Genomic DNA, 112936 nt, shown 5'->3' with positions numbered 1-112936 from the left:
GTCGAACGCCGCCGCGTGGTCGAGGAGGTAGTTCTCCAGGCCCTGCCACAGCTGCTTGCCCTGGTTGAACACATCCGCCTGCGGCGCCGCGTTGGTGAAGTGGAAGGTGTCCGTGTTCGCCCGCCCCGCCTCCGCCGCCGCGCCCCACACCGGGTCGAGCCGGCGCACCAGATGGCCCCGGTCCAGGCTGTTGTTCCGGTAGACCTCCTCGCCCGCCTGCTGCTCGCGCGGCAGGCGCGGGTCGTACAGCCAGACGTCGTCGCGTTCCACGTCGTCGAGCAGCGCGCCGCCCTCGATGCAGACGGCGGTGGACGCGGCGAGCCGCCGGTCGGGCCGGAACACCACGGTGAAGTGGGTGTACGGCAGGATCACCGTCTCCACCGACGCGCGGGCCGGCAGCGCGAGCGGTACCACCGGGCCGAGGAAGCCCTCGTCGTAGCCGGTGCGGTCGTCGAGATCGTGCCGGGAGTCGCTGGGGTTCATACGATGTAAGTACCGCGCGGACGAGGGTCGCCCACAGCACCGGACCCGCAGGCCACTCGAACAGACGCCCCCGGTGCCCCCTCCCCACGCCGTGAGGAGGTCTCCCATGCCCACCGGACTCTCCCTGCACGTCGGCCTCAACCAGGTCGACCCCGAGCGCTACGACGGCTGGGACGGAACCCTCCTGGCCTGCGAGAACGACGCCCGCGACATGGCGCGCCTGGCCCACGCCGCAGGCTTCTCCGAGACCGTCCTGCTCACCCCCGAGGGCACCGTCGAGGGCGTCACCACCGTCCTGCGCGCGGCGGCCGAACGGCTCTCCGCCGGCGACATCCTGCTCTTCACCTACTCGGGCCACGGCGGCCAGGTGCCCGATGTCACCGGACCCGACGACGAGCCCGACCGGCGCGACGAGACCCTGGTGTTCTTCGACCGCCAGTTCCTCGACGACGAGGTCCACCAGGAGTTCCGGCGCTTCGACGACGGCGTACGGATCGTCACCCTCTTCGACTGCTGCCACAGCGGCAGCAGCGTCGAACTCCCCGGCAGCGAGGCGATCACCGGCCGCTATCTGCCCGAACCGAAGCAGATCGCGCTGTACGAGCGCGACCGGGTCTTCTACGACGACCTGCAGCGCTCCGTCGCCAAGGCCGCCGCGGCCACCGGAGACGGCCAGGGCCCGCCGGTCATCCTGATCTCCGCCTGCCAGGACAACCAGACCGCCGCCGACGGCCCGGTCAACGGCGCCTTCACCGAGGCACTCCTGGAGGTCTGGGAGGACGGCGTCTTCCGCGGCGACTACCGCACCTTCCACCGGGCGATCCAGCGCCGGCTGCCCCCCACCCAGAGCCCCAACCTCTACACCACGGGAGCCCCCGCGCCGGCCTTCCTCGGCCAGCGCCCGTTCACGGTCTGAAGAGGGTCACACGGTCACGGCCGGAGCGCGGTGGCCAGCTGGGCGCGCGAGCGCACGTCCAGCTTCTGGTAGATCCGGGTCAGCCGCGCCTCGACCGTCTTCACGCTCAGATACAGCTTCGCCGCCGCCTCCTGGTTGCTGGCCCCCGAGCCGACCAGGCGGGCGAGCCGCAGCTCCGCCTCGGTCAGCGAGGCGAGCCCCGGCAGCGCGTCCTCGCCCACCGGGCCCTCACCCGCCGGACCGGCCGGCGCCTCGCTGGTCAGCGCCAGCCACGGCGCCGCGCCGACCCGCTCGAACACCGCCGCCGCCGACTGGAGCGCCGCCTGCGCCGCCGAGCGGCGCCGCCGCCGGCGCTCCACCCGGGCCAGCGCGATCAGCGCCCGGCCCTGCTCGAGCGGCAGGTCCGCCTCGCCGAACCGGGCCGCCGTGCCCGCAAGCAGCTCCGCCGCCGAGTCCGTCCGGCCCTCCGCCGCCAGGCACAGCGCGTACGCCCGGTCGCAGCCGAGCAGCACCGTCGTCCGGCCGAGCCGCTCGCCCACCGGACGCACCTCGGCGAGCAGCGCCGTCGCCTCCTCCACCGCGTCGTGCGCGAGCAGCGCCTCCGCCAGCTCCTCGTGCCAGCGCAGCATCGACGGATCCACCGTCGACTGCGCCCGCTCGTTCGCCTCCACCCGGCGCAGCGTCTCCAGGGCCGCGCTCACATCCCCGTTGATCAGCTGCACCCGGCCGAGCGCGTACAGGCTCCGGGACAGGAAGACCCGGTCGCCCTCCTCCTCCGAGGCCTGCACACTGCGCCGCGCGTAGCTGGCCGCCCGGGCGAAGCTGCCGCCCGCGGTCTCGGCGAGCGCCAGGGCGTACCAGGCCGGGCCCGGTGACAGGCCCGCCTCCAGGGTCAGCGCGAGCGACTGCCCGGCGTGCCCGAGCGCCGAGGGGCAGGGACCGATCCGCGACTCGATCTCGGCGAGCGTGCTCAGGAGTTCGATCGCGTCCTCCACCGAACCCCGCCGCTGCACCAGCGGGAGCAGCGCGCCCAGCTGGGCCCGTGCGTCGAGCAGGCGCCCGTCGAAGAGGGCGTGACGGATCGTCAGGATCTGGGCGGCGTTACGGATGCCGGCCGGGCGCTCGGCCGTCTCCAGGGCCCGCGCCTGGGCGAGCACGGCCTCCGCGTCCGGAGCCCCGAGGGCCCGCTCCATCCGCGCCTGTACGGTCAGGGCCTGAGCCGCCGTCCGGGGGTCGCTCATCGACACGGCGAGCGCCGCCGACTCCATGGCCGCCGCCCGCGAACGCAGCGGATCGCCGTCCGCGAGCACGTACTTGACGGAGAGCCGGAGCTGGACGGCGGCCCGCAGCGCGGTGTCGCCCTCCGAGTCCTCCATGGCGTGTACGTACATCTCGTCCAGGCCCGTGAGGCCCTGGCCCGCGGTGTCGAGGACGGCGAGCCGGGCCCGGACCCGGTCGGCGGGCGCCGCGTCCCGGGCCAGCAGATCGGTCGCGGCGCGCATGGCGAGATCGGCGCGGGCCGCCCGGGCGGCCTCCTCGGCGGCGTCCACCAGGCGGGCGATGCGCTGCTGCCCGTGCCGGCCGGGCGTGGACTCGGCGGCGAGCAGGGCGAGTTCGGCGGCGAGCGCGCTGTTGCCGCGCCGCCGGGCCAGGTCCGCCGCCTCGGCGACCTCGGCGGCGAGCTCCTCGTCGGGCGCGTCGGTGGCGAGCGCCCGGTGCCGGACCGCCTCCACCGGGTCGTCCACGACGCCGGCCAGGGCGGCATGGCCCGCGCTGCGTTCGGCCCAGTTCGCGTCGTGGACCAGGGTGGAGGGCAGCAGTCCGGCGGTGAAGGCGATCGTGCCGTCCTCGGAGAGCGAGACCAGACCGGCCCGCTCGGCCGCCGCGAGGTCGGCCTCCGCGTTCGGCCGCCCGGCCCGGCGCACCAGGGCGGCGTGCGGGCGCAGCGCGAGCGCGGCGAGCAGCAGCGTCGCGCGCACCTCCGCCGGGGCCGCGCCGAGCAGCTGCCGGGCCAGGTCGCGGGCCCGGCCGGAGAGCGTCAGGGCCTCGGCGTGGTGCACCGGGGTGCGGGCGTCGGCCAGCGAGCGGCCCACGGCGAGCGCGAGCCGCGGATTGCCGCCGCTCGCCTTGTGGATGCGGCCGGCCATCCGGGACGGCAGCCGGTGGTGGATGAGCAGCTCGGCGATCTCGTCGGCCTGCAGCGGCGGGACGAGCAGCACGTCCGCCTCCGACGGCACCCACAGCCGGGTGCCGTGCGGTTCGGTACCGGCGCCGCCGGGCGCGGCGTCGGGGCCCGGCCCGGGGCCGTACGCCGCGTACGCCTCGGGTGTCTCCACGCCGATCACCCGCAGCGTCGGCGGCGCCAGGTGCAGCGCGAAGCGGAGCAGGTCGGCGCTGTCCGCGTCGATGTGCTGCACCCCGTCGACCACGAGCAGCGCGGGGCCGCGCGCGGTGAGCGCGCGCAGGATCCCGGCGATGCCGAGGCGCAGCGCGATCGGGTCCCAGCCGCCGTCCTCCGGCGGCGCCTCGCGGCACAGCATGGCCACGGCGGCCCGCTGCGGCCCGGGCAGCCCGTCGAAGACCCCGGAGGCGAGGACGCCGATCCCGCCGATCGGCGCGTGTCCGCAGCCGCGGCGGCCGCCCGTGCCCTGGCCGCCGGAGAGGTCCCCGGTGTGGCCCGCCGGGTGGCCCCCCGCGTGGTCCGCGGGGCCGCGCGGGGCCGGGAGCTCCGCCAGGAGCGGCTCGCCGTCGGCGGTGGGCGCGGCGCCCGGCTCCGTACCGCCGTGTGCGCCCTGTCCGGCGTCGTACGGGAGCGCGTGCGGACCTCCGGTGCCGGCCCGGCCCGGCCCGGTGACGGTGGCGGCGACGGAGGCCACGAGGGCGGCTGCGGCCGCGCCGGGTATGTCACGGTCGCCGGGGAGGGTGGCCAGCCACAGCACGGTCTCGCCGCGCGCCTCGGCGCGGGCGGCCGCGGCCGCGGCGACCTCGGTCTTGCCGACCCCGGCGGGTCCGGTGAGCAGCGCGCGGCCCCGGGCCTGAAGGATGCGTTCCAGCCGGCCGAGGAGTTCCTCCCGGCCCACCGGCGCAGGCCGGAGCGGCGCTGTCGTCACGTGTCCACCACCCTCCGGAGCTCGGGCCCCTTGCCCCGTGAGGTCCCGTTGCGCAGAGAGAATACGGAGCCGGGCGGCTGAGTCCAGGCCCCTTGTCCGGCATACGGACAACCGGCCCCGGTGAGCCGTGCGCGTCCAACTGCCGGAAGCGCCCGTGGTTTAGACCACGGGCGCTTCGCTGACCAGCGAAGATGCTGGTGTGTGGGGGGTGGTTCAGCAGTGATCCGATGTGCGGATCGGGCGGATCAGAAGGTCAGGCCCCAGGAGTCGATGTAGCCGGTGTCACCCGAGTACACATCGCGGACCTGCAGCTTCCAGGTGCCGTTCGCGACCTCGCTCGACGCGTCCACGGTGTAGGTGGTGAGGACGTTGTCGGTGCCGTCGGACGAGGAGGACTGCTTCAGGTTGCGCACGGTGCCGTCCGGGGCGATCAGGTCGATGACCAGGTCGCCGCGGTAGGTGTGCTTGATGTCCACGTCGACCTTGAGGGCGGCGGGTGCGTTGCCGGTCAGGCCGGTGACGGCGATCGAGGACGACACGGTGCTGTTGTCCGAGATCGTCACGTTGTTCGTGTTCGTGAAGACGGTGCCGGCCGGCGGGGTCGTGCCGGTGACCGCGTCCACCGTCTTGGCGGCGTCGGCGATACCGGTTCCGCAGCCGCCGGTGCAGGTGCCGGGGAGCGGGCGGGCGTTGCTCTTGATCGCCGACTCGATGTCGGCCGGGGTCAGGGTCGACTTGGCCGACTTCAGGAGCGCGGCGAGACCGGCGATGTGGGGGGCCGCCATCGAGGTGCCCTGGTAGGGCTTGTACGTCTCGGTCGACTGGGTCGTCAGACCCGAGTTCAGCGTCGAGTAGATCGCGTTCTCGGGGGTGGTGACGGTGCCGGGCGTGTCGGTGGCGTTGCGGGTCTCGCCGCCGGGCGCGGCCACGTCCACGATGCTGCCGTAGTTGGAGTAGTACGACCGGGCGCCCGCGCGGTTGGTCGACGCCACGGTGATGACGCCGGAGCAGTTCGCGGGGGTGAAGCCGGAGGCGTTGGCGTTGCTGTTGCCCGCGGCGACGACGACGGTGGTACCGCGCGAGACGGCGCCGTTGATCGCGGTCTGGTAGACGCTCGGGCAGGTGGAGCTCGCGCCGCCCAGGCTCATGTTGATGACCTTGGCCGGGTTCGGGTTGGCCGGGACGCCCGGCACGCTGCCGCCGGAGGCCCAGGTGATCGCGTCGGCGATGTCGGAGGACGAGCCGCCGCACTTGCCGAGCACGCGCACGGGCTGGATCTTCGCGTTGTACGCGATGCCCGCGATGCCCTTGGTGTTGTTCGTGACCGCGGCGATGGTGCCGGCCACGTGGGTGCCGTGCCAGGAGGAGTTGGAGGCCTTGGAGCCGGTGCCGCACTCGCCGTCGGTGGCGTTCCAGTCGCCCTCGTCCTTCGAGTCCGCGTCGCGGCCGTTGCCGTCGCGGGCGTCGGAGGCGGTGGAGATGAAGTCGTAACCGGCGATGACGTTGGACGCCAGGTCCGAGTGGGCGGCGTAGCCGGTGTCGATCACGGCGACGGTCACGCCGGAACCGGTCGTCTTGTCCCAGGCGGTGGGGACGTTCATGCCGCCGGTGGGCTCGAAGAGGTCCCACTGCTTGGCGTAGTCGGTGTCGTTCGGCGTGACCGCCATCGGGTACGCGCGGATGTCCGGCTCCACGGAGGCGACCTGCGGGTCGGCCTTGAACGCGGCCATGACGTCGGCGACGTCCTGCTTGTCCGCGGCCCCGCCGAGGTCGACGAGCGCGGCGCCGCCGGCCAGACGGCGCTCGAAGGAGAGCTTCTCGCCGGTGGTGGCGCCCTTCTCGGCGGCGTCGCTCTTGGCGGCGGAGTTGGAACCGGCCTCGGCGGCCGAGGACTTGTAGGTGACGATGACCTTCTCGACGGGCGCGCTGGGCAGCCCGGTCATCGCCTGGGAAGCCGGCGCCGGCTTCGGGGAAGGAGCGGCCGGGACGGCGGCGAACGCCCCGGAGGTGGTGGCAGCGGCGCCGAGGATCGCGGCACTCGCGACGACCACGGATATGACTCTCCGCCTGGAACCGTTCAAGGTGTGGCCCTTTCGGAATTACGACGTGAGGGAGCAGTGGCGGCGGCGCGGGAACGTCGGCGCGAAGTGGGGTCGCGGTCCTTCGGTCCCTGGGCGTGGGGGCCCGTGCGCCGCCACCGGCGCGACGGCCCGGGTCAAGGCCGTCCCCGGCGACACCATCCACCCGTCCTCATGCACCTGACAGGTGGAGGTGGGGAAAGGAACTACCGGTGCGGCAGACAGTAGGGAACGACGAGGTGAACTCGATACGGGGAAAACCCTTGTCGGGTCCAAGGGGAGGGAGGGGGAGGGGCGAGAGGCGCGAGGGGAAGGAAACCTAACGGTCGGCCCGACGACGGACGTCCGGCAACAGGCCCCGGACCAGCGAGAACTGCCCCACGTGGGCGAACGGGGGCGCGACCGGCCCGCTCAGCCCAGTTCGAGGGTGGTCACACCGAACACCCGGTCCTGGGCGATGGGGCGGATCGGGCCCGTGTACATGCGGGCCGTCTCGAAGGTGGGGGTCAGGCCGCGGGAGAGGGCGAGGCGGGCGGCGGACGGGTTGGCCTCTGGCATGTCGACGGCGACGCCCGGGGAGCCGAAGGCGCGGGCCTCCGCGGCGAGGGCGTCGAGGAGCGCGGACGCGTCGGCCGGGGTGTCCGCGAACAGCGGGCCGATCCGGGCCTCCGACTCCGCGGGCCGGACCACGCCGTACCCGCTGATCCGGCCCTCCGAGAGACGGACAAGGGCCCGGTGCCCCGGCGTGCTCAGCCAGGGCGCCAGGAACCGCGGCCGGTCGGCCGGATGACACGCGCTGTCGTACGCGGCGAGCTCGCCCGGATCCACCCGCTCCGCCGCCACCACATCCGCCACCGGCCGCTCGGGCGGCGGGACTTCTCCCACGTAGCGGGCCGTGCGGTATGCGGGGGCGAAGCCCGAGCGGCGGTAGTTGTCCTGCTGCGCGGGCACCCCGTCGAGCCCCACCGTGCGGTCGCCCGCGTGCGCGAGCGCGGTCCGCCAGGTCGCCAGACCGTGGCCGAGACCGCGCAGATCCGGCCGTACGAGATAGAACCCCAGGAAGGAATACGTGTCGCTGTAGTTGACGACCGAGATAGCGGACACCGGCTCCCCGCCGATCCGCCCGACGAAGAAGCCCTCCGGGTCCTGCGCGAAGAACGCCCCGGCGTCCGCCGCGCCCGGGTTCCAGCCCTCCTCGGCGCACCAGTCGCGCACCAGGGCCCAGTCCTGGAGGGAGGCACGGGAGACGTGGAGGGTCATGGGGGTCCCTTCGACGGCGGGCGACGGCACGCGGAGGAGGCGGGGCGGCCGAGCATAGTGCCGTCCGCGGGCCCGCCCGTCCCGCCGCCGTCGCTTTCCGGCCGTCGCGGCCGCGGGCGTATCGGGGAGGTCCGTCCGGCTCAGCCGACCAGCCGCAGCGCCGTCTCCGCGACCCCCACCCGCACCGACTGGCCCCACGTCAGTTCCAGCGCGTCCGACTCCATCCCGTCCCCGAAGGCGACGAGCCGGTCCGACTCCACGACCAGGCCCAGCCGTTCGCCCGCGCCGAGCAGCCCCTCCACCCGCGCGGTGCCGGTGACCGGCGACGGCCAGGCCTCCCGCACCGTCCAGGCGAGCCGTGCGTCCGTGGCGGCGGGCAGCGGCAGGGCGCTGGACCGCTGCTGCCAGAGCGAGCGCAGCCAGCCGGTGGCGCCGGTGCCCGTGCCGATGAGGACGCCCGACGAGGCCTGCGCCTCGGGCGCGGACGACGGGGCGCGCAGCGTGTAGCGAGCCGTCTGGTGGCCCGGCGGGCCGATGTAGATCTCGTTGAGCGCGAGCAGCCGCTGCGCGTCGTCCGTGACCGCCTCCGCCATGGTGAGCAGCTCCGCCGCCGCCCGCGCCGCCGTGGCGGACGGCAGGAGCCGGCGCGCGTCGCGCGGCCGGTGGCGCACCAGAACGCCCGGATTGCGCCCCGGATCGGCGTCGATCCCGACCACCGGCTGCCCGTTCAGGTACTTGGCGACATTCGCCACCAGGCCGTCCTGCCCGACCACCACGACCACGTCCTCCGGACCGAAGAGGAAGCGGTCGAGGTCGGCCCGCTCGACCCGGGCCTGCCGCCAGCGCAGCGGCACCGCCGCCGCGACCTCGGCGAGCGCCCGCCCGTTCCGCTCGTGCCGCTCCCGGACCTCGTCCACCGAGCGGCCCCGCGCGGCCAGTTGGAACGCCGCCTGGCCGTGCGTGCCGTGCCGGGCGAGCAACTCCTCGTACTCCGTGGTGCGGTGGACGAGCACGGCCCGTGGCGCCAGACTCATGACCGCGCGCCCCCGGCCGCCCGGCCCTCGTCGCCGGTGCCGCCGCCCGCGCCGCCGAGCCTGGCGAGCAGCCCGGTCAGGACGTCCGGCGACAGCGTGAGGTTCTGGATCCGGGGCAGCTGCTCGGCCGCCCGGGTCGCGGCCAGCGCGTGCAGGGTCGCCGGGGCGACCTCGGCGTGCGCCCGCAGCCACGCGGACTGCGCCTCGGCGCGTGCCGCGCCCACCTCCCGCGCCGCCTCCGCCTCCGCCCGGGCGAGCCGCACCGTGCGCGCGGCCTCGGCCTCGGCCCGTACCGCGTCGGCGGCCGCGGCCTCCTCCGCCTCGCGGCGCGCGTTGGTACCGCGCTGGTCGACGAGCCGCTCCTCCTGCCGGGCCAGCTCGATCTTGCTGGCCAGTTCGTTCTCGGCGATGGCGCGCTCGCGCTCGACGGCGACGGCCCGCCGCTCGTACGTCGCCCGGTCCGCCTCCTGCTGGATCTGCTCGCGCGCCGGGGTGCGCAGCGCGCGCTCGACCTCGGGCTCGGGGCGCAGCGCCACGACCCGTACCGCCACCACCTCGATGCCGGTCTCGGGCAGCCGCGGCTCCGCCGCGAGCCCCGCCGCCATCCGCTCGCGCACCGCGCCGACGCCGTCGACCAGCGCCTCGGAGAGCGGGATCCGGGCGAGCACGTCGAGTGCGTGCTGCTGGGCGGTCTCGGTGAGCAGCGTGCCGATCTGCTCCAGCGGGGTGCCGCGCCAGGCGCCGGTGTCGGGGTCGAGCGAGAAGTCGAGGCGGGTGGCGGCGGCCGCCGGGTCCCCGATCCGGTACGTGACGGTCGACTGCACGCTCACGTCCTGGAAGTCGGCGGTACGGGCGTGGAACGCCATCGCCAGCTCGCGGTCGTCGACCGGCACCTCGGACAGCGCGGCGGACAACGAGCGGAACCAGAAACTCAGCCCGGTCCCCTCGTGGACCAGCTTGCCGCCCCGGTGGTGGCGGACGTGCGCGGTGGGCGCGGACCGCAGATGGCGCCAGCCGGCCCGGCGGGTGATGTCGGCCATGGTGAACCTCCCCTTGTCGTCGATATGACGGTAGGGTCGGAGGGGCTTTTCGTCAAGATGACGAAATGGCATCCTGGGAGGATGATTCCCCGGTATCAAGGGAGCGTGCCGCCGGTCCGGCCGCCGGGCCCGCGCCGTGCAGCCGGGCCGAGACGTCCTCGTGGGCGAGCCGGCGCAGGGCGAGCAGCACCGGTTCGTAGAGGGTGGTGTACGCGACGGTCGCCTCGATCGCCTCGTCGAGGACCGGGTACTCCTCGATCGCCGCGTACTCCTCCTCGGCGATCGGGTGCAGCGCCAGCGCGTAGCGCCGGATCACGTCCGTCCCGCCGCGGTAGCCGAGCGACCGGACGGCCGCCACCGCCCGGGTCAGCGAGGCGAGCGCGGGCGCCTCCTCGTACACCCGCCAGCCGAGCTCGGCGAGCAGCGCCCGCACCTCGCCGTGCACCTCGTCCCAGAGCGCGCGGCCGGGATCCGTCTCCTCCGGCGCCTCGACGTGCGGCGGCAGCATGTACGTGGCGATGCCGAGCCGTTCGTGCCGCCCGAAGGCCGGGTCGTCCGCGACCGCGAGCACGTCACGGGCCTGCTGGACCGTCATCCCGCCGACCGTGAGCAGCGCCCGCACCAGGCGCAGCCGGCGCAGGTGCTCCTCGCCGTAGTCGGACTGGCGGGCGGTGACCGGGGTTCCGGGCGCGAGCAGGCCCTCACGCAGGTAGTACTTCACCGTCGCGACCGACACGCCGCCACGGGCGCTCAGCTCGGAGAGGCGCACCGGGGATCCACCGTTCCTGATCTGTCTGTGCTGATCCCGTGGAGGATATTCCGGCCGCCCATGGCGCGGCGGGGGAACGGGCTCGTCCCGGGGCGTGCCTCAGCGAACCGGCTCGGGGGCGGGGAGCGTGTCCGGTACGACGAGGAGCCCGGGCCCGTCCGGGGGCACGGGTCCGTCGAGCCCGGCCCCCTCGCGGGACGCCGGCACCGCGCCCTCGACCGCCGTCTCCGCGGCGTTCGAGTCCGCGGCCCCCGCCCCGACGCCCGAGGTCAGCAGGACCACGCCGCGCGCCGCCACCAGGGAGGCCGCCGCGGCGACCGCCCAGCCCCAGACGCCCGCGCGGAAGGTCTCGCCGAGCAGGGCCACGCCGATGACCGCGGCGGCGGCCGGGTTGGAGAGGTTGACGACGGCGAGCGGGGCGGCGAGGCCGCCGCGGTAGGCGGCCTGGGAGAGCAGCAGGCCGCCGACGGCGAAGGCGGCGATCAGGACCGCGAGCAGCGCGGTCTGCCACCAGGTGGCCAGGCCGCCGGGCAGGTCGCGGGCGAGGGCGACGGTCAGCGTCTGGGTCAGCGCCGAACCGACCGCCGAGGCCACTCCGGACGCCGTCGCGTGCCCGAGCCCCCGGCCGCGCGCCGAATCGCTGTCGCCCGGTCCGCGCCCGGCCCGGCCGCGCGCGGCGAGCAGTCCGACGATCAGCAGGGTCGCGGCGGTGACGATCAGGGTCTCGCGCAGGTCGAGCACCTCGTCGGGCGCGACCGGGCCGGTCACGGCCACCAGGCCGACCAGGCCCGCGAGGGTCCACAGCGCACCGCGCCACTCGACCCGGGTGACCCGCCGGTGCGCCCCGTACGCCCCGATCGGCAGCGCCGCCACCAGGGTCAGCGCGCCGAGCGGCTGGACGAGGGTGAGCGGCCCGTAGCGGAGCGCGGCGACGTGCGCCAGCGCGCCGGCGGCGTTCAGGCCGACCGCCCACCACCACTGCGGGCGGCCGAGCAGTCGGCGCAGCGCGCCGCGCCCGCCGGTGGAGGCCGAGGCGAGGCGGGACTGGGCGACGGCGGCGAGGGCGTAGCCGGCGGCCGAGACGAGGGAGAGCAGGACCGCCACGACCGTTCCGGCGGCCCCGCCCGTGACGGGGCTCATCGGAGCGCCCCGGCGGTGGCGGCTGCCGTGACGGGGGTGCGCGGCACCGGCGGTGTCGCCCGGCGGCCGTCGTACGGCGGGCGGTGACGGTGTACCGGCGCCGGTACGACGAGCAGGGCGAGCGCGAGCAGCACGGCGGCGACCAGCGCGTCGAACCAGTAGTGGTTGGCGGTGCCGACGATGACGAGCAGGGTGAGCGCCGGATGCAGCAGCCACAGCAGCCGCCGACGTGAGCGCGTCGCCGCGATGAGGCCGATCGCGACCATCAGGGCCCAGCCGAAGTGGAGCGAGGGCATCGCGGCGAACTGGTTCGCCATCGAGTCCGTCTCGGGCGTCGCCCCGTAGACGGAGGGTCCGTACACCCGCGCGGTGTCGATCAGTCCGCTCGCCGAGAGCATCCGGGGCGGCGCGAGCGGCAGCAGCAGATGCAGCGCGAGCGCGGCGGCGGTGAGCAGGGCCAGGACCCGGCGGGACCAGAGGTAGTGGGCGGGCCGGCGCCAGTAGAGCCAGGCGAGGAAGGCGAGGGTGGCCGGGAAGTGCACGGCCGCGTAGTAGGTGTTCGCGGCCCGTATCAGGCCGTCGCCGTGCAGCAGCAGCTGCTGGACCGTGCCCTCGCCGGGCAGGTGCACGGCGCGCTCCAGGTCCCACACGCGGTCGGCGTTGTGGAAGGCCCGGGCCTCGTGTCCGTTCGCGAAGAGCCGGCCGAACTTGTAGACGAGGAAGAGCGCCGTGACGAGCACCAGCTCCCGCACCAGCGGCGGCCGCCGGGGGGTAGCCGTCGGCCCCGGTCCTGCAGGACGTGTCTTTCGTATCCCGCGTATCCCGGTAGCCATGGCGCGGCCCCTTTTTCCGTCAATTCGGACAGCAAACGGAGGAACTGTAGATCCGATTTCATCGAGACGCAAGCGTCTCGATACGTTTGCGTCTCGATTGCGCACCCCCTACTCTCGGATGTGCGGAAAACCGTCCGCTGGGGTACCGGGTCTCCGGGAGGAACCGATGTCCACGCACGCCGCGACCGCCGCCGCCCGTCGCAGCAAGCTCACCCCCGAGCGGGAGGCCGAGCTGTACGAGGCGGTCATCTGCCTCCTGCGCGAGGGCGGCTACGACTCCGTGACCATGGAGGGCGTCGCCGCCCGCACCAAGTGCGGCAAGGCCACGCTCTACCGTCAGTGGGGCACCAAACCCGCACTCGTCACCGCAGCCCTGGACAAGGCCCGCTGCGCCGTCTTCACCGGCATCGACACCGGCTCCCTCGTCGGCGACCTGCGCGAGGCCGCCCGCATCGCCGCCACCCGTCGCGAGCGCGACGCCGAGCTGATGGAAGCGGTCAGCCAGGCCTATATCCAGCACCCCGACCTGCGCGCCGCGCTCCGCGAGACCGTGATCGCCCCCGAGGTCGCCGCCCTCGACGCGATGCTCGGCCGCGCCGTCGAGCGCGGCGAACTCGCCGCCGACCATCCCGCGACGGGCTTCGTCGCCCCCTGCTTCCTGGGCATGCTCCGCATCGAGCGCATCTTCGAGGACCGCTTCGCCGACACCGCGACGATGCGGGTGTTCGTGGACGCGGTGCTGCTGCCAGCCCTCGGCGTGACGCCGGAGCCGGACGAGGCCGCCGAGCCGGACGGGCGGCCGGAGGCGCGCGACCGGGAGCGGCGGCCGGAGGCGCGCGACCGGGAGCAGCGGCCGGAGACGCGTGACCGGGAGCAGCGGCCGGACGCAGCGCCCGAGGTGTGAGAGCCCCCGCCGTCCGGCACCCTGAAGCCATGCCCCACGCCATGCCCCGCTCCTCCCGGCCGCCGGTCCGGGTCCGCGTCCGCCGCGTCTACGAGCCGCCCGAGCCCGACGACGGACTGCGGGTGCTCGTCGACCGGCTCTGGCCGCGCGGTCTGGCGAAGGCCGACGCGCGGCTCGACGAGTGGCCCAAGTCCCTCACCCCCTCGAACGAACTGCGGCGCTGGTACCACGGCCCCGAGGGCGAGTTCGAGGAGTTCCGGCACCGGTACGAGCAGGAGCTCGCCGCCCCGGACGCCGCCGAGGCCCTGTCGCAGCTGCGCGCCCGCGCTGCCGAGGGGCCGGTCACCCTGCTCACCTCCGCCAAGGACCCGTCGGTCAGCCACACGGCGGTCCTCATGGAGGCGCTGGGCGCGGAGGCTCCGGGCGAGCGGTGAGTGGTGAGTGGTGAGCGGTCAGCGTTGCGGCGAAGGGGCGACGCTTTCCCGCCACCAGAGGGCGGGAACCCGTTCACGGGCCCCGCCCGCCGCACCATCACCCGGCCCGTCACCCTCGCCGGCACCGAACTCCCCGCCGGCACGAGCGTCTTGTCGCGGCTGTCCGGGCTCCCAGCTCGCCCGGGTCCAACTCCGCGCGACGCCCGGCGCGTTCACCCGCCGCCTGTCAGCTGCTGAGCCGGCGCAGCCGGGGCGCCTCCGCCACCGGATCCACCGGCCCGGCGCCGCTCGCCGCCACACGGGCGGCCAGCTCCCGCGCCCACGCGACGAGCCCGGCGACGTCCACCCCGTACGTCTCGGCGCCCCCGTCCCGTACGTACCCCTCGATCCGCACGGCCCCGCGCAGCAGCAACCGCGCCCCGCCCGTCGCGTTCCCCCGCGCCGCGTGCGTCAGCCCCACGGCGAGCTGCGCGAGGCCCTGCCACAGCTCCCGCTCACCCTCGGGTCCCGACTTCCACGCGTCCTCGAACACCTCGTGCGCATGGAACGGCATCCCGGCGTCGAGCAACCGCTGCGCCTCCCGCACCGTCCCCTCGGGCGTCCGCACCACCCCCTCCGGCTGCCGCGCGACCCCCTCCGCCCCGTACGCCAACGGCCGCCCGAGTCCGTCCCGCGGCCGCCCACTCCGCGCCCGCCCCGCCGCGTCCCGGTCCCTGCCCCGGTCCCTGCCCCGATCCGTGCCCCGATCCGTGCCCCGATCCGCGCCCCGATCCGTGTCCATCCCCCCATTGTCCGCCGCCGCGCCCCGGTGACCCCCCGTGTGCTGATCCACCCCGTGAAGTGAGGTAATGTTCTCTTGCACGCCGACACCGGGTCCGACCCGGGGGCGGACGAGCACCGGGACGTGGCGCAGCTTGGTAGCGCACTTGACTGGGGGTCAAGGGGTCGCAGGTTCAAATCCTGTCGTCCCGACTCGAGAGAGTCGCAGATCAGGGGCCGTTTCAGAGGAATCTGAAACGGCCCCTTGATCATTCTTGGGGACCAGTTGGGGACCAACCCGTCTTGACCGGACGGACAGCTCCTCCCGCCAGGGCTATGGGGAAGGGTCCTGGCACAAGGGTCGGCCCCGTGAGGGCGCGGTCCTGCTCACGGCGTGGGCTCGTGGGGCGCAGGACATCCTCGGCGCGCCGAGGACCGGTCCAGCGCCCGGCACCTTGCCGCTCCACCACCACGTCGTCGAAGACGGAGCTGTCATCTGCCGTCCCCACGCCGTCTCCCGCCCGCATGTCACCCCGCCGGCCAGCCGATCAGACTGGCCGCGACACCAAGGGCTCCAGCACTGAGGAGAGCGCTGACGACGCCGCGTCGTGCCGCAAGCAGCCAGACGGCTGCCGCGCCCAGGACCACGTACTGCCATCCGAACTGCAGCGCCAGCGCGAGCGGGATCGCAGAACCGGCGATGGCACCGATCACCGCGGGTCCGGCGCCGTCGAAGAACGCCTGGACACGCGGGTTCGACCGCAGGGCATCGAACTTCGGCGCGCCTGCGATCACCAGGGCGAAGGAGGGGGCGAAGGCGGCGAAGGCGGCAAGCAGCCCGCCCCAGATGCCGGCCGCCGCGTAGCCGACGACGGCGACGGTCTGCACGACCGGTCCGGGGGTGATCTGCCCCAGAGCGACGGCGTTGAGGAACTCGCCGTCGGTCATCCAGTGGTACGTGTCGACGGCGTCGGCCCGCATCAGCGGGATGATCACGAATCCGCCGCCGTACGACAGCGCGCCCACCTTGAACGCCACCCACGCCAGCGCGCCCAGTCCGCCGGCCGCAGGAGCGGCGACGGCCGGCGGTACGGGCCAGGCCGAGGCCCGCCCCGTACGCGGCCCCGCCGAACGGGCCTTGGCCGCCACCTCCAGCAGACCCGCGGCGACGAGCACCAGGACCAACCACGGCCCCGTCACCACCGCCGCCACCGCGCCCGCGAGCACGTATCCGATCCACCGGCCGCGCGCCGAGCGCTGCTCACCGGCCCGCTTCCAGCTCGCCGGTACGAGGCCGACGGCGGCCTGCACGGCTACGGCGGCCACCGCCGCTCCCGCCCCGGCCGCCGCGCCACGTACCCACACCGGCGGGTTCCCGGCCAGGAACAGCGCGGCCAGCGCAAGGATCAGCACGAGACCCGGCACGATGAAGCACACCCCGCCCACGACCGCTCCGCGCCACCCGCGCAGCCGCCACGCCGTGAGGATCGCCAACTGGGTCGAGGCCGGCCCCGGCAGCAGATTGGTCGCCGCGATCCCGTGTTCGAACTCGTCGGCCGTGATCCACCCGCGCCGTTCGACGCACAGCCGCCGCAGCAGCGCGATGTGGGTGGGCGGCCCGCCGAACCCGACGCAGCCGATACGCCCCCATTCCCGGGCGATCGTCCCCAGCCCCACCCGCGGCGGCGTTGCCGACTCCTGCCCGCCGCCTATCGCCTCGTCCAACACCCTGACTCCTCGCGCGCGCTACCCCCGGGCTCTGGGGGTAGTGGATATCGGCAGACGATATCCGTCCCGTATGAACGCTCGGGATGAGGGCCGACGGCGCCCCGGACCGGCAGGCCAGCTACCAGGTCACCGACAGCAGCCCCACCAGAACCCGTCCCAGAGCCGCAACGAGCGCCCGGCCGCTCTCCCGGCCCTGCGGGGAGCGCACGCCCCTGACGCCCGCATCGCCATCCCCGAGCAGGGACTTCCCAGCCGTGCCCACCCGTGCCCATCCGTGCCTTCGGAGCGGCGAACGACCAGGGACTCCTTGCGTATGATCCGCCGCATGCCGAATGGGCGAGCGATATCCGCAGCGCCGGAGAGCCGCCGGGCCGCCGCCACGTACCTGGGCTCGGCCGTGGAGCTGCCCACGCCCAACGCCCATGCCGCAAAGGCGTTCCTCGGGCAGCTGACGGCCGCCCTCGCCGCGTTCGAGCCCGCGGCGGACGGGCACGCCCTGGTCCAGGTGGGGGCGGTGCCCCGGCAGTCACCTCGGCCCGGTACGCGCGGTCGACAAGCGGTGGCGATCGCCTTGCTGCTCGTGCTGTACGCGGTGCCCCTTGTCGCACTGGGCCGAGTCAGCCCGCTCAAGGCCGGCGCAGCCGCGTTCTCCTTGAGTGCGGGAGGTGTGCTGGGTCTGGTCGGCGGATTCATGCTGTGGCGGATGGGACGGCGCGTCCGTTCACTGTGGCTGCTGCGCCGACGCGGGATCGGCGTGGTCGGCAAGGTCACCGGAGAGGTGCAGCACTTCGACAAGGGCGGACCACTCTGGATCATCTCCAAGCTGGCGTTCACCACGGTCGACGGACAGCGGATGCGGGACGTCCGATCGGTCGTCTCCGTCTGGTTCCTCGCCGCCGAGACAGTCGGCAGCCAGGTCGAGCTCCGTTACGACCCCGAGCACCCTGACCGTGCCGGCCGGCCGCTCACCGTCGGCTTCGCCTTCCGCACTCTGCTGGTCGCGGCCGTGGCCCTGGTCCCGGGCGCGGCCTTCGCCCTCTGCGTCCTGGTCAACCTGCCGGTCTGACGACAACCGGCCCAGACGGGATCGCCCTGGGTCGGAATGGTCGCGTATCGACCCTCGCGGGTCGGCCGGGAGCCGTTACCACGGAAGACCTCCTCGAAGACCTCGTCGGCGCGGCGCCTGACCCCGGCGCCCGCCACCGTCCTCGACCCGGCCCGCGCGGTCGCCGAGGCACCGACCGCGCACGCCCTCGCGACTCCTCCTGATCGATTCCGGTTACCTGGACACCTCCGACGCCCCCAGCGCCGCACCGGCCGGCAGCCCTGCCCTTCACCACCCTGCACGCCGACCGCAGCTTCTGCGTCCGGGCCTACGGCGGGCAGGACATCGCCGTCGTCCGCACCCTCAACACCCCTTCGGGCGACGGCCCGGTCAAGGTCTCGATCACCTACTACCGCCGCGCCGCCTGAGCCCGAACTCGGCTCCGTCATGCCCGCGCAGGGGGTCGGGCATTCGCGTCGAAGTTCTCGTGTCGCGTACATGACAGCCATGGCGGCGGTGCCCTACGCTTCCTCCCGGTTCGGTACCCGAACCGGCTGGAGCCCCACCGGCATGCCGTCACGCGGCGTCTGCCGTCCAGCTCGAACGGTCAGTCATCTACGCACCAGCGCAAGGTAGTTCACGATCTGGCCGCATCTCCACCACGAGGGCGCTCCCAGGTCGTGCGCGGTCCACACCCCCGACACTGAGGAGACCCCTCGTGCGCTACAGGACGCTTGTCGCCGCCACCGCCGCGGCCGCGCTCGCCACACTGACGTTCAGCACCTCCGCCCAGGCGAACCACTCGTGGGGCAGCTACCACTGGGCCCGCACCGCCAACCCGTTCACCGTGAAGCTCGGCGACAACCTCAGCTCCGGCTGGAAGAACTACCTCGCCACGGCGTCGAACGACTGGAGCAAGTCGACGGTGCTCGACACCACCGTCGTGGCCGGCCAGTCCTCCGCCAGACGGTGCGCGGCGACCAGCGGGCGGGTCGAGGTCTGCAACAACACCTACGGCAACAACGGCTGGCTCGGCATCGCCTCCATCTCCGTCAGCGGCAGCCACATCACCGCCGGCACCGTCAAGCTCAACGACAGCTACTTCAACACCGCGACGTACAACACCCCGGCCTGGCGCCTGATGGTCACCTGCCAGGAGGTCGGACACACCTTCGGCCTCGACCACCAGGACGAGGACTTCGGCAACCCGAACCTCGGCACCTGCATGGACTACACCAGCAACCCCGACAGCAACACCCACCCCAACCAGCACGACTACGACCAGCTGGCGACCATCTACGCCCACCTCGACTCCACCAGCACCGTCGACCAGTCCGCGGCGGTAGCGCAGGTCGGCACCGAGCAGGCGAGCTGGGGCACGCGCGTGGAGCACACCGCGGGCACCGACCTGTACGTGAAGGACCTGGGCCACGGCAACAAGGTCATCACCCACGTGATCTGGGCACGCTGACCCGCGACAACGGAAGTGGCGCCGGCCGGTCGAGACGGCCCCTGAGCCCGTCGGCGTAGGCGGGGTCCCGCAGCTTGTCGGGGGTCCTGGACTCGGTAGGGCGGACGCGTTCGTGTGTCGCGCCGAAGCGCTGTCCGATCTCCTTCAGGGCACAAGACGCTCGTCGCGCGGTCGACGGCGGCCGACCTGCTGGTCCTCGGAGCACGGCGCCGCGAGGGCCACCTCGGCATGGAGCTGGGCCGGGTCGCCCACCGGGCCCTGCACCACGCTGTCTGCCCGGTCGCCGTCGTCCCGCAGCGCCACCGCGCTCCGACCAGGGGTGAAAGGTGACGGCCGGCGCCACTCCGCACGCTCGCGGCGACATCGGACGCCGTGTCGCGGGACGTGGTCATGGTCCTGGCACCGCGTCGTGTCACCGGCCGGCGCATTGTCGTGGAGGGCGCGCCCGGAGCCGGGGGCCGTTCGGACGGCCCGGCGCGGCGGGGTCCGCGAGGAGAGGGCCGGGAGGGTTGGAAGGGGACTGAAGGTACCGTTCCAGCCCTCCCCGAGTGGTGACTCCGTCCACGGCTGCTCGATGGGAGGCCAGTACGCGCTCGCGTGTGCGGCGGTCCTGAGAGCGAGGACGGAGCGGTTGGCGTGCGCCTCCGGGGCGGTACCTGCGGACGCCCCGAGTTCCCTCGCCGAGCTGAACGGCGGCGATCGTGTGCTGATGTGGCCGGCGCGGAGGGCTTCGCCGATGGCGGGCGGCGTGTTCGCCGTCTCCAGGCGGCTTTCCCGCTGGGCGGCCGGCCTCACCATGGAACCCGGTCGCCTGCGACCGCCGGCAGGAGGTGCTGTCCCGCCTCGCTTCGCGCGCGACTCCACGGCAGCCCCGCAAGCCGCCCGGGTAAGCCTCCTCACCCGTCAACGCCCTCTGGGGGCGCGGAGCCATGGCCGAGGTCATCGACCTCGCCGCCCAGCGGTTCCCCGGTGGACGCGCCGCGTGCCGCGGCCCGCCGGGTGGGAGTCACGGCGTCGACGGCACGGGATGACGACTTCACGTACTTCACGTACCCCGGCGCCATGCCCGCCCGGTCTGCCAGGCCCCTGCGAGTGAGACCGGGCAGTCGCCTGCGCCGGGCCACTCGTCGGCCGATGTCTCGGAGCCGGGACCGGCGGTGATCGGCAGTCCCCGCCGCCCGGGTGCTTCATGAACACCATTCCCTCCGTGAGGGCTGGCCACCGCCGCGATGAGCGGACAGGCGGCCGCCGAGGGCCGGAGCCGTGGCGGTCATCCTTGCGGTGGCGGTTCGTTGGCGGCGGCGTCGGCGATGCCGAAGCGCAGCAGCTGGTGGCCGAGGTCGACCAGGGCGCGTCCGGCCGCGTATTCGTCGCCGATCTCCGGCGCGGGAGGGTCGTGCGGGTTGCGGTGGGCTTCGGTGTGGCTCTCCAGCCGGTTGTCACCGGTGTCGAGGACGGCGTGCACCTTCGTGACGTCGCCCTCCTCGAAGAGGTCCACGCGCAGGGTCCACGTCTTGGTACGCATCGGTGTGTTCGTCGTCTGCTCGTTCATGTCCAGACCTGTCCTCTGAGGGGGTCGGTGAGGGTTTCGCCCCGGGGGAGGGGTGAGTCGGGCCGAGGCAGCCGCCCGCTGTAGGGCCCGTCGGTGTGGTGACCGCTGGTGGGTACGGGAACCACCTTCTTCGTCCGGAGTCCGTATCTCCAGCGTGAACGAGGCCGAGACTGTTGGACATGGGCCGCCCGGCCCAACGCGGGGCGGCGGTCGGCCGCGGTCCGTGGGCGCCGCCGACTCGGTCGCCGCCGTCCACCACGAGTGGGCAGTCGGGGGACATGGCGGATTCACCGAGGCGCTTTCAGCCTGGTCGTCGGGGCAGTGACGGGGCCGTTCGGCCTTGGTGCTGGGCGGGGGCGGGAGTACGGTGGAAATTGGCCTGCAGGGCGAGCGAGGGAGTTCGACCGGATGGCCCCGGGCGATGGGCGGATGTGCCTTGCGCGGGGCGTTTGTCGACGGTCGTGCTGAGAGGCTGGAAGGTCTGTGAGACCGGAAGGCGACCTCCATCACCTGATCCGGACAATGCCGGCGAAGGGAGCCCACCTTGCAGGTTTCCGTCTGCTTGCACGACATCACTGCGAGTTGCGATCAGCGACGGGACGGTGGCTGGTGCTGTGACCGGGAAGGTTCGCCGGGTTGGCCGTTGGGGCGGTTGGATGGGCGGTGACGTCCGTTCCGACCGCTGGAGGCGTGAGTGGCCGAGCCTGCGCCACGTGCACGGACCTACGCCTCCCGGGCCAACCCGATCGAGGCGCACTTCGGCCCGCTGCGGCAGTTCACGCTGGCCAACTCCAACCATCCGAACCACCCGGTGCAGACCCGGGCCCTGCACGCCTGCCTGCGCTGGCGCAACAAGCACACCCGACACGCAGGCGTCCTGGCCGCACAGCGACGCGAACGCGCTCGAATCCGCAGCGAGAAAGGCGTCGGCTGGGGCGGCAGACCAATGCCAGCGGCGGCCTGACGCCCAACCCGGCCCAGCCGTCGGTATCTGCGCTCTGCCACGGTCTACCCGGCACGGCCTATTTACCCTCATGTACCAGCACGGCGGTGGTTATCCGGCACAGAATCTTCTTGGCGTTGATTCCCCTGACCTCGACGAGCCACGAGCCGTCGGCGACTCGGAACACCTCGCGTGCGGGCGTTTCCCCGGCCGAGCCCTTGACTTCTCTGGGGACGTACTCCATGGCGAGCTTGCGTGCCAGTTCGTCAGCCGCCGCTCGACCTCCGTCCGGGACGGCACGCTTTGCGACGAGCTGCCAGCGGTGGTCCTCCTCGTACCGGGGGCAGGTCTCGGCCTCCACGAGGACGACCCACCGAGCTTCCTTCTGCGGAACCGCGTCATTGATCACAGTCGAAACGTAGTGCTTGGTGCCGTCGCAACTAAAGGCCGGTAAGGCGAGTCGGACACGACCGGCGTCCACATCGGAGCGTCCGAAGGGCCTCGCCGAGCGCAAGCGCATGCCGCTTCGGCCATGGCTGGTCCGTGAAGAGTGGCGGACTCGCCGGCCACACCTTGAGCGCCTGCGAAATCCCCGGGCGTCCGGGCGCGGAAACGCGCGCGGTTCAGCGCATCGGCCCTGACGGCGGCGTCGGCTCGACCGCTGAGCACCACTGTCACCGGGCTGGCACCGGCATCGGCGAGGGCAACCGGCCGTGCGGCGGCATTTTCGACCGGCGCGGCGCCACGTCCACCACCACCCGGCTCGCGCTGGAGCCGGGGGAATGACCGCCGTGCCGTGCGCATGCGCAGACGATCACGTGGCAGTCCTTCCGTCGTCACCGGGCTCGGGCGTGCGACCTCTCCGTGCCCTGTGCTCTGGTCGAGGCCGGTAGGGTGCGCGGGCACCAAGGCGACCGGAGGACCGAGCACGTGACGACGATCCAGCACGGCCGGGCGGGCAGACGGCAGGCACAGCGTCGTATCCGCCCCAGGCGTTCCCCCGCTGTCCCCTTGATCGTCCTCGCCTGGGCCGGCGCGGTGGCCGCGGTATGGCTGTGGTGGCTCAACACGCCCGCCGTGCTCGCCGACTCCGGGGATCGGCTGATCCACGCGGGGCGGATCACCGGCCTGCTCGCCGGATACGTGATCGCCTTGGTCGTGGTGCAGATGGCGCGGGTTCCGGCCCTGGAGCGGCGGGTCGGGTCCGATCGCGTGTCGCGGTGGCACGCGACGAGCGGGCGGTACGCACTCTCCCTGACCCTGGCGCACGTCCTGCTGACCGTGTACGGGTACGCGCTGCAGGGCCGGATCGGGGTGGTGGAACAGACGGTGTCGCTGGTGACCGAGTACCCGGAGATGGGCAAGGCGGCGATCGGCACGCTGCTCCTGCTGGTCGTAGGACTCATGTCGGCCGGGGTCGTACGGCGCAGGATGCGCTACGAGACCTGGTACTACCTGCATCTGCTCACGTACCTGGCGGTGTACCTCGCCTTCTGGCACCAGCTGGCCACAGGAGCGGAGTTCATCGCCGACCGGGCCGCTCGCGCGGCCTGGTGCGTGCTGTACGGCGCGGTCGGCGCGCTGCTCGTCTGGTACCGGGTACTGACTCCCGTACGGCTCAACCTGGTCCACCGCATGAGGGTTGAGGAGGTGGTGCCCGAGGCCCCGGGCGTGGTGTCCGTGCTCGTCCGCGGGCGCCGGCTGCACCGCCTCGGGGCGGAGGCGGGACAGTTCTTCCGCTGGAGGTTCCTCACGAAGGGGCTGCGCTGGACGGCGAACCCGTACTCGCTCTCCGCGCCGCCCCGGCCCGACCTCCTGCGGATCACGGTGAAGGCCGTCGGCGGGCACAGCGCGGCCCTCGCCGAGCTGAGGCCCGGTACCCGCGTGTGGGCCGAGGGCCCGTACGGGTCGCTGACCGCCGCCCGCCGCAGCCGCGGCAAGGTGCTGCTGATCGCGGGAGGGGCGGGCATCACCCCGCTGCGCGCGCTGTTCGAGACCCTCCCGGGCGCCGGGAGCGATCTGACACTGCTGTACCGGGCCCGCACGGCGGACGACCTCGCGCTGCGCGAGGAGCTGGAGGCGATCGCCGACGACCGCGGGGCACAGCTGCTGTACGCGGTCAACGGACCGGACGGCAGGCGGCGGGCGATCAGCGCCGAGATGCTGCGCCGGATCCTGCCGGACATCGCCCGGCACGACGTGTACGTGTGCGGGCCGCAGGGGCTTGCCGAGGAGTCGTACGCCGCCCTGCGGGAGGCGGGCGTGCCCGACCGGCGGATCCACCACGAGTCCTTCGCCTTCTGAGATGCCGCGTGGGGTGTGACGCCTGGGGGCTCCGGGACGCTGAGCGGGGTGTGAGGAAGACACACCCGCTCCGCCGCGCGGTGCTCGCCGGCGCGGGCACCGTATCCGCCGTCGTGCTCCTGCTCGCGCTCAAGCCGACCACGGATCCCTCGCTCGCCCAGGACGCGGCGGGCCTGAGCACCCCGGTGGCGTCCGCGGTCCCGGCCGACGCCGGCGCGACTTCCTCCGCCCCCACTTCGCCGCCGGCCTCGGCGAGCACCAGCGCCTCTGCCTCCGCCTCCGGGAGCGCGTCGCCCTCGGCCGTCCCGTCGGCGTCTCGTACGACCACCGCTCCGACGAAGACGAGTGCCCCCATCGCGCCCCGGACCACGTCGGGCACGTCGGGTGCTTCCGGCACCTCGGGCGGGTCGACCACCCGGTCCGTCGCCGGAGCCACGATCAGTACGCAGTACGGCTCCGTCCAGGTGCAGATCACGGTCAAGGGGAGCACGATCACCGGGGTCACCGCCCTGAAGTCGCCGTCCTCCACCCCACGGAGCAGGGAGATCTCCGCCGACGCGATCCCCCAGCTCGACCAGCGGTCGCTGGCGGCGCAGAGCGCGAACATCGACTCCGTCTCGGGAGCCACCTACACCAGCGCCGGCTACCGCCAGTCGCTCCAGAGCGCTCTGGACAGGGCCGGTGTCTGAGCCGCGCGTGCGGCATGCGGAACACGTGATGGGCACGGTGTTCTCCTTCGACGTCCGCGGGTGTTCCGACCTCTCCCGTGCGCGCGGGGCGCTCACGGAGGCGGTGGCCTTCCTGCACCACGTGGACCGTGTCTTCTCCCCGTACCGCGAGGACAGCGAGGTCAGCCGCCTGGCGCGCGGAGAGATCACCTCTGGGCAGTGCGGCCCGGATGTCCAAGACGTGAGGGACCTCTGCGAGAACATGACGCGGCGCACCGGAGGCTGGTTCTCCCCCTGGTACGCGGGAGACGCCGGCGGGTGGGATCCGACCGGGCTGGTGAAGGGCTGGGCGACGGAGCGCGCGGCCCGCATGCTGGCTTCGGCGGTTCCCAGTGCCGCCGTGTGCGTCAACGGTGGCGGTGACATCCAGATGCTCGGCGGGCCCTGGCGCATCGGCCTCGCCGACCCCCTGAACCCGGGCGCGCTGGCCGTCGTGGTGCAGGTGGGAGCCGACGCACAGGAGGTGGCCGTGGCGACGTCGGGTCCGGCGGAGCGCGGCTGCCACATCCTCGACCCGCACACGACGGAGCCGCCCGCGCACGCCCTGGCGGCGATGACGGTCGTCGGCCCCTCGCTCGCGATCGCCGACGCCTTCGCCACCGCCGCCTACGCCATGGGCGACGCCGCCCACGTCTGGCTGGAGGAACAGCCGGATGTCGAGGGCCTGGCGACGAGTGCCACCGGCGTCACCTGGGAGACCTCCGGCTTCTCTCGCCGGACCCGCTGACGCCTCGGCCGGGCAACGACCGGTGGCCGACCTGTCGTACGGGGACGGAACGGCAACCGGCAGTCACCGGATCAACCGGATCAGAAAAGCGATTTGAGGAGCCGGTTCGGCGAGCCGCTACCCGCGCTCTTCACCACGCCGCTCGTCGTGGCGGCCGCCATCGCGTCCCTGACATGCGCGGGGGTGGCCATCGAGGTGCCGCTGATGGTGTTGGTGGCGGTGTTGGTGGCGGTGTTGCTGGTGTTCCAGGACGGGGTGATGCCCACGCCCGGCGCGAAGAGGTCGACGCAGCTGCCGTAGTGGGACCAGGACGCCTTGGCGTCGGTCGTGTCCGTCGCGCCGACGGCGATCGCCTCGGGGGCGCGGGCGAGGCCCCCGGGTCCCGGCCGACGGGCCGTCGTCGGACACCCCGAGGGGACCTGTCGGAAGTACGCGCAGCGACCACAGCGGTGTCACTCGCGGATGTGAAACCTCGTCCTCACCTCGCGTCGGAGGGAGTGGGCCACTTCCGGGTCGAAGGGCTCGGTGCTGGGGGTGAGCATCGCTGCGGCGGCCACGGCCACCCCCAGGGCGCAGGCGCTGACGGGATCGTCGCCGGCGGTCAGCCGTGCGGCGATGGCGGCCACCATGCCGTCTCCCGCGCCGGCGTCGCTCAACGGCTCGCCGGGAAGCGGTGGCACGTGCAGTTCGGTATGGCCGTGGCCGGTCGAGCACACCGCGCCCAGCGCTCCCACCGTGGTGACGGCGACTTGGGCGGCTCCTGTGGTGAGCAGGTGCTCGTTGACGGCTCGGGCGTCGTCGAGGCCGCGGATGTCCCGGTCGGTCAGGCTCGCGGCCTCCGTCCGGTTGCACCTGAGGAGGTAGACGCCTTCCGTGAGTGCTCCGCTGAGCGCCGGCCCGGAGGTGTCCAGGATCAGCCGGGATCCGGCTTCCCTGACGCGGCGGGCGACGGCCGCGTAGAAGTCGGCGGGCAAGCCGCCGGGCAGGCTGCCGCTGGCCACGACGTACGGGTGGTCTCCGGCGGCTCGCGCAAGTGCGTCGAGGCACCGCAGCCCCTCGTGTTCGCGCAGTCGTGGGCCGGGCGGCACGATGTGGTAGCTGTGCCGCGATTCGGTCTCGAACAGCACGAGCGCTTCGCGGGTCTCGTCCTCGATGTCGACGGCGACATGGTCGACGCCTTCCTCGTCCAGCAGCCGGTTCAGGCGCAGGCCGACCTCGCCTCCGGCGGTGTGGACGGCGGTCGCCCGTCCTGCGAGCCGTACGACACCACGGGCGACGTTGATCCCCCCACCTCCGGCGGCCACCGACCTGACCCGGGCCCGGTTCTTGCCGATGCGTGCCAGGTGCGCGACCTCCCACACGAGATCGACGGTGGGGTTGAGCGTCAGGGTGAGCACTGACGGCCCGGCGGCCGTACTCCGTGATTCCCCTGCACTGCCGGTCTCTCCGGCTGGGGTGGGGGCCGGTGTTGCGGGCGTTCTCATCGTGGTGCCCGTGCGGTCGCGCCCGTCGGGAAGACCTGGCGTGCCGTCTGCTGGACAGGGCCTTGTGGCATCGTGCCCACCTCCGCGGACAGGGAGACGACTCGCTTCCCATGCTGGGGCAGCGCGAGGTCACCCGCATACCGGCCCGGCCCCGGTCAGTGCGTATCAGCGCCGAGCGTAGCCATGAGCTCCGTACAGGCGGACGAAGTGGGCCGCCGTGATCGTCGCGCGGTGCGCCAGGCCGTGGGCCTGCCGCTCGTACAGCTCTACGTGTTCCCGTCCGCCCGGGCCGATGGGCTGGACGAGCCGGCCACCGGTCCGCAGCTGCGCGACCAGCGGCTCCGGTACCTCGGGGAAGGCCGCGCAGACGACGACAGCGTCATACGGTGCACGGGCCGGCATACCGAGGGTTCCGTCGCCGAGGACGACCGTGGCGTTCTCGACGCCCTGTGCGGCGAGTCGGCGGCGGGCCTCCTCGACCAGATCCGGCCAGCGTTCGACGCTGACCACGTACGCGGCGAGGCGGGCCAGCAGCGCGGTCTGCCAGCCGTAGCCGGTGCCGACCTCCAGGACACGTTCGCTGCCGGTGAGGCCGAGCGCGGACACCATCATGGCGACGAGTGAGGGCTGGGTGGTCACCTGGTCGCGCGGGAGCGGTACGGGCGTGTCCCGGTAAGCGGACGCCACGTGCTCGGCGGGTACGAACTCCGCCCGCGGGGTGCCCCGGACAGCCTTGAGCAGCCGCTCGTCCGTGACCCCTGCGGCCCGCGCCGCTCGGACCAGATCCTCGGGAGATGACGCGTGCCTCATGGGCCTGAGCCATGTTCAGGCGACATACGCGAGAACCTCTTCCATGCTCCCAGGGTCCGCTCCCGGCCCGTCCCGTGCTACTCAGTGGGTCTCCCCAGCGGGGCCACCAGGCCGCTCCGTCCGTCTCGCGTCCTCGTCCCGATCCCCTGGATGGGGGACCTCACCTGTCTGCGGCCCTTGATACGACGGGTGGGCGGACGGTTCTGCCGCGCCCGCCGCCGTACCGCTTCCACGATCCGTCCGGCTGGCCGAGCCGGGCCTACGAGGGAGGCTCGGGGGCGTCGTCGCCGAACTGCCGGTGTCGGGTCATCGAGCGGTGAGAACGTGCGCCCACGGCTCGTCGATGTCGGCCAGGCCCAGCACGGCGGCCACGTTGTCGAGCATTCCGGCGCCGAACCAGCGTCGCACGGCTTCGTCGTCGCCCAGCAGCTGCCGCACGGTCTCGACCTGCTTGGCGTAGCAGCGGCGCACCGCGTCCGCCACCAGCGGCTCGCCGGCGGCACAGTTCGCGTGCATGAGGAAACGCAGGATGTTCCGGTCCGCGACGAGCGCGGCGTAGGCGCCGCGGGCCGCGTCCAACGATGCCTCGGGCGCCGGCCCGGCCCCACCCGGCGTGGGCGAGTGGGCGACCAGCGTCTCGGTCATGACGACGGATACGTGGTCGACCACTGCCGCGAACAGGGCTTCCTTGTTCGGGTACAGGCGGTAGAGATACGGCTGAGAGATGCCGACCCAGTCTGCGATCTCGTGCGTCGTCGTCCCGTAGAAGCCCTTTTGCGCGAAGCAGCCGATCGCGGCGGCCACGATGGTTCGACGTCGTTCGTCGCTCTTCGTGCTGGTACCGGGGGCAGGCATGGGTATCAGTCAAACATGTCTGCCCTCAGCCTCCAAAAGTCACGCCACGCTCGGCGTCGGACAGCACGTCCGCGGGCGTGAGTGCCTCGATCGCCACCAGCGGGTTCCAGTAGTCCAGGTAGTGGGTGATGCGGGCGTTCTCGTCCGTCCGGACGACGGAGATGCAGGTCTGCTCATACGGCTTGCCGGTCGGCACCGCAGTTCCCTTCGAGCGGAATTCGGCGATCACGAGGCTCGGGTCGACCGTGTCGTGGAACACCAGGTCGACGAATTCCACGTCGAAGTTCTCGGGGAAGTGCGTCATGTGCGCGACCAGTGCGTCACGCCCCACCACTCGCTTGGGCACGCCGGCCGGCGCGTACGGGAACTCGAGCACCGCGTCCGGGGCGAACAGCTCCACCCACTCGTCGGTGCGTCCTGCGGCAGTGAGGCGCAGGTGCTCGGCCAGGGTGTGCTGGGCAGCGGCGCGGCGGGCGGCGGTGTCTTCCTTGACTGTCACTTTCTCTCCTACGTTAGTGGTCGACCTATAACCTACCACGTCGTGAGCCGTTGCGGACAGACGAGCAGAGACGGGGACCTCGGGGGTGAAGGCCCGCAGCCGGTAGGTGCGGGCCGCGCGCCGCGTCGGCTCGAAGCCGGGCGAGCGGGCCAGGTTGCGCAGCGCGCCGGCGGCGGTTGCCTCGGGGATCCGCCAGGGCCGGGCGGTGAGCTGCCAGAAGGCCACCGTGCGCCCGATCGGGTGGCCGGCGATCCAGCGGGGGCGTTCGGCGCAGGCTCGTGCCATCGCGTGGGCGACGCGGAGCGAGCCGAGGGCGTAGGCGGCCTCGGCTTCGGTCCACAGGCCGATGGGGGACAGGGCGCCGCCCCCGTGCGCCTGCCCTGCCTCGCCGTCCTCGCCCGTGCCGTGGGCTGCGCACCCAGCGGGCTCAGTCGAGGAAGTGGAATCCAGGCCGGGGGTGCATGAGGAAGTCGTGGTGCGAGATGTTCCACGCGTACGCACCCGCGAGGCCGAAGGCCACCCGGTCGCCGGCCCGCAGGCCCGGTGCCGGGACGTGACGGGCGAGGAGGTCCTTGGGGGTGCAGAGCTGGCCGGTCAGGGTGATCGTGTCCGACCCCGCGGCGGGCCGGGGCCAGGGGTGGGGCCATGCGTCGACGGGCAGTACCGAGCAGGGCTGGTCGTGGCCCTTGGTCGCCGGGGTGCGCAGGTGGTGGGTGCCGCCGCGCACGACGGCGAAGTCCTCGCCGTGGCTGCGTTTCACGTCCAGGACCTCGGTGGCGTACCAGCCGCAGTAGGCGGTCAGCGCCCGGCCCGGCTCGATGCGCAGGGTCAGGTCCGGGTGGTCCGCGACGAGCCGGGCGAGCCCCTTGCCGTACGTGGACCAGTCGAAGAGGCGGTCGGGCGTGGAGTAGTCGACGTGCATGCCGCCGCCGACGTTGACCTCGGAAAGGCGGACGCGGTGCCGGTCTGCGAGGCCGACGGACCAGGCGACCACGGAATCGGCGACGCCGGTCTGCTCCTCGGCCTCCAGGCCGCTGGCCAGGTGGGCGTGGACGCCGAGGAACCGCAGGTGCGGCATGGTGCCGTCGGTCAGCAGGGCGACGGCGGTGTCGGCGTCGGCCGGGTCGAGGCCGAACGGGGTCGGCCGCCCGCCCATGGCGAGGGAGCTGCCCGCGAGGGACGCCGCGGACAGGGGCAGGTTGAAGCGCAGCAGGACGCCGACGGGCGTGTCCGGGGCACGGCGGGCCGCCAGGACGGCGAGCATGCGCAGCTCGTACAGGCTCTCGACGTGGAAGCGCGCCACGCCCAGGTCCAGCGCCGCCTCGATCTCGGCCGGTGTCTTGCCGGGTCCGCCGAAGGCGAGGGGGCGGCCGGGTACGGTGCGGCCCACATGGGCGAGTTCGCCGCCCGACGAGACCTCGTACCCGTCCACGTACGGCGAGAGCGCGGCGAGGAGTTCCGGTTCGGGATTGGCCTTGGCGGCGTAGTACAGCTCGACGCGCTCGGGCAGCGCGTCCCGCACGGCGGCGGCATGCCCGCGCAGGGCCGCCAGGTCGTAGACGTAGGCGGGCAGGCCGTCGGAGGGCAGGTCGAGGACGAGGTCGCGCACCGTGCGGGTGGGGGCGGTCATCGGATGTGGCTCCACGAGTCGTCGGTCGCTCCGGACAGCACGTCCTCGGCGAAAGGGGAGGGGAGGCGGACGTATCCCGCTTCCCGGTCGGCCTTGCGCTCCCAGCGGGTGAGCAGGTTGGCCTTGGCCGGCAGCGGCACACCGGCGAGGAGCGCGGCGAGGCGTGGCGGGCAGCCGTGGCGGTCGGCGTACGCCTGGAGGGTCGCGCGGACCTGGGCCCACAGGGCGGGCTCGGTCTCGGGGTGGAGGTCGGCGACGGCGGCGAGGACCTCGGCGATGTGGTTGACGAACAGGCAGTACACCACGCGGTCCCAGCCGCGCTCCGCGTCGTACGTCATCGGGCCGGCCACCTCGGCGGGCAGCGCGCCGAGGGTGTCGGCGTGGTGCTCGGGCAGCAGCTTGGTGCCTTCCAGGTCCCGGAAGAGCACCTGGGCGGGCATGCCGTCGTCGTCGACGCAGACGACCACGTTCTGCAGGTGAGGCTCCAGGACCAGGCCGTGGTCGAAGTAGGCGGCCAGGACGGGCGGGACGAGGAGCTGGAGGTACGCGCTCCACCAGTCGAGCGCGGTGCCGGGGCCCGCGCCGTCGAGGAGGCGGGAGATGTGGCCGGGTCCGCTGGGGTACTCGTCGGCGACGGCGGCGGCCAGGAGCGGTGTGGTGCCGGGCAGGAGCCGGGTGGCGATCCCCTCGCGGACGATCACACCGAAGCCTTCGAGCAGCGCCCGGTCCGGCGTGCCGTCGGGGCCGGGGAGGGCGAGGCTGCGGTAGGCGGGCTCACGGAGCATGGCGCTGCCGGGAAACCGGACCGTCAGGTCGTCCAGGACGGGCGCGAGCAGCCGGGTCAGGGCCACGGCGCCGGTCAGCTCGTAACTGGCGTTCTTGCGCAGACAGTTGGTGATGCGGACGTTGAGGCTGAACTTGAGGAACGTGTCGCCGTCGTAGAGGGTGCGGACGGAGGCCGTGGCGGCGAAGGGGGTGCCGCCGGTCCCGAGGTCCAGGATGTCGCCGCGGTCGAGGGCGGCACGCAGCGCGGGGTGGCCGCTGAGCATCTCGTACTGCCAGGGGTGCGCGGGCAGCAGCCGGTAGCCGTCCGGCACACCGCCGGCCCGGGCGTCGGCGAGCCGGTCGAGGGGAGTGGCCGCCGCCGGCTCGGCGGTCTCCTCGATGATCAGGTGCTCCCGGACGGCGAGGTGGCGCAGCGGGAAGGCGGCGCCGGCCTCGGGGGCGTACGCGAGCCAGGAGTCGTCGTCGCCGGTACGGGCCTTGGGGGTGGGGTGGAAGCGGTGGCCGAAGAGCAGGGACTGCTCAGAGGCGAGGTAGACGTCCGAGGCGGTGGTCGCACCGGTTGCGCGGGCGGCGAGCGCCGCCGAGACGGCCTGGTGGCTGGAGGCGATCTGCTCGGGGAACTCCTCGTTGTGCACGCCGGTACGCAGCGACAGCTCGACCTGGATGTGCTCGGCGAGGCGCCGCCAGTCGATGCGCTCCCAGCCGCCCTCGCGCTGCTCCTGGACGGGACCGGTGAAGCGGTGCGCGCCCAGCAGGGACGTGCGGCGCAGCGCCACCCGGAGCAGTACACCGCGGCGGGGCAGGCGCAGCAGCAGGTGGCCGTCGCTGGCGGCCGTCTGGTGTTCCGGTCCGGAGACCTCGCGCAGCAGGCAGTTGAGGAGGGTGTGCGCCACGACGGTGTCCGCGTCTGGCAGTTCGGCGGGAGCAGGGGTGCGGTGGGCGGTGCCCTGGGTTCGGGTCGGCGACATCATCGGCTCCAGCGGGTGCGGAGGGGGTTCACGAGGGGCAGAACGGTGGGCACGACGGTGGCCAGGGCCACGGCGGTGCCCGTGAGGACCGGGGCGGCCGGCCCGAAGGAGCTGTTGCCGACGGCGGCTGCGACACCCGCCGCGACGGCTCCGGCCTTGGAGAAGAACTCCAGCGAGCCGAACATGGCTCCGGGCGCCCGGCCCTTCGCGCAGTCGGCGGCCAGTACGGACAGACAGACCAGCCCGAGGGTGAGGCCCGCACCCAGGACGAGGCGCACGGCGGTGAGGGCGGGCAGCGAGTCGGCGACGCCGTGGCCGGCGAGACCGAGCGCGATGCAGAGGAAGCCGAGGGCGAGGCCGGGCCGGGGGCGGTGGTGGAACGCCCGGTGCATGGCCATCGCCGTGACCAGGTAGCACAGGTGCGGCAGGGCGAACAGGACTCCGGAGACCGCCGGGGAGGTGCCGGGAAGCCGGTCGTCGATGAGCGAGACGAGGTACGGGAAGGAGATGACGGTGGAGAAGACGAAGGCGAACTCCAGGGCGTACAGGGCGAGCAGAGAGGTCCCCGGCGCCGCTGCCGGCGCCGCCGCTGTGGTCTCCGGTGCCGCTGTCGCCTCCGGCGCGTCCTTCGCCCGCGGCGCCTCGGCGCGCCCGCCCCGGGACTCGGGCAGCGCACAGATCAACAGGGCGGCGGTGAGGGGCAGTACGGCGAGCAGGGCGTACTGGCGGTGCGGGGAGAGCCAGGGCGACAGGGAGCCGACGACGACCGGTGCGAAGACGAGGGCGGCGCGGGCGGCTCCCTGCATGAGCGTGAGCGCCTTCGACAGGGCCGGTCCCTCCAGCGCCGCCCCGAGGTAGCCGTTTGAGGCGGCGAAGGTGCCGCCGAGGATGCCCTGGAGGACGAGCGCGGCGGTGAAGGTCGCGATCGAGTCGGCCCAGCCGGCGAGGAGGAACGCCACGGCGAGTCCGAGCTGGGCGCGCAGCAGCAGCCGCTTGCGGCCGAAGCGGTCCGCGAGGCGGCCCCAGAAGGGCGCTCCGACTGCGGCGAAGACGGTCGGGACGATGTAGAGCACGCCGGCCCAGCGGGCGGTGGGATCGCCGAGCTCGGGCAGGATCCGGGTCAGGAAGGGCGGCAGGCCGAGCGCGGCGAAGGACGCCACGAAGTAGCACCCGGCCACGGCGTGCACCTGCCGGCGGGCGAGTACGGGGCCCGCCGAGGGCGCGACGGCCGTGGTGGTGTCGTTCGGCGGGGCGGCGGTGGCACTCATTGTCCGGCCGTCCTCAGGTAGTTGGGGCCGGTGGTGTAGTGCTTGTTGATGTCGGCGGCGCCCGACCGCTCCTTGGAGAGCAGGGTTCCGGCGGTGACCATGGCCTTGACCGGGAGTTCCGGTGCGTCGAGGACGTGTGCGCGCAGTACGGCGCCGGGCTCGCCCGGACCGGTGCCGAGCCGTTCTACCGCCTCGGTGAGCCGGTCCCGCACGAGCCGCAGCAGGGTCGCGAGCGGGGCGCGGCCGTGCCGGGCGAGGCCGAAGGCGTAGGCGCCCGCGCACAGGTGGACGGTGATGGTGGTGAACAGGTCGGTGACGGCGCGGTCGTCGTCGCCGAAGATGCGCGCGTCGTCGAAGTCGGCCGGGTCGGGCGCGTCGGCGCCCAGAGTCTCGTACAGACGGCGGGTGTTGATACGCGGTCCGTCGTTGTCCTTCAGCAGCAGCCGGAGGCGCGTGCGCCCGTCCGCCGCCCGGTCCAGGACGAGCGAGATGTTCTGCTGGTGCGACTCCAGGGCGATGCCGTACCCGAAGAGCGTGGTCTGCCAGTCGAGGAGCAGGGTGAGCACGGCGTCGAGCAGCGCCACCGGGTCCCCGCCGTACAGCCGGTCCGCGAGGTGGTCGATCAGGAGCCGGCCGCCCGGGGCCTCACCGAGCAGCGCCGCCATGGGGACGACGACGGAGTCGTCGAGGCCGGCCGGGTAGCGGCGGCACAGGACGGCGAGGAGTTCGTGTCCGGCGTGGGCGTACACGGTCTCGTCGGCGTGCAGGATCGATGCGCGGAACCGTGGCTCCCTGGCGATCACGGTCTCCAGGAGCCGCTGACCCGCCGCCCCGTCCACGAGCGTCCCCGGCTTGATGGTGCGCCGGTTGCGCAGGCCCAGGGTCGCGGTGTCCAGCGGCAGTTTGAGGTGCAGGGACGGGTCCTGGGCCAGGGCGACGGTCCGCATGGACAGCGTCGGTACGACGTCCAGGTACGGGCGCGGGGCGAGCACCGCGTGCTCGTGCAGGCCGGTCGACCGCAGGGCCTCCTCCAGCGGCGCGCCCGCGGTCAGCGGGTGGACGGGCAGCGCGAGATGGGTAGGGGAGAGTTCCGGCAGTCCCAGCTCGGCCGGCGACGGCCAGCAGGCCGGCAGGCGTTCGGCCCCGCCTGGCACGGTGACGGCCTCGTGGGGCAGGGCGACCCAGTGCAGGGGGAATCGCGGGTGGAACTCGGGTGCGTAGGCCCTCACCTGGTCGTCGCCCAGGCCCGAGCGGCCGCGCGCCGTCGGATACACGGGGTGATCGAGCCGGGCGGCGAGCGTGTCGTGCGCGAGCCCTCCGGCGTATCCGGTCCAGCGGGCGGGGTCGTCCCCGTGGAGGCCGGTGAGCCGTGCGGCGGTCTCCTGGCGGGTCCGCTCGTGCAGCCGCATGGTGGCGAGGGTCTGCCGGCATTCTTCCGTGTACGAGTCGAAGCCGGGGTGGTCGACCGGCTCGGCCAGGGTCCTGAGGACGGCGAGGATCTCGTCGTACGTGGTGAGCGGGCCGCCGTCGGACTCACGGACGAGCAGCGGGAGCCGGGCCGCGTAGGTGCTCTGGAAGCCGTCCTCGGCGACCGGCAGCAGCAGGGCGTCGTCGTCTTCGGTGGCGCGGCGCAGCCAGGGGCCGTCCGTCCGCCGCACGAGGGTGCTCCGGCTGCGCAGCCCGACGACGTCCTCGCGCAGCAGCGCGGACAGGACCCGCAGGAGCAGGTTCCGTTCCGCGGTGTCGATTCCCTGGCGGCCAGGAGCGGTTTCGGCGAGTTCGGCGGTGGACGTCACGGGGCGATCTCCCAGCGCTGCGCGGCCAGGAAGTCCGCGACGACCCGGTCGACGGTCGTCTGGTCGGTGCCGGTGGCCCGCAGGACGCCGACGTAGTCGCGGTTGGTGTGGTGGAGCTCGTGCCGCTCGCCGGGTTCGCGCAGTGGACGGTAGGTCAGCTTCACGCCGTCGATGTCGAGGTCGGCGGGGCCGGGGGCGGACTGAAGCGTTCCGGCGGTCTCGGCGCAGGGGTAGTCGAGGCGGGCCGCGCCGTCGGTGCGGGCTCCGAGGTCCGACGGCAGCGGCTCACCGAGGTGGGTGCGCAGGATGTGCTCGAAGAGCGGGATGTCGAGGAGCTGGGCGAGCAGCAGGTCGCACTGGTCGCCGATGGCCCGGTAGTTCACCTCGATGATGTGCGCGCGGCCCTCGTGGACGACGAACTCGGTGTGGCAGGCGCCGAAGCCGACGCCGAGGGCGTCGAGCTGGGCGAGGATCTGCTCGACGACCGGCTCGGGGTGGGCGGGGACGAAGGTCAGGCGCTCCTCGATGAAATACGGCGGCGGCGACAGTTCGGTGTGGAAGCCGCCGAGGACGTGCCGGACGCGTCCGTCTCCGAGCGTCTCCAGGGTGTACAGCTCGCCGGCCAGGAACTCCTCCACGACCAGTGCCGCCTCGGGCCGGCGGGCCTGTATCTCCTTGCAGCGCAGCAGGAGTTCCTCCTCGCTGTCGACCAGCACCACGTCCTCGCTGGCGACCCCCTCGCGCGGCTTCACCACGCACGGGTAGGGCACGTCGAGCGCGGCGAGCCCGGACGGGTCCTGCCCGGCGGGGAGTTCGGCGGACCAGACGGTGTCGGCGCCGGTCTGGGCGAGGTGGCGGCGCAGGTGCGCCTTGTCCTTGGTGCGCAGCGCGGCCCGCCAGTCCTTGGCGGGCAGGCCGAAGTACTCGGCGGTCAGGGCGGCCTGGGTCTGGAGGTGGTCGCTGTTGGTGAAGACCGCGTCGGGCCGGTGGTGGGTGGAGATCCGGGTGATGACGCTGCGGAAGTCGCGTACGTCGCACTCCAGGATCTCGATGTCCGGGTAGGTCCGGCGGTGGGAGTCCGGCTGGTCCGTCAGGACGGTGACGTCGAGACCGAGTCGGGCCGCCGCGGGGAGGAACCCCTCGGTGACCGAGTCGGTGGGGTTCAGGGCGAGCAGATACAGCCGCATGGGAATGCCGGGGCCTTCCGGGGAGGGGACGTGTGGTGTGGGGGCGGGTCGCGCGCCCCGCAGAACCTCAACAGCGAGATTAGGTTAGGCAACCCTAAGTTATCAACCGGTCCTGCGCCCCAACACGCCACTGGCCCACGACTGATTGGGCGTGTCGATCTACCGCTACCCTCGATGCAGGTAAGGTAAGCCTGACCTCACTTACTCGCGTCGTGGAGGAGCTTCTATGGGGAAGGGTCCGGGGGCGTGGGCCGCCACGGCGGGCACGGCGGGCACGGCCGAGCGTGATGCCTTCGGCGTGGCGTCCTCCCTCGCCGGTACGTACCGGCGGGTCATCGCCGCCTGTGACGCTCTCGACGCCCGGATCGTCGACCCGGGGTCGATGGACGACCCCGCCGCGCTCCTGCCCGACGGGGCGGAACTGGCCTGCGCCCCCGGGGTCCTGGACGCCTTCCTCGACGCCTCCGCGGCCCGCATCGGCGCATGCCACGGCCGCGCCCCGCGCAGGGACGTCGCCGCCTCCAGGGTGCTGCACGACTACCTGTGGTCCGTCAGCCTGCTGATGAGCGGGGCCTGGTACCTGGAGCGCCGCGTGCCGCGCATCGCACCGCGCGACGTCCGGGTGGACCTGACGACGGGTGCGATCGGCATCGTCCCCGGGCAGGACTTCGCCTGCCTGCCGGACGATCCGATGGCGGGTTCGCCCGAGGCGCACGTCGTGGGCCACGAGGAGGCGCTGCGCGCCGAGTTGCGGGCCGCGGTCGTCGACCACGTGCGCCCGCTGCTCGCCGCGATCGGCCCGTCCGTCCGGCGCGGGCCGCGCGCTCTGTGGGGCATGGTCGCCGATGATCTGATCTCCGGCGTCTGGTACCTCGGCCGTGCGCTCGACCAGGAGGAGCGTGCGGTGCGGGCCGCGACCGAGCTGCTTCCGACGGCGATCGCGCCGTTCCCCGGTGGGGCCGACTTCCGCCGTCTCGCGGGGCGTGAGGGCCGCCGGTACCCGACCCGTACACGTCTCGGCTGCTGCCTGTACTACGCGATCGAGCCGGACCGGGCGTGCCTGACCTGCCCGCGGACCTGCGACGCCGAGCGGCTGCGCCGCCTCGAGGACGAGGGCTGAGCGCCGTAACGCACGCGGACCGACGGCGCACGTACGACGACGGGCCGGGGCCGGCGGGCGTACCGTCTCGTACGTCCACCGGCACCGGCCCGTCCGGAACGGCCCTGACTACTTGGCCGGGTCGACCTTGAAGATCTTCGCCATGTCGTCGAGCACCAGGTCGGCGCCCTGGAGCGAGACGGAGGTCATCCAGACGGAGTCCTCGACCTCGTGGACGTTGCCCTTCTGGACCGCGTTCAGGCGCTTCCACAGCGGGTTGGCGAGGAACTTCTGCTTGCGCTCCTCACCGCCCGAGAAGGTCGTCATGAAGATGTGGTCGGCGTCCGCCTGGGCGATCTGCTCCTCGCTGATCTCGATGTTGAACTCCTTCTGGTCCTGCTGGTTGGCAGGCCGCGCGAGTCCCATGTCGGTCAGGATGATGCCGCTGAAGGTCTTGGGCAGGTAGATGCGCGTCGGGCCGTCGACGAAGCGCGTGAGCGAGTAGGTCTGCTTCGGGTTCTTCGCGTTGATCGCGTCGCCGATCTTCTTCGCGCGCGTCTGGTACGCCGTGAGCTTGTCGGCGGCCTTCTTCTCCTCGCCGAGAGCCGTGCCCAGGAAGGTGACGTTCTCCTTCCAGATCGGGCCGGTGGTCTTCACGAACACCGTCGGCGCGATCTTGCTGAGCTGGTCGTAGAGGTCCTCGTGGCGCACCGTCGCCGACACGATGAGGTCCGGCTTGAGGGCGGCGATAGCCTCCAGGTTCGGGCTGTCGAGCGGGCCGACGTCCTTCGTGTCCTTCACCGCGTCACCGAGGTACGGAGGGAAGCCCTTCTGGTCGCGGTACGAGCCGATGCCGCCCACGAGCGGGGCGTCCAGGGCGACGACGGCCTCGACGAGGCTGTTGTCCAGCGCCACGACACGCTGGGGCTTCGTCTTGATCTCGGTCTTGCCCTTGTCGTGGGTGACGGTCCGGGGGAAGCCCGCGTCGGACGCCGCGGCCGGCTTGTCGGCGGCGGACTTGTCGTCGGCGCTCCCGCCGCCGCAGGCGGCGACGGAGAAGGCCAGGGCCGCGGTCAGCAGGGCAGCGGCGAACCGGCGGGGCCGACGGCGCTGGGTGAGGGTGTTCATGGGTCTCCCAATACACGGACTATCACTTAGGTAAGGCTTACCTGAGTGGGCGCTGTGAGGATAGCGCCTCTCCGTGACCGGATCCATACGGTGGGGTAGTCGTACACTCAACCGTTAGGCATGCCTTACCTTATGCAGGTGTCTGTGAAGCCCGTCGCCGAAGGGGCGGCCACCGCGCCCCCGCCTGCCCCACCACGCCCCGATCCCCCACGAGTTGCGGCGCGCGCCGTCGTCGCGATCCTTCTCGTCGCCGCGCTGGTCGCGGCGGCCTGCGCCTCGCTCGCCATCGGCACCAAGTCCGTGCCGCTCTCCGACGTCCTGCACGCGATCGGCGGCGGGACGGACGGCGACGCGGTCATCGTCCGCGAACTGCGCATGCCCCGAACGTTTCTGGGCCTGCTCGTCGGTCTCGCGCTGGGCGCGGCCGGAGCCGTCGCTCAGGACATCACCCGCAACCCGCTGGGAGACCCCGGTCTCATCGGGATCAGCGCGGGCGGCTCGTTCGCCGTCGCGGCCGGAATCGGCGCGTTCGGGCTGACCAGTTCCTACCAGTACATCTGGTTCGCCTTCCTCGGCGGGGCGCTGGCCGGGCTGCTCGCCTACGCGGTCGGCGGCACCGGGTACGGCGGCGCGACCCCCGCCAAACTCGCCCTGGCCGGGGCGGCGGTGACCGTCCTCCTCGACGCCGGCACCAACACCCTGGTCCTCCTTGACGTCCGCACCCTGGACCAGTACCGCTTCTGGGCCGTCGGATCACTCGCCGGACGCGATGCCCATCTCGGCCTGGAGCTCCTGCCGTTCATCGTCATCGGCCTGCTGCTGGCCCTCGGGCTGAGCGGCCGGCTCAACGCCCTCGCCCTCGGCGACGACCTCGCCACCACCCTCGGCACCAAGGTCCGCACCACCCGCCTCCTCGGCGCCGTCGCCGTGATCCTGCTGACCGGTGCCGCCGTCGCAGCGGCCGGGCCCGTCAGCTTCGTCGGTCTGGTCGTCCCGCATGTCGTCCGGGCGTTCACCGGGCCCGACGCCCGCTGGCTGGTGCCCTGTTCGGCACTCGGCGGCGCCACACTGATGCTCAGCGCCGACGTCGTCGGGCGCATGGTCGCCCGCCCCGGCGAGCTGGAGGCGGGCGTGGTCACCGCGATGCTCGGCGCCCCGTTCCTCGCCCTCCTGGTCAAGCGCGGCAAGCTCAAGGAGCACACCCGATGAGCCTGCCCCGTACGACCACCCCGCGCACGACCACCCCGCGCACGACCACCCTGCGCCTGGAAGTCGGCCCGTTCGGCGCGGCTCTGCGCCTCCGAGTGGCCCTCACCGTCGTGGCCCTGGTCCTGATCGGCTTCGCGGGCCTGGTCACCTCGGTGTCGCTCGGCACGTACGCCATCCCCGTCGGCGACGTCCTGGACGCCGTCCTCGGCACCGGCGACGGCGCCGCGGACCTGATCATCCACGAACTGCGCCTGCCGCGCGCCCTCACGGCCCTCCTGGTCGGGGCCGCGTTCGGCCTCGCCGGGGCCGTCTACCAGGCCGTCACCCGGAACCCGCTCGCCAGCCCCGACCTCATCGGCATCGCGGCGGGCGCCGGCGCCGGCGCGGTCGGCGCCATCCTCGTCGGCGGCGTCACCGCGGCCGGCGCGGCAACGTTCGGGGCGGTGCCCTTCGGCGCCCTGGCCGGCGCGTTGCTCACCTCCACCGTCATCTACCTGCTGGCCTTCCGGGACGGCACCATCACCGGCTACCGCTTCGTCCTCGTCGGTATCGCCGCCAACGGCGCACTGCTCGCCCTCACCCGCTGGATGATCGCCCGCGCCGACATCGACCAGGCGTCCCGGGCCATGGTGTGGCTCACCGGCAGCCTCAACGGACGCGGCTACGAGCACGTCCAGTGGGCGGGGCTCGCCCTCGCGGTCCTGCTGCCGCTGACGGTGGCGTCGGCCCGCCCGTACCAACTGCTCCAGTACGACGACGACACCGCGCGCAGCCTCGGCGTACCGCTCCGCCACGCCCGCATCGCGCTGCTCGTCCTCGCCACCTGCCTGACCGCGCTCGCCACCTCGGCGGCCGGCCCGATCGCCTTCGTGGCCCTCGGCGCACCGCAGATCGCCCGCCGGCTCGCCGGCACCCCCGGCGTCCCGATGGTGTGCAGCGCGCTCACCGGGGCCGTTCTGCTCATCCTGGCCGATCTCGCCGCCCGGACCGTCCTCGCCCCGACGGAACTGCCCGTCGGCGTGCTCACCGGCGCCGTCGGCGCCCCGTACCTGCTGCTGCTCCTCGCCCGCACCAACCGGGCCGGAAAGGGAGGCTGACATGACCTCACAGCTCACCGAAGCCACGTCCTCCGCCCTGACCGGCACCGGCCTGCGCCTCGGCTACGGCGACCGCCTCGTCGCCGAGGACCTCGACCTGACCATCCCCGCGGGGAAGGTCACCGCGCTCGTCGGCCCCAACGCCTGCGGCAAGTCCACCGCCCTGCGCGCCCTCGCCCGGCTCCTGAAGCCGGCCGGCGGCACCGTCCACCTGGACGGCGAGGACATCGCCGGCCTGTCCGCCCGCGACTTCGCGCTGTGCCTCGCCCTGCTCCCCCAGACACCCAGCGCGCCCGACGGCATCACCGTCCGCGACCTGGTGGCCCGTGGCCGTACCCCGCACCAGCGCTGGTGGCGTCAGTGGTCCTCCGCCGACGAGGCCGCCGTGGACACCGCCCTGGCGGCGACCGGGGCGGCTGAGCTGGCCGCCCGCTCCATCGACGAACTCTCCGGCGGCCAGCGCCAGCGCGTCTGGATCGCCATGGCCCTCGCCCAGGACACCCCCGTCCTGCTCCTCGACGAGCCGACGACCTACCTCGACCTGGCCCACCAGGTCGACGTCCTCGAACTCGTCGCGCAACTCAACCGCGTGGACGGGCGAACGGTCGTGATGGTCCTGCACGAGCTGAACCTCGCCTGCCGCTACGCCGACCACCTCATCGCCATGCGCGACGGACAGGTCATCGCCGCCGGCGCCCCCTCGGACATCGTCACCCCGGGCCTCGTCCAGGACGTCTTCGGCCTGCGCGCGGCCGTCATCGACTGCCCCGTGGCGGGCACCCCGCTCGTCATCCCCGAGGGAGGACACCGAAACGCACGGTGACCCCCGCCCGGTCCTCGCCGCTGCGGGGCGGCCCGTCGCAGGGCGGCCAGCAGCACCACGGCGAGGACCTGGACGGCGACGACCACGGTGATCAGCGCGGGGATCGAGGAGCCGTACAGGCCGCCGACGAGCGCGCCGCCGGCCAGGTAAGCCAGCCGTTTTCGCCACGGACCAGAATGCCGCCACCGGGCGGCACATAGGTCGCGCACAACTCGGCGGCGCACAGAGCGCCGTACCTATTGCTGGCCGCCACCCCCGTCACCCTCCCCGAGTAATCCGGTGCGCCGCCACAGTAACTGGTTCTACCGGCACCGCATCCTTCGAGGAAGGGGAGGGGGAACGGGGGCTCTGGGACGCCGGCTTCGAGGGTGAAGTAGAAGCCGAGCTCGCGGCTTGGCGTGGACCGCTGCGTGACCGAGCGAGCGCACTCTTGGCTGTGACGTGGGAACGGCAGCGGAGGTCCTCAACACTACGAATCGCTCCCGGGGCCACCCTGATGACTCCGTAGGCGGTCGGAGAAGGAAGACGGCGATGAGCAGGACGCCGAGGTCGGCCCAGATGCCGAGCAGGACGCCGAGTCCCCGATGAGGATGAGCAGTCCGCTGCCGAGGGGCGCCGCCGTGGCGGCGGGGCCGGGGTGGCGGTGCGCGTCAGCCGGCGTGGTCGGCGATTCGTTCGGCGTCGAGCACGGTGATGCGCACCCGGCCCTTCTTGAGGATGAAGAGGACCTCGGAGGGCTGGGCGGGGGAGTGGAGGAGTTCGCCGGCGCCGTAGGTCTTCATCGGGGCCGCGGCGGCGATGGCGTCCATCTCGGTCGCGGACAGGTCGCGGAGGATGCCGACCTCGGAGATGCACCAGGTCCGCTCGGAGTCGTCTCCGGAGTGGGTCATGCGGTGGGTCTCCTCGCGTCGTCCCGGCGCCCAGGTGGGGGTGCGGCGCCCCAGACCGGGTTGGCGATCGCGTCCGCGCTGTCGGCCAGACGGTAGGCGCCCGGGGCGCCGGAGAGGGCGATGGCACCCGGAGGCGGTGCGTCGGGACCGGGTGTTGACGCCGCTGGTATCCGTGTCACCTGGTCGTCCGGTCGGTCCGCCTGCCCGCCGTCAGGGCGATGCAGGAGAAGGCTGCTCCGGCCAGTAGGCCGAAGACGAGGTGGGCGCCGAGGCTGGAGGCGGTGACCTCGTTCCAGTCGAAGACGGGCATGCCCATGTTGGCGGGCATGATCCACAGTGCGCCGAGAAGCCACCAGGCGGCGCCGTAGGCCAGGCCGAGAACGAGCGCGGGCGCGAGCCGCTGGGCGAACTGGCCGAACAGGACCCCGAAGGTCGTTCCGGCGAACACGGCGATGGACAGGTGGATGAGCCAGCCGGCGAAGGCGTTGGTGGTGCCCAGGAGTCCGGCGACCATGGTGATCATGGCGGTGTCCGCCATCGGCCGGGACACGGACATCCAGATGCCCATGCCGACGCCGCCGACGAGGCCGGCCGCGGCGCCCCATATCGCGTGGACGGGAATGACGGCGATTCTGGGAGATACGTGCATGGCGGTGGTCATGGTGAGCGTCCTCTCCGTTCGGCCGCGTCGGCGGCCTTCCGTTCTTGTCGACGACGCTAGGACTCATGGAATGCACGCGTATGTGAGGGCGCTTACGTACTAGGCAGTGGGGGCTTCTCGGCAATCGGGGGCGGTGACACGCGGCAGGTTCAGCCGGGCCTCGATCTGGTCGATCATGCGGAGCGTCGCCTGCGTCGAGGCATCCACGTCTTCGCCACCAGGTTGCGCACACTCTGAGCGAACGGTGGTCCGCGGCTCGATTCCGTAAGCCTTTGGTCATCGGCCCGGGCTTTCCGCCTGAGCTCCCGGTCGCGTTGGATGGCCTGGAGAAGACGTGAAGTTCGAAGGGGGTGCGCCGTGGGGCGCGTCACGAAGAAGCAGTGGTGGGCGGGCGCGGCGGTCGTTACCGCGGTGATCGTGGTGGCGGGGCTGGTCTGGTTCAAGCCCTGGGCGCTGTGGGTGGATGAGACCGTCAAGGAGGCGCTGCCCTCCGCGGCCACGCCGACGGCGACGCGGGCGGAGCCCACGGGCCCGTCCTCCTCCGCGGCCGCGACACCGTCCGCGCCCGCCGGCCCGACCATCGTGGCGCAGGGCTCGTTCATCAGCCACGAACACCCGACGACCGGCACGGTGAAGATCGTCCGGCTCGCGGACGGCACCCACACCCTCCGCCTCGAAGGCCTCGATACGAGCAACGGCCCCGACCTGAGGGTGTGGTTGAGCGACGCGCCGGTGAAGGAGGGGAAGGCCGGCTGGGACGTCTTCGACGACGGGAAGTACGTCAATCTCGCCAAGCTCAAGGGGAACAAGGGCGACCAGAACTATCCGCTGCCGGCGGACCTCGACCTGTCGGCATATGCGAGCGTGAGCATCTGGTGCGACCGTTTCGACGTCTCGTTCGGTGCTGCGGAGATCGTCCGTACCTGACACCGCACGAGCAGCGTGTTCGGGATGTCCCCGGCCAACATCCGTGAGCAGCGGCGGAGTTCCCGGTTCCGCCGCCGACATCGCGCCTGGCAGGCTGCCGCGCAAAGGACTTGCGGACCTGGAGCTGAAGAGGCAGTTCCTTCCCGGACCGAGCCCGGCCGACCGCGCACTCAGTCGCTAGGCGCTCGGCGTCTCCGGTGGTGAACCGGGCCCGGTCGGCGAGGCCGGCGGCCTGGGCGGCGCCTTGGGCGAGGGTGGTGTTCGCGGGGGCGTAGTCGATGCCGTCCACCCGTGCGCCGTACGCGTCGGGGCCGGCACCCCGGCGGCGACGGACCCGGCATCGCAGGGCATAGCCGGCGCCGACCAGGAGGACGACCACGCCGGCGGTGATCAGCCACGCGTTGGCGAGGACCCCGCCGACAGAGCCGAGTACTCCGCCGGCCACGAGCAACGGGCCCGCGCAGCACACCACCATCAGCAGTGCGGCGCCCACGGCCGCCGCCACGCCACCGAGACGCGCATGTTCACGGGATGCCGGCACGGTCCCTCCCCTCCGATCGGTCTGCCGGCGAGGGGACGGGCGTGGTGCGGGCGGAGCGGAACAGCAGGGCGGCATAGAAGAGGGTCAGGGCGTCCTGGAGCAGGACGAACCAGCTCAGCCGCTGCGTGAGGTAGATCCCGAAGCAGCCGCAGTTCGCCACGGTCAGGCCCCGCGCGTACGCCTGCGCGGCAAGCACCGTCCACACCACCGACACGCCGGTGTAGACCCAGACCGGGGCCAGGGCCTTCGACCGCGGTCGGGCCACGAACCAGATCCCGCTCACCAGCTCACCCGCGATCAGCGCCAGGGCCAGAGCGGTCGCGGCGCCGCCGGTCACCAGCCCGTACGCGGAGAGAATCCCGGACATGTGCGGCAGGGAGGCGAGCTGGGCGACGGCCATCGCCGAGTACACCGTCCCGAGAACGATCCTGAGCACCATGATCCGAACGTAGGCCGCCAGGCAGGGCGAGAACTGTGAGCGCCCTCACCGAACCCCCTCCTTCGTCCCGGCACGATCGAAGGGTGCGAAAGGGGGCCGCCCCCGCGCGAGCCGGCTCAAGGGGTTCGCATTGGCGGGGCGCGGCTGGTCCGGTGGGTGTTCCTGGCCGAGGCCGGGCGAGCGCGGTGGCCCGCTCAGGGGCAGGTCGAAGACGTCCTTGAGGACGACGGCGGCAGGCTCCTGAGGTGCGAGCAGCGTGGCCACCTCGGCGAGCGCGTCGCGGACCTCGGGGGGATCGACGGCAGGCGGGCAGCGCGATCAGCCGGTTCCACAGGAAGCGGAGCCGGACGGCGGACCTGGTCGAGGTAGGCGTTCGTCGCGATCCGCACCAGCCACGCCACCGGGCGCTCGACGGGCTGGTGGGTCTGCGCGGCCCGGGCGGCCTCCAGCAAGGGCTGGGGCAGACCGCCGACCAGGGGCGACGGATGGGGCTGAGGCATCGCTTCACGACTCCTTGCACGGTGAACGGCTGTACACCCTCGTACGACGTGACGGCCTGACGGCCTGACGGCCTGACAGCCGGATACGTAGCCGGGACGGTGAGCCCGGTCACTCCTCCGCCCAAGTCAGCCCCGTGTCCCGCCGAATGCAGTGCCCGGGTCAGGCGGTCTTCGCTCGTCGTTCGGCCTCCTGGCGGATCGCGGCCAGGGACGTGGCGACGGTGGCCTCCCACCGGGGCGCGACCAGGCCGCCCCACCACTGGCCGGCCCGCCACAGGTCCGTGGCGAGCTCGCCCTCGTACACCAGCCGCGTGCCCGGCCCGTGTTCGGTGAGGACGAACGACTCGGTGACGGTGGGCACCGGCCCGCGCACGAGGCGGAAGTCGACCCTTTCCGGGCGGGTGAAGCGCACCGTCTCCGTCGTCGTCGCGGTCAGCCGCCCGCCCGCGACCGGCGTGCGATGGGCGGCGAGCACCATGTCGGTGCCCCGCTCGAGGACCTGGACCTTCTCCCGCATGGCCCGTGTGGTCCGGCCCAGATACGGCTGGGCGACGACGTCGAACACCACCTCGCGCGGGGCTGCGACGTCAACGGTCTGCGGCCCCAGCGGCCGGGTCCGCCGGCCGACACCCACGTCCAGGGGCACAGCCCCGGTCACCAGCCCCAGATACCCGGCCGCTGCGCCCGCACCCGCCACCGCCGCCGTCGTCAGAGCACCGATCCACACCATCGCCGAGACCTCTCCACGCGTCCGTCGCCTCACCCCTCCGACGCTAGGGCCGGCAGCCCCGGCGATCAGTGAGCGCGCTCACCGTCCTCCCCGCGCGTCGGCCCCTAACCTGAGCGCCATCACGGTCTGGAGAAGGAGAAGCGTGCAGCCCGTAGCCGAGATGACCGACAGCCGCGCCGCCACGAACGCGCTGCTGCGCGAGCTTCGCGAAGGGCGCCTCGCCCCGGCAGCGCTCGTACGGTTCCTCGACCAGGCTGCCCGTCGGTCGGTGCACCAGGCCGTAGGCCACCCGCGGGCGCTGGTCGAGCTCACCGCCCTGCACGCGGGCCTCTACGCGCTGGCTGCCGGCAGGCGGCCCGGACGGCGCTGGGTGGCGACCAGCTGGGGACTTTCCGTCCTGCACCTGGGACTCCTGGAGCACCGCACCCGCTTGGCCGTCGCGGATGTCCTCACGCTGCTGCGCGCCAACCTCCCCGCCCTGCCCGGCGGAGCCGGGCGCGCCTCCGGGATGCTGGCGATCGGGCTCGACCTTGCCGACGGCCGCCTGGCCCGCCGCCAGGGCACGGTCTCTCCGTTCGGGGACTACGCCGACACCTTCGCCGACGCCGCCTTCTGGATGTGGCTCACCTGGCGCCACGAGCCCAGCCGCACCGTACGGACGGCGGCCATCGCCGCCTGGGCGTTCCCCGTCGTCACCCTCACCGGCGTCGCCGTGCGGCGCGGTGCGATGCCCGAGCGGCCACGCCCCGTCCTGCTGCGGCCGGCCGCAGCCCTCCAGGCCGTCGTGGCTGTCCGGCACCTCACCCGCCGCTGACCGTGTCTTCGTCCGCCGTCACGTCCCGCCGTCTGCGGGACGGTCGGGCTCCGGCGTTCCCTCCACGCGCACGCCCTGCCAGAACGCCACGTGGTCCTTGATCTTCCGGGCCAGCGGGCTCGGTTTCGGGTAGTACCAGGCGGCGTTCGGATTCGTCCGTCCGTCGACCTCAAGGCTGTAGTAGTGGGCCACCCCCTTCCAGAAACACAGCGACCTGGACTTGCTCGCCCTGATGTACCGCCGGTCGAGCGACTCGGGAGGGAAGTAGTGGTTGCCCTCCACGATCACCGTGCGCGGGGCCTCCGCGATCACCCTGCCGTTCCACACCGCACGCAGCATCGCCCTGCTCCTCACCGTGAACGGGGCGGGATGCCCCAGGTGGCTTCACGCTAGGCAGGCTCGGCTCGCCGTTCAGTGAGGACGCTCACCATCGACCCGGCTCTTCGGCCGCGTGAGGATCCGGCACACCTCGGCGTCGGTGCAGTCGGCCGGGTCGGTCGCGGCGGCCCGCTCCGCCACACCGTGCAGCACCCGCGGAACGACAGGCTCGCCACTGTCCTGCTGGACGGCGTCGACCACAGGGCGATGCCAGGCCCAGCCCTCCTGCCGGCTGTACGCACATCCCGACGGCGCGATCGGTTCACGCTCGGCTTCCCGACGGATGCGGACCGGGGCGCACCCGGTCGCTCTCGCGGCCGCCGTGAACAGGAGACGGGGTGACGTGTTCGCGGGGCGTGCGGCCTGGCCCGGTGGGAAAATGATCGTGGGGCGTGGGGCTGAGGAGTGCCGATGCGGGACCGGCTTCGACTGGCTGACCTGCTGGCCGCCCTGTCGGTCGCCACCGATCTGGGAATGGGGCAGCCGCCGGAGAAGGCCGTCCGCTCGTGCCTGATCGCGACCGGCCTCGCGCGGGCGCTCGGGCTGCCCGAGGAGCAGGTACGGGACGTGTACCTCGCCTCGCTGCTGCGGCACCTCGGCTGCACCGCCACCGCTTCCGTCGAGGCCCGTCTCTACGGGGGCGACGAGCTGGTGTCACGGGCGGCCGCCGAGCCGGCGGACTTCGGTAGCGCCCAGGAGATGCTGGAGTTGACGCTCGCCACCGGCCACGGGGCGGGTCTGCGCAGGCCCCTGCTGATCGTGCGGGGCGCGGTGGGCGACCTGAGGCACGGAAGGATGGTCCTTCAGTCCATCTGTGAAGCCGGTTCGCTGCTCGCACGGCGGCTGGGACTGGGGCAGGAGGTGGAGAGCTGCCTGTACCAGCAGTTCGAGCGGTGGGACGGCAGAGGGGCGCCGCGGCGGCTGTCGAAGGAGGAGATCTCACTGCCGACGAGGATCAGTGAAGTCGCCACGCAGGCCGTCCTGTTCCATCGCGCGGGCGGTGCGGACGCCGCACTGGCCATGGTGGAGCGGCGTGCCGGGGGATGGTTCGACCCGTCGGTCGCCGAGGCGTTCCGCAGTCACGGTGCCGAGTTGCTGGCGGAGATCGACGCCGGGGACCCGTGGGCGGCCGTCCTGGAAGCCGAGTCGCCGCCCGTGCGGTACATCGCCCGCGAGGATTTGGACCGGGTGGCGCGGGCCTTCGGGGACATGGTCGATCTCAAGGCCCCGTACACCCTGGGACATTCGGCCGGGGTGGCCGAGCTGGCCGACCGAGCGGCGCGGATGTTGGGCCTGCCCGACCGTGCCGTCGCGGACCTGCGGGTGGCCGCCCTCCTGCACGACCTGGGCCGCGTCGGCGTCTCGAGCGGGATCTGGGGCAAGACCGGGCCCCTGACCCGGCACGACCACGAGCAGATCCGGCTCCACCCGTACCACACCGAGCGGATCCTGGCCTGCTCACCCGTCCTCGAACCGCTGGGGCGGACGGCGGGACTCCATCACGAGCGCCTGGACGGCAGCGGCTACCACCACGGCCTCGCCGGACCCGCACTGCCCATGCCCGCCCGTGTGCTCGCCGCCGCCGACACGTTCCAGAGCGTCACCCAGGACCGCCCCCACCGGCCCGCCCGCAGCCCGGCGGAGGCGGCGGACCTGCTCACCCGGGAAGCCTCAGCCGGCCGCCTCGACGCCGACTGCGTGAGCGCCGTCGTCGCCGCGGCGGGGCAGACACCGGGACGGGTCAGACCCGGGCGGCCCGCCGGCCTGACCGAAAGGGAGGTCGACGTCATCCGGCTCCTTGCCCACGGCCTGTCCAACAAGGAGATCGCGAGTCGCCTCGTCATCTCGCGCCGCACCGCCGAGCACCACGTCCAGCACATCTACGACAAGATCGGCCACTCCACTCGCGCCGCCGCCGCGCTCTTCGCCATGGAACACGACCTGCTGCGCGGGTGAGCCGCCCCAGTCACAGGAGTCACAGGGCCATGAGCTTCCGGACGAGGGCCGCCACCATCGTGGGGTCGGTCCGGTGCGCGACGTGCGCGTGCCCGTCGAGGACGTGGACCCGGGCCCCGGGAATCGCTTCCGCCGCCGCCTTCGTCGCCCGCTTCAGCGACGGCGGGCTCTCGGACCCCGACAACAGTGTCGTCTCCGCCGGGACCCCGTCGAACCGCCCGGGCCGGTAGACCCAGCCCTCCTCAGCCCGCGCCTCCCGGGCCACGGTCGGCGCCACGGCCACGCGGAGCGCCCACTCCGGGCCGGACCGCATCGCGTCGATCTCCTCGTCGGTGAACCCGAGAACGTCCTGGAGCGTCAGGACGATCGCCGCCTCGTCGTCGCCGTCGGCGAGCGCCTTCTCGACCTTCTCGATCCAGCCCTCGGGGTAGACGAGGCCGAGACTCGGCTCGTAGAGGATCAGGCGATCCACTTTGTCCGTGAGAGTGGCCGCGCCCATGGCGAGGCTCGCCCCGTACGAGTGGCCCCAGAGCGCCACCGGTCCGCCGGCACGCGCGGCGACCGCGTCGACCACCGTGGCCACGTCCGCGAACTCGCGCTCGATCGTGTAAGCGCCGTCGCCGTCGCCGTCGCCGTCGCCGTCGCCGTCGCCGCTGGCGCCGAAACCCCTGCGATCCATGGCGAACGTGGTGACATCCGCGCGCAGCTCCGCCACCAGCGCCGCGGAGATCGTGTGGTCCTGCAGTGACCCGTGCACCATGACGAGTGGCGGCCCCTCGCCCTCGACCCACACGGCGATCCGTGTTCCGTCGGGTGCCCGGACGTCGAAACGCTCGACGGCCCTGTCTGCGTCGTGCCGTGCCGTGAACGCCGTGAGCTCCTTCACGTACGCCTCCGGATGCGTCACGTGCGGAATGTGGCCCGCACCGTGGAAGACGACCCGCTCGGCCTGCGGCAGCAGCTCCGCCAGCCGTGTCAGTACTGGTTCGAAGAGGGTCGGACTGCGATCCCCGGACGTGATCAGCACCGGCCCGTCGTACCGGGCCAGCGCGCCCTCGTCGACGGTCCAGGCGTCGGGGGAGCGCAGCTCGTCGAGGTACGTCGGCGCGTTCGCGACGAGCGTCCGCCGCATGGCCTCGGGCAGCCCGGCCCAGCCGTCCGGCCCGAGCGCCACCGCGTCCACGAACAGCTCCGCCGCGCCCGCGTGGTCCCCGGCCGCGATCAGGTGTCCGACCTCGGCCAGCGGTCCGTGCTCGACGGCCCGGTACGCGGCCTCCGCCGGGCTGCCCGGCGGGATCAGGGAGAACAGCGGCGGTTCGTGGACGATGATCCCGCGCAGCAGCTCGGGGTGGGCCGCGGCCAGCCGCAGCGTGACGAACGCGCCGGCGGAGTTCCCCGCGACCCACGCGGGGCCCGGCCCGAGCCGCTCGACCAGCGCGGCCAGATCGTCCACGTCCTGCGCGAACGTGCCCTGACCCGGGCCGTCCTCGCTGTCACTGTGTCCTCTGCGGTCGTACGTGATGACACGGAACCCCGCTGCCAGGCCGGGGGCGACCGCGTCCCAGTTGTGGTGCGACCCCCAGCTGCCGTGCACGAGCACAAGCGGAACACCGCCCCCGCCCGTCGCCTCGTAGGCGATCCGCACCCCGTTGACCTCGGTGTACTCCATCGGACTCGCCGTGGTGGCGGCATCCTCGTCGTTGTGTGACATCTCGCCGCTCCCCTCTTCGCATCAGGTCATCAGCATCGTCCGCGGAGCACGCGCGAGACATCGGCAGACCTACCCATCCGGGGGCGAGAGCGCGTCGAGGATGTCAGGCCGCCGAAGTCGCCTTGGGACGGGAGACCGGGGTGATGTGGGCGAAGGCGCTGCGGGCGTTCCAGGTGGGGAACGCTCGGACGAGCCAGGCGGGGCCGTGGAGTTGAATGCGGTGGTCGCTGACGGCGTCGGCCCAGGTCTGCTGGCCGGCGTGCCATTTGACGAAGGCTTCGGCTTCCGCCGTGATGTAGAGGTCCTCGTCGACACCGGGGTACGACTTGCAGATCTCGGTGTCTCCATGGTCGATCAGCAGCCAGTACCGCTCGGGGTGCGGGCGGCCGGTGAAGTCGAAGCGGATGACGACGCGCCGGTCCGGGAGGCGGTCTTGGCGGAGCACGTTGCACATCGACCACAGCGCCACAAAGGGATCGAGGTGCTCGGGGGCCATCTCCAGCCAGGCCGCACCCCACTCACCCAGCGACACGCACACCTTGAACAGCTCGTTCCCCGCGGCGGTGAGCTCGTAGAGGCTTCCACGCCCGTCGGGCTTGCGCACGGACCTGACGATGCCGAGGCGTTCGAGCTGCTTCAGCCGCTGCGAGAGCAGCGTGCGGGAGAGCCCGGGGGCGCCCTCCAGGATCTCACCGAAGCTTCCGCAGCCCAGGTACAGGTTGCGGATGATCAGCGGCGTCCAGCGCTCGGCGAAGATCTCGGCACCGCGGGCGATCGGGCAGTACTGGCCGTAGCTCCGCACACCATCAGTCTCGCCCTGCTACGCCAGACCCGCAGTCCAGATTCTTGACTTCACAACCGCGGCCTTCAGAGGTGCGATGGAGTCGAGGGCAAGGACAGGGCGACAGCGACGCCCGAGCAGGCCGGCCATCCCGGCGAGGAGGCGACCGTCATGAGGATCGACGGGTTCCGGGGCCGGCTGGTCACCGGTGACGACCTCGACTACGACACCGCCCGAGCGGTGTGGAACCGCTCCGTGAACCGGCGGCCCCGGCTGATCGCCCGCTGCACCGGCACCGCCGACGTCGCCGAGGCCGTACGGTTCGCCCGCGGTCACGACCTGGAGATCGCCGTACGGGGCGGCGGCCACAACGTGGCCGGCACCGCGGTCTGCGACGACGGGATCGTCATCGATCTGTCCGCGATGCGGGCCGTGTCCGTCGACCCCGCCGACCGTACGGCCCAGGTCCAGGGCGGCGCGCTGTGGGGCGACGTCGACCACGAGACGCAGGCCCACGGACTGGCCACGACCGGTGGCATCGTGAGCCACACCGGTGTCGCCGGGCTGACCCTCGGCGGCGGCATCGGCTTCCTCATGCGCAAGTGCGGGCTCACCGTCGACAACCTGCTGGCCGCCGAGGTGGTCACCGCCGACGGCAGCGTCGTCCGCGCCTCCGCCGACGACCACCCCGATCTGTTCTGGGCGCTGCGGGGCGGCGGGGGCAACTTCGGAGTCGTCACGACCTTCCGCTTCGCGCTGCACCCCGTCGGCCCGGGCGTCCTGGCCGGCCCCGTCTTCTGGTCGGCCGACGACACCACCGACGTGCTGCGCTTCTACCGCGACTTCGCCGCCGACGCACCCGACGAGCTCGGCACCGTGGTCAGGCTCGGGACCATCCCCCCGCTGCCCGTCATCCCCGGCGAACTGCACGGGCGGCCCGCCATCGCCGTCATCTGCTGCTACGCCGGCCCGATCGCCGACGGCAAGCGCGCGGTGGAACCCCTCCGCCGACTGCGGACCCCGCTGGCGGACCTGCTCACACCCAAACCGTACGCCGCGCACCAGAGCGCCACAGACGCCACCGTGCCGCACGGCTGGCACTACCACTGGAAGGCCGCGGACCTCACCGGCCTGTCCGACGACGCCGTCTCCGTCATCGCCGATCACGCCTACCGCGCCCGGTCGCCCCGCTCGTACACGGTGATGTTCCACATGGGCGGCGCCGTCACCAGGGTTCCCCACGCTGACACCCCCTACGCCGGCCGCGACGTCGCCCACAACATCAACATCGACGCCGTGTGGCTGCCCGGCGAGTCGGACGAGTACGCCGCGACCGAGACCGCGTGGGCCCGGCGGTTCTTCGACGCCCTCAAGCCGCACCGCGCCGACAGCGTCTACGTCAACTTCCTCGACTCCGACGACGACGCCGCCGGCCGCGTCTGGGAAGCGTATGGCGATCGCGTGTACCGGCGGCTGGCCGAGGTCAAGACCAAGTACGACCCCGACAACGCCTTCCACCTCAACAAGAACATCCGCCCCGGTTGAACCCGCAACGGCAGTCGGCAACTGCCACACCACGACTTCCGAATACAGTGGATTTGCCCCACCTGCCGGTCTGGGTGGCTCGGCTGTTTCGGTGCCGCCGGCCCGGAGGGTGACGGGGAAGTCGCGGCGCGATGACGTACGGACGGTCGCAGCCGGGCCGTCCCACTGCCTCAGGCGAACTCAGCCGCCGATGGCGTCGAGCACCGCCTGGGTGATCTGCTGGGGGTCGTCGGACATGGGCGAGTGGCCGCAGCCGTCGAGTGCGATGTGCCGGGCGCCGGGAAGCAGGCGTGCTGCCCTGAGTGCCTGGTGGGGTGGGGTCAGCGGGTCCCGGGTGCCCCAGTCGACGGTGACCGGGACGGGCCCTCGGGGGTGAAGGCCCGCAGTCGGTAGGCGCGGGCAGCGCGCCGCGTCGGCTCGAAGCCGGGCGAGCGGGCCCGAGCGAAGACGGTGACGCGCTCGCGCCGGGCGGCTCCAGCGCCGCCGCCGCGTCGAAGCGCGGCAGCAGCACGATGGTCGCGCCCACGGCGAAACCGGCGTTGAGCTGGACGGTCTGGCCGACCGTGCGCCGTGAGCGCCGCCGCGACCCGGTTCGCCTCGGCGTCGACCTGCGCGTACGTCAGCCGGGTGTCGCCCAGGACCGCGGCGTCCCGCTCGGGCAGGTCGCGCGCGGTGTTTTCGAGCAGTACAGCGGGCTGAGCATGGTTGATCTCCAGGAAGGGGCCGGCGGAGTGCCGGCCCCCGGGTGGTGGGCCGGGGTCAGCCGCGCAGGGCGGAGGCGAAGATTCCCGGCAGGGCGGACCAGCGGGGCGCCGCGGCGAAGTCGGCGAGGAGACGGCCCGTGGTGGCGGCGGTGCGGTTGCTGACGAACCACGGGGGCTTGGGCGACAGGGCGAGTTCGCCGTGCAGGACCGAGCGCGGCGCGGGCCGGAACGGGCCGCGGACGACGGTGCGTTCCGGCGCGTCGAGCAGCAGCGCGTTGTGCACGACGCCGATCCCGCTCTGTACGTCGGCGAGGCTGTGCCCGGGGAAGGCGCCCCACGTGGCGGTCGCCGTCAGGTAGCCGACACCCGTCCACGCGTTCAACGCCACGGTGCCGTACCGGAGTTCGGCGATCGCGTCGTCGAGTGAAGGGCCTAGCCGCGCGATCGTGCGCGGGTGCGCGATGAGGTTCACGCCGAGCGTTCCCGTGAACTGCTCGTTCGCGGTTCGGACGGCATTCCCCAGGAACTCCGATGTCTCGCCCGGGAGTTCCAGGACCGCCAGGACCGGAGCGAAGTACTCGGCGGTCAGTGCCGGGCCCGGATCGGCCGCGTCCAGGCCCGTGATCAGCACTCGTCCCCGACCGATGCGCTCGGAGCCGGCGTACGAATCGACGGCACCCTCCACCCGGCCGTCGCTGCCCGGGTAGTACGCGGGCCGGGCCGGGGCCTCGGCCAGCGCCCGGCGCACATGCGCCAGGAAGCGGTCCTTCTGCGGCCAGTCGGAGCTGACCACGACGACCTGGCTCGCCACGCAGTTGTAGCCGCCGTTGTGCAGCTTCTGGGTGGCGATGTGCTCGGCCTGGTAGCGCAGGTCCGCCTCGGACCAGTCGCCCGGCAGCACGATCGTGGGCGACACTCCGCCCAGTTCACTGGTGACCGGCTTGTCCAGGAGCGGCGTCCCCGCCTTCTTCCGGGCCGCCCCCTCCGCGCCCGTGCCGAAGACGATCGCGTCGTGCGTCGCCGCGCTGCCGGTCATGTGGACATGGCCGACCTTCGGGTGGTGCACGAGGTACGTGCCGACGTCGGCGCCACCGGTCAGGATCCGTACCGCGCCCAGCTCGATCAGCGGGGCCAGGACCCGGCTGAAGACTTCGAACAGGCCGTCCGTGACCGGGTTCAGCTTCAGGGCCACCACCCGGTTGTGCGCGTACAGCTCGTACAGCACGTCCAGGACCGGGATCGAGGTGATGTTGCCCGCGCCGAGCACCACGCCGACGCCGCCGGTCTCGGTCGGGCGGCGCTGGCCCAGGCCCGCCCGGCTGCGGACCGCCCGCTTCGTGATGCCCGGCCGCATCCAGACCTCGGCGCTGAAACCGCTCAGCAGCAGCCGGTCCCAGACGCTGTGCGGCAGCACCCGGACGGCCACCCGACCGCCGGGCGCCGGCTTGACGGAGAACCCGTCGACGGGGCTGCGGCCCGCCTCCAGGGCGCCGATGGTCGCGGCCAGCGTGCCCGCGGAGGTCAGCACCGGGTACGGTCCGCTGATCCACTCCTCGCCGAGCAGCGGGCTGTCCTCCGGCAGCCGCTTGTACGCGGCGGCGGCACGCACCCACGCCTCCGCCTGCGCGGCGGTGGCCGCGTGCACCCGCTCGATCAGTTCGCGCCGCCTCGCGAGGCCGCAGGCGGCCCAGGCGGCCTCGCCGCGGACCAGGTCCTCGACGGCCCGGTCGATCTCCCACACCTGCTCGACAGGCGGCTGAAGAGTCGTCATCACACGGCTCCCTTGATGAGGTCCGCGGCCTTCTCCGCGGCCATGACCGTGGGCGCGTTGGTGTTGCCGCGCGGGACCGTCGGGAAGACGGAGGCGTCGACGACCCGCAGGCCGTCCACGTCGTACACGCGCAGCTCGGGGTCGACCACCGCGCCGATGGCGCAGGTCGAGGTGGGGTGGTAGAGCGTCTGCCCGATCCGCTGCGCCCAGGTGAGGATGTCGGCCTCGGAGTCGGAGGCCGGCACCTCGTACGGCCCCGTGACCAGATCGGTCACCGCCTGCTGAGCCGCGACCTCCAGGGCGATCCGCACGCCGGCGACGATGCACTCCTGGTCCTCGCGTGACACCAGGTAGTTGTGCACGATCCGAGGCGCGGCGTGCGGCAGCGGGGAACGCAGGGTCACCGCGCCGCGGCTCGTCGGGGCGAGCACGAGGGGGCCGAAGGCGAAGCCGTGCTCGGTGGCCGCGCCGAGCCCCTCCTGATGGAAGAGCACGGGAGCGGCGTGGAACTGGATGTCCGGGGCGGCAAGACCGTCCCGGCTGCGGAAGAAGCCGCCGGCCTCGCCGATGTTGGAGGTCAGCGGGCCGCGTCCCTCGCTCTGCAGCAGCGCCGCGTTCTCCGGCGACGCCGCGCTGATCAGCGACTCGGCGTCCGTGCGGAAGTTCAGCATCGCCATGTAGTGGTCCTGGAGGCCCTGACCGACCGGCAGGTCGCGCACGACCTCGATGCCGAAGGCCGACAGCTGGGCGGCGGGCCCGATCCCTGAGAGCATCAGCAGCTTCGGGGACTCGTAGGCGCCCGCGGACACGATCACCTCGCGTTCGGCTCGGACGACCTCCACCTCGCTGCCGCGCTCGACCTCCACGCCCGTGGCCCGGCCGTCCTCGACCACCACGCGGCGGGCGGTGGCGGACGACAGCACGGTGAGGTTCGGCCGGTCCAGGGCGGGGTGGAGATAGGCGACGGCCGCGCTGCAGCGCAGGCCGCCGCGCTGGGTCAGCTGGTAGCGGCCGACGCCGAACTGGTCCTCGCCGTTGAAGTCGTCGTTCGCCTTGTACCCGGCCTGCTGGGCGGCCTGTACGAACGCCGAGGACAGCGGGTGCCCGGAGCGCCCGTCGCTGACGGTCAGCGGACCGCCCACGCCGTGGTAGGCGTCCTCGCCGCGCTCGTTGTCCTCCGCGCGCCTGAAGTACGGCAGGACGTCGTCGTAGCCCCAGCCGGTGGCGCCGTTCGCGGCCCAGCCGTCGTAGTCGGCGCGGGCGCCGCGGATGTAGATCATGGCGTTGATCGAGCTGCAGCCGCCGAACACCTTGCCCCGGGGCAGGTACGCCCGCCGTCCGCCGATGCCCGGCTCCGGGTCGGTGTCGAGGTCCCAGTCCAGCGCGGACTTGAACAGCTGCGGGAAGGCGGCCGGGATGTGGATCTCCTGCGCGGTGTCGGCGCCGCCCGCCTCGATGAGGGCCACCCTGACCTCGGGGTCCTCGGACAGTCGCGCCGCCAGGACGCAGCCCGCGGATCCGGCACCGACGATGACGTAGTCGTACATGTTCATTCCGTCCCTTGAATGAAGAGTGCGTGGTTACGAAGCGCTGTGCCGCGGTGAACGCGACGGGCCGAGGCAGCGCGTCAGGAAGTCGAGCTGGTCGGAGAGCGCCCGCTTCTGCCACTCGCCGTCGTAGACGTCGAAGTGGTCGACGGGGTACTCGCGGATCTCCGCCCACGACCCGGCCTTCCGGGCGGCCTGACGGGCGGCGTCCGGCGGAGCCACGTGGTCGTCGCTGCCGATCTGCAGCAGGATCGGACAGTCCACGCGGCGGGCGTAGGTGGTGGGCCGGTTGAGTCCGACCGCAAGGGCAGCCCGTGCGCAGACCTCGTTGCGCCAGGTCGGGCCGGCCATCGTGACGGCGATCCGGTCCGCGAGGGGCGTCGTCATCATCGCCGCCGCCCCGGGGTGAGCCACGACCGGCAGGTGGTGCGGGGCCCGCCCGGTGACGGCCCGGGCGGCGTCCCTGAGGCCGTGTCCGGTCAGCCGCAGCAGTCGGCCGACCCCGGCGTGGCGTAGCACGTGGCCCAGCGTGGCGAGTCCGTCGACCGCCGGCGTCAGCGAGACGACCGCCGCGATGCGCCCGTCCTGTGCGGCGACGGGGAGGACATGACCGCCGGCGTACGACGTTCCCCACAGCGCGATCCGGTCCGGGTCGACGCCGGGCAGGCGGCGGGCGGCCGCGAGGGCGGCGTGGTAGTCCTCCCGCTGGCGCAGGACCGAGACGTTCTGACGAGGCGTGCCCTCGGAGGAGCCGAAGCCGCGGTAGTCGAAGACGAACGCGTCGATTCCGGCTTCGGCGAAGCCCTCGGCGTAGGCGAGGAGACCGCTGTCGCGGGTGCCGCCGAAGCCGTGGGCCATGACCACGCAGGGCCGGCCGCCGGGCCCGGCCAGGGCGTCGCTCGTGGCCGGCAGGTGCCAGGCGGCGCACCGCACGCCGTGGCTGGTGAAGGTCAGGTCCCTCTTCATCGTGATCCCTCCGGGCGGGCGGCCGACAGCACGGCGCCCGCGGTGCCGAACCTGAGCCCGCAGTCCTCGACCGGCCCCTCGCGCAGCCGCTCGACGTCCTTCTCGTACGCCATCTCGACCGTCCACGGTCCGCGCGTGCCCGCCCACGGGAACCGGGCGATGCCGCGCTGGACGTAGTTCGACTTCAGGTCGAGGTACGGCACCCGCTCCAGATACCGGTCGTCGAGGACCGGCTCGACGGTGCTGTAGCCGTGAAGGTCCATGTGGTCGAGCAGGCGACAGAAGTGCTCGCAGACCAGGTCGACCTTGAGCGTCCAGGAGAGGTTCGTGTACCCCAGCGCGAACACCAGGTTCGGCACGCCGGAGAGCATCATCGCCTTGTACGCCGTCGTGTCCGACGGATCCACCGGGCGGCCGTCGACGCTCAGCCGGATCTTGCCGAACGGCAGCATGTTGAGCCCGGTCGCGGTCACGATGACGTCGGCGGCCAGCTCCTGACCGGACTCGAGCAGGATGCCCGTCTTCGTGAACCGGTCGATCCGGTCCGTGACGACCGAGGCCCGACCGGCGGAGATGGCCTTGAACATGTCGCCGTCGGGCACCACGCACAGCCGCTCGTCCCACGGGTCGTACCGCGGGGTGAAGTGGGTGTCGACGTCGAAGTTCTTCGGCAGCTGCCGGCGCACGTTGGCGATCAGCAGCTTGCGCATCAGCCTCGGCGCCCGGCGGCACACCTTGTACATCCCGCGGGTCACCGCGATGTTCTTGCGCCGGACGATCGGCTGCGCGCGCTTGTGGCCGAGCAGGGCGTTGAGCGCGTTCGTGACCGGGTCCGCGGCGGGCGCCGAGAAGATGTAGCTCGGCGAGCGCTGCAGCATGGTGACGTGGCCCGCCGTGCGCGCCATCGACGGGATGAGCGTGACGGCCGTGGCGCCGCTGCCGATCACGACCACGCGCTTGCCCGTGTAGTCGAGACCCTCCGGCCACTGCTGCGGGTGGACGACCTGCCCCTGGAAGTCCTCGACGCCGTCGAACACGGGGGTGAAGCCCTGGTCGTGGTCGTACATGCCGGTGCCCAGGAACAGGAAGCGCGCCGTGAACCTCGCCTTCTTGCGGGTGTGCGCATGCTGTGCGGTGACGGTCCACCGTCCCTGCACGGACGAGAACTCCGCGCCGACCACCCGGTATCCGTAACGGATGTGTTCGGCGAGCCCGTTCTCGGCGACGGTCTGCTTCAGATAGTCCAGGATGATGTGCCCGTCGGCGATGGACTTGCGGTGTGTCCAGGGCTTGAAGCCGAAGCCGTACGTCGGCATGTCCGAGTCCGACCGGATGCCGGGGTACCGGAACAGGCTCCAGGTGCCGCCGAGGGTGTCACGCGCCTCCAGGACCGTGAACGAGGTCCCCGGGCGGCGGGCTTTGAGGTGGGAGGCCGCGCCGATGCCGGAGATTCCCGCGCCGATGATCAGCACATCGACGTGCACGGGCTTCGTCTGGTGGGTGGTCGTGTCTGTCACTGGTGTCTCCTGAACCGTCAACTCGATCCCTCGCCGAGGCGCATCGACCTGGGCGGCGCGGAGTGACAAGGGGGTGTGGCATGGCAACTGCTACGATCTGGAATCGTGTTCGAGCAAAACCCGGTGACTCAGGCGTCGAGCCGTCCGGCACAGCGCCGCGGAGTGGAGCGCAGACGGGCGATCGTCGACGCCGCCGAGGCCCTGCTCGTCGAGCAGGGCTACGAGGGGGCGACCCTCAAGGCGGTCAGCGAGCGGGTCGGCATCCCGATCACCTCCGTGTACCACTACTTCTCCGATCGCCATCAGGTCGAGGCCGCGCTTCTGCAGCGGCACATCGGCGAGCTCGACGCGATCGTCGCCGCCCTGCTCGACGAGCCCGGGCCACCCACGCTGCGCGAGGCCGTGGACGGCGTCGTCGACGCGCTCCTCGACTACTTCCGCCGTCACCGGGACTGCGCCGAGGTGTGGTTCAACGGACGGAGCGAGCGGCTCGACGAACTGGTCCTCGACTTCGACCGGGTGCAGGGGGAGCGGGTGCGTGCCTTCCTCGTGGAGCACCGGCTCCTCACCGAGGACACGCCGTCGATCGTTCTGCAGCTCGCCTTCGAGGCCGGCAACAGGCTCTTCGACGTCGCCTTCCGCACCGTGCCGACCGGTGACGACGTGACGATCGGCGAGGCGAAGCGCTTCATCACCGCCTACCTCGAGACGTACTCCGTGCCGCCGGAGGCGCACGACTGACGGTCCGCCGTCCGTCAGACCGACTCGACGATCTCCTTGCGAGGGGTGCCCACGCGCTCGAGGGCGGTGTAGAAGGCCTGGGGATCGGCCCAGTCCTCGGGGGCGAAGGCGCCGGTGCGCTTTCCGGCCTCGTCCAGGGCCAGGAGCATGAAGGCGGCGCAGGCGGTGCCGGTGAGGCCGCCCATGCTGTTGACCAGGTAGAGGTCGGGTCCGCTGATGGGGGTGCGGCGAATGACGACGGCAGGGATGCCGTCGCGGGTGCCGGTGACCCGGGCGAGGAGGCCTCCGCGCCACGGGTAGCGCTGACGGAGGGTGGACTTGGCGAGGAACCTGATCATCTCGCCGGTCTCCATCTCGCCGCGCTTGATCTGCCCCTTCATGCCCTTGAGGGTGTGGCGCAGGCCGGTGACGTCGGTGAAGCGGTTGTGGAGGACTTCCTGGATGTAGTCCACCGCCTCCTTCACGGTCATCTTGTCGTTCTGGATGGCGAGTCCGAGGCCGCGGGCGAGACCGTTGAAGGGCATGGGGTCCAGGCCGCCGAGACAGCGGATGCGCTTGGCCTGGGGGTACTTGCGCGGCAGGGTGACGGGCTCGGGGTGGGCCGTCTCGTAGAGGAGGGTGTCGCCCAAGCCGCCGCCCATCGGCATGATGGCGGTCTCGACGTAGGAGTCGTGGACGACGGGGCCGCCGTTCTCCCAGGTGAGGCACTCGCCGGCGGCGATGTGCATGAGGTGTTCGAGGACGGCGCGGCCGACGTTGGGGCGTTCGTCGCCGACGACCCAGCCGAGTTCGATGTTCTCGACGGTGTCGAGCTCGCTCGCGGCGTCGACGGCGAGGACGTTGCTCATGCCGGGGGAGGCGCCGCAGCCGACGTAGATCGGGATGCCGGCCTCCTTGGCCTTGTCGGCCAGCGACAGGGCGTGGGTGGTGCTCTCGACGTCGTCGTCGAAGTCGAGGTAGGGCACGCGGGCCTCGAGACACGCCTCGATCACCGGTTCCGAGGTGCGGATGTAGGGGCCCGCGCCCAGGACGACCAGGGCGGCGCCGCTGATCACGTCGAGCAGGTTCTCGCGGTTGTACAGGTCGAGGCGGCGGACGGTGGCGAGGCCGGCGGGGAGCTTCTTCGCCAGCGGCTCCAGGAGCTCGGGCCGGATGTCGCAGAGGGTCAGGCTCCAGTCACCTCCGGCCTTCGCGAAGCGCTCGATGGCCAGCCGGCACATCTCACCCGCGGCTCCGATGAAGACGACTCGCTGCGTCATGGCATCTCCCTTCTCATGGCCGCCGCTGGACGGCGCGGCGGCATACGTGTGGCTGATGGCTGCCGCTGTACCGCGGCAGAGGCGTCTCTCTGAGGAATCTCGCCGGACGATGCGGCGGTGTGCTTGTCGCGGGTCTCGTCGGCTCTGGCCGAGGGCGCGAGATGCAAACTCGAATTGATTCGAGTTTAGCTGTGAGTGGGGTGCCGTCAAGGTCTCGTCGTGGGCGAGGCCAACTCTTTACAGACGGGTGTGGGGGCTTGGGCGTGGCGTCAGAGCGCCGCGCCGGCCTCCCTCGCGGCGCGCTCGCCGGCCTGGATCGCTCCCTCGATGTACCCCTGGTACGCGGTCGCGGACTCGGTGCCCGCCCAGTGGATCCGGCCCACCGGCTTGCGCAGGGCATCCGTGTACTGGGTGAGCAGCCCCGGCGGGGTCGTGCTCACGCAGCCGTCGATCCAGGGCTCGTGGGCCCAGTCCTGCTCCAGGAAGCGGAGGGGATGCGCCGCTTCGGGGCCGAACAGCGTCACCATGTCGGCGAGGAACGCGGCCCGGCGCTCGCGGGGGTCGTCGAGCACCTTGTCGCTCCAGGTGTGGCCGGGGCCGGAGCCCGCGGTGCCCATGAACGTCAGGAGGATGCCGACACCGCCGTCGGGCGGCGAGTTGTCGACGACGAAGCGCGCGAACGGCAGGTCGGTCATGGCCGACCCGTTGAGCCCCTTGGCCCGCCAGAACGGCTTCTCGTAGACCAGGAACAGCTTGCTCTCCGTGCCGTTGTGCCACTTGCGCTGCAGTGACGTGCGACGGGCGGGAAGGTGCGGGGTGAAGCTGATGCGTTCGGCGTCCGCCGGCGACATGGCGACGATCACCTGCTTGCAGTGCACGTCGGCCTTCGCCGACCGGACGAGGACGTCCCCGTCCCGTCGGCGGATCTCGCCGACCGGCGAGCCGAGCACCACCCGGTCGCCGAGCTGCTCGGCCATCTTCAGGGAGATCCGCTGCGTGCCGCCGACCACGCGTGACTCCTGGGCGCCCCCGGTCGTGGAGATCATGTGCTCGATCCCGGCGGCACCCGCGATGTGGAAGAGAGTCATGAGGAGCGAGGTGTTGTGCGGGTCCTCCCCTTGGATGACCGTGAACGCGAGCGTGAACAGCCACTTGGACTCTTCCGTGGCGGCGTTCGCGTCGAGCCAGTGCCCGAAGGTCGTGGCGTCCCATTCGAGGGCGCTCTTCGCGTTCCACGGCGCGTCCACGGGGACGGTCGCGGCCATCTTCTCCAGGGTCGCCGCCAAGCGGCCGAAGTCCTCGAGCGCCTTCGCCGGCAGGGCGGGGACCGACCCGGTGAACTCCTGTCGCACGCCCTTGCGGTGGAGCAGCGACCTGCCGTCGACGTAGGTCTTGAAGGTCTTCAGACCGAGCTCGTCGAGGAGCGAGAAGAGACGGTCCTGCCCCGGGCCGACCCACTGCCCGCCGCCCTCGGTGATGACACCCTTGCCGACGCTGAGGTTGAGGGTCCGGCCCCCCACCCGGTCGTCGGCCTCCAGGACGGTCACCGAGCGGCCGGCCTGGACCAGGCGTCGGGCCGCGGTGAGGCCGGAGACACCGGCCCCGACGACCACGACGTCCGCGCCGGCCTGCTCGACGGGCCCCGGGGGCGTCGCGGAGGCGGGAGAGACACGTCCGAGCGCGAATCCCGCGCCGATGGCCGCGGCCCCGCCGCCCGCCAGCACGGCGCGTCGTGGGATACCGCCCTTGTCCTGCCTTGTCGTCTCTGTCACGGGTGCTCTTCTCCTTGTTGCGAGTTTCCGGGGAGGGGAAGGAGGTACGTGCGGCAGTCGGAGCGCTAGCGCAGCGGGGCGCCCCATCGGACCTGCTCGCGCAGGCGGTTCTTCAGAAGCTTGCCGCCCGCGTTGCGCGGCAGTGCCTCGGCGACGACCGTCGCGTACTGGGGGATCTTGAAGTCGGCGAGGTGGTCCCGGCAGTGGGCGATCACGGCGTCGACGTCGATCCGGTCCTGGTCGGCGAAGAGGACGGCGCCGACCTTCTCGCCCATCACGTCGTCGGGCACGGCGAGGACGGCGGCGTCGGTGACGCCCGGGGCGGACAGCAGGACGGCCTCGACCTCCACGCTGGAGATGTTCTCGCCGCCGCGGTTGATGATGTCCTTGCTGCGGTCGACGATGTGGACGCGGCCGGCGCCGTCGACGCGGACGATGTCGCCGGTGCGCAGCCATCCCCCGCCGGCTACGCCCTCACGGGCGGGGGCGCCCCCACTGTCGACGATCGTCTCCTCGGTGGCCTCCGGCCGGTTCCAGTACCCCGTGGTCACGGTGGCACCGCGCACCACCAGCTCGCCGACGCTCGGGTCGTCCCCGACCGGTACGACGCCGATGTCCACCGAGGGCACCGCGTACCCCACGGAATCCGCGTGCCCGACCGCGTCCTCGTGCGGCAGGACGGTGATCAGAGAAGCGGTCTCGGTCATGCCGTAGCCGTTGACCAGCCGGGTCCGCGGGAAGGCGGCCTGTAGGGCCTTCACCAGCGACGGCGCGATCGGAGCGCCGCCGTACGCCGCCCAGCGCACCCCGGACACGTCGGCCTCGGCGAAGCTCGGATGCCGCAGCAGGAGGGAGTACACGGCAGGTACGGTCACCACGAAGGAGATCCGCTCCGCGGTCAACGCCTCCGTCAGGCGCGGCAGGTGGAGCGCGGGCATGATCACCGATGTTCCGCCGAGGTACGCCGCGACGATGAACTGCGAGTTGCAGGCGGTGACATGGAACAGCGGCACGGAGATCAGGGTGCGCAGGTCCGCACCGATCTCGCCCGGGATGCCGAGACATCGGATCAGGTTCTCGGCGTTGGTGAGGAACGCGCGGTGCGTGGTCGGCACGCCCTTGGGGCGCCCCGTCGTACCCGAGGTGTAGAACAGCGCGGCCACATGGGAGGGTTCGACGCCCTCCGCGACGTAGGGATCGCCGTCCGACAGCGGAGTGTGCGCCGGCAGATCGACCTTCACACCGGCGTCGCCGAGCACGAAGTCCACCTCCGGCTCGGCCGACCGGGTGTTCACCGCCACGGCGATGCCGCCGGCCAGGACCGTGCCCCAGAAGGCGAGCGCCCAGTCGGTTCCCGCCGGGTACCGAACGGCCACCCGGTCGCCGGGCTGCAGTCCGGCGGCTCGCAGACCGCCGGCCACCCGCGAAGCGCGCTCCCACAGCTGGGCGTAGGTCAGGCGTTCCCCGCCGAGTTCGACGACCGCTTCGACGTCCGGACGCGCGTCGACATGGGCCCGGAGCATGTCCAGAAGCGTCGCTGGCAGATCAAGGTAACCGGGGACGCCGTCGGCGTCCCTCACGACGCCCTCCCGCGGGAAGGGGTTGTCCGAGCGTGGAATCTCGCTGACTGCAAGGGCCATGGGGGCTCTCCAAGGAGTGTGCGGGGGCGGCGAGTGCCGTGTGCCGACGCGACCGGAGCGTCGCCCCGACCGCGGGGGTGGCCGTCTCCGTACCCGTGCCGCGGAACGCGCCTCGTGGGCGCGGTGTGCCGAGGGCCGGGGGGCGCGGAATTCAAACTCGAATTGATTCGAGTTTACTTGTCGGCGAGGCGCCGTCAAGGTCTCTCGGGTCCGGAGCGGGCTTGCGGGGAGTCGGTTCGGCGCGAGCCGGGTGTCACGTCGTCGCCGTCTCGTCCCGTATCGAGGAGTGGGCGGGATCTTGGCGGCTTCTCGCGGAGAGGCCTAAAAGTCGAATGCGTTCGATTTTGGATCGAGCTCGCGCACGCCGCCCCTGCGGCCCTTCACCGACACGAGGTTCCGTGCCCTTCTCGCCCCTCCCGCCCCTCCCGCCCCCGCCGACGGGAGCGCGTCGCCCCACGGTTGCCTGAAGCCCGGGCTATGGACGCACACGGCGGGTCTCGGTCCGCTCGACACGCTCAGCGACCACATGATCGTCATCCTCGGAACGGCCTTGATGCCCCACCTGGTCCTGCGCGTGGGCGCCGCCCGCTCCGGAACCTCGGCGCGGCGCTCCATGGGCATCGCCGCGGGGCTGGTGAGCGTCCTCTTCCTCCTGCTGATCGCGGCCGGCTTCTCGGCGGCCGCCGTGGTGTGCGGCCGGGACATCGCCGGGGTCGACCCCAACGGGCAGGCCGCCCCGATCCTGCTGGCCTCTGAGCTGCTCGGGGAGGGCTCGGACCTGCGCGTCACGCTCATCACCGTCATGGCGTGCGTCGCCTTCCTGGCGGTGCTCACGGCCGTGACCAGCGTGACCTTCGCAGCCGCCGTCTCCATGGCCCGCGACGTGTTCGCGCGGTCCCGGCACGGAGTACGCGCTCCGGCCGCGGGCGAGTTTCGACCGGTACCCGCCCCACACCCCGGGCCTGGTCTCCGGCCCGCGGCCTTCCTGCTCGGCAGGCTCGGCAGCCGGTACCGGCCGGGAGCGCCTGAGGCGGGCGTGGTGGGGTGAGTCGCCCGGCAGGTCGACGGGGTCACAACGGCAGGAGTGAGCCGATAGAGTGATTCGGTGACACAGAGTGCCGAACCTTCACCTGTGGGTGCCGATCTTGCCCGCCTGATCCCGTCCGTCGTACCGGTAGAGGGCGCCGATCCCGAGCTGGTCGCCATCGGCGAGCGCTACTGGGCCCTGGCCGGCTTCATGCCGGAGCTGGGAACGCCGGTCTGGTGCGAAAAGGTCCGAGACATTCCGGTCGCAGGATGGGGCAGACAGCTGTACGCGGAGTCCTGGCCCGATGGCTCCCCGGCCCGCGGTTCCGTCGAGCGCTGTCACGCCTACGCCGAGTAGCCTGACGAGGGGGAGCCGTCCGTCGGGAGGCCGCCATGAGTACGCCCGGGGCAGGGGAGCAGTACCTCGGTACTCCGTTCGGCCCGGGGGCCATGGCCACCGCCGTGCTCGACCACCGGGGCGACATCATCGGCTGGGACACCGCGGCCCAGGACCTCTACGGGTACATGGCCGAGGACGTCCTCGGAAAGCCGGCCCACAGGTGTTTCGTCCCCGTCGAAGGACCTCCCCTCTTCGCCCCGGACCAACCCGTCGACTCGTGGGGCGAGCGGTGGGCCCTCCGCAGGCGCGACGGGAGCGTCGTGCAGGTGGTGCTGTACGTCCTGCGGCTCGGGCCCGCCGAGGCGCGGCCGACCACCGCGGCCTGGGGCGTCGTGTCCGTCGAGGCCGAGCGGATGGAACGCTGGGCGACCGACCAGGCCATGCTGGCCGGGCTGTCCACCCAGTCGCCGATCTCACTGACCGTCATGGACGAGGGCGCCCGCGTGCAATGGGTCAACCCCGCGATGGAAACCGCGTTCGGCGTCAGACGCGACGACTACTACGGCCTGCGGGTGCGGGAGATCCTCCCCGAGGGGGAGATCGTCTCCCCGGGATGGCGAGGCCGCTCGCTCGAATCGGTGATTCAGCACGTCTTCCGCACCGGCGAATCCGTCATCGACCTCCACTTCCGGAGCGCCCTGCCGGGCGACCCACCCACCCGCCGGCACGTCTGGTCCTGCTCCTACTTCCGCCTGCAGGACGCCACCGGCCACCACCTGGGCGTCTGCGAATCGGCCTTCGACATCACCGAGCGCTACGAGGCCCAACGACGTCTCGAGCTGCTGAGCCGTTCCTCCAGCATCGGTACGACACTGGACGGGGTCCGGACCTGCGAGGAACTCGTCGCCGTGGTCGCCCCCGATCTCACGGACGTGGCACGGGTCGACCTGGCGGAGTCCGTATGCACCGGTGAGGAACCCGCTCCCTGGGGCCAGTCGACGCCTTCCCGCCGGGTCACCGGCGGTGTCGGCGCAGGTCACGACGGTGCGCTCGCGGGGGAGCTCCCTGCCGACGGCAGGCGGCTCGTCCTTCCCCTGACCGCCGGAGCCGCCGGGCTCGGGACGGTCACCCTTCTGCGTACCGCCGAAAGGGCCCCCTTCAGCGACGCCGACCGCGCCCTGGCCGCCGAGCTCGTCGCTCACACGGCGGTCTGCCTCGACAACGGACGGCGCTACGCCAGGGAACGCGCCACCGCCCTGCTGTTCCAGCGCAATCTGCTTCCGCAGGAGCTGCCCGGGCACACCGCCGTGGAGACCGCCCACCACTACGCCCCCGGTAAGGGGCTCACCGGGGTCGGCGGCGACTGGTACGACGTGATCCCGCTGTCCGGCGCCCGCGTCGGGCTCGTGGTGGGTGACGTGGTGGGGCACGGGCTGCATGCCGCGGTCACGATGGGGCGGCTGCGGACGACCGTACGCGCCCTGGCCGCGCTCGACCTCGCGCCCGAGGAACTCCTCAGCCGGCTCGACGACCTGGTCGGGCAGGCCCGTATCGGCATCGATCCGAAGGAGGCGAACGGCATGGACCCGGCGGTGGGCGCGCGATGTCTTTACCTCGTGTACGACGCCGTACACGGGCGGTGCGCCGCGGCCGGGGCCGGTCATCTGCCCCCGGTCCTCGTCGCTCCCGGCGGGACGGCCGCGCCCCTGGAGATGCCCGTGGGGCTGCCCCTGGGCGTCGGCGGCCTGCCGTTCGAGTCCGCCGAGTTCGAGATCGCGGAGAACAGCCTGCTCGCGCTGTTCACCGACGGGCTGGTGACGGGTTCCGACCACGATCCCGACGCAGGGATCGGCGTTCTGTGCCGGACGCTGCGCGAGTCCTCCGGTCTTCCGCCGGCCGGGCTCCGGGACCGGATCCTCGCGTCCGGGCTCCCCGCCGACGCGACGGACGACGCCGCGCTCCTGCTGGTCCGGGTCCACGCCCTGGCCGAGGACCACATGGCCGGCTGGCGCATCGACCCCGACCCGTCCGAGGTGGCCGGAGCCCGGGCGCTCACGAACGCCCAGCTGGAGCACTGGGGCCTCGACGCCGTCGGCTTCGCCGTCGAGCTGATCGTCAGCGAACTCGTCACCAACGCGATCCGGTACGGGGCCCCGCCGGTGGACCTGAGGCTTCTGCGGGACAAGGACCGTGCCCTGATCTGCGAGGTGTCGGACAGCCGCGAGACCTCGCCCCGCCTGCGGAGGGCACGGCCGGACGAAGAGGGCGGCCGCGGCCTGTTCCTGGTCGCCCAGCTCGCCGATCGGTGGGGAACTCGCTACACACGCGAGGGAAAGACGATCTGGGCCGAGGTCCCGATCGGCGCGGACGCCGGGGGCCCCGACCTCCTCGGAGACGTCTTCGGAGACACCTTCGGCGACGTCCTCGGCGACTGACCTCCGGCCTGGCCTCCCGCCGCGTCAGAAGCCTGTGCCCGACCTGCCGGAAGTCGACTTCGGGCACGCCCTGTGGCCGCCGCCCTCGGATCGCTCATCCGATGATCTTGTGCGATCCGACTGATATTCTCGACTCATGGTCGAGAAAGCGGTGATGTCGCAGCCGGCATCCCGCCCGGCGCCCGTGCAGCGCCACGGCCGACAGATCGCCGTGCAGGTCGCCGTGCAGGTCGCCGTGCAGGTCGCCTACGAGGACGCCGACCGGGTCTTCGGCGTCGCCTTCAGAGATTCCCGGACCGGTGACGAGGCCACGATCGACGAGGCGCGCCGCCTGATGACCGCGTACCTCGAGACGTACGCCCCGAAGACTCCGCGGCGACGCCGCTAGGGATCGGGCTTGTCCATGGAACAGGGGCGTCGCAAGGGCCGGCCGCCCGCGACCGTCAACGGCCGAACGGCCCCCGAAAGGCTGCTGGACGCGGCCCTGCAGCTCTTCGCGGAGAAGGGCTTCGACGGGACGTCGGTGGCGGACGTGGTACGCGCCGCCGGGGTCACCAAGGGTGCCATGTACCACTACTTCCCCTCCAAGGACGACCTGCTCCACGAGATCTACCTCCGGGTTCTGCGGATGCAGACCGAGCACCTCGACGCCGTGGTGGCGATGGACCTGCCGGTGGCGGAACGCGTCCACGCGGCGGTCGTGGATGTCGTGGTGACGACGATCGAGAACATCGAGAGCGCCACGATCTTCTTCCGCTCGCTGCACCAGCTCGCCGAGGAGAACCGGCGGCAGGTGCGGCGCGAGCGCCGGCGCTACCACGAGACCTTCCGCGCGCTCATCGTCGAGGGGCAGCGCGAGGGCGTGTTCCGTGACGACGTCAGCGCGGAGCTGGCCGTCGACTACTGCTTCGGGTCGGTCCACCACCTTCCGATGTGGTGGCGTTCCGAGGGCGACGCCTCGGCCGACGAGGTCGCCCGTACGTTCGCCGACCTGTTCATCGCGGGCATCGCGGCCCGCTGACCACGACCGGGGCCTCGTCGGCCTCCGCTGTCGACATGACATAAGTCATGCCGCTCCACCTCCGGTTGCCCGTTGACGGCCGTCCGTCGCCCGTTGCACAGTGACCTCATCGCGAGTAAGCAACCGCTTAGCATGTAAATGGAGTCCACATGCCCGAAGCAGTGATCGTCTCGATGGCCCGGTCCCCGATCGGGCGTGCCGGCAAGGGGTCCCTGAAGGACCTGCGCGCAGACGAGCTGGCCGTCCAGATGGTTCGGGCAGCGCTCGCCAAGGTGCCCGAGCTCGACCCGCGCGAGATCACCGACCTGATGCTGGGCTGCGGCCTGCCCGGTGGTGAGCAGGGCTGGAACATGGGCCGCAACGTCGCCGTGCTCCTGGGGTACGACCACCTCCCCGGAACGACCATCACGCGCTACTGCTCGTCCTCGCTGCAGACCACCCGGATGGCGTTCCACGCGATCAAGGCCGGCGAGGGCCACGCGTACATCTCCGCCGGCGTGGAGTCGGTCAGCCACTTCGACAACGGCACCAGCGACTTCATCCCGGGCCACGACATCCTCAACCCGGCCTTCGGCGACGCCGGCCGGCGCACCCACGAGCGCACGCAGGGCGGCGGGGACGCCTGGACGGACCCCCGCGAGAGCGGCGCGCTGCCGGACGTCTACATCACCATGGGTCAGACCGCCGAGAACGTGCAGCAGGTCCTGGGCATGTCGCGTCAGGAGCAGGACGCGTTCGCCGTCCGCAGCCAGAACCTCGCCGTCCAGCGGATCGAGGAGGGCTTCTGGGCCCGCGAGATCACCCCGGTCACGCTCCACGACGGCAGCGTCGTCACCGCCGACGACGGCCCGCGCCCCGGCACCACGCTCGAAGGCGTCAGCGGGCTCAAGCCGGTCTTCCGCCCCGACGGCACCGTGACCGCCGGCAACGCCTGCCCGCTCAACGACGGCGCCGCCGCCCTGGTGGTCATGAGCGACACCCGGGCCCGGGACCTGGGCCTCACCCCGCTCGCCCGGATCGTCTCGACGGCCGTCACCGGCCTCTCCCCGGAGATCATGGGCCTCGGCCCGGTCGAGGCGATCCCGGCCGCGCTGAAGAGCGCCGGCCTCGGCATCGACGACATCGACCTCTTCGAGATCAACGAGGCGTTCGCCGTGCAGGCGCTGGGCTCCGCGCAGCAGCTCGGCATCCCGCTGGAGAAGCTCAACGTCAACGGCGGCGCCATCGCCGTCGGCCACCCCTTCGGCATGACCGGCGCGCGCATCACCGCCACCCTCGTCAACTCCCTGCAGTGGCACGACAAGCAGTTCGGCGTCGAGTCCATGTGCGTCGGCGGCGGCATGGGCATGGCCATGGTCATCGAGCGACTCAGCTGAGAAGGAGCACCCCGAAAAAATGAAGCGTTTCGAAGGAAAGACCGCGATCGTCACCGGTGCCAGCCGCGGCATCGGCCTGGCCATCGCCGAGCGACTCGTCTCCGAAGGAGCCAGGGTCGTCATCACCGGCCGCACCAAGGAGACACTCGACCAGGCGGTCGCCGGCCTCGGAGGCCCCGCGCACGCGCTCGGCGTCCCCGGAAAGGCCGACGACCTCGCCCATCAGGCCGACACCGTCCGCCGGGCGATCGAGGCATACGGCAGCGTGGACCTGCTGGTGAACAACACCGGCATCAACCCGGTGTACGGCCCGATGATCGAGCTCGACCTGGCGGCCGCCCGCAAGATCGTCGAGATCAACTGCCTCGCCGCGCTCTCCTGGACCCAGCAGGTCCACGGCGCGTGGATGAAGGAGCACGGCGGCGCGGTCGTCAACGTCTCCTCGGTCTCCGGCGTCCAGCCGGCACCCATGATCGGCATGTACGGCGCCAGCAAGGCGATGCTGATCTCGATGACCGAGCTCCTGGCCGTCGAACTGGGCCCGGACATCCGGGTCAACGCGATCGCGCCGGCCGTCGTCAGGACGAAGTTCGCCACCGCCCTGTACGAGGGACGCGAGGAGAAGCTCGCGTCCCGCTACCCGCTCAAGCGGCTGGGCGAGCCCGAGGACATCGGCGGAGTCGTCGCCTTCCTGCTCTCCGATGACGCCGCCTGGCTCACCGGCCAGACCGTCGTCGTCGACGGCGGCGTCACGCGCGTCGGAGCGGCGGAGTGACTGCGACCGGACTGACGGACGCCCCCGTCGAAGCCGTGGTCTTCGACTACGGCGGCGTGCTCACCCTGCCCGTGAAGCAGTCGATCGCGGCCTGGCTCGCGGCCGACGGCATCGAGCCGGACTCCTTCTCCCGGACCCTCAGGGCCTGGATGTCCCGCGACGCGCCGACCGGCACCCCCGTCCACCGCCTGGAGACCGGCGAGCTGACCGTCGAGGAGTTCGACGCCCTCCTCGCCGCGGAACTCACCACGACTGACGGCCACCCGGTCGACCCGGTCGGCGTGCTCTCCCGGCTCTTCGCCGGGATGCGCCCCGACCCGGAGATGTTCACGCTCGTCGAGGAGCTGCGCGGGCTCGGCATCCGGGTCGGCCTGCTCTCCAACAGCTGGGGCGACACCTATCCGCGCGAGCGGATCGACGCCCTGCTCGACCCCGTCGTCATCTCCGGCGAGGTCGGCCTTCGCAAGCCGGACGCCCCGATCTACGAGCTGACCCTCGCGCGCCTCGGCGTCGCCGCCGACCGCGCGCTCTTCCTCGACGACGCCGAGCCCAACGTGCTCGGCGCGCGGGCCGTCGGGATGCGGGCCCACCTGCACGTCGACGCCCCCTCCACCCGCGCCGCACTCGCCGCCCTCGTCCCGGGCCTGCGCCCCACGCCGAACGGAGCCCACGAATGACCACCCCACGACAAGCCGGTGTGCGTGGCCGACACCGTCACCGTGGTGGTGCCGTGATGACCGGCCGCTCCGCGTCCACGCCGGGACTCGACCCGGCCAGGCTCGGCAGTTGGCTGCGCGCGCACGTTCCCGGCGCCGGCTCCGACGTGTCCGCGACGCTGATCGCCGGTGGCAGGTCCAACCTGACCTACCGGGTCACCGACGGCACCACCACCTGGATCGTCCGCCGGCCACCCCTGGGCCACGTCCTCGCGACCGCCCACGACATGGGTCGCGAGTACCGCGTGATGAGCGCGCTGCGCGACACCTCGGTCCCGGTGCCGCACATGTCCGGGCTCTGCGAGGACCCCGAGGTCCTAGGCGCGCCGTTCTACGTGATGGCGCAGTGCGCCGGGACCCCGTACCGGCTCGCGGCCGAGCTCGCCGCCCTCGGCGAGGAGCGCACCCGGCTGATCTCGGAGCGGCTCGTCGACACCCTCGTCACGCTGCACCAGGTCGACCCGGCGGCGGTCGGACTCGCCGACTTCGGGCGCCCCGAGGGCTACCTGGAGCGGCAGGTCCACCGCTGGAAGAAGCAGCTCGACGCCTCGTACAGCCGCGACCTCCCGGCAGCCGAGGAGCTCCACCGCCGACTGGCCGCCGACGTCCCCACGGAGTCGTCGAGCGGCATCGTCCACGGCGACTACCGGCTCGACAACGTCCTCGTCGACGACGACGACCGCCCGACGGCGGTCCTCGACTGGGAGATGGCCACGCTCGGCGACCCGCTGTCCGACCTCGCGCTGATGGTCGTCTACAACCGGCTCGGCGAGGTCGTCGGCGACCACGCCGGCGTCACCACCGTCGCGGGCGCCCCCGGCTACCTCACCGAGGCCGAGACGATCGAGCGGTACGCCGCGGGCAGCGGCCGGGACCTCTCCCGGTTCGGCTTCCACCTGGGCCTGGCCGCTTTCAAGCTCGCCGTGATCCTCGAGGGGATCCACTACCGCCACCTCAACGGCCAGACGGTCGGGGAGGGCTTCGAGACCCTCGGCGAGGCCGTCGACCCGCTGCTCGACGCCGGCCTTTCCGCACTGAAGGAGACTCACTGATGGAATTCGGGTTCGACACCAGGACCGAGGAACTGCGCGCGTCCCTGCTCGAGTTCATGGACCGGCACGTGTACCCGGCCGAGGCGGTCTTCCACGACCAGCTCTCGGCGCTCAAGGACCCCTGGGCCTGGGACTCGGTCCCGGTCCTCCAGGAACTGCGGACCGAGGCGCGCAGGCGGGGCCTGTGGAACCTCTTCCTGCCGGGGGAGGAGGGCGCGGGCCTGACGAACCTCCAGTACGCCCCGCTGGCGGAGATCAGCGGGCGCAGCCTGTACCTCGCGCCCCCGGCGATGAACTGCGCGGCGCCGGACACGGGCAACATGGAGGTGCTGCACATGTTCGGCACCCCGGAGCAGAAGGAGCGGTGGCTGGAGCCGCTGCTCGCCGGCGAGATCCGGTCGGCGTTCGCCATGACCGAGCCGAACGTCGCCTCCTCCGACGCCACCAACATCGGCACGTCGATCGTCCGTGACGGCGACTCGTACGTGATCAACGGCAGCAAGTGGTGGATCACCGGCGCGATGAACCCCAACGCCCGGATCTTCGTCGTCATGGGCAAGACCGACCCGGACGCCGAGCGGCACCGCCAGCAGTCGATGATCCTCGTCGAGCGGGACACTCCCGGTGTCGAGATCCACCGTGGCATGGAGGTCTTCGGCTACGACGACCGCGAGCACGGCGGTCACGCCGAGCTCACCTTCACCGACGTACGGGTGCCCGCGGCGAACCTGATCGGCGGCGAGGGCGACGGCTTCGCCATCGCCCAGGCGCGCCTCGGCCCGGGCCGCATCCACCACTGCATGCGCTCGATCGGCATCGCCGAGCGGGCCGTCGAGCTGATGTGCGCCCGCGCCGAGGAGCGCGTCGCCTTCGGCCGGCCGCTCGCCGAGCAGGGGGTCGTGCGGGACTGGATCGCCGAATCCCGGGTGCGCATCGAGCAGCTGAGACTGCTCGTGCTCAAGACCGCGTGGCTGATGGACACCGTCGGGAACAAGGGCGCGCACGCCGAGATCCAGGCGATCAAGATCGCGACCCCGGCGGCGGTGCAGTGGATCCTCGACAAGGCGATCCAGGTCCACGGGGCAGGCGGGCTGTCCCAGGACTTCGTGCTGGCCAATATGTACGCCGCCGTCCGCACCCTGCGGTTCGCCGACGGCCCGGACGAGGTCCACAAGAACGCCCTGGCGAAGAGCGAGCTGCGGGATCAGGCCAAGGCGCGCGCGGCGCGTGCCTGACGTGATGGATGCCGCATCACCGCCGAACTCCTCGCCTCGGCCCGGTCCGTGGTCGTCACCCTCGGCTACGTCCGCCCCGACGCCCGGGGCCGCCGCGCGGAGACCCGCTGGACGAGGCGGGTGACCGCCGCCGCGTAGCCGATGCCGAAGGCCAGGGAGACCACGAGGGCCAGGTGCTTCGACAGGCCGTCGAAGATCGGGTAGATCTGCCAGTGGGTCAGATAGATGGCGAGCGAGCTGCCGGCGAGCAGGCCGGCCAGCTGGTTGACGCGGTGGACGCTCGGCAGGGTCGGGAACCACACGAGGAGGCAGAAGCCCGCCACGACGAACAGCTCCCGGCGCGGCTCGCCCGGGAAGAAGCCCGGGACGGTGGCCAGGGCGGCGATCGTCACGAGGAGCCGCTGTGGCACCGTGCGGGACCGGGCCGCGGCCCAGCCGAGGGCGAAGAGCCAGAACACGGTGACCGCGTCGGTGATCTGGGCGCGGGCCGGCAGTCCCACCAGCTCGTAGCGGGTGAGCAGGCCGAGGCCCGCCAGGGCCGTCGGCAGTCCGTACGGGAAGCGGCGCTCCAGGCGGTGGACGGCGGGGACGGCGAGCAGCGCCGTCAGGGCGAGCAGGATGTAGACGAGGGCCTCGACGAACCAGAGGTGGATCCCGGAGCCCATGTCCTCCGGCCAGAGCGCGTTGTGGAGCAGGAGCAGATTGGACAGGTCGTAGTCGTCGCTGACGAGCAGCGCGAAGGCGGTCCAGGCCATGGTGGGGACGGCGATCCGCGCGATGCTGCGGAGCGAGCGGCGGGTCCGCACCCGGCGTTCGGACGAGGAGAGCAGGAAGCGGGCGAAGTTGAACCCCGCGACGGCGAGCAGCAGATGGGCTCCGCCCCGGATCTCGAAGAGCCGGATGTGCGAGCCGACGACGCACACGATGGCCACCGCGCGCAGCATGACGCTCGTCTCCACACTGCGCCGCCGCCCCCGCTGCGATCGCTGCGACCGGTCGGCCGGAGCCCGGTTCTCCAGGTCACGGATCGGCGTCGTGTGCCAGTCGAGCGGCAACCGGCCTAGGCGCCCTTCGAGCTGGAGCGACATCTCGACGTACGACAGGGAGTCGCCGCCGAGGGAGACGAAGGAGCTGTCCGGCGTCACGTCCGTGCGGTCCAGGATCCGGGCGTAGAGCGCGCACAGGTCGTCCGGGACCCCGTCCGGGTCCCCGCCGGGCAGTGGCAGTGGCGTACCGGCCGGGCCGCTCAGCTCGCGTACGGCCCGGTAGTCGGGCTTTCCCGTGGGCAGTCGGGGGAGTTCGGGCAGCAGGTGGACGTGGACGGCGCGGGCGGGCAGGCCGCACTCGTCCACCACACGTCTTCGGATCCGCCGCTGGTCCCAGCCCGGCCTGCGTACGACGGCGATGGTGACGTTCTCGTCGTCGCCCGCGCACAGCGCGTCCAGGCCGTGTCGTTCGAGCAGGGTCTCGATCCGCTGGGGGTCGATGCGCAGGCCGAGGATCTTGAGGAAGCGGCTGCGCCGGCCGACGATCTCGTACAGACCGTTCTCGGTGCGGCGGGCGAGGTCGCCGGTGTGCAGGGCGCCGACCGTACGGCCGAGGGCGAGGTCGTCGGGGGTGTGGGCGTAGCCGAGCATCACGTTCGGGCCCGTGTAGACGAGTTCGCCGACGCCCTCCGGGCCCGGGGCCTCGTCCACCGGCTCCAGACGGAAGGCGCCGCCCGGCACCGGGACGCCGATCGCCGACGGGTGCTCGGCGGCCAGGGCGGGCGGCAGGTACGCCATGCGGGCGGTCGCCTCGGTCTGGCCGTACATCACGAAGAGGTCCCAGCCGCGCCGCTGTCCGAGCTCGGCGTAGCGCGCGACCCGCTCGGGGGCGAGCCGCCCGCCCGCCTGGGTGACGTACCGCAGGCGGGGGAGGTCCATCTCGGCGAAGCCGACCCGGTCGAGCAGGTCGAAGGTGTACGGGACGCCGGCGAGGGCGGTGCCGCCGGCCGTACGGAAGAGCTCCCAGAAGCAGGCGTCGGCCACCGAGAGGCCGGTCAGGACGAGTCCGGCGCCGCGCAGCAGATGACTGTGGATCACGGAGAGGCCGTAGCAGTAGTGCATCGGCAGGGTGGTCGCGGCCCGGTCGGTGTCGCGGATGCCGAGGTACGTGGCGATCGACTCGGCGTTGGCCTGGAGGTTCTCGTACGAGAGCCGGACCAGCTTCGGCGAGCCGGTGGAGCCGGACGTGCTCAGCAGCAGCGCGAGGTCGGGATGGAGGGCGTGGCGGGAGCCCGGGCGCCGTTCCTCGATCCGCCACTCCCGGTCCGCCGCCTCGGGGTCGGCCTCGGGGTGGACGACGACGTCGGGGTCGTACGCGGCGGTGAGCGCGGCGACGGCCTCGGGGTGGTCCCCGGGGACGAGCAGCACCGCGTGGCCCGCCGACAGCGCGGCCAGGTGGACGACGAGCGTCTCGACGGTGTTGGCGCCGGGCAGCAGGACCAGGCGCCGCTCCGGGCCGAGTCGCCGGGCCGCGTCCTCGACCCGTCCGGCGAGCGTGCGGTACGAGAGCTCGCCGCCGTCGGAGGTCACGAGGGCGGTGCGGTCGCCGTGCAGCGCGAGGTCGCGGGCGAGGGGGAGGGCGTGGCCGCCGACGGGCGGGGCGGGGAGGAGCGTCACGGGCGCATAGTAGGTAAGGCTTTCCTAATCGAAAAGAGGGGGAGGGGGTTCCGGATGTCCGATCGCGACCGCCGCGTTATCAAATCCTGACTTGACGCTTAGGTTAGCATTACCTTATTAATGCCGTATTCACAGGTTCTCTCGATATGACGAACGACGGCAGGAAGGCCCCACCCGTATGCGCCGCCCCTTGGCCCGCACCCTCACCGCACTCGCCGCGGCCGCACTGCTCGGCCCCCTGCTCTCGGCCTGCGGCAGCGACGAGCCGGCCGACCTCGTCATCTACTCCGGGCGCAACGAGAACCTCGTGAAGCCGCTCATCGAGAAGCTGGAGAAGCAGCTCGGCGGCCACGTCGAGGTGCGCTACGGCGACAGCGCCGAACTGTCCGCCCAGCTCCTGGAGGAGGGCGACAAGACCGAGGCCGGGCTGTTCCTCTCCCAGGACGCCGGCGCCCTCGGCGCGCTCTCCAAGGAGCAGCGCCTCGCCCCGCTTCCCCAGGCCACCCTCGACAAGGTCGACCCCGCCTACCGCGGTTCCGCGGGCGACTGGGCCGGCGTCAGCGGGCGCGTGCGCGTCATCGCCTACAACCCGGCCCAGGTGCCGACGCCCCCGAACAGCGTGCACGAGCTGGTCAAGCCGGAGTGGAAGGGCAAGATCGGGTACGTCCCGACCAACGCCTCCTTCCAGGCCTTCGTCACCGGCATGCGCGTCCTGGAGGGCGACGACGCCACCCGCACCTGGCTCAAGGGCCTGAAGGCCAACCAGCCCAAGACGTACGAGAACAACCTCAAGGTCCTCGAAGCCGTCGACAAGGGCGAGGTCTCGCTCGGCCTGATCAACCACTACTACTGGTACGAGCAGGCCGCCGAGAAGGGCGCCGACAAGCTCAAGGCCAAGATCCACTACCTGCCCAAGGGCGACCCGGGCGGCCTGGTCAACGTGGCCGGCGTCGGCATCCTCAAGGGCGCCGACAAGAAGCAGGCCGCGTTCGCGCAGAAGGCCGTCGACTACTTCCTCTCCGCCGAGGCCCAGAGCTACTTCGCCGAGCAGACCAAGGAGTACCCGCTGGCCGCCGGAGTGAAGAGCGCCGACGGCGTGCCGCCCCTGGAGACCCTGCAGCCGCCGAAGATCGACCTCGGCAGGCTGGCCTCCCTCAAGGAGACGCTGGCCATGCTCCAGGACGTCGGACTGGTCTGACATGACCGCACCGGAGCACTCCGCCCCGGCCCGTCGCGACCCCCGCCCGGCGGGTGCCCCGGCACCCGCCGGGCGGGGGCGCGCCGTCGGCCGGCCGTCCTGGATCCTGATCGTCCCCGCCGTGCTCGCGGCCGCCCTCGCCGTGCTGCCGCTCGGCTACCTCGGCGTGCGCGCCCTCGAACGCGGCCCCGCCTTCGCCTGGGACGTCGTCGCCGACGCCCGCACCGGCGAACTCCTGCTGCGCAGCCTCGGCCTGACGGCCGTCGTCGTCACCGCCTGTCTGCTCATCGGTGTCTCCCTGGCCTGGCTGACCGTGCGCACCGCGCTGCCCGGAGCCCGCGCGTGGTCGGTGCTCGTCACCCTCCCGCTCGCGGTGCCCAGCTATGTCACCGCGTTCGCCTGGCTGTCCGCCGTACCGTCCCTGGCCGGCTTCACCGGCTCGGCGATCGCGCTGACCCTGGCGAGCTTCCCGTACGTGTACCTGCCGGTCGCCGCCGCACTGCGCGGCACCGACCCCGGACACGAGGAGGTGGCCCGCTCCCTCGGCCACGGCCCGCTGCGCACCTTCCTGCGGGTCACCCTGCCCCAGCTGCGCCCCGCCGCGGCCGGCGGTGGACTGCTCGTCGCCCTCTACGTGCTCTCCGACTTCGGCGCCGTCTCGCTCATGCGCTACGACACCTTCACCCGCGGCATCTACACCTCCTACCGGGCCAGCTTCGACCGCACCCCGGCCGCCGCGCTCAGCGCCGTGCTCGTCGTCATGACCGTGCTGCTCGTCGCCGCCGAGACCCGCACCCGCGGCCGCGCCGACTACGCCCGTACGGGAACGGGCACCGCCCGCAAGGCCGTTCCCGCCGCCCTCGGCCGGCTTCGGCCGCTCGCCCTCGCCTGGTGCGGGGCGGTCGTCGCCGCGGCGGTCGGCTTCCCGCTCGCCACCCTCGGCTACTGGCTGGCCGTCGGCTCCTCCGCGACCTGGGACCCGGCCACCCTCACCGGCACCGCGCTCACCACCCTCGGCGTCGCCGCCGGCGGAGCCGCGCTCACCACGCTTCTCGCGCTGCCCGTCGGCGTCATCGCCGCCCGCCACCGCGGCCGGCTCGCCCACCTCCTCGAACAGGCCGCGTACGCGGGCCACGCCGTCCCCGGCATCACCGTGGCCCTCGCCCTCGTGTTCTTCGCCGTCCGCTACGCCCGCCCGCTCTACCAGGAGACCCCGCTGCTGATCTGCGCGTACGCGGTGCTCTTCCTGCCCGTCGCGGTGGGCGCCACCCGGGCCGCCGTGCTCCAGGCGCCGCCCGTCCTCGACGACGTGGCCCGCTCGCTCGGCCGCGGCCCGTTCGGGGTGCTCCGCGAGGTCACCGTGCCGCTCGCGGCCCCCGGCATCGCGGCCGGGGCCGCCCTCACCTTCGTGGTCTGCATGAAGGAACTCCCCGCCACCCTGCTCCTGCGCCCCACCGGCATGGACACCCTCGCCACCCGGCTCTGGACGGAGACCGGCTCCGGATCGTTCGCCGCGGCCGCCCCGTACGCGGCCGCGCTGATCCTGCTCGCCGCCGTCCCCTCGTACCTCCTCGGAAGGCACCGCACATGACAGACAGTGCTACGAACGAGCTCCAGGTCAGCGGTGTCCGCAAGGCGTACGGACCCGGGGCGCCGGTCCTCGACGGGCTCGACCTCACCGTCCCCGGCGGCGCGCTCGCCGCCGTGCTCGGCCCCTCCGGCTGCGGCAAGACCACCCTCCTCCGGGTCGTGGCCGGCTTCCTGAAGGCCGACGCGGGCAGCGTGACCGTCGCCGGCCGGCTCCTCGGCGGGCCCGGCGTCCATCTGCCGCCCGAGCGGCGCCGGATCGGCATCGTCCCGCAGGAGGGCGCCCTCTTCCCGCACCTGAGCGTGGCCCGGAACGTCGCCTTCGGCCTCGCCGGGCGCGACCGCGCGGCCAAGCGCACCCGGGTGGGCGAGATGCTGGAGCTCGTCGGACTCCCCGGCTACGGCGACCGCATGCCGCACGAGCTCTCCGGCGGCCAGCAGCAGCGCGTGGCGCTCGCGCGCGCCCTCGCCCCCGAACCCCATCTCGTGCTGCTCGACGAGCCGTTCAGCGCACTCGACAGCGCGCTGCGCGGGGCCGTACGGGCGGAGGTGCGCGCGGCCCTGCGGGAGAGCGGCGCCACCGGCCTGCTCGTCACCCACGACCAGCAGGAGGCCCTCTCCACCGCCGACCTCGTCGCCGTCCTCCGCGACGGCCGCGTGGCCCAGTGCGCCACCCCGCAGGACCTCTACCACCGGCCCGTCGACCCCTGGCTGGCCTCGTTCGTCGGCGACGCCGTCCTCGTCCCGGGCACCGCCGAGAAGAACACGGCCACCACCGCCCTCGGCCGTGTCCCCCTCGCCGCCGCCCCGCAGGGACTCCGCGAGGGGCTGGTCCTGCTGCGCCCGGAACAGCTCGAACTGGCCGAGCCGGACACGGCCGGCGCCTCCGCCGAAGGCGTGGTGACCGACGTGCGCTTCTTCGGCCACGACGCCATGGTCACCGTGCGGGTCGACGGCCTCGACCAGCCGGTCGACATCCGCACCCTCGGCCCGCTCCGCCAGGAGCCGGGCCGAAGGGTCGGCATCCGCCTGACCGGCGAGGCGACCCTGCACCCGCGCGGCGCCTGAGGGCTGCCACTCGGCCCGGGGCGCAGGGAGGCCTGGGCCGTGTCTTTCGGATCAGGCCGGGCGTCGGGAGCCCGGCAAGATCCGGACACCCCCTAGAGCACGGCGGGCGTTCCGCGGCCCGGCCAGGCGAGGTCGTCGACGGCGAGGAAGGGCTCGGCCGCCACGGTCGTGGGGGTCGAGCCGGTCAACTCCATGAGGTCCCGGTGCAGATGGGACTGGTCGGCGTAGCCGGTGTCGGCCGCGACACGGGCCGCGGCCTCGCCGGCCACCAGGCGGTGGGCGGCGTGGTCGAAGCGGACGAGCTTGCCGGCGCGCTTGGGCGGCACACCGAGCTGGGCGCGGAATCGGGACCAGAGGCGCTTGCGGCTCCAGCCGACCTCGGCCGCGAGTGCGTCGACGCGGGCCAGGCCGTGCCCGGCGACGATCCGGTGCCAGGCCCAGGCCACCTCCGGGTCCACCGGGGGCCCGGCCGCGTGGCGGCGGGCGAGCAACGCGTCCGTCAGCGCGAAGCGGTCCCGCCACGACGGGAGGCCGGTGAGGCGTTCGCGGATACGGGAGGCCTCCCGGCCCCACAGGTCGTCCAGCGGCACGACGGCGCCGTCGAGGTCGGCGGGGGAGACGCCGAGGACCGCGCGCGCGATCACCGGGGAGAGGCGCACCTGCACGCACGCGACGTTCTCGCCCCGCGCGCGGACCGCACCGCCGGACCCGAGCCCGGGGCCGGCGACGAGGCTGCCCCGCTGCTGCCGGCCCGGGGCGCAGTCGAGGACGGGGGAGCCGTCGCCGAAGTCCAGGAGGAGCGTCACGGCCGGGTGCGGGACGACCCGGAGGGCGTCCAGGTCGTGGATACGGAACCCGGCCATGCTGACACCGGCCACCCGGCTGGGCTGCCGCGGGCACGCGACCTCCCACCGGGCGGCGCCGTGCGCGAACGTCTGCATCGTTCCATGGTGCTACGTGAACGAACGGTCCGGCGGGAACATTCGTCCAAGCCGGCGGCGGGTGGCGGCGAGGACAGTGCTCGTATGACTCCTTCCGAAGACCTCATCCACGTGTGCCAGGACGGCCCCCGCGACGCCCCCGCACTTCTGCTCATCCACGGGACGGCGTCCTCGGTCCGCTCCTGGGAGCCGATGGTCCCGCTGCTGACCGGGTCCCATCGGGTCGTCCGGCTCGACCTGCTCGGGCACGGCCGCTCCGCCAAGCCGGCCGACGGCGGTTACGCGGTGCCGGACCAGGCGCGCAGGGTCGGCGCGACACTCGACCGGCTCGGCGTCGAGCACGCGGTGGTCGTCGGGCATTCCAGCGGCGGCGCGGTCGCCACCTCGCTCGCCGAGGAGCGGCCCGACCTGGTGACCGCGCTCGCGCTGATCAACACCGGCCCCGGCCTGGCCGCCTTCATCGCGCCGGAGCCCGCCGCGGCCGGCCCGGCGCAGTGGCCGCCGACCGACGAGGAGCTGCGCCGCTTCGCGAGCACCGCGGTCAGCCGTCCGGGCTACCGGATCCCGGACGAACTCCTGGACGAGGTACGGGAGATGACACTGCACACGTTCAGGGCGACGATGCTCGCCACCCGCTCGTACCTGGAGGACGAGGCGCTGCCGGAGCGCCTCGCGCTCCTGGGCAAGCCGCTCCTGGTGCTGTTCGGCGAGGACGACCGGCGCTGGCGGTCCTCGTCCGCCGCCGACTACCGCGTCGTTCCCGGCGCGCGGGTCGAGCTGCTGCCCGGCCTCGGGCACTCGCCCCTGCTGGAGGATCCGGCGCGTACCGCCGCCGCCCTGCTGGCCTTCACGGAATGAAGAGGAGCGGTGTCATGCGGATTCTCGTCTCCGGCGCCGGCATCGCCGGTCCGGTCCTCGCCTACTGGCTCACCCGGCACGGCTTCTCGGTGACCGTCGTCGAGCGCGCGCCGGCGCTGCGCAGTACCGGCGGGCACGCCGTCGATCTGTTCCGCCCCGCCGTGGAGATCTCGGAGCGGATGGGCGTACTGCCGCACATCGAGCAACGAGCCACCGGAACCAGCAGGATGACGATCCATCAGGAGGGATCCCGCCATCCCGTCCCGGTGGACCTCTCCAAGATCTTCGGCGGCACCTCCGACCGCCATGTCGAGGTGATGCGCGACGACCTGAGCGAGATCTACCACGACGCGGCGCGCGACCACGTCGAGTACCTCTTCGGCGACTCGATCACCGAGATCTCGCCCGACGGCGAGGTGCGGTTCGAGAACGCCGCTCCACGCCGCTTCGACCTCGTCGTCGGCGCGGACGGGCTGCACTCCCAGGTGCGCCGTCTCGTCTTCGGTGAGGAGTCCCGCTTCAGCGCCTTCATCGGTGCCTACTTCGGGGTGCTGACCCTGCCGAACGGCTCCGACCTCGACGGCGAGCTCCGGATGCACGTCGGCGTCGGCCGCACCGCCGGGATGTACGGTGCCCGGCACATCGGGGACGCGCGGGCGCTGTTCCTGTTCCGGAGCGAGCGTGAACTCGACTGCCACCACCATGACGTGGAGCGGCAGAAGGAGCTGCTGCGCGGCGCGTTCGCCGGGATGCACCCCGAGGTGGACGGCTGGCTGGACGCGCTCGACCGTACGCCGGGGCACGGGCCGGAGTCGGAGTCGGGGTCGGAGTGGGGGTCGGGGGCGGGGTCGGGCTTCTACTTCGACTCGATCGCCCAGCTCCGTATGGACACCTGGTCGCGGGGGAGGGTGACGCTCGTCGGCGACGCGGGCTACTGTCCCGGTCCGGCCGTCGGCGGCAGCACCAGCCTGGCCGTCGTCGGCGCGTACGTCCTGGCCGGGGAGCTGGCGCGGGCGGGTGGCGACCACGAGCGCGCGTTCCCCGCGTACGAGCGTGTGATGGCGGAGCACGTACGGGGCAGCCGGGCGGTCGCGCTGAGCGCGGCGAAGACACTGGTCCCGACATCCCGCCTCGGGGTGCGGGGTCTCGCCCATGGCGCCCGGCTGATCTCCGCCCTGCCGGCGGGCCCCGGTCGCGCGCTCCTCCGGCTCACCACCAAGAGCGCGCGCTTCCACGACTCCGTCACCGTGGACGTCTACGAGGCATCGCCCACCACGGCGGGAGACCGGATCGACTTGCGCCGCTGAACCCCCTGTTCGCCGCCCGCGCGGCCGAGCCGGGCCCACGACGTTACGTGAGGGAGGGCACCCGGGCCCATGTTGCGTACACCTCACTTGTGGGAGCTGTTCAAGGAGAGCCCTCGGCGGTCAAGCTGAGCGGCGTGCTCCGGATCATCACGGGCACACTTCTGATTTCTCGTTTCTGATTCGCAGCGAAACGGAGAACACTCGTGATTGTCGGAGTCCTCAAGGAAGCGCGGGCAGGTGAGAGTCGCGTTTCGGCCACACCGGCCACGATCGAACAGATCCGCAAACTGGGGTACGAGGTCGTCGTCGACCCGGACGCGGGCAACGCGGCCGGTTTCACCCGCAGCGCCTACGAGGCCGCCGGTGCGACCATCGGCGACGCGGCGGCCGCGGACGTGGTCCTCGGTGTGAACGCCCCGACCCCGGCCCAGTTGGACCGGGTGCGGCCGGAGGCGACGGTGATCGCCCTGTTCGCGCCGGCCTTCGACCCGGCGATGGTCGAGGACCTGGGGCGCCGGCCGTTCACGGCGCTCTCGATGGACGCGGTGCCGCGGATCAGCCGCGCCCAGTCCATGGACGTGTTGTCGTCGATGGCGAACATCGCCGGTTATCGGGCGGTGGTGGAGGCGGCGCACGAGTTCGGTCGCTTCTTCACCGGCCAGGTGACGGCCGCGGGCAAGGTGCCGCCGGCGAAGGTGCTGGTCGCGGGCGCGGGCGTCGCCGGTCTGGCGGCCATCGGCGCGTCCGGCTCGCTCGGCGCGATCGTGCGCGCGACCGACCCACGGCCCGAAGTCGCCGACCAGGTACGGTCGTTGGGCGGCGAGTACCTGTCGATCGAGTCGCCGGAGGTGGAGGTCTCGAAGACGGGTTACGCCAAGGAGATGGGCGACGACTACAAGGCGCGCGAGGCCGAGCTGTACGCCGCCCAGTGCCGCGACGTCGACATCGTCATCACCACCGCGCTGATCCCGGGGCGTCCGGCGCCGACGCTGATCACCGCGGAGATGGTCGCGAGCATGAAGCCGGGCTCGGTGATCGTGGACATGGCGGCCGCCAACGGCGGCAACGTGGTCGGCACGGTGAAGGGCGAGAAGACCGTCACCGGGAACGGCGTGACGATCATCGGCTACACCGATCTCGCCGGGCGACTCCCGGCCCAGGCGTCCCAGCTCTACGGCACCAATCTGGTGAACCTGCTGAAGCTGATGACGCCCGACAAGGACGGCCGGCTGGACCTGGACTGGGACGACCCCGTACAGCGCTCGATCACCGTCGTGCGCAAGGGCGAGTCCGCGTGGCCGCCCCCGCCCGTGCAGGTCTCGGCGGCCCCGGCCCCGGCGGCCCCCGCGGCTGCGACGGCGCCCGCGCCGAAGAAGGCGCCGATGACGACGGGGCAGAAGTTCGGCGGGGTGGCCCTCGGCGCCCTGGCGCTCTTCCTGCTCGCGGCCTTCGCGCCGGCGGCCCTGCTGCCGCACGTGACGGTCTTCGTCCTTGCGATCGTGATCGGCTACTACGTGATCGGGCACGTCCACCATGCCCTGCACACGCCGTTGATGTCGGTGACCAACGCGATCTCCGGGATCATCGTCGTCGGCGCACTCCTGCAGATCGGCCACACGAGCACGACCGTGACCGTCCTGTCCTGCGTGGCGATCCTGCTGGCCAGTATCAACGTCTTCGGCGGCTTCGCGGTGACGCGTCGCATGCTCGCCATGTTCAACCGGAGCTGACTGACATGACTGCGACCATCGCCGCACAGGCGGCCTACCTCGTTGCCGCGCTGCTCTTCATCCTGGCCCTCGCCGGGCTCTCCAAGCACGAGTCGGCCCGGCTCGGCAACGCCTTCGGCATGCTCGGCATGGGCGTCGCGCTCGTCGCGACGATCGTGCTCGCGATCGACGGCGACATCAGCACCACGGGCCTCGGCCTCATGGCCGTCGCGATGCTGATCGGCGCGCTGATCGGCATCCAGCGCGCCCGCGGTGTCGAGATGACCGGCATGCCCGAACTCATCGCGCTGCTCCACTCCTTCGTCGGCCTCGCCGCCGTACTCGTCAGCTGGAACGGCTTCCTCAACGTCGAGCACGACTCCGAGGGCCACGAGGCGAAGGCACTGGACGCGCTCGGCACGCTCGGCATCCACCACGCCGAGGTGTTCATCGGCCTGTTCATCGGCGCCGTCACCTTCACCGGCTCGATCGTGGCGTACCTCAAGCTCTCCGCGAAGATCAGCTCCAAGCCGCTGGTGCTGCCCGGCAAGAACGCGCTCAACCTCGGCTCGCTCGGCCTGTTCGTCGCCCTGACCGTGTGGTTCGTGATCACGCCCGAGCTGTGGCTGCTGGTCGTCGTCACGGTCCTGGCGCTGGCCCTCGGCTGGCACCTGGTGGCCTCGATCGGCGGCGGTGACATGCCGGTCGTGGTCTCGATGCTCAACAGCTACTCCGGCTGGGCCGCCGCGGCCTCCGGCTTCCTGCTCGGCAACGACCTGCTGATCGTCACCGGCGCCCTGGTCGGTTCCTCCGGCGCCTACCTCAGCTACATCATGTGCAAGGCGATGAACCGCTCGTTCTTCTCGGTGATCGCCGGCGGTTTCGGCATCGAGGCGCCCTCGGGCTCCGACGTCGACTACGGCGAGCACCAGGAGATCACCGCCGAGAGCGCCGCCGAGATGCTGTCCTCCGCCCGGTCCGTGGTCATCACCCCCGGCTACGGCATGGCCGTCGCCCAGGCCCAGTACCCGGTCGCCGAGCTCACCTCGAAGCTGCGCGCGAAGGGCGTCGACGTGCGCTTCGGCATCCACCCCGTCGCCGGCCGACTGCCCGGACACATGAACGTCCTCCTGGCCGAGGCGAAGGTGCCGTACGACATCGTCCTCGAAATGGACGAGATCAACGAGGACTTCTCCGACACCGACGTCGTCCTCGTCATCGGCGCCAACGACACCGTCAACCCGGCCGGCGCCGAGGACCCGTCCAGCCCGCTCGCCGGCATGCCGGTCCTCACCGTGTGGGAGGCAGGCAAGGTCATCGTCTTCAAGCGCTCGATGGCCTCCGGCTACGCGGGCGTGCAGAACCCGCTCTTCTTCAAGGACAACACGGCGATGCTCTTCGGCGACGCGAAGGCCCGGGTCGAGGACATCGTCGGCGCGCTCTGATCCGTACAGCGCCTCCTGACCAGGTACGGCCGGGCCCCCTCCGTGCCGATGTCAGGAGGCGCCGCGCGCTGCCGACCCGTCATCGGGGTCTTGTCGTCCAGCGTGGCGGCTTCGCGGTCTTGCCATGGCCCATGGGCCGTGTGGAAGCCTCTCCGTGCGCGGTGTGTCCGTGCCCGCATGCCGGTGGTGCGGCACCGGCGTGGCCATGATCGTGGCGGGCGCACTTCTGGTCGAGTGGGAACTGGCCGATGACGGCAAGAGAAGCGAACGGAGAGCATTCGTGATTGTCGGAGTCCTCAAGGAAGCGCGGGCGGGCGAGAAGCGCGTGTCGGCCACGCCGGCCACGGTCGAACCCCTCCGCAAGCTGGGGTACGAGATCGTCGTCGACCCGGGCGCCGGCGCCGCCGCGGGCTTCGCCGACACCGCCTACGAGGCCGCCGGCGCCCGCATCGGCGAGGCCACGGCCGCGGACGTGGTCCTCGGGGTGAACGCCCCGAGCCCGGCGCAGCTCGACCGGCTGAGGGAAGGCGCCACGGTCGTCGCCCTGTTCGCGCCGGCCTTCGACCCGGCGATGGTCGAGGAGCTCGGCCGCCGCCCCGTGACGGCCCTGTCGATGGACGCCGTGCCGCGCATCAGCCGGGCCCAGTCGATGGACGTGCTGTCGTCGATGGCGAACATCGCCGGTTATCGGGCGGTGGTGGAGGCGGCGCACGAGTTCGGGCGCTTCTTCACCGGCCAGGTGACGGCCGCGGGCAAGGTGCCGCCGGCGAAGGTGCTGGTCGCGGGCGCGGGCGTCGCCGGGCTCTCCGCGATCGGCACGGCCGGAGCGCTCGGCGCGATCGTACGGGCGACGGACCCGCGGCCGGAGGTCGCCGAACAGGTGCGCTCACTGGGCGGCGAGTACCTGTCGATCGAGTCGCCGGAGGTCGAGGTCTCGGCCACCGGTTACGCCAAGGAGATGAGCGACGCGTACAAGGCGCGCGAGGTCGAGCTCTACACGGCGCAGACCCGCGAGGCGGACATCGTCATCACCACGGCGCTGATCCCGGGGCGTCCCGCCCCGACGCTGATCACCGCGGAGATGGTGGCCGGAATGCGACCCGGCTCGGTGATCGTGGACATGGCCGCCGCCAACGGCGGCAACGTGGTCGGCACGGTCAAGGGCGAGAAGACCGTCACCGGGAACGGCGTGACGATCATCGGCTACACCGATCTCGCCGGCCGGCTCCCCGCCCAGGCGTCCCAGCTCTACGGCACCAATCTGGTGAACCTGCTGAAGCTGATGACCCCCGGCAAGGACGGCTGCCCCGTCCTGGACTGGGACGACCCGGTGCTGCGCTCGATCACCGTCGTACGGGAAGGAGAGCCGGCGTGGCCGCCGCCACCCGTCCAGGTCTCCGCGGCTCCCAAGCCCGTGGCGGCGGCCGGAACCCCGGGCGCAGAGGCCGAGACGGCAGGGGCCGTCGTGCCGGTCTCGCCCGTGAAACAGCCCGCGTCCCCGGCCCGCCGGTTCGGCGTGGTAGCGACGGCGGCCCTCGCCCTGTTCCTGCTCGCGGCCTTCGCGCCCGCCGCGCTGCTGCCGCACGTCACGGTCTTCGTCCTGGCGATCGTCATCGGTTACTACGTGATCGGGCATGTGCACCATGCCCTGCACACGCCGTTGATGTCGGTGACCAACGCGATCTCCGGGATCATCGTCGTCGGCGCGCTCCTCCAGATCGGACACGGCAACACCGCGGTCACCGTGCTGTCCTGCGTGGCGATCCTGCTGGCCAGTATCAACGTCTTCGGTGGCTTCGCGGTGACGCGTCGCATGCTCGCGATGTTCAAGAGGAGCTGAGATGACCGCGACCCTCGCCGCGCAGGCGGCCTACCTCGTTGCCGCGCTGCTCTTCATCCTGGCCCTCGCCGGGCTCTCCAAGCACGAGTCGGCCCGCCTGGGGAACGGCTTCGGGATCCTCGGCATGGGCGTCGCCCTGGTCGCGACCGTGGTCCTCGCCGCCGACGGCGACATCAGCGGCGGGGGTGCCGCGCTGCTGGCCCTCGCCATGCTGGTCGGCGCACTCGTCGGCCTGTGGCGCGCCCGCGGTGTCGAGATGACCGGCATGCCCGAACTCATCGCGCTGCTCCACTCGTTCGTCGGTCTCGCCGCCGTACTCGTCAGCTGGAACGGCTTCCTCACCGTCGAGCACGAGCCCGGCGGAGCCGAGGCCGCCGACCTCGACGCGCTCGGGACCCTGGGCATCCACCACGCCGAGGTCTTCATCGGTGTGTTCATCGGCGCCGTGACCTTCACCGGCTCGATCGTCGCCAACCTGAAGCTGTCGGCCCGGATGGCCTCCAGGCCGCTGATGCTGCCGGGCAAGAACGCCCTGAACCTCGGCGCGCTGGGCCTCTTCGTGGCGCTCACGGTGTGGTTCGTGATCGCGCCTGAGCTGTGGCTGCTGGTCGTCGTCACGGTCCTGGCCCTCGCCCTCGGCTGGCACCTCGTCGCCTCGATCGGCGGCGGCGACATGCCGGTCGTCGTCTCCATGCTCAACAGCTACTCGGGCTGGGCGGCGGCCGCCTCGGGCTTCCTGCTCGGCAACGACCTGCTGATCGTCACCGGCGCGCTGGTCGGCTCCTCCGGTGCGTATCTGTCGTACCTGATGTGCAAGGCGATGAACCGCTCGTTCCTGTCGGTGATCGCCGGCGGCTTCGGCATCGAGGCGCCCACCGAGTCCGATGTCGACTACGGCGAGCACCAGGAGATCACCGCCGAAGGCGTCGCCGAACTCCTGGAGGCGGCCCGCTCGGTCATCATCACTCCGGGTTACGGCATGGCCGTCGCCCAGGCCCAGTACCCGGTCGCCGAGCTGACCTCGAAGCTGCGCGCGAAGGGCATCGAGGTCAGGTTCGGCATCCACCCGGTGGCCGGCCGGCTGCCGGGTCACATGAACGTCCTCCTGGCGGAGGCGAAGGTGCCGTACGACATCGTCCTCGAAATGGACGAGATCAACGAGGACTTCGCCGACACCGACGTCGTCCTCGTCATCGGCGCCAACGACACCGTCAACCCGGCCGGTACCGAGGACCCGTCCAGCCCGCTCGCCGGCATGCCGGTCCTCACGGTCTGGGAGGCGGACAAGGTCATCGTCTTCAAGCGGTCGATGGCCTCCGGCTACGCGGGGGTCCAGAACCCGCTGTTCTTCCGCGAGAACACGGCGATGCTCTTCGGCGACGCGAAACAGCGGGTGGAGGACATCGTCACCGAGCTCTGACGCGGAGTCCGTGGTGCGGGTCAGCGCTTGGCCGTACGGCCGAAGGCCGAGCGCGCCCACAGGTAGCCGACGATGCTCAGCCCGGCGCACCAGGCGAGGGCGATCCAGCCGCTGTCGCCGATCGCGGTGCCCATCAGCAGACCGCGCAGGGTCTCGATGGCCGGGGTGAAGGGCTGGTACTCGGCGAACCAGCGCAGCCCGGTCGGCATCGAGTCGGTCGGCACGATGGCGCTGCCGAGGAAGGGCAGGAAGGTCAGCGGCAGCGGCGTGTTGCTCGCCGACTCCGGCGTCTTCGACACCAGGCCGATGCCGGCCGAGAGCCAGGTCAGCGCGAGAGTGAGGAGGGTGAGGAGGCCGGCCGCGGCGAGCCACTCGACGAACGTCGCGTCCGGCCGGAAGCCGATGGCGAGCGCCACACCGACGACCAGCGCGATGGCGACCAGGGTCTGCAGGACGCTGCCGACGACGTGCCCGGTCAGGAACGCGGCCCGCGAGATCGACATCGTACGGAAGCGGTTGACGATGCCCTCCGTCATGTCGACGCACACGCCGACCGCCGTGGCGACCGCGCCGGCGGTCGCCGTCATCAGGATGATGCCGGGGGCCACGTAGTCGATGTACTTCCCGCCGCCGGTCGGTGCGCCCTCGATGCCCGCGCCGATGGCGCCGCCGAAGGCGTAGTTGAAGAGCAGCAGCATCATCACCGGCATCAGGACCACGGACACGGTCATCGCCGGGTAGCGCAGGGCGTGCTTGATGTTGCGCCGGAGCATGGTCAGCGAGTCGCTGACGGCGTAGCCGAGGGTGCTCATCGGGTCATCTCCACGGTGGTGTTCGGGGCGCCGGCACCGGTGCCGGTCAGGGTCAGGAAGACGTCGTCCAGGTCGGGCGTGTGCATGGTCAGCGACTCGGGGTGGAGCGCCGCGCCGTCCAGGACGTCGAGGACGGCCCGCAGGGTCGGGATGCTGCCGTCGCTCGGGACGCGCAGGGTGAGTTCCTCGGCGTCGCGCGCGGCGGCGCCGAAGTGGCGGGCGGCCAGGTCGAGGGCGGCCGGGTCGGCGAACCGCAGCCGGATGTGTCCGCCCGGGACGATCCGCTTCAGTTCGTCGGCGGTGCCCTCGGCGACGATCCGGCCCCGGTCGAGGACCGCGATCCGGTCGGCGAGGTGGTCCGCCTCCTCCAGGTACTGCGTGGTGAGGAAGATGGTCACGCCCTCGCCGTCGACGAGGCCGCGGATGATCTCCCACAGGGTGCGGCGGCTGCGCGGGTCGAGCCCGGTGGTCGGCTCGTCGAGGAAGATGATCCGCGGCTTCCCGACCAGCGTCATCGCCAGGTCGAGCTTGCGCCGCATGCCGCCGGAGAGGGTGGACACCGGCTTGCGGGCGGCCTCGGTGAGCTCAAGGCGTTCGAGGAGTTCGGCGGTCCTGCGCCGGCCCTCGGGCCGGGGCAGGTGCCGCAGCGCGGCCATCAGAAGCAGGTTCTCCTCGGCCGTGAGCAGCCCGTCGACGGCCGCGAACTGCCCGGTGACGCCGATCGCCCCGCGCACCCCGTCGGGCCGCTCGGCCAGGTCGTGCCCGGCGATCCGGGCCCGGCCGCCGTCCGGGACGATCAGGGTGGAGAGGATCTCGACCGTCGTGGTCTTCCCGGCGCCGTTGGGGCCGAGCAGGGCGAAGACCGAGCCCTCGGGGATGGTCAGGTCGACGCCGTCGAGCACGACCTTGGCGCCGTAGGACTTGCGCAGCCCCTGGGCGGCGATCGCGGGTACGGGGGAGGCGTCGACGGCGTCGGGGGCGGTGGACGTGGTGGTCATGAGGGCTCCTGGGAGGCCTGGGGCGTGTGATGGGCGTGATGAACGTGATGTGTGTGATGTGACATGGCACTGGAGCGTCCGAGGGCACGCCGAAGGCGCGCCCGGCGGTGCGTGGCGGTCTGGGAGCGGTGATTCGTTACGGGCGGGAGGGGCAGGGCCTGCGAGCTGCCGGGCCCGAGGGGTCTCGGGCCCGGCCTCGCTCAGGCGCGGCGGATCACGATGTCGCCGGCGCCGGTGCCGGCGTGCACCTCGACGGTCTCGGCGGCGTCGCCGGGGCCCTCCGCGGCGCCGAGGGAGTTGCGGACGACGCCGACCTTGGCGGTGACGTCCAGCCAGGCCGCGGTGGACTCGCGGATGCCGACCTCGACGGCGCCGAGCGAGGTCCTGAGCTCGGCCCTGCCGCGCGCCACCTCGTTGACCTGGATGGATCCCTGGGAGGTGCGGATGTCGACGGAGGACTCGGCGACGCCGACCGTCACCCGGCCCATGGACACCTTCGCCCGCAGCTCGCCGACGACCGTCCCGATGGTGGTGTCGCCGATGCCGTTCTTGAGGGTCAGCTCGCCGGTGACCTCGCCGAGGTCGATCCGGCCCTGGCCGTTGATGTCGGCGTCGCCGACGACGCGGTCCACGCGTACGTCGCCGTGGTCGGTGCGCACCACGACCGGACCGGTCTCGTCGAGCCGGATGTCGCCGAGGCCGGACCTGAACCGGCTCTCGCCGAGCGGCCCCTGGCAGCTGAAGTCGCCCATGGAGCTGTGGGCCTGGAGCTGCGAACCGGCCGGCAGCTCGACGGTGACGTCGACCGAGCCGACCCTGCCGAACACCGAACGCTTACGGGGGCCCTTGAGCGTCAGCGTGCCGTTGGCGTACGTGACCTTCGTCTGCTGCGCCGCGCGGTTGTCGTTGTCGTCGGAGGGGTTGCTCGGTACGACCTCGACGACCGTGTCGGTGCGCTTGCCCGCGGCCAGCCGGACGTGGGCGATGTCGAACTCGAGGATCGCGGTGATGGGCTCGGGAGTCTCGTACGTGGGCATGGCTGTGCCGTCCTCGTGACTGTGAAGGATGAATGCGCAGGTGGGAGGGGTGGGAGCGGCCGGGTGCCGGAGGGGTCCGGCCGGCGGCTAGCGGGCCCAGCCCTGGTAGGTCTGGCCCTGGCGCGGGGAGCGGGGGGCGGGCGACAGCGGGGCCGCCGGCCGGGGTGCCGCGCCCGGATCCAGGGCGGTGGCCACCGCCCGTACCAGCCAGGCGTTGACGGAGAGGCCCTCCTGGCCGGCCGCGTCCTCGACGCGGGCCTTGAGGTGGGCGGGAAGCCGGAAGTTGATACGGGCCGTGCCGCCGTCGTCCGCGTCCGCCGGGGCCGACGACGGAGCCGGGGCCGATGGCGCCACGGGCGGTGCCATCGGTGGTGCCATCTCGGTGGTGCCGGGGCCGGTCACCTCCGGTGCCGGCGGCGCCGCCACCACGAACTCGGGGTCGAGCCCCCGCAGCCGGACGTCCACCGAGCCGGGCGCCAGCTCGCGGGTGATCTCCTCCGAGGCCGCGGACAGCGCGTTCAGGAGGGTGAGCCGCGCGGCCGACTCCAGCGGGGCGGTCAGCCGCTCCGCCAGGGCGCGCGCGTCCTCCCCGCCCGCCTCGGCGGCGACCGCGAGCTCGTGCCGGAGGTGTTCGACGTAGGGGGTCAGGTCCATGGGAACCATCATGGCGCCAAAATGGCGCCATGGCAAGTCTCAGTGGCGCCATGTGGTGTCATGTGGCGCCACCTGGTGTATCGGGTGGCGCCAGGTAGTGGGCCGGATGGTGCCGCATGGGGCCACGTGTGGCGCCTGTGGCCTGCCGGAGGCCTCCGCCTGCGAGGATGTGGCTCCTGTCAGAAAATGTCGCATACGTCCCCGCTGCTGCGAGTCGCCGTGATTGCTCTGCTCGTCCTGTTGTCCCTGCTGTTCCTGTGGGTCCTGGTGTCGGACCGCCTGGCGCGCTGGAGCATCACCGCGCCGATCACCTTCGCCGTCGCCGGCATGCTGCTCAGCGGCGGCGACGATCCGGTCGTCGCGATCGACATGGACACCCACACCTTCCAGCGGGGCCTCGAACTCGTCCTCGCGGTCATGCTGTTCACGGACGCCACCGAGGCCCGCGACTACGCGCCGCGGCTGCGCGGCTCGGTCGGCATGGGGCGGCTGCTCGGGATCGCGCTGCCCGTCTCCCTGGTCCTCGCCGCGTCCGCCGGGGCCCTGGTCTTCCCCGGTACGAGCTGGTGGCTGCTGGCCGTCGCCGCGCTCGTCGTCATGCCGATGGACCTGGCCCCGGTCCTGATGTTCCTGCGCGACACGCGCATCCCGCTGCGGGTGCGGGCCGCGCTCAACATCGAGGGCGGCTTCAACGACGGACTGATCTCGCCCCTCTTCGTCTTCTGCGTCGCCAACATCGTCTCCGCCGACGGCGACACCTTCGCCGACCTCGTCCTCAACGCCCTCAAGGGAGCGGTGTTCGCGACGATCGTCGGCAGCGTCATCGGCTACCTGGCCTCGGTGGCCGTGCGCTGGTCCTTCGAGCACCGCTGGGCCAAGACCGCCAACCTCCGCTTCGCCGCCCTCGCCCTGCCGTTCCTCGCCTATTCGGCCTCCGTCCTCGTCGGCGGCAACGGCTTCGTCGCCGCCTTCGTCGCGGGCCTGTGGTACGCGAACACCGTGCTCGTCGTGGGTGGCGAATCGCTCGTCCTGGTGGAGGACGTCAGCCATCTCCTGGCCCTGTCCGCCTGGTACGCCTTCGGCGCGCTCACCACCCAGGCCTTCAACGGCGGGCACGTCCCCCAGCTCCTCGCGTACGCCGTCCTCGTGCTCATCGTGGCCCGCTTCGTGCCGGTGGTCGCCTCGCTGGCCGGCTCCGACTTCACCCGGCCCGAACGCGCCGCGATCGGCTGGCTCGGCCCACGTGGCGTCACCTCGATCGTCTTCGCCGTCCTCGCCTACGTTCAACTGCCCGCCGACGAGGCCGACTTCATCCTCAACGTGACCGCCGCGACCGTGCTGCTCAGCGTGATCGTGCACGGCGTGACGGCGGAACCCCTCGCCCGCTGGTTCGCGAGGCACCCGCAACCCGAGGGGGAGCCGGACCGGCCCGGCCCGTGAGGAGCGACGCGAGACCGCGCCGGGCGGCGACCCCGACGACCGGCTGCTGCCGGCTGCCGCAGGGAGCGGGCGTCAGATCACCCGGTCCGGCCAGCCGAAGAGGCGCGCCCCGATCACCGCGGTCTGCAGGGTGTAGCGCTGTGTCGGATCGGCCGGATCCGACCCCGTCAGCCGGTGGATCCGGTCCAGCCGGTACGTCACCGCCCGCACGCTCAGCGAGAGCCGCCGGGCCGCCTCCGTGGTCACACAGCCCGAGTCGAAGTACACGGTCAGCGTCTCCAGGAGCGGCCGGGGCCCGCCGCGGGCCGTCCGCAGCGGCCCGAGCACGGTGTTCACCAGGTCGACCATGGCCTGCCGGTCGCGCGCGAGCACCGGATAGACCAGCAGGTCCGCCGCGTGCAGGACCGGCCCGTCGAGCTCCATCCGGTCGGCGATGTCGAGGGCGTTCAGTGCCTCCTCGTACGAGTGGACGACGCCGCCCGCGCCGGAGTGCGGGCGCCCGATCGCCACCCGGCCGCCGTCGGTCGCCGCGTACGCCTGCTTGGCGAAGAAGGTCAGCACGTCCGGCTGGTCGCCGGGCGCGACGCAGATCAGCCGCCCGTCCTTGGTGGTGAGCAGGATCCGGCGGGAGCCGAACCGGGCGAGCAGCGAGGACTCGACGGCCCGGGACACCGGATACCCGTCGGCGTACGGCTCCGGGCCCTGCGCCACGGCCACCGTGTGCGAGTGCGACAGGAGGAGCCCGAACCGCTCGGCCCGCTGGGCGAGCCGGCCCAGGTCGCTCCGCCCGTACAGCAGGTCGTCGATGAACTCCCGCCGCGCCGCCTCCTCCTGACGCACCGCCAGGCGTTGTGCCTGCTCGTGCCCCTCCGCGAACGCGTCCACGGCCTGTTCGACCGCCGCGAGCAGCCGGTCGTGCTCGGCCCTCGGCAGCTCGGTCAGCGCCGTGCGCGCCGCGGCGAGATGCGCCCGTACGAGCGAGCGCAGTCCGAGTCCCGCCTCCGCGGCCCGCTCCCCGCGGGCGCGCAGCGCGGCCAGCTCCTCGCGGCTCGCGCGCCGGCCGGTGGCGCAGATCCCGGCCAGGACCTCCGCGTACCCCTCCAGATAGGCGTCATGGCTCTCGTACGCCTCGTGTTCCCCGCCCGTCGGCCGCTCCGCCATGTGCCCTCCCCGTGCCCGGACCGTCCCGGGCCCGCCCCTGACGCGTTCTTCCTGACGCGTTCTTGACGCGCGGTGACCAGGGTGCCACGGATGTCGGTGCAGGTCGGAGCCGGGTGGGCAGGCAGGGCCGGCGGTCGGGGCCGGGGCGGATCCGCCGCACCTCGTCGTCGCGCCGCCGGACGGCTCCCGGGGAGGCGGGCACGGTGGAGGTCTGCCCCGCGCCGGGCTCGCGGAGTCTGGTGCGCCCCAGGGGTGCCGGCCCCGGCCCCGAGGGACGGTCGGGTCACTGCGGAGCGGGCACCCCAGGTCGCGTCGAGAGTCGACCATGGGCCCGTAAGGTCCGGACAGGGCCGTTCGGCCCTGGGGGACCGGGGCCGAAGGACCTGCGGGGCCGGTTGCCATACTGACGCCGTTCCGCGTGCGGCCCGGCCGAACGGCCCGGCCGTCCCCGCCCCGCCACCTGTTCAGGAGCACCCGGTGAACCCCCGACCCACCCTCCCGACCGGCCGCCCCGCCGAGCCCGGCGCGCCCGTGCGGGTCTTCCTGCTCGACGACCACGAGGTGGTCCGCCGGGGCGTGCGCGACCTCCTGGAGGCCGAGCCCGACATCGTCGTGGTCGGCGAGGCGTCGAACGCCCGCGAGGCCCTCGCCCGGGTCCCCGCCGTCCGCCCCGACGTGGCCGTCCTCGACGTGCGCCTCGGCAACGCGACCGGCGGCGACCACGAGGGCGTCGAGGTCTGCCGCGAACTGCGCGCCGAGCTGCCGGACCTTGCGTGTCTGATGCTGACCTCGTTCGACGACGACGAGGCCCTCTTCGACGCGATCATGGCGGGCGCCGCCGGGTACGTGCTCAAGCAGATCGGCGGCTCCGACCTCATCACCGCCGTCCGTACGGTCGCCACCGGCCGTTCCCTGCTCGACCCGCGCATGACCAGCCGCGTGATGGCCCGCATCCGCGAACCCGAACCCGACCCGGCCCCCTCGGCGCTCGGCGATCTCGACCGCCTCTCGCCGCGCGAACTCGAGATCCTCGACCTCATCGGCGTCGGTCTGACCAACCGCCAGATCGCCGACCGGCTCTTCCTCGCGGAGAAGACCGTGAAGAACCGCGTCTCCGCGATCCTCGGCAAACTCGGCGTCGGCCGCCGCGTCCAGGCCGCGGTGATCGCCGGCCGTCTGCGGGAGACCCGGGGGCGCGCCGACGGGGTGTGACCGGTCGGGGTGTCCCAGGCCATCCTTCGATGACGATGACGATGACGATGACGACGACACCGGGCGGGCGGCTTTCCGCCCGCCCGGTGTCGTCGTTCCGCGTTCCGTGGCGCGTCCGAGGGGGCCGGGCCCGGTGGCAGGGGCCGTTCGGCCCTCCCCGGGTCGGCCCGGCCGGGACTGTACGGCCCTGCCCGAGCCGCGACGCGCGGACGAGCATGTGGGGCGGCCGGAGGCTGGGTCGTACCCATCCCCCGTGTGGGGCCCGACCTCCGGCCGTCCCCAGCAGCACGGAAGGAAGGTCGCCGTCCAGTGGACGAGGCACGCAGCATTCAGGTGAGGACCGTGGAGCCGCAGCTCCCGGACCGCCCGGCCACCGGGGAGGGTGCGCCGCAACGCCCCTCGTGGGTGTCCTGGCTCACCACCACCGATCACAAGCAGATCGGGACGCTCTATCTCTGCTCGGCACTGCTCTTCTTCGTCATCGGCGGTGTCATGGCCCTGCTGATGCGTGCGGAACTGGCCCGCCCGGGCACCCAGATCATGTCGAACGAGCAGTTCAACCAGGCGTTCACGATGCACGGCTCGGTCATGCTGCTGCTCTTCGCGATGCCGCTCTTCTCCGGCTTCGCCAACTGGATCATGCCGCTGCAGATCGGCGCGCCCGATGTGGCCTTCCCCCGGCTGAACATGCTGGCGTTCTGGCTGTTCCTGTTCGGCTCGCTCATCGCCGCCTCGGGCTTCCTCACCCCCGGTGGTGCCGCGGACTTCGGCTGGTTCCTGTACGCGCCGCTGTCGGACGCCGTCCATTCGCCCGGCGTCGGCGCGGACCTGTGGATCACCGGTGTCACGCTCTCCGGCTTCGGTTCCATCCTCGGCGCGGTCAACTTCATCACCACGGTCATCTGCATGCGTGCCCCCGGCATGACGATGTTCCGCATGCCGGTCTTCACCTGGAACGTGCTGCTCGCCTCCATCCTCGTGCTGATGATCTTCCCGGTGCTCGCGGCGGCGCTCTTCGCCCTCGAGTGCGACCGGAAGTTCGGCTCGCACGTCTTCGACGCCGCCAACGGCGGCGCGCTGCTGTGGCAGCACCTGTTCTGGTTCTTCGGCCACCCCGAGGTCTACGTCCTCGCGCTGCCGTTCTTCGGCATCATCTCCGAGGTCATCCCGGTCTTCAGCCGCAAGCCGATGTTCGGCTACATCGGGCTGATCGGGGCCACCATCGCGATCGCCGGTCTGTCCGTGACCGTGTGGGCCCACCACATGTACGTCACGGGCGGCGTGATGCTCCCGTTCTTCTCCTTCATGACGATGCTCATCGCCGTACCGACCGGTGTGAAGTTCTTCAACTGGATCGGGACGATGTGGAAGGGCTCGCTGTCCTTCGAGACGCCGATGCTCTGGGCCGTCGGCTTCCTGGTCACCTTCACCTTCGGCGGAGTCACCGGCATCATCCTGGCGGCGCCACCGCTGGACTTCCACGTCTCCGACTCGTACTTCGTCGTGGCGCACTTCCACTACACGCTGTTCGGCACGGTGGTGTACGCGATGTTCGCCGGCTTCCACTTCTGGTGGCCGAAGTTCACCGGCAAGATGCTCGACGAACGGCTGGGCAAGATCACGTTCTGGACTCTGACGGTCGGCTTCAACGGCACCTTCCTGGTGCAGCACTGGCTGGGCGTGGAAGGCATGCCGCGCCGATACGCGGACTACCTGGAGGCCGACGGCTTCACGGCCCTCAACACCGTCTCCACCATCGGTTCGTTCCTGCTCGGCATGGCGTTCCTGCCGTTCTTCTACAACGTCTGGAAGACCGCCAAGTACGGCAAGAAGGTCGAGGTCGACGACCCGTGGGGCTACGGGCGTTCGCTGGAGTGGGCGACCTCCTGCCCGCCGCCGCGGCACAACTACCTGGTCCTGCCGAGGATCCGCTCCGAATCCCCGGCGTTCGACCTGCACCACCCCGAGATCGCGGAGATCGACAGGCTCGAGAACAACCCCCACCTGCCGGTGAGCCACTGATGCCGGGGACCGTCCTCGCCGTGGGCATCGGGGCCGTGACGGCCTCCGGCTGCGTCTGGTACGTGCCCGCCCTCGCCGACCTGCGGGCGGGCGCCGACCGGCCGGCCTCCCGGCGCCTCGGCGCGGCCGCCTGCGTCACCGCCTGGGCCACCGTGGCGGCCGCCGCCCTGCTCCTGCTCGGCGGCCTCCCCGCCCACCTGCCGGCCGCCGTCACGGCGGCCGGCGCGGGCGCGGCCCTCGCCCTCCGCATCAGGGCGACCCTCCGCCACCGCCAGGAACAACACGAGGCCGCCACCTACTGGCACACCCTCGCCGCACCCCCACCCCCGTCCCGCCGCCCCCGCCTCCGCGCCGTCTTCGCCACCACCCTGGCCACCGGCCTCGCGACCGGTCTGGCCCTGGCAGCGGCCCTGCTGTCGGTCCGTACGGGCTGACACCGGCGCCGAAACCGCGTGGCACGGGCCCGGCGCTCAGGCGCCGGGCTGGGGGCGGACCGTGAGGATCTGTTCGGCGTGGCCGACCGGGCCGGTGAGGTCGTGGAGGACGGTGCTGGTGAGGCCCTGGCCGGTGGGGCCGAAGGTGACCGTGGTGTCGAGGCCGGTCCAGGGGCCGTGGGGCCGGCGGTGGAGATGGATCGTCAGGTCGAGGTTGGGGAACATCCAGGCGGCCGGATCCTGCTGCACGGCGATCCCGTTCGCGGTGTCCACGAGGGCGACGTACGAGGCGAGGGCGCTGCTCGGTTCGCCCGCGACCAGGTCGACGCGGGAGGAGATCCAGGCCGACGAGCGGCCCTTGCGGACGGCCGGGGTGCGGCGCACGTCGATCGACGCGATGTAGCCGCCGTGCCAGGCCTCCGCCATCCGCCACGGGTCCAGCTCGTCGGGGCCGGGCAGCGGATCGTGCGGGCTGTCCGCCACCGCCGAGGTGTCGTGCGAGGCGAGCAGCCACGCGCGGGCGCGCACCACCGGGCGCTCCCCGATCACCACCGTCGCCTCAAGGAGCTCGATCGTGCGCCCGGGGCGTACGGTCTCCACCGTGATCTCGCACTCGTCGAGCGCGATCCGGCCCAGGATGTCGTAACTGATCCGGGCGAGTGCCGCGTCGCCCGGCCGCCCCGCGAGGTGCTCGTCGAGCGCGTGGACCACCAGGCCGGCCAGCGGGCTGAAGTGCATCTCGTCGGCGCTCCACGCACCGCCCGCGTGCGCCGTCGGCTTGTAGCGATGCTCGCCGGTGCGCTCGAAGTAGCTCTCACGGTCGCTGTCGCGCTCGACGCCGGTGGTGCTCACGGATCCGTCTCCCTCGGGTGCTGTGGGGCACGGGACACGTGGTACGTGTATCCCTCAAGCATCGTAGGCGCGGAAACCGGCCCGCCCCGAGTGATCCACCGCACACCCATGCCCGCCGGTGAGCTCCGGGTGACATGCGAGGACGTTCCGGGGGCGCCGTGGACCTGCGGTGAACGTCCGGGGAATCGAAGCCGGTTGGGCTTCCCCGACCGGGTCTACGCGCGTCAGCATCGCCGTCATGCGAATCCCCCCACGAATCGGCCTCGCCGCCGGTGTCACCGCTGCCCTGATCTCCTCTCTCCTGCTCGGCGCCCCCGCGTCGGCCGCGCCGGCTCCCGCCACGACCTCCGCCGTGTCGGTCGGCCTCGGCCGCGAGCGTCGGCGACATCTGCTACTCCGCCCTGCCGTCCCAGGCCTACACGACCCTGCGCCTGGTCGACGCGGGCGGCCCGTTCCCCTATTCGCAGGACGGCTCCGTCTTCCAGAACCGCGAGGGTGTCCTCCCGGCCCACTCCGCCGGCTACTACCACGAGTACACGGTCAAGACGCCGGGCGTCACCACCCGCGGTGCCCGCCGGATCGTGACCGGTCGGGCCTCGCAGGAGGACTACTACACGGCCGACCACTACGCGACGTTCGACCTGATCGACTACGCCTGCTGACGCGGGATCATCGCCGGCTGCCGGCCGTTCAGGCCGGCAGCCGGTGGTGCGAGCAGCGCCGCGCCGCGGTCAGCAGGGCGTGGATCTGCAGGCCGGCCTGGTCGACCTCGGTCATCGGGGTCGGGAAGGACAGTCGGACGTCCTCGTGCCCGGCGCGCCGTTCGAGCCGCAGGGTGATCCCGTAGCGGTCCAGGGCCAGCGGCAGCGCGCGCACAAGCCCCCGCTTGACCCCCGGCGCGACGAGCCGCAGCAGCAGCGGGACCAGCTCCGGATGGCCCGCGACCAGGTGGTGCAGCATGGGCGCCTCACAGGTCGCCAGCGGGTCGACCGCCGCCTCCTGGATCTGCGCCGGCGTCACGTACGTGCGCCCGCGCGCGTCCTGGAGCACGGCCTGCCCCAGTTCCATGCAGGTGCTCGCCCCGGAGTCGGCGCGGTACGGGGCGGCCACAAGGCCCGAAAGCGTGACCCGGGCGCGCACCCGCTCGCGTACCGGCACGGGGGAGACGTCCGTGAGCTCCAGGCGGATCGGGATCCGCGGGACGCGGTGGTCGTGGGACTCGGAGGGGTCGTGCAGGTGGACGCGGCCCAACGGGTCGTCGCCGTCCAGGCCGTGGACCTCCTCGGACCGGCCGTCCGTCACCACGGTCATGGAGTGCGCGGCCGCGATGATCGACCGCAGCCGCTCGGCGGGGGTGGGCTCGGAGGCGGTGTGGGGCTGCATGCGTGATCTCCCAACTTAGGTTTGCCTAACCTAACCTACTTTCGTGGTCGTGTCGACGGAACCCGGCGCCGAAAAACGCTTGGACGGCGCCGACCCGCGCACGGGACACTGCCAACTCCTTGGGGGTCCGACAAAGCAGGGTTGGTATGGATTCGCCTGAATCACACAAAGGTTCGCCGGGCCGAGGCCCGGTGCTCCTCGCACTTCGCTACTACGGAAAGGAGCTGGCCCGGCTCCGCCGGGTGACCGTCCCCGCGATGCTGCTCCCGGCACTGGGAAACATCGGCATCGCCTACCTCGCACCGCTCATCGTCGCCAAGCTCGTCGGCCGTCTCGCCGGAGACGGCGAAGGCAGCGGCGGCGAAGGCGGCGGCGTCACCCACCTCGACGGCGTACTGCCGTACGTCATCGGCTTCGGCGCCGTCCTCCTCCTCTCGGAGGGGCTCTGGCGGCTCGGACTGCACTGCCTCAACCGGCTCGACGCCCTCGGCATCGAGCGCCTCTACGTCATCGGCATGGACGAACTCTTCGCCAAGGACGCGGCGTTCTTCCACGACAACTTCGCCGGATCCCTCACCAAGCGGGTACTGAGCTTCGCCTCCCGCTTCGAGGAGTTCGTCGACACCCTCACCTTCAACATCATGGGCAGCTTCGTGCCGCTGCTGTTCGCGTCCGTGGTGCTCTGGCAGTACGAGCCGCTGCTCGTGGCCGGACTGCTCCTGATGATCGCGATCACCGCCGGCTGCGTGGTGCCGCTCATCCGGCGCCGCCAGAAGCTCGTCGCCCAGCGCGAGGAGGCCATCGCCCGGGTCTCCGGCCATGTCGCCGACAGCCTGATGAACATGGACACCGTACGGGCCTTCGCCGCCGAGGACCGCGAGGCGGCCGAACACCGCACCCGCGTCGCCGAGTCGCGCCGGCTCACGCTCCGCTCCTGGGACTACGGCAATCTGCGCATCGACACCGTGGTCGCGCCCATGTCGGTGCTGACCAACGTGCTCGGCCTGGTCGTGGCCCTGCTGCTCGGCGCCGGGCAGCACGGCGTCGAGGCCGTCATCGTCGCCTTCACGTACTACTCCAACGCGACCCGCATCATGTTCGAGTTCAACCAGATCTACCGGCGGCTCGAAAGCTCCATGACCGAGGCGGCGCAGTTCACCGAACTGCTGCTCACCCCGCCGACCGTCGTCGACCCGGAGTGCCCCGAGCCGCTGCGCTCCCGGGCCGGCGACGTGCGCTTCGACAAGGTCACCTTCACCCACGGCGGCGGCCGCGGAGACGCCAAGCCGCTCTTCGAGGACCTCGACCTCGACGTGCCCGCCGGCACGAAGATCGGCCTGGTCGGGCGCTCCGGCGGCGGCAAGACCACGCTCACGAGGCTGCTGCTCCGCATGACGGACGTCGACGCGGGCCGGATCCTCGTCGCCGGACAGGACATCAGCCGGATGAGCCAGGCCGACCTGCGCGGCCTCATCGCGTACGTCCCGCAGGAACCCGCCATGTTCCACCGCACCCTGCGCGACAACATCGCCTTCGCCCGCCCGGAGGCCACCGAGGCCGAGATCCGGCGGGCGGCGGAGGCGGCGCACGTCACCGAGTTCGCCGACGCGCTGCCGGACGGCTTCGACACGATGGTCGGCGAGCGCGGCGTGAAGCTCTCCGGCGGCCAGCGCCAGCGGGTCGCGCTCGCCCGGGCGATCCTCCGCGACGCGCCGATCCTGCTCCTGGACGAGGCCACCAGCGCCCTCGACTCCGAGAGCGAGATCCTCGTCCAGGACGCCCTGTGGCGCCTGATGGAGGGCCGCACCGCCCTGGTCGTCGCCCACCGGCTCAGCACGGTCGCCGGAATGGACCGGCTGGTGGTCCTCGACCGGGGCCGGGTCGTCGAACAGGGCACGCATCAGCAACTCCTGCACGCGGAGGGCCCGTACGCCAAGCTGTGGCAGCACCAGTCGGGCGGCTTCCTCGACGACACGCCGGTGGCCGGAGCCGACGTGTCCGGGTGAGCCTTGTCCGGGTGAGCCGTGCCGTGGCCGGGACCCACCCGGGTCCCGGCCCCCGGCACGGTCTCCGGCATACTCCGAGACCGGGACCGGAGGCAACTGGGAACAGGGGAGCGGGGCCATGACGACGCGACACACGGCCGACGACAGCGGGACGGGCGCGCCCGGCGCCTTCCCGGGCGGCGCCGGGCTGTTCCGGCTCGGGCCGGACGTGGCGCACCTCAACCACGGCTCCTTCGGCGCCGTACCGCTCCCCGTCTCCGAGGCCCGCCGGACCCTGATCGAGGAGGCGGACGCCGACCCCGACGCCTTCTTCCTCTCCGTGCCCGAACGGCTCGCCGCCGCCCGCTGGCGGATCGCCGCCCACCTGGACGCCGACCCCGAGGGCATCGCCCTCGTCCACAACGCCACCGAGGCCGCGAACCTCGCCCTCGACGCGCTCGGCCTCGGCCCCGAGGACGAGGTCCTGGTCACCGACCACGGCTACGGCACCGTCACCGACGCCGCCGCCCGCCGGGCCCGGGTCACCACCGTGGCCCTCGACCCGGAACTGCCGGACGAGGAGGCCGTCGCGGAGGCGGTGCTCGGCGCGCTCACGCCCCGTACCACGGTCGCCGTCCTCGACCAGATCAGCTCGCCCACCGCCCGGATCGTCGCCGGACCGGGACTCGTCGCGGCCCTCCGCGACCGCGGGGTCCGCACCGTCGTCGACGGCGCGCACGCACCCGGCATGCTCGCCCGGCCGCTCGCCGCGGCGCCCGACCTCTGGTTCGGCAACCTGCACAAGTGGGCCTACGCGCCGGCCGGCAGCGCCGTCCTCGCGGTCGCCGCGCCGTACCGCGCCCGGGTCCCCGCGCCCGTACCGTCCTGGGAACACGCCCACGGCTTCCCGCGCGCCGTCGAGAACCGCGCCACCGCCGACTACACCGGCCTGCTCGCCGCACCAGAGGGCCTCGACCTGCTGGCCTCGCTCGGCGCGGCGACCGTCCGCCGCCACAACGCCGAACTCGTCGCGTACGGTACGGAGCTGCTGTCCGCCCTCCCGGGCCTCACGCCCCTCCCGTACGGCCCCGAGCTGGCCATGCGCTCACTGCGGCTGCCGCGCCGCCTGGCCCGCACCTACGAGGAGGCCGCCGCCCTCCGCGAGGAGATCGCGGCCCGGCTGGGCTGCCGGGTGCTCGTCTGGCCCTGGCCGACCGGCGGCGGCATCCGGCTCAGCGCACAGATCTACAACCGCGCCGAGGAGTACGAGCGCCTCGCGGCGGGCCTGAAGGACCTGCTGGACGGCCGCTGAGGCCCGCCGCCCGACCGGGAGTTCAGCCCAGCCACTCCTGCAACAGGGCCTCGCGCTCCGCGCGGCGGGGCGTGCCGCCCTCCCGGCCGCGGCCCCACTCCGCCATCGCGGCCAGCGTCGTCTCCATCGTCGCCGCGCCCTCGGTGAGGCGGGACAGGAGCGAGAGGGAGAGGTCGACCTCGCTCTGCGGATAGCCGGCCGCCGCGGCGACATACGCCGAGAGCGAGCGGGTGCCGCTCGCGGTCTCCAGCTCCACCGTGAGTCGCGGCGGCGCATCGCCCGCCCGCGGGCCGAAGACCGGCAGCACCAGCTCGCCCACGACGTTCAGGGCAGCGTCCCCGACCACCCCGACCTGACGCATCAGCGTCTTCTCGGGGACGTCCGTCACCGAGAGGGCGCTGACGTCCTCCCACAGGAACAGCTGGGACTGCCCGTCACCGAGACCCACCACGCCCTCGGACGTCAGCCGCACTCCGGGCCCGTGCCCCGTCGGCTTCGCCCCCACGTACACGTCACCCTCGGTGATCCAGAACAGGCCCACCATGGCCATGGTTGCTCACATCTCCCCGACGACGGCGGAGCCGTCGCTTCACACACAGAACGATCAGGTCGCCCGCGCAACGCGCGAACCCCGGGGAAAGTTCCCAGGCCGGAGGCGGGTGGCGGGTGGTGGCCGGCGACATGCCGTCAGGCGTAGAAGCGGGAGAGGCTGCGCAGCACGCAGGCCGGCTTCGGCGCGTTCTCGATCTCGATCGTGCCGTCGACCGCGATCTGCACGCCGCCCGGCACGTCCTCGACCTCGGCGAGGCGGGCGGAGAGCCGGAGCCGGGAGCCGGCCGGGACCGGGGCCGGGAAACGGACCTTGTCCAGACCGTAGTTGACCTTCGTCCGCACGCCCCGGACGTCGAGGAGGCCGGTGAAGAGCGGGATGAAGAGGGACAGCGTCAGATAGCCGTGCGCGATGGGCGCGCCGAACGGGCCCTCCTTCGCGCGCCGCACGTCCACGTGGATCCACTGGTGGTCGCCGGTCGCGTCCGCGAAGCCGTCGATACGGGTCTGGGTGACGTCGATCCAGTCGCTGGTGCCCAGTTCGGTACCGGCCAGGCTCTTCAGTTCGGCGATGCCGTCGACGGTGATGCTCATGGGGGTTCCCTTCTCGATGTTCATGCGGAGGTTCCATCGGTCGTGCCTTCGCCGGTCCCGTAGCGGGAGCGGAGCGCGTGCTTGAGGAGCTTCCCGGAGGCCGTGCGGGGCAGCGCGTCGGCCAGGACGAGGGATTTCGGGATCTTGTAGCGGGCCAGCCGGCCGTCCAGGGACGCGAGGAGCGCGGCCGGATCGGGAGCGGTGCCCGCCCGGGCGACGACGATCGCGCGGGCCGTCTCGCCCCACTTCGCGTCCGGTACGCCGATCACCGCGCACTCGGCGACGTCGGGGTGCGCGAGCAGCGCGTCCTCGACCTCGGCCGGGTAGACGTTCTCGCCGCCCGAGATGATCATGTCCTTGAAGCGGTCGACGATGGTGACATAGCCGTCCGCGTCGACCCGGGCCGCGTCCCCGGTGCGGAACCAGCCGTCCATGAAGGCCGCTTCGCTCTCCTCCGGCAGGCCCCAGTAGCCGTTCATGACGTGCGGGCCGCGGACCAGCACCTCGCCGGTCTCGCCCACCTCCGCCGGTGTCAGATCGGGCCGCACCACCCGTACGTCCGTGAAGAAGTGCGGCACCCCGGCCGAGCCGGCCTTCGCGACCGCGTGCTCCGCGTCCAGGAACAGCGCCCCGGGGGACGCCTCCGTCATGCCGTACCCCTGGAGGAAGGTCAGACCGCGCTCCTGGTACGTGGCGATCAGTGCGGTCGGTACGGGCGCGCCGCCGCAGTTGAGCAGGCGCAGGCTCGACAGGTCGGCCGTGGCCCAGCGCGGGTGCCGCGCGACCTGGTCGAACATCGTCGGCACCCCGAACATGAAGGTGACACCGTGCCGTTCGATCAGATCGAGCGTGTCGCCGGGGTCGAAGGACTCGACGAGCACGCACGCCCCGCCCTTGAGCAGCACCGGCAGCGTCAGCATGTTCAGCCCGCCGGTGTGGAACAGCGGGGCGGACACCAGCGCGGTCTCGTCGGCGGCCAGGTCGTGGTCGACGAGGACGTTGACGGCGTTCCAGACGACGTTGCCGTGGGTGAGCATGGCGCCCTTGGGGCGGCCCGTCGTCCCCGAGGTGTACATGATGACGCAGATCTCGTCGGGCGAGACCGGCTCGTCGATCGGCGCCGCGGAGGCGCCGGCGAGCAGCTCCTCGTACGCCGCTCCGCCCACCTCGACGACGGTCCGCGCCCCGCCCGACTCGGCCACGACGGTGGCGAGTTCGGGGGAGTGGAGCAGCGTGCGGCTGCCGGAGTCCTGCAACTGGTACGCGATCTCGGGCCCCGTGAGCCGGGCGTTGAGCGGCACGAACACCGCGCCGAGCAATCCGGCGGCGAACAGCGTCTCCAGGAAGGCCGGATGGTTGCGGCCGAGGTAGGCGACGCGGTCGCCGCGCCGGACGCCGGCGGAGCGCAGCGCGTGGGCGAGCCGGGTGGTGCGCTCGTGCAGTTCGGCGTAGGTGAGAGCGTCCGCCTGGTGGATCAGGGCGGTGCGGTGCGGGGTCTTACGGGCCCGGCGGGCGGGCCACGACCCCAGTCCCTCGTTGCGCATCAGGGGCCCTTTCACACAGGGGATTCGGTGAGGCCGAGCAGCCGGGCGGCGTTGTCCTTGAGGATCCCGGGACGGACCTCGTCCCTGATCGGCAGCCGGGCGAAGTCGGCCAGCCAGCGGTCCGGGCTGAGCACCGGGTAGTCGGAGCCGAAGAGGACCTTGTCCTTGAGCAGCGTGTCGGCGTAGCGCACCAGCTGCGGCGGGAAGTACTTCGGCGACCAGCCCGACAGGTCGATGTGCACCCCGGGTTTGTGGGTGGCCACGGCCAGCGCCTCGTCCTGCCAGGGGAAGGAGGGGTGGGCGAGGACGATCTTCATGTGCGGGAAGTCGGCGGCGACGTCGTCCACCCGCATCGGGTCGGAGTACTTCAGCCGGATGCCGCCCCCGCCGGGCACGCCGGCGCCGATCCCGGTCTGCCCGCTGTGGAAGAGCGCGACGGTGCCGGTCTCCTCGATGAGCTCGTACAGGCCGTAGGCGAGGCGGTCGTCGGGGAAGAACCCCTGGATGCTGGGGTGGAACTTGAAGCCCCTGACCCCGTACTCCTCGACGAGGCGGCGCGCCGCCCGTACCCCGGCCCGGCCCCGGAAGGGGTCGATGGAGGCGAAGGGGATGAGCACGTCGGGATGGGCGGCGGCGGTCTCGGCGATCTCCTCGTTGGGGATCGGCTCGGTGCCGGTGGCGTGTTCGGCGTCCACCGTGAAGACCACGGCGGCCATCCGCCGCTCCCGGTAGTACGCGGCCATCTCCTCCAGAGTCGGCTTCCGGTCGCCCTCGACCTTGAAGTACGCGCCGGAGGCGGAGTGCAGCTCGTCGGAGAGCGAGGACCGGCCGCTCGCGGAGACCTCGCAGTGGGTGTGGACGTCGATGGCGACGAGCTCGTCCACGGCGATCGCGCTCATCACGCTCATCACGCCTCCGGGAGGCGCGGCGCGGGGATGCCGACGGTCTGCGGGACCCGGCCGACCGAGGTGTGCCAGGCGGCGGCGATGGTCTGAGGGCTCCAGCCGCCGTCCGCGTAGGCGGTGGCGATCTCCTCGGGGTGCGACCACAGGGCGAGCCGGTCGCCGCCGATGCCCACGCACTGGCCGGTGACGCCGACGGCGGCGTCGGAGGCGAGGAAGGGCACGAGCGCCGCGCAGTCCTCGACGGTGCCGAAGCCCTCGCCCTTGCGCAGGAAGTCGGGGAGCGGTGCTCCGCCGCGCATCGCCTCCACGTACGGGGCGAAGGCCGGGATGGTCTCGGTCATGGCGGTGGCGGCCACCGGCACCACGGCGTTGACGGTGATCCCGGCCTTGGCCAGCTCCATCGACCAGGTACGGGCCATGGCGGCGACACCGGCCTTGGCGGCGGCGTAGTTGGTCTGGCCGAAGTTGCCGCGCTGCCCGGCGGGGGAGCCGACCAGGATCAGCCGGCCGCCCTCGCCCTGCTCGCGCATCCGGACGGCGGCGGCGCGGGCGCAGGTGAAGGTGCCCCGGAGGTGGGTGCCGACGACGGCGTCGAAGTCCTCGTCGGTCATCTTCCACAGCACGCGGTCGCGCAGGATGCCCGCGTTGGTGACGAGGACGTCGAGCCGCCCGAAGGCGCTCACGGCCCGCTCGACGAGCCGGTCCGCCGCCTCGGCGGTGCCGACGGCGACGGCTTCGGCGACGGCCCGGCCGCCCGCCTCGACGATGCCGGCGGCGGCCTTCTCGGCGACCTCGGCGTCGAGGTCGTTGACGACGACGGAGGCGCCGGCGGCGGCGAGCGCGGAGGCGTAGGCGAGTCCGAGGCCCCGGCCCGAGCCGGTCACGATCGCGACCTTGCCGGTCAGGTCGACGGTGGGTGTGGGTGTGGGTGTGGGCGTGGGTGACATGAGGGTCCCTTCGGGCAGGGGGGAGACGCGGACGGGAGAGCGTGTGCTCGATCGGCTTCGATCCGCTGAAAGGAAGCTAGAACCAATAGTTGTTGACGTCAATGGTTGTGATCGACATTGGTTCTGCGGCATGCTGGTGCCATGAACGACAGAGACGCCAGAGACGCCGAGGACCGCGCGGACGACCCCTGGATGCTCGGGCTGCACTCCGACACCGGATATCTGCTCTACCGGCTCGGCCAGCGCTCCGGGCAGCTCTTCAACGCCGCCCTCCAGGAATCCGGCCTGCGGCTGCGCCACTACGCGGTGCTCCGCTACCTCGCCACCGTCGAGGGCGCCCTCCAGCGCGAGTTGAGCACCCGCCTCGGCTACGACCCCAGCGCCATCGTCGGCCTCGTCGACGACCTCGAACGCCTCAACCTCGTGGAGCGCCGCCCCGCGCCCGGCGACCGGCGCAGCCGCATCGTGGTCCTCACCGGCGCCGGCCGCGCCTACCTCAAGGACACCGACCGCAGCAGCCGCCGCGTCACCGACGGCCTGCTCGCCCCCCTGTCCGAGGAGGAACGCGCCCTGCTGCACGCCCTGTTGCGCCGGGTCGCCGAACCCTCGGCCGAACCCGCCGCGGACTGAGTGCTGTCGCCCCGCCCCGAGTGTCCTGAGGGGAACAGAGGCCCAGCCCGGTCGTGATCGGCTTCGGGTTCAAGGTCGCCACGGCGCAGGCCTGACCAGCCGCGCGTTACGAGCCCCAGGCCTCGAACTCGTAGATCCGGGCCGCCGGATCCGTGGTCTGCGTCGGCCTGGTGACCACCAGGCGCACATAGCGGGCGGTCACGGCCACCGGGTGGGTGGTGGTCGCCGCCGTGTTGCCCGCGGCGGTCACCGCCGTGGTCCAGGCGGCGGAGGCGCTGTCCCGGACCTCCACCCGGAAGTCCCGGGTGTTCCAGGTCGCGCTCTCGCCGCCCGCCGCCGCGTGCTTCACCACGAAACGGTTCAGCGCACGCGGTGAACCGAGGTCCACCTCCAGCCACTTGTCCGTCGTCAGGGTGCACCACTTGTCGGTGGTGCCGCCGGACACGCTGCCGTTGACCGCCTTCGCCGGGGTCTCCGAGGAGTTGCACTGGCCGGAGGCGGTCGCCGGCCGGTTCAGCGCGAGGTTCGTCTCGGTCGGCGCCGACCAGGTGACCGTGGTGCTCGCGGCGGGCGAGCGGCCCCACTCCGTCGACACCGCCTCGACGTCGAGCGTCGTCGAGGTCTCCGTACCGGCCCGGTCGAGCCTCGGCACGAAGTAGCTGTCGTTCGGGGTGGCACCCAGGAAGGTGCGCCCGCCGCCCGCGTCGCGCCGGTACACCTCGTAGTGGTGCACGTCGCCCGTGGCCGGCGCGGTCCACGCGAGCCG

95 protein-coding genes, 1 tRNA gene and 6 pseudogenes (2 of these 102 only partly in view) are annotated in these 112936 nt (G+C 72.5%); 48 read left to right on the top strand and 54 right to left on the bottom strand.

Annotated elements, in window-relative coordinates; genetic code table 11:
• Window positions 1–483: the 5' portion of a DNA/RNA non-specific endonuclease gene (locus AB0M18_RS17000; protein WP_365758568.1), read on the bottom strand. The gene continues 375 nt to the left of window position 1, outside the view; only the first 483 of its 858 coding nucleotides appear in the window; the start codon lies at window positions 481–483; its stop codon lies beyond the left edge, outside the window.
• A gap of 106 nt (window positions 484–589) precedes the next feature.
• On the opposite strand from AB0M18_RS17000, the gene AB0M18_RS16995 reads away from it, so the two are divergent.
• Complete coding sequence (locus tag AB0M18_RS16995) at window positions 590–1399, top strand: caspase family protein (RefSeq protein WP_365758566.1); 810 nt, start codon at window positions 590–592, stop codon at window positions 1397–1399.
• A 14-nt stretch (window positions 1400–1413) separates the two neighbouring features.
• On the opposite strand, the gene AB0M18_RS16990 is transcribed toward AB0M18_RS16995, so the two are convergent.
• The 8 genes from AB0M18_RS16990 to AB0M18_RS16955 form a co-directional block, all read right to left on the bottom strand.
• A complete protein-coding gene (locus AB0M18_RS16990) occupies window positions 1414–4509 on the bottom strand; it encodes a helix-turn-helix transcriptional regulator (protein ID WP_365758564.1) in 3096 nt (1031 codons plus the stop codon).
• 245 nt (window positions 4510–4754) lie between these two features.
• Window positions 4755–6452, bottom strand: coding sequence for a S8 family serine peptidase (locus AB0M18_RS16985; RefSeq protein WP_365758758.1), 1698 nt, complete (start codon window positions 6450–6452; stop codon window positions 4755–4757).
• Window positions 6453–6998: 546 nt separating this feature from the next.
• A complete protein-coding gene (locus AB0M18_RS16980) occupies window positions 6999–7847 on the bottom strand; it encodes a GNAT family N-acetyltransferase (protein ID WP_365758562.1) in 849 nt (282 codons plus the stop codon).
• Window positions 7848–7987: 140 nt separating this feature from the next.
• Entirely contained in the window at window positions 7988–8881 is an 894-nt protein-coding gene (locus tag AB0M18_RS16975; protein WP_365758560.1) for a hypothetical protein, read from the bottom strand.
• Window positions 8878–9921, bottom strand: coding sequence for an SPFH domain-containing protein (locus tag AB0M18_RS16970; protein WP_365758558.1), 1044 nt, complete (start codon window positions 9919–9921; stop codon window positions 8878–8880). The genes AB0M18_RS16975 and AB0M18_RS16970 overlap by 4 nt, the downstream gene beginning before the upstream one ends.
• A gap of 52 nt (window positions 9922–9973) precedes the next feature.
• A complete protein-coding gene (locus tag AB0M18_RS16965) occupies window positions 9974–10690 on the bottom strand; it encodes a MerR family transcriptional regulator (protein WP_365758556.1) in 717 nt (238 codons plus the stop codon).
• A gap of 99 nt (window positions 10691–10789) precedes the next feature.
• Entirely contained in the window at window positions 10790–11830 is a 1041-nt protein-coding gene (locus tag AB0M18_RS16960; RefSeq protein WP_365758554.1) for a DMT family transporter, read from the bottom strand.
• Window positions 11827–12642 carry a phosphatase PAP2 family protein gene (locus AB0M18_RS16955; protein ID WP_365758756.1) on the bottom strand — a complete coding sequence of 272 codons (816 nt, stop codon included), beginning with the start codon at window positions 12640–12642 and terminating at the stop codon, window positions 11827–11829. Before AB0M18_RS16955 ends, AB0M18_RS16960 begins: the two co-directional genes overlap by 4 nt.
• 187 nt (window positions 12643–12829) lie before the next feature.
• Here AB0M18_RS16955 and AB0M18_RS16950 point away from each other — a divergent pair.
• Both AB0M18_RS16950 and AB0M18_RS16945 read left to right on the top strand, forming a co-directional pair.
• Window positions 12830–13423, top strand: a pseudogene (locus tag AB0M18_RS16950) (TetR/AcrR family transcriptional regulator); the annotation flags it as partial.
• A 173-nt stretch (window positions 13424–13596) separates the two neighbouring features.
• Window positions 13597–14001 (top strand): DUF488 family protein, encoded by a 405-nt coding sequence (locus tag AB0M18_RS16945; protein ID WP_365758551.1) that lies wholly within the window; start codon window positions 13597–13599, stop codon window positions 13999–14001.
• A gap of 226 nt (window positions 14002–14227) precedes the next feature.
• On the opposite strand, the pseudogene AB0M18_RS16940 reads toward AB0M18_RS16945, so the two are convergent.
• A pseudogene (locus AB0M18_RS16940) lies at window positions 14228–14716 on the bottom strand (DUF309 domain-containing protein); the annotation flags it as partial.
• Window positions 14717–14899: 183 nt separating this feature from the next.
• On the opposite strand from AB0M18_RS16940, the gene AB0M18_RS16935 reads away from it, so the two are divergent.
• A tRNA-Pro gene (locus tag AB0M18_RS16935) sits at window positions 14900–14973 on the top strand.
• A 315-nt stretch (window positions 14974–15288) separates the two neighbouring features.
• Here AB0M18_RS16935 and chrA read toward each other — a convergent pair.
• Window positions 15289–16485 (bottom strand): chromate efflux transporter, encoded by a 1197-nt coding sequence (chrA, locus tag AB0M18_RS16930; protein ID WP_365758549.1) that lies wholly within the window; start codon window positions 16483–16485, stop codon window positions 15289–15291.
• 328 nt (window positions 16486–16813) lie between these two features.
• Between chrA and AB0M18_RS16925 the strand changes: the two genes are divergently transcribed.
• The 3 genes and pseudogenes from AB0M18_RS16925 to AB0M18_RS16915 all read left to right on the top strand — a co-directional run.
• On the top strand, window positions 16814–17554 hold the full coding sequence (locus AB0M18_RS16925; RefSeq protein ID WP_365758547.1) for a DUF3592 domain-containing protein: 741 nt from the start codon (window positions 16814–16816) through the stop codon (window positions 17552–17554).
• A gap of 697 nt (window positions 17555–18251) precedes the next feature.
• Window positions 18252–19004, top strand: a complete 753-nt coding sequence (locus AB0M18_RS16920) for a hypothetical protein (RefSeq protein WP_365758544.1) — start codon at window positions 18252–18254, stop codon at window positions 19002–19004.
• Window positions 19005–19118: 114 nt separating this feature from the next.
• A pseudogene (locus AB0M18_RS16915) lies at window positions 19119–19334 on the top strand (universal stress protein); the annotation flags it as partial.
• Between the two features lie 940 nt (window positions 19335–20274).
• Here the strand turns inward: AB0M18_RS16915 and AB0M18_RS16910 are convergent.
• Complete coding sequence (locus tag AB0M18_RS16910) at window positions 20275–20556, bottom strand: dsRBD fold-containing protein (RefSeq protein WP_365758542.1); 282 nt, start codon at window positions 20554–20556, stop codon at window positions 20275–20277.
• 721 nt (window positions 20557–21277) lie between these two features.
• Between AB0M18_RS16910 and AB0M18_RS16905 the strand changes: the two are divergent.
• Window positions 21278–21520, top strand: a pseudogene (locus tag AB0M18_RS16905) (IS630 family transposase); the annotation flags it as partial.
• A 58-nt stretch (window positions 21521–21578) separates the two neighbouring features.
• On the opposite strand, the gene AB0M18_RS16900 reads toward AB0M18_RS16905, so the two are convergent.
• The gene (locus AB0M18_RS16900; protein ID WP_365758540.1) at window positions 21579–21908 is read right to left on the bottom strand and encodes a hypothetical protein; all 330 of its coding nucleotides are present in this window, start codon (window positions 21906–21908) and stop codon (window positions 21579–21581) included.
• A gap of 134 nt (window positions 21909–22042) precedes the next feature.
• On the opposite strand from AB0M18_RS16900, the gene AB0M18_RS16895 reads away from it, so the two are divergent.
• From AB0M18_RS16895 to AB0M18_RS16880, 4 genes are all read left to right on the top strand, one after another.
• Window positions 22043–22285, top strand: coding sequence for a hypothetical protein (locus tag AB0M18_RS16895; RefSeq protein WP_365758538.1), 243 nt, complete (start codon window positions 22043–22045; stop codon window positions 22283–22285).
• Window positions 22286–22429: 144 nt separating this feature from the next.
• Window positions 22430–23803 carry a ferredoxin reductase family protein gene (locus AB0M18_RS16890; RefSeq protein WP_365758535.1) on the top strand — a complete coding sequence of 458 codons (1374 nt, stop codon included), beginning with the start codon at window positions 22430–22432 and terminating at the stop codon, window positions 23801–23803.
• A gap of 50 nt (window positions 23804–23853) precedes the next feature.
• Complete coding sequence (locus tag AB0M18_RS16885) at window positions 23854–24492, top strand: FMN-binding protein (protein ID WP_365758532.1); 639 nt, start codon at window positions 23854–23856, stop codon at window positions 24490–24492.
• A 28-nt stretch (window positions 24493–24520) separates the two neighbouring features.
• Window positions 24521–25258: an FAD:protein FMN transferase gene (locus AB0M18_RS16880; RefSeq protein ID WP_365758754.1), complete on the top strand. Its 738-nt coding sequence runs from the start codon at window positions 24521–24523 to the stop codon at window positions 25256–25258.
• An 80-nt stretch (window positions 25259–25338) separates the two neighbouring features.
• Here the strand turns inward: AB0M18_RS16880 and AB0M18_RS16875 are convergent.
• The 10 genes and pseudogenes from AB0M18_RS16875 to AB0M18_RS16830 all read right to left on the bottom strand — a co-directional run.
• Window positions 25339–25626, bottom strand: a pseudogene (locus AB0M18_RS16875) (S8 family serine peptidase); the annotation flags it as partial.
• Between the two features lie 84 nt (window positions 25627–25710).
• A complete protein-coding gene (locus AB0M18_RS16870) occupies window positions 25711–26655 on the bottom strand; it encodes a hexose kinase (RefSeq protein WP_365758530.1) in 945 nt (314 codons plus the stop codon).
• Between the two features lie 252 nt (window positions 26656–26907).
• Window positions 26908–27552: a protein-L-isoaspartate(D-aspartate) O-methyltransferase gene (locus AB0M18_RS16865; protein WP_365758528.1), complete on the bottom strand. Its 645-nt coding sequence runs from the start codon at window positions 27550–27552 to the stop codon at window positions 26908–26910.
• 306 nt (window positions 27553–27858) lie between these two features.
• A complete protein-coding gene (locus AB0M18_RS16860; protein WP_365758526.1) occupies window positions 27859–28356 on the bottom strand; it encodes a TetR/AcrR family transcriptional regulator in 498 nt (165 codons plus the stop codon).
• A gap of 76 nt (window positions 28357–28432) precedes the next feature.
• A complete protein-coding gene (locus AB0M18_RS16855; protein ID WP_365758524.1) occupies window positions 28433–29131 on the bottom strand; it encodes a nuclear transport factor 2 family protein in 699 nt (232 codons plus the stop codon).
• A 202-nt stretch (window positions 29132–29333) separates the two neighbouring features.
• Window positions 29334–30536 carry a type III PLP-dependent enzyme gene (locus AB0M18_RS16850; protein ID WP_365758522.1) on the bottom strand — a complete coding sequence of 401 codons (1203 nt, stop codon included), beginning with the start codon at window positions 30534–30536 and terminating at the stop codon, window positions 29334–29336.
• Window positions 30533–32293 (bottom strand): IucA/IucC family protein, encoded by a 1761-nt coding sequence (locus AB0M18_RS16845; protein ID WP_365758520.1) that lies wholly within the window; start codon window positions 32291–32293, stop codon window positions 30533–30535. Before AB0M18_RS16845 ends, AB0M18_RS16850 begins: the two co-directional genes overlap by 4 nt.
• Entirely contained in the window at window positions 32290–33558 is a 1269-nt protein-coding gene (locus AB0M18_RS16840; RefSeq protein ID WP_365758518.1) for an MFS transporter, read from the bottom strand. Before AB0M18_RS16840 ends, AB0M18_RS16845 begins: the two co-directional genes overlap by 4 nt.
• Window positions 33555–35306 carry an IucA/IucC family protein gene (locus AB0M18_RS16835; protein WP_365758752.1) on the bottom strand — a complete coding sequence of 584 codons (1752 nt, stop codon included), beginning with the start codon at window positions 35304–35306 and terminating at the stop codon, window positions 33555–33557. Before AB0M18_RS16835 ends, AB0M18_RS16840 begins: the two co-directional genes overlap by 4 nt.
• 44 nt (window positions 35307–35350) lie before the next feature.
• Complete coding sequence (locus AB0M18_RS16830) at window positions 35351–36541, bottom strand: ATP-grasp domain-containing protein (protein ID WP_365758516.1); 1191 nt, start codon at window positions 36539–36541, stop codon at window positions 35351–35353.
• 226 nt (window positions 36542–36767) lie between these two features.
• Between AB0M18_RS16830 and AB0M18_RS16825 the strand changes: the two genes are divergently transcribed.
• Window positions 36768–37661 (top strand): (2Fe-2S)-binding protein, encoded by an 894-nt coding sequence (locus AB0M18_RS16825; RefSeq protein WP_365758514.1) that lies wholly within the window; start codon window positions 36768–36770, stop codon window positions 37659–37661.
• A gap of 108 nt (window positions 37662–37769) precedes the next feature.
• On the opposite strand, the gene AB0M18_RS16820 is transcribed toward AB0M18_RS16825, so the two are convergent.
• Window positions 37770–38768, bottom strand: a complete 999-nt coding sequence (locus tag AB0M18_RS16820) for an iron-siderophore ABC transporter substrate-binding protein (protein ID WP_365758512.1) — start codon at window positions 38766–38768, stop codon at window positions 37770–37772.
• A gap of 138 nt (window positions 38769–38906) precedes the next feature.
• Between AB0M18_RS16820 and AB0M18_RS16815 the strand changes: the two genes are divergently transcribed.
• From AB0M18_RS16815 to AB0M18_RS16805, 3 genes are read left to right on the top strand one after another with little or no spacing between them, the layout of a single operon-like run.
• On the top strand, window positions 38907–39977 hold the full coding sequence (locus AB0M18_RS16815; protein ID WP_365758510.1) for an iron ABC transporter permease: 1071 nt from the start codon (window positions 38907–38909) through the stop codon (window positions 39975–39977).
• Window positions 39974–41074: an iron chelate uptake ABC transporter family permease subunit gene (locus AB0M18_RS16810; RefSeq protein WP_365758508.1), complete on the top strand. Its 1101-nt coding sequence runs from the start codon at window positions 39974–39976 to the stop codon at window positions 41072–41074. The genes AB0M18_RS16815 and AB0M18_RS16810 overlap by 4 nt, the downstream gene beginning before the upstream one ends.
• 1 nt (window position 41075) lies before the next feature.
• Entirely contained in the window at window positions 41076–41897 is an 822-nt protein-coding gene (locus AB0M18_RS16805; RefSeq protein ID WP_365758506.1) for an ABC transporter ATP-binding protein, read from the top strand.
• 650 nt (window positions 41898–42547) lie between these two features.
• On the opposite strand, the gene AB0M18_RS16800 is transcribed toward AB0M18_RS16805, so the two are convergent.
• Window positions 42548–42787 (bottom strand): hypothetical protein, encoded by a 240-nt coding sequence (locus AB0M18_RS16800; protein WP_365758504.1) that lies wholly within the window; start codon window positions 42785–42787, stop codon window positions 42548–42550.
• A 175-nt stretch (window positions 42788–42962) separates the two neighbouring features.
• Complete coding sequence (locus AB0M18_RS16795; RefSeq protein ID WP_365758502.1) at window positions 42963–43448, bottom strand: hypothetical protein; 486 nt, start codon at window positions 43446–43448, stop codon at window positions 42963–42965.
• Window positions 43449–43859: 411 nt separating this feature from the next.
• Here AB0M18_RS16795 and AB0M18_RS16790 point away from each other — a divergent pair, with 411 nt between their 5' ends.
• Window positions 43860–44375: a DM13 domain-containing protein gene (locus AB0M18_RS16790; protein ID WP_365758750.1), complete on the top strand. Its 516-nt coding sequence runs from the start codon at window positions 43860–43862 to the stop codon at window positions 44373–44375.
• A 524-nt stretch (window positions 44376–44899) separates the two neighbouring features.
• On the opposite strand, the gene AB0M18_RS16785 is transcribed toward AB0M18_RS16790, so the two are convergent.
• Window positions 44900–45355 carry a MauE/DoxX family redox-associated membrane protein gene (locus AB0M18_RS16785; protein ID WP_365758500.1) on the bottom strand — a complete coding sequence of 152 codons (456 nt, stop codon included), beginning with the start codon at window positions 45353–45355 and terminating at the stop codon, window positions 44900–44902.
• Between the two features lie 660 nt (window positions 45356–46015).
• Window positions 46016–46618: an SRPBCC family protein gene (locus AB0M18_RS16780; RefSeq protein WP_365758498.1), complete on the bottom strand. Its 603-nt coding sequence runs from the start codon at window positions 46616–46618 to the stop codon at window positions 46016–46018.
• Between the two features lie 109 nt (window positions 46619–46727).
• On the opposite strand from AB0M18_RS16780, the gene AB0M18_RS16775 reads away from it, so the two are divergent.
• Window positions 46728–47399, top strand: coding sequence for a CDP-alcohol phosphatidyltransferase family protein (locus AB0M18_RS16775; protein WP_365758496.1), 672 nt, complete (start codon window positions 46728–46730; stop codon window positions 47397–47399).
• Between the two features lie 18 nt (window positions 47400–47417).
• Here AB0M18_RS16775 and AB0M18_RS16770 read toward each other — a convergent pair whose 3' ends face one another.
• Window positions 47418–47738 (bottom strand): DUF427 domain-containing protein, encoded by a 321-nt coding sequence (locus tag AB0M18_RS16770; protein ID WP_365758494.1) that lies wholly within the window; start codon window positions 47736–47738, stop codon window positions 47418–47420.
• A 72-nt stretch (window positions 47739–47810) separates the two neighbouring features.
• Window positions 47811–47978 (bottom strand): hypothetical protein, encoded by a 168-nt coding sequence (locus AB0M18_RS16765; protein WP_365758492.1) that lies wholly within the window; start codon window positions 47976–47978, stop codon window positions 47811–47813.
• Between the two features lie 210 nt (window positions 47979–48188).
• On the opposite strand from AB0M18_RS16765, the gene AB0M18_RS16760 reads away from it, so the two are divergent.
• Entirely contained in the window at window positions 48189–49733 is a 1545-nt protein-coding gene (locus AB0M18_RS16760) for an HD domain-containing phosphohydrolase (protein ID WP_365758490.1), read from the top strand.
• 19 nt (window positions 49734–49752) lie between these two features.
• On the opposite strand, the gene AB0M18_RS16755 is transcribed toward AB0M18_RS16760, so the two are convergent.
• Window positions 49753–51444 (bottom strand): alpha/beta hydrolase, encoded by a 1692-nt coding sequence (locus AB0M18_RS16755; RefSeq protein ID WP_365758488.1) that lies wholly within the window; start codon window positions 51442–51444, stop codon window positions 49753–49755.
• A gap of 103 nt (window positions 51445–51547) precedes the next feature.
• Entirely contained in the window at window positions 51548–52246 is a 699-nt protein-coding gene (locus AB0M18_RS16750) for a helix-turn-helix domain-containing protein (RefSeq protein WP_365758486.1), read from the bottom strand.
• A gap of 150 nt (window positions 52247–52396) precedes the next feature.
• Between AB0M18_RS16750 and AB0M18_RS16745 the strand changes: the two genes are divergently transcribed.
• The gene (locus AB0M18_RS16745) at window positions 52397–53770 is read left to right on the top strand and encodes an FAD-binding oxidoreductase (protein ID WP_365758484.1); all 1374 of its coding nucleotides are present in this window, start codon (window positions 52397–52399) and stop codon (window positions 53768–53770) included.
• Window positions 53771–54529: 759 nt separating this feature from the next.
• Here AB0M18_RS16745 and AB0M18_RS16740 read toward each other — a convergent pair.
• The 4 genes from AB0M18_RS16740 to AB0M18_RS16725 are packed head-to-tail and all read right to left on the bottom strand — an operon-like array spanning window position 54530 to window position 60275.
• Window positions 54530–56245 carry an aldehyde dehydrogenase family protein gene (locus AB0M18_RS16740; RefSeq protein WP_365758482.1) on the bottom strand — a complete coding sequence of 572 codons (1716 nt, stop codon included), beginning with the start codon at window positions 56243–56245 and terminating at the stop codon, window positions 54530–54532.
• A complete protein-coding gene (locus AB0M18_RS16735; RefSeq protein ID WP_365758480.1) occupies window positions 56245–57798 on the bottom strand; it encodes a GMC family oxidoreductase N-terminal domain-containing protein in 1554 nt (517 codons plus the stop codon). Before AB0M18_RS16735 ends, AB0M18_RS16740 begins: the two co-directional genes overlap by 1 nt.
• Before the next feature lie 27 nt (window positions 57799–57825).
• Window positions 57826–58758 (bottom strand): alpha/beta fold hydrolase, encoded by a 933-nt coding sequence (locus AB0M18_RS16730; protein WP_365758478.1) that lies wholly within the window; start codon window positions 58756–58758, stop codon window positions 57826–57828.
• Window positions 58755–60275, bottom strand: a complete 1521-nt coding sequence (locus tag AB0M18_RS16725; RefSeq protein WP_365758476.1) for an NAD(P)/FAD-dependent oxidoreductase — start codon at window positions 60273–60275, stop codon at window positions 58755–58757. Before AB0M18_RS16725 ends, AB0M18_RS16730 begins: the two co-directional genes overlap by 4 nt.
• A 105-nt stretch (window positions 60276–60380) precedes the next feature.
• Between AB0M18_RS16725 and AB0M18_RS16720 the strand changes: the two genes are divergently transcribed.
• Window positions 60381–61016, top strand: coding sequence for a TetR/AcrR family transcriptional regulator (locus AB0M18_RS16720; RefSeq protein ID WP_365758474.1), 636 nt, complete (start codon window positions 60381–60383; stop codon window positions 61014–61016).
• 14 nt (window positions 61017–61030) lie between these two features.
• Here the strand turns inward: AB0M18_RS16720 and AB0M18_RS16715 are convergent, their stop codons facing one another.
• From AB0M18_RS16715 to AB0M18_RS16705, 3 genes are all read right to left on the bottom strand, one after another.
• Window positions 61031–62275: a saccharopine dehydrogenase NADP-binding domain-containing protein gene (locus tag AB0M18_RS16715; protein ID WP_365758472.1), complete on the bottom strand. Its 1245-nt coding sequence runs from the start codon at window positions 62273–62275 to the stop codon at window positions 61031–61033.
• Window positions 62276–62544: 269 nt separating this feature from the next.
• Window positions 62545–64047 (bottom strand): NAD(P)/FAD-dependent oxidoreductase, encoded by a 1503-nt coding sequence (locus tag AB0M18_RS16710; RefSeq protein WP_365758470.1) that lies wholly within the window; start codon window positions 64045–64047, stop codon window positions 62545–62547.
• Between the two features lie 65 nt (window positions 64048–64112).
• Window positions 64113–65570, bottom strand: a complete 1458-nt coding sequence (locus tag AB0M18_RS16705; protein WP_365758468.1) for an AMP-binding protein — start codon at window positions 65568–65570, stop codon at window positions 64113–64115.
• Between the two features lie 643 nt (window positions 65571–66213).
• Here AB0M18_RS16705 and AB0M18_RS16700 point away from each other — a divergent pair.
• From AB0M18_RS16700 to AB0M18_RS16655, 10 genes are all read left to right on the top strand, one after another.
• Window positions 66214–66735 (top strand): hypothetical protein, encoded by a 522-nt coding sequence (locus AB0M18_RS16700; protein WP_365758466.1) that lies wholly within the window; start codon window positions 66214–66216, stop codon window positions 66733–66735.
• Between the two features lie 84 nt (window positions 66736–66819).
• Window positions 66820–67071, top strand: coding sequence for a hypothetical protein (locus AB0M18_RS16695; RefSeq protein ID WP_365758464.1), 252 nt, complete (start codon window positions 66820–66822; stop codon window positions 67069–67071).
• A 35-nt stretch (window positions 67072–67106) separates the two neighbouring features.
• On the top strand, window positions 67107–69488 hold the full coding sequence (locus tag AB0M18_RS16690; RefSeq protein WP_365758462.1) for a SpoIIE family protein phosphatase: 2382 nt from the start codon (window positions 67107–67109) through the stop codon (window positions 69486–69488).
• 136 nt (window positions 69489–69624) lie between these two features.
• The gene (locus AB0M18_RS16685; protein ID WP_365758460.1) at window positions 69625–69876 is read left to right on the top strand and encodes a hypothetical protein; all 252 of its coding nucleotides are present in this window, start codon (window positions 69625–69627) and stop codon (window positions 69874–69876) included.
• Between the two features lie 15 nt (window positions 69877–69891).
• Window positions 69892–70509: a TetR/AcrR family transcriptional regulator gene (locus tag AB0M18_RS16680; protein WP_365758458.1), complete on the top strand. Its 618-nt coding sequence runs from the start codon at window positions 69892–69894 to the stop codon at window positions 70507–70509.
• A 149-nt stretch (window positions 70510–70658) separates the two neighbouring features.
• Window positions 70659–71885, top strand: coding sequence for an acetyl-CoA C-acetyltransferase (locus AB0M18_RS16675; protein WP_365758456.1), 1227 nt, complete (start codon window positions 70659–70661; stop codon window positions 71883–71885).
• Window positions 71886–71904: 19 nt separating this feature from the next.
• Window positions 71905–72660 (top strand): SDR family oxidoreductase, encoded by a 756-nt coding sequence (locus AB0M18_RS16670; protein ID WP_365758454.1) that lies wholly within the window; start codon window positions 71905–71907, stop codon window positions 72658–72660.
• Entirely contained in the window at window positions 72657–73337 is a 681-nt protein-coding gene (locus AB0M18_RS16665) for an HAD family phosphatase (protein ID WP_365758452.1), read from the top strand. The genes AB0M18_RS16670 and AB0M18_RS16665 overlap by 4 nt, the downstream gene beginning before the upstream one ends.
• A 56-nt stretch (window positions 73338–73393) precedes the next feature.
• Complete coding sequence (locus AB0M18_RS16660) at window positions 73394–74428, top strand: phosphotransferase family protein (protein WP_365758450.1); 1035 nt, start codon at window positions 73394–73396, stop codon at window positions 74426–74428.
• The gene (locus AB0M18_RS16655) at window positions 74428–75663 is read left to right on the top strand and encodes an acyl-CoA dehydrogenase family protein (RefSeq protein ID WP_365758448.1); all 1236 of its coding nucleotides are present in this window, start codon (window positions 74428–74430) and stop codon (window positions 75661–75663) included. Before AB0M18_RS16660 ends, AB0M18_RS16655 begins: the two co-directional genes overlap by 1 nt.
• Before the next feature lie 65 nt (window positions 75664–75728).
• Here the strand turns inward: AB0M18_RS16655 and AB0M18_RS16650 are convergent, their stop codons facing one another.
• The gene (locus AB0M18_RS16650) at window positions 75729–78326 is read right to left on the bottom strand and encodes an AMP-binding protein (protein ID WP_365758446.1); all 2598 of its coding nucleotides are present in this window, start codon (window positions 78324–78326) and stop codon (window positions 75729–75731) included.
• A gap of 178 nt (window positions 78327–78504) precedes the next feature.
• Here AB0M18_RS16650 and AB0M18_RS16645 point away from each other — a divergent pair, with 178 nt between their 5' ends.
• Genes AB0M18_RS16645 through AB0M18_RS16635 form a run of 3 tightly spaced genes read left to right on the top strand, consistent with a single transcriptional unit; the run spans window position 78505 to window position 82179 of the window.
• Window positions 78505–79524: an iron ABC transporter substrate-binding protein gene (locus AB0M18_RS16645; RefSeq protein WP_365758444.1), complete on the top strand. Its 1020-nt coding sequence runs from the start codon at window positions 78505–78507 to the stop codon at window positions 79522–79524.
• Window position 79525: 1 nt separating this feature from the next.
• On the top strand, window positions 79526–81115 hold the full coding sequence (locus AB0M18_RS16640) for an iron ABC transporter permease (protein ID WP_365758442.1): 1590 nt from the start codon (window positions 79526–79528) through the stop codon (window positions 81113–81115).
• On the top strand, window positions 81112–82179 hold the full coding sequence (locus AB0M18_RS16635; RefSeq protein WP_365758440.1) for an ABC transporter ATP-binding protein: 1068 nt from the start codon (window positions 81112–81114) through the stop codon (window positions 82177–82179). The genes AB0M18_RS16640 and AB0M18_RS16635 overlap by 4 nt, the downstream gene beginning before the upstream one ends.
• Before the next feature lie 92 nt (window positions 82180–82271).
• Here AB0M18_RS16635 and AB0M18_RS16630 read toward each other — a convergent pair whose 3' ends face one another.
• The gene (locus AB0M18_RS16630; RefSeq protein WP_365758438.1) at window positions 82272–83120 is read right to left on the bottom strand and encodes a helix-turn-helix domain-containing protein; all 849 of its coding nucleotides are present in this window, start codon (window positions 83118–83120) and stop codon (window positions 82272–82274) included.
• Between the two features lie 84 nt (window positions 83121–83204).
• On the opposite strand from AB0M18_RS16630, the gene AB0M18_RS16625 reads away from it, so the two are divergent.
• The 6 genes from AB0M18_RS16625 to pntB (AB0M18_RS16600) all read left to right on the top strand — a co-directional run bounded on the left by AB0M18_RS16625 (window position 83205) and on the right by pntB (AB0M18_RS16600) (window position 91699).
• Window positions 83205–83978: an alpha/beta hydrolase gene (locus AB0M18_RS16625; RefSeq protein WP_365758436.1), complete on the top strand. Its 774-nt coding sequence runs from the start codon at window positions 83205–83207 to the stop codon at window positions 83976–83978.
• 14 nt (window positions 83979–83992) lie between these two features.
• Window positions 83993–85285: an FAD-dependent monooxygenase gene (locus AB0M18_RS16620; RefSeq protein WP_365758434.1), complete on the top strand. Its 1293-nt coding sequence runs from the start codon at window positions 83993–83995 to the stop codon at window positions 85283–85285.
• Window positions 85286–85488: 203 nt separating this feature from the next.
• Window positions 85489–87015 (top strand): Re/Si-specific NAD(P)(+) transhydrogenase subunit alpha, encoded by a 1527-nt coding sequence (locus AB0M18_RS16615; RefSeq protein ID WP_365758432.1) that lies wholly within the window; start codon window positions 85489–85491, stop codon window positions 87013–87015.
• Between the two features lie 5 nt (window positions 87016–87020).
• On the top strand, window positions 87021–88439 hold the full coding sequence (gene pntB / locus AB0M18_RS16610) for a Re/Si-specific NAD(P)(+) transhydrogenase subunit beta (protein WP_365758430.1): 1419 nt from the start codon (window positions 87021–87023) through the stop codon (window positions 88437–88439).
• Between the two features lie 280 nt (window positions 88440–88719).
• The gene (locus tag AB0M18_RS16605) at window positions 88720–90279 is read left to right on the top strand and encodes a Re/Si-specific NAD(P)(+) transhydrogenase subunit alpha (protein WP_365758428.1); all 1560 of its coding nucleotides are present in this window, start codon (window positions 88720–88722) and stop codon (window positions 90277–90279) included.
• Window position 90280: 1 nt separating this feature from the next.
• Window positions 90281–91699, top strand: a complete 1419-nt coding sequence (gene pntB, locus AB0M18_RS16600) for a Re/Si-specific NAD(P)(+) transhydrogenase subunit beta (protein WP_365758426.1) — start codon at window positions 90281–90283, stop codon at window positions 91697–91699.
• Between the two features lie 20 nt (window positions 91700–91719).
• On the opposite strand, the gene AB0M18_RS16595 is transcribed toward pntB (AB0M18_RS16600), so the two are convergent.
• The 4 genes from AB0M18_RS16595 to AB0M18_RS16580 form a co-directional block, all read right to left on the bottom strand.
• Window positions 91720–92511, bottom strand: coding sequence for an ABC transporter permease (locus AB0M18_RS16595; protein ID WP_365758424.1), 792 nt, complete (start codon window positions 92509–92511; stop codon window positions 91720–91722).
• A complete protein-coding gene (locus AB0M18_RS16590) occupies window positions 92508–93509 on the bottom strand; it encodes an ATP-binding cassette domain-containing protein (RefSeq protein ID WP_365758422.1) in 1002 nt (333 codons plus the stop codon). The genes AB0M18_RS16595 and AB0M18_RS16590 overlap by 4 nt, the downstream gene beginning before the upstream one ends.
• 200 nt (window positions 93510–93709) lie before the next feature.
• The gene (locus AB0M18_RS16585; protein WP_365758420.1) at window positions 93710–94546 is read right to left on the bottom strand and encodes a DUF4097 family beta strand repeat-containing protein; all 837 of its coding nucleotides are present in this window, start codon (window positions 94544–94546) and stop codon (window positions 93710–93712) included.
• Window positions 94547–94633: 87 nt separating this feature from the next.
• Window positions 94634–95200 (bottom strand): hypothetical protein, encoded by a 567-nt coding sequence (locus AB0M18_RS16580; RefSeq protein WP_365758418.1) that lies wholly within the window; start codon window positions 95198–95200, stop codon window positions 94634–94636.
• A 186-nt stretch (window positions 95201–95386) separates the two neighbouring features.
• Between AB0M18_RS16580 and AB0M18_RS16575 the strand changes: the two genes are divergently transcribed.
• Complete coding sequence (locus AB0M18_RS16575; protein WP_365758416.1) at window positions 95387–96640, top strand: cation:proton antiporter; 1254 nt, start codon at window positions 95387–95389, stop codon at window positions 96638–96640.
• Window positions 96641–96712: 72 nt separating this feature from the next.
• On the opposite strand, the gene AB0M18_RS16570 is transcribed toward AB0M18_RS16575, so the two are convergent.
• Window positions 96713–97801 (bottom strand): helix-turn-helix domain-containing protein, encoded by a 1089-nt coding sequence (locus AB0M18_RS16570; RefSeq protein WP_365758414.1) that lies wholly within the window; start codon window positions 97799–97801, stop codon window positions 96713–96715.
• A 477-nt stretch (window positions 97802–98278) separates the two neighbouring features.
• On the opposite strand from AB0M18_RS16570, the gene AB0M18_RS16565 reads away from it, so the two are divergent.
• From AB0M18_RS16565 to AB0M18_RS16555, 3 genes are all read left to right on the top strand, one after another.
• Window positions 98279–99013 carry a response regulator transcription factor gene (locus AB0M18_RS16565; RefSeq protein WP_365758413.1) on the top strand — a complete coding sequence of 245 codons (735 nt, stop codon included), beginning with the start codon at window positions 98279–98281 and terminating at the stop codon, window positions 99011–99013.
• A gap of 405 nt (window positions 99014–99418) precedes the next feature.
• Window positions 99419–101035, top strand: a complete 1617-nt coding sequence (gene ctaD / locus AB0M18_RS16560) for a cytochrome c oxidase subunit I (protein WP_365758748.1) — start codon at window positions 99419–99421, stop codon at window positions 101033–101035.
• Window positions 101035–101469, top strand: coding sequence for a hypothetical protein (locus AB0M18_RS16555; protein WP_365758411.1), 435 nt, complete (start codon window positions 101035–101037; stop codon window positions 101467–101469). Before ctaD ends, AB0M18_RS16555 begins: the two co-directional genes overlap by 1 nt.
• A 36-nt stretch (window positions 101470–101505) precedes the next feature.
• Here the strand turns inward: AB0M18_RS16555 and AB0M18_RS16550 are convergent, their stop codons facing one another.
• Window positions 101506–102321, bottom strand: coding sequence for a thioesterase family protein (locus tag AB0M18_RS16550; protein WP_365758409.1), 816 nt, complete (start codon window positions 102319–102321; stop codon window positions 101506–101508).
• A 238-nt stretch (window positions 102322–102559) separates the two neighbouring features.
• Here AB0M18_RS16550 and AB0M18_RS16545 point away from each other — a divergent pair.
• Window positions 102560–102983: pseudogene (locus AB0M18_RS16545) on the top strand (ribonuclease domain-containing protein).
• A 28-nt stretch (window positions 102984–103011) separates the two neighbouring features.
• Here AB0M18_RS16545 and AB0M18_RS16540 read toward each other — a convergent pair.
• Complete coding sequence (locus AB0M18_RS16540) at window positions 103012–103704, bottom strand: DUF2470 domain-containing protein (RefSeq protein WP_365758407.1); 693 nt, start codon at window positions 103702–103704, stop codon at window positions 103012–103014.
• A gap of 146 nt (window positions 103705–103850) precedes the next feature.
• Between AB0M18_RS16540 and AB0M18_RS16535 the strand changes: the two genes are divergently transcribed.
• Window positions 103851–105710 carry an ABC transporter ATP-binding protein gene (locus tag AB0M18_RS16535; RefSeq protein ID WP_365758405.1) on the top strand — a complete coding sequence of 620 codons (1860 nt, stop codon included), beginning with the start codon at window positions 103851–103853 and terminating at the stop codon, window positions 105708–105710.
• A 118-nt stretch (window positions 105711–105828) separates the two neighbouring features.
• Entirely contained in the window at window positions 105829–107001 is a 1173-nt protein-coding gene (locus AB0M18_RS16530; RefSeq protein ID WP_365758403.1) for an aminotransferase class V-fold PLP-dependent enzyme, read from the top strand.
• Between the two features lie 22 nt (window positions 107002–107023).
• Here AB0M18_RS16530 and AB0M18_RS16525 read toward each other — a convergent pair whose 3' ends face one another.
• The 5 genes from AB0M18_RS16525 to AB0M18_RS16505 form a co-directional block, all read right to left on the bottom strand.
• The gene (locus AB0M18_RS16525; RefSeq protein ID WP_365758401.1) at window positions 107024–107551 is read right to left on the bottom strand and encodes a hypothetical protein; all 528 of its coding nucleotides are present in this window, start codon (window positions 107549–107551) and stop codon (window positions 107024–107026) included.
• Between the two features lie 137 nt (window positions 107552–107688).
• The gene (locus AB0M18_RS16520) at window positions 107689–108144 is read right to left on the bottom strand and encodes a MaoC family dehydratase (RefSeq protein ID WP_365758746.1); all 456 of its coding nucleotides are present in this window, start codon (window positions 108142–108144) and stop codon (window positions 107689–107691) included.
• Window positions 108145–108164: 20 nt separating this feature from the next.
• Window positions 108165–109688, bottom strand: coding sequence for an o-succinylbenzoate--CoA ligase (gene menE / locus AB0M18_RS16515; RefSeq protein ID WP_365758399.1), 1524 nt, complete (start codon window positions 109686–109688; stop codon window positions 108165–108167).
• A gap of 11 nt (window positions 109689–109699) precedes the next feature.
• Window positions 109700–110587 carry an amidohydrolase family protein gene (locus tag AB0M18_RS16510; RefSeq protein WP_365758744.1) on the bottom strand — a complete coding sequence of 296 codons (888 nt, stop codon included), beginning with the start codon at window positions 110585–110587 and terminating at the stop codon, window positions 109700–109702.
• Between the two features lie 8 nt (window positions 110588–110595).
• Window positions 110596–111540 (bottom strand): SDR family NAD(P)-dependent oxidoreductase, encoded by a 945-nt coding sequence (locus AB0M18_RS16505; RefSeq protein ID WP_365758397.1) that lies wholly within the window; start codon window positions 111538–111540, stop codon window positions 110596–110598.
• A 141-nt stretch (window positions 111541–111681) separates the two neighbouring features.
• Here AB0M18_RS16505 and AB0M18_RS16500 point away from each other — a divergent pair, with 141 nt between their 5' ends.
• The gene (locus tag AB0M18_RS16500) at window positions 111682–112170 is read left to right on the top strand and encodes a MarR family winged helix-turn-helix transcriptional regulator (protein ID WP_365758395.1); all 489 of its coding nucleotides are present in this window, start codon (window positions 111682–111684) and stop codon (window positions 112168–112170) included.
• Between the two features lie 106 nt (window positions 112171–112276).
• On the opposite strand, the gene AB0M18_RS16495 is transcribed toward AB0M18_RS16500, so the two are convergent.
• Window positions 112277–112936, bottom strand: the 3' portion of a protein-coding gene (locus AB0M18_RS16495; protein WP_365758393.1) for a discoidin domain-containing protein. Its footprint extends 1779 nt past the window's final position; only the last 660 of its 2439 coding nucleotides appear in the window; its start codon lies off the right edge, out of view — the gene reads right to left on this strand; it ends in the stop codon at window positions 112277–112279.

This window comes from Streptomyces sp. NPDC051909 (assembly GCF_040681095.1).
Lineage (GTDB): Bacteria > Actinomycetota > Actinomycetes > Streptomycetales > Streptomycetaceae > Streptomyces.
This window is presented reverse-complemented; position numbering and strand designations above follow the sequence as displayed.

What these genes read in the sequence shown, in the direction of transcription:
- AB0M18_RS16995 (WP_365758566.1), top strand. Translation starts at nt 590, where the DNA reads ATGCCCACCGGACTCTCCCTGCACGTCGGCCTCAACCAGGTCGACCCC.
- AB0M18_RS16985 (WP_365758758.1), bottom strand. Translation starts at nt 6,452, where the DNA reads ATGACCGGGCTGCCCAGCGCGCCCGTCGAGAAGGTCATCGTCACCTAC.
- AB0M18_RS16980 (WP_365758562.1), bottom strand. Translation starts at nt 7,847, where the DNA reads ATGACCCTCCACGTCTCCCGTGCCTCCCTCCAGGACTGGGCCCTGGTG.
- AB0M18_RS16975 (WP_365758560.1), bottom strand. Translation starts at nt 8,881, where the DNA reads ATGAGTCTGGCGCCACGGGCCGTGCTCGTCCACCGCACCACGGAGTAC.
- AB0M18_RS16970 (WP_365758558.1), bottom strand. Translation starts at nt 9,921, where the DNA reads ATGGCCGACATCACCCGCCGGGCCGGCTGGCGCCATCTGCGGTCCGCG.
- AB0M18_RS16960 (WP_365758554.1), bottom strand. Translation starts at nt 11,830, where the DNA reads ATGAGCCCCGTCACGGGCGGGGCCGCCGGAACGGTCGTGGCGGTCCTG.
- AB0M18_RS16945 (WP_365758551.1), top strand. Translation starts at nt 13,597, where the DNA reads ATGCCCCACGCCATGCCCCGCTCCTCCCGGCCGCCGGTCCGGGTCCGC.
- AB0M18_RS16925 (WP_365758547.1), top strand. Translation starts at nt 16,814, where the DNA reads ATGCCGAATGGGCGAGCGATATCCGCAGCGCCGGAGAGCCGCCGGGCC.
- AB0M18_RS16910 (WP_365758542.1), bottom strand. Translation starts at nt 20,556, where the DNA reads ATGAACGAGCAGACGACGAACACACCGATGCGTACCAAGACGTGGACC.
- AB0M18_RS16880 (WP_365758754.1), top strand. Translation starts at nt 24,521, where the DNA reads ATGGGCACGGTGTTCTCCTTCGACGTCCGCGGGTGTTCCGACCTCTCC.
- AB0M18_RS16865 (WP_365758528.1), bottom strand. Translation starts at nt 27,552, where the DNA reads ATGAGGCACGCGTCATCTCCCGAGGATCTGGTCCGAGCGGCGCGGGCC.
- AB0M18_RS16850 (WP_365758522.1), bottom strand. Translation starts at nt 30,536, where the DNA reads ATGACCGCCCCCACCCGCACGGTGCGCGACCTCGTCCTCGACCTGCCC.
- AB0M18_RS16845 (WP_365758520.1), bottom strand. Translation starts at nt 32,293, where the DNA reads ATGATGTCGCCGACCCGAACCCAGGGCACCGCCCACCGCACCCCTGCT.
- AB0M18_RS16840 (WP_365758518.1), bottom strand. Translation starts at nt 33,558, where the DNA reads ATGAGTGCCACCGCCGCCCCGCCGAACGACACCACCACGGCCGTCGCG.
- AB0M18_RS16830 (WP_365758516.1), bottom strand. Translation starts at nt 36,541, where the DNA reads ATGCGGCTGTATCTGCTCGCCCTGAACCCCACCGACTCGGTCACCGAG.
- AB0M18_RS16825 (WP_365758514.1), top strand. Translation starts at nt 36,768, where the DNA reads ATGGGGAAGGGTCCGGGGGCGTGGGCCGCCACGGCGGGCACGGCGGGC.
- AB0M18_RS16820 (WP_365758512.1), bottom strand. Translation starts at nt 38,768, where the DNA reads ATGAACACCCTCACCCAGCGCCGTCGGCCCCGCCGGTTCGCCGCTGCC.
- AB0M18_RS16810 (WP_365758508.1), top strand. Translation starts at nt 39,974, where the DNA reads ATGAGCCTGCCCCGTACGACCACCCCGCGCACGACCACCCCGCGCACG.
- AB0M18_RS16805 (WP_365758506.1), top strand. Translation starts at nt 41,076, where the DNA reads ATGACCTCACAGCTCACCGAAGCCACGTCCTCCGCCCTGACCGGCACC.
- AB0M18_RS16800 (WP_365758504.1), bottom strand. Translation starts at nt 42,787, where the DNA reads ATGACCCACTCCGGAGACGACTCCGAGCGGACCTGGTGCATCTCCGAG.
- AB0M18_RS16795 (WP_365758502.1), bottom strand. Translation starts at nt 43,448, where the DNA reads ATGACCACCGCCATGCACGTATCTCCCAGAATCGCCGTCATTCCCGTC.
- AB0M18_RS16785 (WP_365758500.1), bottom strand. Translation starts at nt 45,355, where the DNA reads ATGGTGCTCAGGATCGTTCTCGGGACGGTGTACTCGGCGATGGCCGTC.
- AB0M18_RS16770 (WP_365758494.1), bottom strand. Translation starts at nt 47,738, where the DNA reads ATGCTGCGTGCGGTGTGGAACGGCAGGGTGATCGCGGAGGCCCCGCGC.
- AB0M18_RS16760 (WP_365758490.1), top strand. Translation starts at nt 48,189, where the DNA reads ATGCGGGACCGGCTTCGACTGGCTGACCTGCTGGCCGCCCTGTCGGTC.
- AB0M18_RS16755 (WP_365758488.1), bottom strand. Translation starts at nt 51,444, where the DNA reads ATGTCACACAACGACGAGGATGCCGCCACCACGGCGAGTCCGATGGAG.
- AB0M18_RS16745 (WP_365758484.1), top strand. Translation starts at nt 52,397, where the DNA reads ATGAGGATCGACGGGTTCCGGGGCCGGCTGGTCACCGGTGACGACCTC.
- AB0M18_RS16740 (WP_365758482.1), bottom strand. Translation starts at nt 56,245, where the DNA reads ATGACGACTCTTCAGCCGCCTGTCGAGCAGGTGTGGGAGATCGACCGG.
- AB0M18_RS16735 (WP_365758480.1), bottom strand. Translation starts at nt 57,798, where the DNA reads ATGAACATGTACGACTACGTCATCGTCGGTGCCGGATCCGCGGGCTGC.
- AB0M18_RS16730 (WP_365758478.1), bottom strand. Translation starts at nt 58,758, where the DNA reads ATGAAGAGGGACCTGACCTTCACCAGCCACGGCGTGCGGTGCGCCGCC.
- AB0M18_RS16715 (WP_365758472.1), bottom strand. Translation starts at nt 62,275, where the DNA reads ATGACGCAGCGAGTCGTCTTCATCGGAGCCGCGGGTGAGATGTGCCGG.
- AB0M18_RS16705 (WP_365758468.1), bottom strand. Translation starts at nt 65,570, where the DNA reads ATGCTCCGGGCCCATGTCGACGCGCGTCCGGACGTCGAAGCGGTCGTC.
- AB0M18_RS16700 (WP_365758466.1), top strand. Translation starts at nt 66,214, where the DNA reads ATGATCGTCATCCTCGGAACGGCCTTGATGCCCCACCTGGTCCTGCGC.
- AB0M18_RS16690 (WP_365758462.1), top strand. Translation starts at nt 67,107, where the DNA reads ATGAGTACGCCCGGGGCAGGGGAGCAGTACCTCGGTACTCCGTTCGGC.
- AB0M18_RS16685 (WP_365758460.1), top strand. Translation starts at nt 69,625, where the DNA reads ATGGTCGAGAAAGCGGTGATGTCGCAGCCGGCATCCCGCCCGGCGCCC.
- AB0M18_RS16680 (WP_365758458.1), top strand. Translation starts at nt 69,892, where the DNA reads ATGGAACAGGGGCGTCGCAAGGGCCGGCCGCCCGCGACCGTCAACGGC.
- AB0M18_RS16675 (WP_365758456.1), top strand. Translation starts at nt 70,659, where the DNA reads ATGCCCGAAGCAGTGATCGTCTCGATGGCCCGGTCCCCGATCGGGCGT.
- AB0M18_RS16670 (WP_365758454.1), top strand. Translation starts at nt 71,905, where the DNA reads ATGAAGCGTTTCGAAGGAAAGACCGCGATCGTCACCGGTGCCAGCCGC.
- AB0M18_RS16660 (WP_365758450.1), top strand. Translation starts at nt 73,394, where the DNA reads ATGACCGGCCGCTCCGCGTCCACGCCGGGACTCGACCCGGCCAGGCTC.
- AB0M18_RS16655 (WP_365758448.1), top strand. Translation starts at nt 74,428, where the DNA reads ATGGAATTCGGGTTCGACACCAGGACCGAGGAACTGCGCGCGTCCCTG.
- AB0M18_RS16645 (WP_365758444.1), top strand. Translation starts at nt 78,505, where the DNA reads ATGCGCCGCCCCTTGGCCCGCACCCTCACCGCACTCGCCGCGGCCGCA.
- AB0M18_RS16640 (WP_365758442.1), top strand. Translation starts at nt 79,526, where the DNA reads ATGACCGCACCGGAGCACTCCGCCCCGGCCCGTCGCGACCCCCGCCCG.
- AB0M18_RS16635 (WP_365758440.1), top strand. Translation starts at nt 81,112, where the DNA reads ATGACAGACAGTGCTACGAACGAGCTCCAGGTCAGCGGTGTCCGCAAG.
- AB0M18_RS16630 (WP_365758438.1), bottom strand. Translation starts at nt 83,120, where the DNA reads ATGCAGACGTTCGCGCACGGCGCCGCCCGGTGGGAGGTCGCGTGCCCG.
- AB0M18_RS16625 (WP_365758436.1), top strand. Translation starts at nt 83,205, where the DNA reads ATGACTCCTTCCGAAGACCTCATCCACGTGTGCCAGGACGGCCCCCGC.
- AB0M18_RS16620 (WP_365758434.1), top strand. Translation starts at nt 83,993, where the DNA reads ATGCGGATTCTCGTCTCCGGCGCCGGCATCGCCGGTCCGGTCCTCGCC.
- pntB (WP_365758430.1), top strand. Translation starts at nt 87,021, where the DNA reads ATGACTGCGACCATCGCCGCACAGGCGGCCTACCTCGTTGCCGCGCTG.
- pntB (WP_365758426.1), top strand. Translation starts at nt 90,281, where the DNA reads ATGACCGCGACCCTCGCCGCGCAGGCGGCCTACCTCGTTGCCGCGCTG.
- AB0M18_RS16595 (WP_365758424.1), bottom strand. Translation starts at nt 92,511, where the DNA reads ATGAGCACCCTCGGCTACGCCGTCAGCGACTCGCTGACCATGCTCCGG.
- AB0M18_RS16590 (WP_365758422.1), bottom strand. Translation starts at nt 93,509, where the DNA reads ATGACCACCACGTCCACCGCCCCCGACGCCGTCGACGCCTCCCCCGTA.
- AB0M18_RS16585 (WP_365758420.1), bottom strand. Translation starts at nt 94,546, where the DNA reads ATGCCCACGTACGAGACTCCCGAGCCCATCACCGCGATCCTCGAGTTC.
- AB0M18_RS16580 (WP_365758418.1), bottom strand. Translation starts at nt 95,200, where the DNA reads ATGGACCTGACCCCCTACGTCGAACACCTCCGGCACGAGCTCGCGGTC.
- AB0M18_RS16575 (WP_365758416.1), top strand. Translation starts at nt 95,387, where the DNA reads ATGTCGCATACGTCCCCGCTGCTGCGAGTCGCCGTGATTGCTCTGCTC.
- AB0M18_RS16570 (WP_365758414.1), bottom strand. Translation starts at nt 97,801, where the DNA reads ATGGCGGAGCGGCCGACGGGCGGGGAACACGAGGCGTACGAGAGCCAT.
- AB0M18_RS16555 (WP_365758411.1), top strand. Translation starts at nt 101,035, where the DNA reads ATGCCGGGGACCGTCCTCGCCGTGGGCATCGGGGCCGTGACGGCCTCC.
- AB0M18_RS16540 (WP_365758407.1), bottom strand. Translation starts at nt 103,704, where the DNA reads ATGCAGCCCCACACCGCCTCCGAGCCCACCCCCGCCGAGCGGCTGCGG.
- AB0M18_RS16535 (WP_365758405.1), top strand. Translation starts at nt 103,851, where the DNA reads ATGGATTCGCCTGAATCACACAAAGGTTCGCCGGGCCGAGGCCCGGTG.
- AB0M18_RS16530 (WP_365758403.1), top strand. Translation starts at nt 105,829, where the DNA reads ATGACGACGCGACACACGGCCGACGACAGCGGGACGGGCGCGCCCGGC.
- AB0M18_RS16525 (WP_365758401.1), bottom strand. Translation starts at nt 107,551, where the DNA reads ATGGCCATGGTGGGCCTGTTCTGGATCACCGAGGGTGACGTGTACGTG.
- AB0M18_RS16520 (WP_365758746.1), bottom strand. Translation starts at nt 108,144, where the DNA reads ATGAGCATCACCGTCGACGGCATCGCCGAACTGAAGAGCCTGGCCGGT.
- menE (WP_365758399.1), bottom strand. Translation starts at nt 109,688, where the DNA reads ATGCGCAACGAGGGACTGGGGTCGTGGCCCGCCCGCCGGGCCCGTAAG.
- AB0M18_RS16510 (WP_365758744.1), bottom strand. Translation starts at nt 110,587, where the DNA reads ATGAGCGCGATCGCCGTGGACGAGCTCGTCGCCATCGACGTCCACACC.
- AB0M18_RS16505 (WP_365758397.1), bottom strand. Translation starts at nt 111,540, where the DNA reads ATGTCACCCACGCCCACACCCACACCCACACCCACCGTCGACCTGACC.
- AB0M18_RS16500 (WP_365758395.1), top strand. Translation starts at nt 111,682, where the DNA reads ATGAACGACAGAGACGCCAGAGACGCCGAGGACCGCGCGGACGACCCC.